We start from the raw sequence: 113,044 nt of genomic DNA, 5'->3' as shown, positions 1-113,044 counted from the left end.
ACCTCGTCGCCCGCATCGCAGGTGGCGTTGATCAGCTGGGACAGCACGGCCGACGACCCGGTGCCGGTGGCGATGTGGTCGTGGGGGACGCCCAGGAAGTCCGCGAGCGCCTGGGTCAGCTCGGTCACGGCCATGTCGGGATAACGGTTGACCTGCCCGGCCGCCTCGTGGATGACCTCGACGACGCCGGGCAGCGGCGGGTAGGGGTTCTCGTTGCTGGAGACCTTGTAGGTCTGCAGCCCCTCGACGGCGGGTGCCGGCTTGCCCGGGACGTAGGCGGGCACCCGTCCGAGAGCCTCGCGCAGGCGGACGGTGAGCGCGACCGGGGTGTCGGGGATGCTGGTGGCGTCGTCGGCAGCAGTCATGGCGACAGCCTATGCGGCTGCGGGCGGGTCGCCTCTCGACGTGGCACAGTGATGACCGTGAAGCACTTCGCGATCAAGACGCTCGTCAACGGCGCCGCGCTGTGGGTGGCCGCGCTCGTCGTCTCCGGCATACACCTGGGGGAGGACAAGCCCGCCCTCGCCACCCGGCTGATGTCGATCCTGCTGGTCGCCGTGGTCTTCGGACTGGTCAACGCCGTGATCAAGCCGATCATCAAGCTGCTCAGCATGCCGGCGATCATCGTCACGCTGGGGTTGTTCACCTGGATCGTGAACGCCCTGATGCTGCAGCTGACCTCGTGGCTCGCGGGCTCGCTGGGCCTGGACTTCCGGGTGGAGCACTTCTTCTGGGACGCGGTGCTGGGCGCGCTCGTGGTGGCCTTCGTGTCGCTGCTGCTCGACATCCTGCTGCCGGACGCCGACGAGCTCTGACCTCAGGTCCTCCTCGGCCTGCCGTCCACGAGGTAGGTCGTGCCGCTGCGCGGCTCCCGTGCGCCCAGGTGGGTCAGGAGCGCCTGGACGTAGGGCGCGGTGCGGGCGGCGATCTCATCGGGCCCGGCCCAGTGCACGGCGCGGATCTCCTGCGGCTGCAGGACCATCGCCTCGACGATGGCCGGGTCGTGGACGCCGGTGTCGAAGACGAACAGCGTCGCGTCGGCCCACCCGAGGTAGGGCGGCAGCCACGCGACGGTCGCGAGGTCCCCCACGGGCAGGGTAAGTCCGAGCTCCTCCTCGATCTCGCGCTCGACGGTCCGCGAGGGTGGCTCGCCGGGGTCGACCACCCCGCCGGGCAGGTCCCAGTCGCGCTTGTAGGTCGTCTCGCACAGCAGCACCCGCCCGGCCGGGTCGCGCACCAGGCCCTGGGCGATGTTGCGCTTGAGCGGGAGCGTGGTGTTGAGGACCGCCGAGAAGCCGTCGCGCGAGTCGGGGGCGGGGTCGCCGGCGAGGCGGGCCATCAGCGCGAGGTCGCCGCCGTCGGGAGCTGCCCCGCGCAGCAGCCCCTCCAGGCGCAGGCCCGCGCGGGCCGCTGCGCGGCGGGCGGCGGGATCGCCCGCGGGGATGCGGGCCTCGACGCGGCGCCACCCCTCGGCGAGGGCCGTCTCGACAGCGGCGCGCAGGATCGCCGGGTCTGCTCCCCCGTCGACGACCTGCACCACCCCGGGCGCGATCTCGTCGATCCGCAGGCGACCGGTCACGACGGCAGCCCCAGCTGGCCGCGGACGGTCTCGCACAGCTCGACCAGCAGGTCCCGGCTCGCGGGCGAGATCCCCATGGCGCTCAGGTCGCCGTGGATGCCGCCCTCGTCGAGCCGGACGGTGACGGGCACGTCCGCGTCCTGGAGCGCCGCGGCATACGCCAGGCCCTCGTCGCGCAGCACCGAGAACCCGGGCACCAGGACGTAGGCGGGCGGCAGCCCCCCGAAGTGGCGGGCGAGCAGCGGCGAGGCGTCGGGCTCGACGGCCCGCTCCGGCTCGCGCAGGTAGTGGCGCAGGTACCAGTCCATCGTGGCCTCGGTGAGCAGGTAGCCGCGCGAGAACTGCTCGTAGGAGCGGGTCTTGCGGCTGAGGTCCACGACCGGGCTGATCAGCACCTGCAGGTCGGGGCCACCACGCTCGTCCTCGACGGTGCGGTGGCTGACAACGGCCGCGAGGGTGGCACCGGCGTCGTCCCCCATGACGGCCACCCGCGCGCGCGGCCCGGCCAGCTCCTCCCGGTGGTCGCGGACCCAGCGGAACGCCGCGATCGCGTCCTCGACCGCGCAGGGGTAGGGGTCCTCCGGCGCCAGCCGGTAGGCGACGGAGACGACCGGGCAGCCGACGTAGCGCGCGACGAAACGGCACACCGGGTCGACGCTCTCCAACGACCCGGCCACGAAGCCACCCCCGTGGAACATCGTGACCACCGCGCCCTTGGGCTCCCCGGGCCGGGGGTCGTAGATCCGGGCGTCGAGCGGACCCGCCGGCCCCGGGATCGTGGTGTCGCGCACCATCGCGACGTAGGGCCGGTGCCCGAACATCCAGGCCTCGGTCTCGACCTCGTCACGCCACTGCACCGGCGTCAGCTCGGTCGCGTCGTCTCCCGGCGCGATGGCCAGCAGCCGCAGGACGAGCTGGACGTCCGGCCGCAGGGTGCGCCCGTCGACCCGGTGCGGTCGGCCCGCCATGAGTCGTCGCAGCGGGTCGGGCAGGTGCACCAGGCCGCGCACCAGCATCCGCGTGGCGCGCAGGGTCAGCGGAGGGCGGTGGGAGGACACGAGGCCATCATGCCCGCGACTCGCCGATCTTCACGGTCGCGACACCGGCCAGGATCAGCGCACCACCGGCCAGCTGCCCCGGACCGGGGAGCTCGCCGAGCAGCACCCAGGCGAAGGCGATCGCGAAGACCACCTCGGTGAGCCCCACGAACGACGCCACCGTCGAGCCCAGGCGACGGGTCGCGGCGACCCCGAAGCCGTAGGCCACGGCGGCCGCGATCAGGGCGACCCCCGCGACGGCGGCCCACCACGGGACCGCGTGGCCGGCGAGGACGGCGTCGGCCGTGGAGGCGGCCATCGGGACCAGGCCGAGCAGACCCGCCAGACCCAGCACCAGGCCGCCGACCGTCATACCGCCGGCTGCCAGCGCGATCGGGGGCAGACCCTCGGTGTCGCGCGCGGCGAGCAGGAAGTAGGCCGCGTTGCAGCACGCGGCGGCCAGACCCCAGGCCAGGCCGACCGGGTCGATGCCGATCCCGCCGAAGAGGTCGATGACCAGGGCGAGGCCCAGCATCGAGAAGGTCGCGCCCGCGAGCGTCGCCGGGCTCGGCATGGTGCGCGAGCGCGCCCAGACGTAGCCGACGATCAGGACGGGGGCGAGGTACTCCAGCAGGAGGGCGACGCCGACCGACAGGTGCGTGACCGCGTTGAAGTAGAACAGCTGGCTGCCCGCCACCGCGACGGCGCCGTAGCCGAGGACGACCTTCCAGTGGCGCAGGAAGGGCCGCAGGTCGCCCCGCAGCACCCACAGGGCAGGTATGGCGAGCGCCAGCGCCGCCCCGGCGATGCGGGCGGTGACGGCTGCGCCGGGGGTCCACCCGCTGCCGAGCAGCGCCTTGGCGAAGGACCCGCTCGTGGCGAAGGCCGCCGCGGAGACCAGGGCGAGGACCAGGCCGGTGCGCGATCCGGCGCGGCCGGTGGCCTCGGTGTCGTCGACGTGGGGCAGGGGGCAGACCTCGACCTCACGCAGGTCGAGGTCGCCCTGACCCGACGGCGCCGGCTCGAGGAGTGCCTCGGCCGGCGCGGACGGGGTGCGGACGCTCGTGGCGCCGGTGCCGACGGGGCTCATCCGATGCGCTCCAGCCGGTGCAGGACCACGGGCAGCTCGGGGTGGGCCACCATGTCGTGCAGGTTGCCGCTCACCCGGGTGCGCCCGCCGCCCGCCGCCCGGACCTGGGCCTGGATCTGCTGACGCGCCTCGAGGTGGCGCAGGGCGGCCGGTGTGGTGGCGCGGCCCGAAGGCATCGCGCTCGCGACCCACGAGCGAAGGGCCTGGGCCTTGGAGGTGGTGTGGGTGGCGGCGGTCATGGTGGTCATGAGGGCTCTCCTCTCGGTGGTTCAGGGCACCGCTGTCGTGACGCACGACAGCGGGCGTCATCAGCAAAGTGGGGTTACGCTGATGACACTACGACCTTCTCCGTAAGGAGTCAAGATGACTTTTGCCCATGACACCCGCGAGGGTCTTCTGTCGACCGCCGCGCTCGTCAACACCGGCGTGGCCCCGGCGACGCTGAGCACGACCGAGGACCTGGACGCCTTCGTCGAGCGGTTCGGCTACACCGGGCGGCGCACCCACGACCAGGCCGAGCTCAAGAAGGTCGTCGCCCTGCGCACGGAGCTGCACCGCCTGTGGGAGCTCGACGAGGAGGGGACGGTGGAGCTGGTCAACTCGCTGCTCTCCCGCTACCAGGCGCAGCCCCGGCTGGTGCGCCACGAGGGCTGGTGGGACTGGCACCTGCACGCCACCTCCCAGGACGCCCCCCTCGCGGACCGCATGGCCGTGGAGGCCGCCATGTCCATGGTCGACGTGATCCGCTCCGGCGAGCTCGACCGGCTGCGCATCTGCGAGGCCGAGGACTGCGACGGCGTGATCGTCGACCTGTCCAAGAACCGCTCCCGGCGCTACTGCGAGCGCGGCTGCGGCAACCGTATGGCGGTGCAGGCCTACCGCGAGCGCCGCCGCACCTGATCCACTGTCGACCGTGAGACGAGAGGCCTTGGCGTGACCGGCTCCCGCCCTGCCCGCTGGGTGATCTCCTGCAGCGACACTCCTCCCGGGTGGCTGCTCCACGTCGTCGTCGCGACGCTGCTCACCTGCGCACCGCTGTGGCATCCCACCGGGTGGCAGGCCTGGGTCGCCGCCGCGGTCGGCAGCGCCGCTCTCGCCTCCGCGTTCGCGTTCCGCCACCGCCTGGAGGACGCCGACGCCTGGCGCACCGGGGAACCCGTCGCGGTCCGCCCCTGGCAGTACGCCTGGATCCAGCTCCACAAGGCGCCGTTCCTCGTCATCATGCTCGGCGGCCTCGCTCTGCGGACCTGTCAGCACCTGACCCACTGGCGCTGACCGGGTTCTGTGGGCCGGCGCCCGTGGCGGCGGTGGTCCGCGGACGCAGTGGCCGATGGCGAGTCATCTCGGCACGCGGCACGGCGGTCACGTCAGACCGTACGCACGTCGGCAAGGTCCTCCACGCCGGCGAAGTCCGCGGGGTTGCGGGTGTGCAGCACCGCGCTCCGCCCCCGCGATCGGGTCGGTCACCGGGGCTCCAAGGATCGACGACGAGGTCATCGATCAGCTTGCGGTCTGCCATCCACCGAGAGTCCCCCGGGCCTCGGAACAGCCCGCCGAGGTCCCCCCAGCAGCGCCACGCAGCTGGCCGAGCTGCCACCAGCCGAGCGCCGGGGCGTCCAGCCACCGTGATGGTGATCTCCTCCCCGCCTCGACGCGACGCACCAGGCTGGAGGCATCCTGCCTGAAGTCCCGCAAGCCGACCGTTGTCATGCATCCACCGTAGGACCTGTGCTACACGGGCTCTCCTGCGGCAACGGGCACCCTCGCCCGGGTGGTGGCGAGCGCGCGGACCAGCGCGGCAGGGGTGACGGCGGCGTGGTCACCCCTGCCGAGAAACGCCGCCGCCCGTCAGCGCTGATCCGCGTGCCGACGTCCGGCGCTAGGAGGTCTCGGGTTCACTCCCAGCCACGGAGCCGTCGGCCGGGGTGGTGAGGGTGGCGGCGAAGCTGGAGGTGAGGTCGAGATCGTCCGTGAAGTCACCGTTCAGGTTCTTCACGAAGGTGTCGGCAAGGCGACCGCCCATCGGCCGGAAGGTCACATACGTCAACCCTCCGGACAGCGCGCCTCCGACGATGGGGACGGCCTTGGTGATGGTCTTCTCGACAGTCTTCCTGGTGACCTGCTGGCCGATCATGGCCCCGACCTTCTTGGTGACCGGATACCACGCCGTCTTGGTGAGGGCTTGTGACGCGACCTTCTTGCCCAGAGTGGCACCGGCAGCCTTGGACGTCTGGGACAGCAGGGCGGCCGCCCCCGCGGCACCGAACATGGCTCCGAGATAGGCGATGACCCGGACCTGGGCGTCCTCGGACAGGTCGCTTCCCCCGTCGAAGAGGTCGTCCTCGCCGAAGAGATACGCGAGCTGCTGGGCGAGGACCAGGGCGAAGCCGAAGTACTGGGCGACATCGGCTCCGCCGGCCGCCACCATGGCCACCGGATTGCCGGGAATCCCGCTCGCGAAGGACACCAAGGAGGTCCGCGCGGTGCTGGCGCGGATGAGGCGGTCGGCCTGACGACGGAGGGACTCGGCCGTGAACACGACCTCGGGCCCTTGCGTCAGGATCACGTCGAGATGAGGTGAACCCGCGAACTGCTTGCGCAGGAAGTCCTCGCGATCGACGCGCACCATGGGCAGCTTGGCGACCGCTCCGATGGTCTGCATCGCGGTGTCGTACAACTTGTCCTGCGTGGTGTCCCCCACAGAGCAGCACGGTAGCGAGATGCAGCCCTGGCCGGACCCGAGTGTCGGAATCACCACTCGGGTTGACGACTGGGGCGGGCCCGCACGACCAAAAGGACCCGCCGGAGGAGGACCACGGGCCGGACTGGGCGGCGGTGCGGGAGCTGGAGTCCGGGCAGTACACCTATGAAGCGGGACCCATGCGGTGGGAACGGGCGCGCTTCCTCGGCATACCTGGGCGCGTGGGCCGTCAGTGCTCCGACGAGGTCACGCACGACGTCACCTGGCTGCCCGAGCCTGAGGCGTCCGCCACGTGGGCGCGACTCAGGCTCGGCGACGGGGACTTCTGACGGCCGGGGCGCGATGGGTGCCAGGGTGGCGGTATGACGATCCGGAACCTCGCGCAGTCCTTGTGGGGCGGGCGAGCCGCCCGGGCGATGGACGACCTCAACGCGCGGCACCCGTGGAGCCACAACGACGCCTTCCACCCGTGGATCCTCACGCGGCTCCCCGAGCGGCGGCGCCTCGCCGTGGACGTGGGCTGCGGGCGCGGCGAGCTGCTCGCCCAGCTGGCGAGTGCCTTCGAGCGGGTGCACGGCACCGACCGGGACGCCGAGATGCGAGCGGCCGCCTCCGCCCGCTGCGCGGGGCTCCCCCACGTCACCGTCGACGACACCACCGTGGCCGACCTGCCCGCGGGCGCCGACCTGATCACCATGATCGCGGTCCTGCACCACCTGGACCTGGAGCCCGCTCTGACCGTGGTCCGCGAGAAGCTCGCGCCCGGCGGGCGATTCCTGTGCGTCGGCCTCGCCCGGGCGGTGTCGCCGGGCGAGCAGGCCTGGGACCTCGCGTCCATGGTCACCAACCCGCTGATCGGTCTGGTCCGGCACCCGTGGGTCGCCACCGAGCCGCACGACCGAGCGCCCTTCCCGGTGGCCGACCCGCAGCTGAGCCTGGGTGAGATCAAGGTCGGCGTGGCCCGCGTGCTGCCCGGTGCGCGGGTGCGCCGGCAGCTCGGTTTCCGCCATACGATCGAGTGGACCAAGCCCCAGGCCTGACCCTGGGTGGACGCCGTGCCGACAGGCCATTCGTGCGGGCTCGGTCTAGGTTCGAGCCATGACCGACCCCACGGACCTCGGCGGCGGATTCGCCTCGATCTTCGCCGTCGTGCCTGTGCTGGTGCTCCTCGGCTTCGTCGTCGTGGTGGGCAGCATCGTCTACCGGGCGGTGCGGTATGCCGCGGCCACGCCGCAGACCGAGCGGGCCGTCTGCGTCGCCAAGCGGCTGCGGGTCTCCGGTGGCGGCAGCGTCGGTGACGTGCGCAGCCGAGCGAGCACGAGCTACTTCGCGACCTTCGACCTGGCGGACGGGCGGCGGCTGGAGCTGCAGGTGCCCGAGCGCGACTACGGGCTCCTGGCCGAGGGCGACCGCGGCACCCTGACCTGGCGTGACGTGGTGTTCACGAGCCTGATGCGGGAGCCCGGGCCGCCGCCGAGGGCATGACGGCAGGACCCCGCCCGGGCCTACGCCCTCGACCTGCCCCGGGAGGCGCCCGCTGCGACCCCTCTCCGCCAGGCACTCGCCAGGAAGGTCCGCCGGCGGTCGCCGAAGACGCCGGCCCTGGCCCACCGGGCGATGAGCGTCACCCAGCCCGGGTGAGGGTCAGGAGACGTCCAGGCCGGTGTGGGCGGCTGCGAAGGCGAGCAGGTCGGCGCCCTCGGCCGCCACCACCGCGGGTGGCCGGTCCGCCAGGTTGTGCCCCGTCGACCGCTCGACCCGCAGCAGCACCGGTGCGTCCCCGGCCTGGGCGTGCTGCAGCGCGGCCGCGAACTTGAAGGAGTGCGCGGGCACCACGCGGTCGTCGTGGTCGCTGGTGGCGATCAGGGTGGCGGGATAGCGGGTGCCGGGGCGGACGTTGTGCAGCGGGCTCCACGCGAGCAGCCGGGCCAGGTCGCCCGGGTCCTGCGGGTCGCCGTAGTCGCTGATCCAGGCCGCGCCGATGGTGAACCGCGGGAACCGCACCGCGTCCAGCACCCCCACGTGCGGCAGGGCGGCGGCGAACAGGTCCGGGCGCTGGGTGAGCACGGCGCCGGTGAGCAGCCCGCCGTTGCTCTTGCCGTGCAGGGCGAGCTGCGCGGGGGTCGTGGCGCCGGTGGCGACCAGGTGCTCGGCCACGGCGATCGCGTCGTCGAAGGTGTGCTGCTTGTGCTCGCGCCGACCCTGGTCGTACCACTCGGCCCCGAACTCCCCGCCGCCGCGCAGGTTGGCGATGGCGACGGACCCTCCGGCGGCGAGCCAGGCGGGCCAGGTGGCACGGTGGTCCGCGAGGATCGGTATGGCGAAACCGCCGTAGCCATACAGGATCGTGGGGCTGGGCGCGTCGGTCGCCACGCCCGCCGGCCGCACGAGGAAGTAGGGCACGGCGGTCCCGTCGGCGCTGGTGGCCCGGTGCCGCTCGACGGCGAAGCCCGGTGGCGTCCAGTCGCTCTCGGGCCGCGGCAAGGCGGTGACCGCTCCGGTGACCGCGTCGACGCGGTGGCTCGCCTCCTGCTCGACGACCGTGCTCGTCCCCACGAAGACCTCCGAGGAGGTGGACCGCGCCTCGAGGGCCACGACCGCTCCGCCCGGCAGGTCCAGGTCGCCGAGCAGATCGCCCTCCGTGGTCACCCGGGAGATCACCGGGGTGGCGTCGACCAGCCGCTCCACGAGCAGGATCTCGCCGGCGGACACCACCTGGCTGATCGCGTCGGCCCCCTCGGGCACGATCTCGCGGCGGCCGCCCGCCGGGTCCACGGCGACCACCCGGCCACGGGGCGCCCCGTCGTCGGTGAGGAAGATCAGCTCCCCGCCCACCGACCCGACGTAGGTCCACGCGGCGTCGGCCTGGGGCACGAGCTCGACGCGGTCCCCGACCCGGCTCCACCCGTCCTCCAGCGTCAGCGGATACAGCCAGACCCGGCCGCGGCGCTCGGTCCCCCGGTGGAGGTGCACCACCAGCCAGGCGTCGTCGTCGCTCACCACCGGCCAGGGCGAGGCGTCGGGCTCGTCCTCGAATCCCACGATCTCCCAGTCCTGCCCACCGACCTGGTGCACCCACAGGTGTCGGGCCCCCACCCGCGCCGACGACGTCCCGTCCGCCACGACCGGCTCGGCGAACCCGTTGTAGAGGTGGCTGCGCCCGTCCGGCAGCCACGTCGGGGAGCTGAACTTCGTGGTGGTGACGTGGTCCTCGACCGGGGTGCCCGACTCGTCGACCACCTGCACGTGGGTCCAGTCCGACCCCGACTCCGAGCGACCCACCGCGAACCACCGGCCCCCAGGCGCCACGGTGAGGCAGGCCAGGGACACCGTGCCGTCGTCGCTCCAGGCGTTGGGGTCGACGAGGACCCTTCCGCCGGCGAGCAGCTCGTCGAGGGAGTCGGCGACGTGCACCACCTCCTGGCGCTGGTCGCCGCAGCGGGTGGTGCGCAGGTAGCGCCCCTTGCTCACCCACGGCGTGGACACCCGCGGGCGCGTCGCGATCGCGGTCATCAGCTCCAGGAACCGCTCGCGACCGGGCAGCGCGGCCAGCTGCTCCTCGGCATACGCCGCCTGGGCCGCCACCCACTCCTGGGTCTGCGGGCTCCTCTCGTCCTCGAGCCAGCGATAGGGGTCGGGGACGCGGTGGCCGTGCAGCTCCTCCACCAGGTCATCGCGTCGCGTGGGCGGGCAGGGCAGGGGATGCGCGAGAGTCCGCATCCACCAAGGCTAGTCGCCGACGGTGCGCGAGTACGCCGAGCGAGACGTCACCTCCCCGCAAAGCCTTGCGTGCCACCTCTCCCCCTGGCGTAACGTCTGCCCTGTGTCGTCGGGAGCGGCGGCGCGCCAACACGTCTCGGGGGTCTCGCCATGCTTGTCCGCACCATCACCGCCCTGGCCGCCGCAGCGGCCCTGATCGTCCCGTCGGCCACGGCTGCCCAGGCCGCCGCTCCCACCGCCCACCAGGCCTCGGTGAGCGTGGTCGCCAAGGCCAGGCCCGGGCACAAGGCCACCGGGCACAAGGCCACCAGGCGCAAGCCGAAGGCTCGGGTGCGCACGATCACCTACCGCGGCAGCGGCGTCCGCGTGCACGACGTCCGCCAGGTCGGTCGGCTGCGCGGCACCTCTGCCTCCTTCCAGGACTTCGTCGTCCGCGAGGCCGCCCGCCAGCGCACCGAGGTCCAGAAGGGCTGCGACGTCTCGCTCTACGTCAAGAGCTACCGCACCGACGGCTTCGCGACCGGCGACGTCTTCGCCCCCGGCTGCGGCGGCCACGTGTCCCTGTGGGCCAAGAAGGGCGGCGCGTGGGGCGAGGTCTGGGGCGGCCATTCCGTCCCCACCTGCAAGGCGCTGTCCCGCGCGGCCGGCCGCACCGTCCCCCGCGGCATCCTCTCCTGCCGCTGACCGCCTCCTGACCAGGGCCTGAGAGCCGGACGGTCCCCGGCTCGGGGGCGGGCCCTGCCTGCGTAGGCTGAAATCACCACGACAAGCCCATCTCTCGAAGGAAAGCACCATGAGCGACCCGCACCAGAGCGTCCTGGCCTACGCCCCGCACGCCGACAAGGACGTGCTGGACAAGGTGGTCTCGACCTACCGCCTGGTCCTGAGCAACCGCGACGCCGTCAACGTGTCGGCGAGCGACCCGGCCGAGGTCGAGACGGTCCGCGAGAGCTTCCTGAAGAAGAAGCTCGGTCTGACCCAGAGCGACGCCGAGCTCGACCAGGCCGTCAGGGACGTCCTGGCCCAGATGAAGGACGCAAAGGCCAACCCGCGTCTGGCCGTCTACTACCTGCTGGCCGAGAAGTTCGGCAAGCTGGACGTCTTCACGGACTGAACATCCGCTCGCGAGGCCCCCGCCACCCACGGCGGGGGCCTCGTGCCGTCCTGGCCCCGGCTGGTGAGCCCTGTCCCGCCGCCACGCCGCGGCTGGCAGGCGCCACCTGCGAGGAGTAGAACGGCATCGGACCATCGTCGAAGGAGAGCCAGATGACCGAGACCATGCTCGCCGAGCGCTTCCATGCCGACACCGGGGAGGTCGGGCTCGAGCAGGTGCCCGTCCCGCAGCCCGGACCCGGCCAGGTGCGGATCAAGGTGGCCTTCTGCGGGATCTGCCACTCCGACCTGTCCCTGATCGACGGCACCTTCCCGGCACCCCTGCCCGTCGTCACCCAGGGCCACGAGGTCAGCGGGTGGATCGACGAGCTCGGCCCGGGCGTGCAGGGCTGGGCGGTCGGCGACCCGGTGATCCCCTCGGCGGGACGCGCCTGCCTGGCCTGCCGCAACTGCCGCCGCGGCAACTTCGCGGACTGCCTCGACCTGCGGCTCATGGCCTTCCACTTCGACGGCGGCTGGGCCGAGCACCTGATCGCCCCCGCGACCGGGCTGACCCGAGTGCCCGAGGGCGTGCCCATGGACCAGGCCGCGATCCTCGCCGACGCGGTGTCGACACCCTTCGCCGCGGTCGTGCGCACCGCACAGGTGCACCTCGGCAACGCCGTGGGCGTGTGGGGCCTCGGCGGCGTCGGCACCCACCTGCTCCAGCTCGCCAAGCTCGCCGGCGCGGTGCCGCTCATCGCCGTCGACGTCGACGACGCGGCCCTGGAGCGGGCGCGGCGGCTGGGCGCCGACCACGCCTTCCGCGCCGACGACCCGGACCTGCAGGCCAAGATCACCGACGCCACCGGGGGCCGGATGATCGACGTGGCCTTCGACGCGGTCGGCATCACGAGCGTCGCCGAGCAGGCCGTGCGCACCCTCGACGTCGGCGGCAAGCTCGTCACGGTCGGCATGAGCGGCCAGGAGGTGCGGGTGGGCACCTTCGCCGAGCTGGCGATGCGGCGCAAGCAGGTCCTGGGTCACCTCGGCTACCAGGTCCAGGACATCGCGATCCTGTCCGAGCTGGTCGCCCACGGGCGCCTCGACCTGTCCGGCTCCATCTCCGCGGTCGTGCCGCTGGCCGAGATCCACCGGGGCATCCAGATGCTGCAGGAGCGCACCGGCAACCCCATCCGGATCCTCGTCCAGCCCTGAGTCGCGGGTGGCCCCTGCCCGACGTCCGGCCCCGGGCCGTATGCCGGAAGGCGCCCCGCACCGTCGCGGTGCGGGGCGCCGTGCCGGATGGCCGACGGGCGCGCGGCCGGCGGGCCCGTGCGGGTCTGTCCCCCGGCATACCGCCCGAAGGATCAGACCTCCCGCAGTTCGGCTGCGCCTCAGGTCAGACGTGACGGCGGCTGGTGATCACCCGGAACCGGTTGGCCACGAAGGCCGAGTCCGTGTAGGCCGCGTTGGCCGCCGGGTTGGCGCCGGTGCCGTGCAGGTCCGAGAAGGCCGTCGTCTGGTTGACGAAGACCTGACCGAGGAGGTTCTCCGAGAGCGCGACGCCACCGTCGGCGGCGGCCTCACGGGCCTGCTCGAGCACGTCCTCGCTGGTAGAGTAGACCGATGCGGTCATCGCGCCGTGCTCCTTGACGGTGTCGGCGAGCTGGGCCAGGGACTGCTCGGTCGACTCGGTGGCGATGAGGAAGGACACCGGGCCGAAACGCTCCTCGGTGTAGACGTCCTCGTGGCGCACGTCGACCGCGACGATGCCGGGGGCGTAGACCACGGCGTCCGGGAAGGCCGGGTGGGTGATCTTGCGCGGCTCGAGCACGACGCGGCCCTCGCCCTCGGCCGCGATCTCGCCGATCGAGGCGATGTTGGCGCGGACCTGGTCGTTGACCGTGGTGCCGAGGATCTCGACGGCCTTGGCGTCGTCGCCGGTGAACCGGGAGACGGCGGTCGCGAGCTTGTCGGCGAGCTCGTCGAAGCTCAGGTGACCCTCGTCGGTGTCGATGCCGTCCTTGGGGGCGTAGATGTTCTGCGGGGCGGTGCACATCTGCCCGGAGTACAGCGACAGCGAGAACGCGAGGTTGCCGAGCATCGGCTTCAGCGCGTCGGTGGAGTCCAGGACGATCGTATTGACGCCGGCCTTCTCGGTGTAGACGAGCTTGCCCGCCGCGACCGCCTCGGTCTCCAGCCAGGCGCCGAAGCCGGGGCCGCCGGTGTAGTCGATGATCGCGACCTCGTCACGCAGCGCGATGTCCTTGGCCAGGGTGCCGCCGTCGTGGTCGGGGGCGAGCTGGACGAGCGCCTTGTCGAAGCCCGCCTCGGCGAGCACCTCGCGGCACACGGCCACCGTGATGGCGAGCGGCAGGATCGCCCGCGGGTGCGGCTTGACGACCACGGCGTTGCCGGTCACCAGCGAGGCGAACATGCCCGGGTAGCCGTTCCACGTCGGGAAGGTGTTGCAGCCGATGACCAGGCCGACGCCGCGGCCGATCACCTTGTAGTCCTTCTGCATCCGGATCGGGTCGCCCTTGGCGGGCTTCTCCCAGGTCACGGACGCGGGGATGCGCTCCATCTCGGCCAGGCCGGCGACGATCGCCTCGAGGGCGCGGTCCTGCGCCTCGGGCCCGCCCGCCTGGAAGCTCATCACGAACGGCTGTCCGCTCGTGTGCATCACGGCGTTGGCGACCTCGAAGGACCGCTTGTTGAGCCGCTCGAGCATCTCGACGCAGACCGCGGCGCGCACGCGCGGGCCGGCGTCGCGCCAGGCGCGCATCGCGTCCTTGGCGGCGGGCAGGGCCACGTCCAGGTCGAGGACGGGGTAGGTGACGCCGAGCGTCGGGCCGTACGGCGAGACCTCGTCGCCCACGCGCTCGCCCGTGCCCGGCTGGTCGTCCAGGGCCGTGAACGCGCCGCCCAGGTGGGCGTCATACGCCTGCTTGCCCGCCTCCGCGGAGCCCTCGCCGTAGACCCTCGGGCTCGGCGAGCCGGGGTAGCGGGAGTAGAAGCTGCGCGTGCGCAGCGCCTCGCTCGCCTCCTCGATCGTGGCCGCGTGGGCGTCGAGGAAGGGGTGGCCGGGCGTCGATGCCGTAGTAGTCACGCGCCGATCCTAACCAGCACGCCGCCGGGTCGCAGCGCTCGCGACGAGCCGTGATGCGTGCCAGCATTCCGGTATGCAGACCCCTGACCCGGACCCGCAGACCACCGCCGACCTCGCCATCCCCCTCGGGCGGGTGGCCGTGATCGGGGCGGGGGCGATGGGCTCGGGGATCGCGCAGGTGGCCGCCCAGGCCGGGCACGAGGTGGTGCTGGTCGACGCGCGGGAGGGCGCCGCGGACGAGGCCGTGCAGCGGCTCGGCACGACCCTGGACAGGCTCGCCGCCAAGGGCAAGATCACGGCGGCCTGCGCCGCGGCGACGCGGGACCGGCTGTCGACGGTGGCGTCGGCCGCGGACCTGCCCCCGTGCCACCTGGTCATCGAGGCGGTCGTCGAGGACCTGACGGTCAAGCGGGAGCTCTTCGCCACGCTGGCGCGGCGGCAGAGCAGCGACACGATCCTGGCGTCCAACACCTCCTCGCTGTCGATCACGGCGATCGCCGAGGGCATCGACCACCCCGAGCGGGTCGTCGGGCTGCACTTCTTCAACCCGCCGCCGCTGATGCGCCTCGTGGAGGTGGTGCGCGGCGAGGCCTCGGGCGCCGCGGTGCTCGACGACGCCGCCGAGCTGATGCGCTCGTGGGGCAAGACACCCGTGCGGTGCACGAGCACGCCGGGGTTCATCGTCAACCGGGTGGCGCGGCCGTTCTACGGCGAGGCGCAGCGGATGGTCGCCGAGGGCCTGTGCGACGCGGCGACCGTGGACGCGGCGCTGCGCGGCGCGGGCTTCAGGATGGGCCCGATGGAGCTCACCGACCTGATCGGCCAGGACGTCAACCTCGCCGTCGGCACCAGCGTGTGGGAGCAGACCGACCACGACCCGCGCTACGAGCCGACCGACCTGCAGCGCGACCTGGTGGCGCGAGGTGCGCTGGGGCGCAAGACCGGTCACGGGGTCTTCCGGTATGCCGAGGACGGCTCCCCCCTGGACGCCGAGGTGGACGCCGCAGCCCTGGCCCGGCTCGTCGGCGGGCCCGTCCGCACCGACCCGGTCGCCCGCACCCTGGCGATGCTCGTCAACGAGGCGGTCGACCTGGTCGCCCGCGGCGAGGCCACCGCCGAGGACGTCGACACCGCGATGCGGCTCGGCACCAACTATCCGCGTGGTCCCCTCGAGTGGGGACGCGAGATCGGTCTCGACGTGGTCGCGCAGCAGCTGCGCGAGCTCGACGCGGCCTACCCGGGCGGCCGCTACCGCCCCTCCCCCGCCCTCCCCTAAGACCTACCGCCGGTAGTCGGATCCGCCTGCTCACGTTGCCCAGGCGGATCCGACTACCGGCGGTAGGAAGGAGCAGTGTGCTCGACCCCACGCTTGCCCACGTCCGCGCCATGTGGGATGACGACGGCGCCTCCCGCCACCTCGGCATCGAGCTCGTCGACGTCCGCCACGAGAACGGCCTCGGCCGCGCCCGCACCCGGATGGCTGTCACCGAGACCATGGTCAACGGGCACGACATCATGCACGGCGGCCTGATCTTCACCCTCGCCGACTCGACCTTCGCCCTCGCGTGCAACGCCGGCGGCCAGACCACCGTCGCGGCCGGCTGCGACATCGACTTCGTCGCCCCCGCCCACCGCGGCGACGTCCTGCTCGGCCACGCCGTCGAGCGGGCTCGCTACGGCCGCAACGGGATCACCGACGTCACCATCACCCGTGAGGCGGACGGCGCGCTCGTCGCCGAGCTCCGGGGCCGGTCTCGCGCCATACGGCCTCGCGGCTGACCTCGACCCTCTCCCCGGCAGACGCCCCGCACCGCCGCACCACCCCGCACCGCTCCACCCTCGACGAAGGAGTCGACATGAGCACCCTGCCCACCATCGACGAGCGACCGGACCTCTTCGACGACGCGGAGCGCTGGCCGGTCGACGAGCTGCGAGCCCACCAGCTCGAGCGGCTGCGAAGCACCGTCCGGGCGGCGCACGACCACGTGCCGCACTACCGATCGCAGCTCGAGGCGCGCGGCGTCCACCCGGACGACATCAGGGCCCTGGAGGACGTGCGGCTGCTCCCCTTCACCTCCAAGAAGGACCTGCGCGACACCTATCCCTTCGGGTTGTTCGCGGTGCCGCGCGAGCAGGTCGTCCGCCTGCACGCCTCCTCCGGGACCACCGGCAAGCCGACCGTCGTGGGCTACACCCGGGAGGACATCGACACCTGGGCCGGGCTCGTCGCCCGCTGCGTCCGCGCCGCGGGCGGCCGGCCCGGTGACCTGCTCCACAACTCCTACGGCTACGGCCTGTTCACCGGTGGCCTCGGGGCGCACTACGGCGCGGAGCGGCTGGGCTGCACCGTCGTGCCCGCGTCGGGAGGCAACACCGAGAAGCAGATCCAGCTCATCCAGGACTTCCGGCCGCGGATCATCACCATCACCCCGTCGTACTTCCTGTCGATGCTCGACGCGATGCAGGGCTACGGCATCGACCCGCGCGAGACCTCCCTGCAGATCGGGCTCTTCGGCGCGGAGCCGTGGACCGAGGCGATGCGCCAGGAGATCCAGGAGCGGGCCGGGATGCACGCCACCGACATCTTCGGGCTTTCCGAGCTCATGGGTCCCGGCGTCGCACAGGAGTGCGTCGAGACCAAGGACGGCCTGACGCTGTGGGAGGACCACTTCCTCGCCGAGATCATCGACCCGATCACCGAGCAGCCGGTCGCCGACGGTGAGGAGGGCGAGCTCGTCGTCACCTCCCTGACCAGGCAGGCGATGCCCGTGCTGCGCTATCGCACCAGGGACCTCACCCGGCTGCTGCCCGGCACCGCGCGCCCCGCGATGCGGCGCCTGCACAAGATCACCGGGCGCACCGACGACCTGATGATCGTCCGCGGCGTCAACGTCTTTCCCACCCAGATCGAGGAGATCGTCCTCGGGATCGACGGCCTCTCGGCCTACTTCCAGTGCCTGCTCACCCGCCCCGGCCGGATGGACGAGCTGACCGTCCGGGTCGAGGCGCTGCCCGGCGTGGACGACGCCCGCAGGCAGGCGATCACCCGCGAGCTGCAGCAGCAGATCAAGTCACGCATCGGCACCTCCGTCACGATCGACCTGCGGGACGAGGGCGGCGTGGAGCGGTCGGTCGGCAAGGCGCGGCGGATCGTGGACGAGCGCGACCTGCGCTGACGCGCCGGGGGGTATGCCGGTGCGGGCGGTCCCCGAGGACCTGCCTGTGCGTGCGCGAGCGACCGCCCCGTGCGCCGGCGGGCGACGGGGGCGCCGTCCGTCGGCATACCGGACCACCGGCCCGCTGCCCGCGCCGGACGTGACACCATGCGGCGGTGAGAACGACGACGGCCGTGCACGACGGCGACCGCTGCTGGTGGGGACCGCACCCTCCCGGGGACCAGCTGCGGCCGAGGGTGATCGACTCGTGGCTGGTGCAGGAGGGGCGCTCGCGTCGCCCGGTGCGCCACCTGCGGCGCTTCGCCGCGTCGGCCGACCACCTCATGCTGCGCCAGGACCTCGCGATGATCGTCGACGAGGTGCTCGCGCTCATGCCGCGGGAGGGTCGCTGGTGGCCGCGCCTCGAGGCCTACGGCGACGCGGTGGCGCTGTGGCTGCGCCCGGCGACCGACGCCCCCCAGGACATCACCGTCTGGGTCGCGGACACCCCCGATCCGCGACGCTGGCCGCAGGTCAAGGGCCCCGACCTCGCCGCCCAGACGTGGGTGCAGGAGCGCGCCCGGCACCACGGTGCGTCCGACGCGCTGCTGTGGCGTCCCGAGGGCCGGCTGCCCGAGGCGCTGGAGACCACCTGGTCCTCGCTGGTGTGGTGGGACGGCGCGCGCTTCCTGACCCGACCGGTCGACGACCGGGCGCTGCCCTCGGTCACGGTCGAGTGCCTGGAGATCGGGCTCGCGGACACCCCGCACCCGCTCGCGCGCGGGCGGGTCTCGGTCGACGCCCTGCTCGACAAGCCGGTGTGGGCGGTCAACGCGGCCCGGGGCGTGCAGTCCGTCCGGGAGTGGGTGCTGCCGGGCGGCGAGCGCCGCGGCGCCCCGCACGGCCCCGCCGAGGTCGGGCTGGGCGCGCTGCTGCGCGAGGCCCTGGAGAGGACGACCGGGCCGCTGCCCGAGCGCGTCTCGTGATCGTCTCGTTGCTGCCGGGTCCGGTGAGCGCGCCGGAGGCCTTCCGGGCGCTCTTCGGCGCCGAGCCCGTGGCCGCGTGGCTGGACTCGGCCCGGTGCGAGGGCGGGCTGGCCCGGTGGTCCTACCTCGGGGCGCCGGGGCCGACCGGCGAGGTGCTGAGCTACCGCGTCGGGTCCGGGCAGGTGCTGGTCTCGACGGACGGCCGTATGCCGGAAGGCGGGACGCGCGATCTCGCGGCGGGCGACGCCGACGTCCGCGGTGGCGTGACCTGCGAGGGGGGCACGATCGTCGACGCGCTGCGCCGGCGCCTCGCGCCCGCTGTCGGGGCCGCGTCCTCGTCGCCGGAGTCCGCCGTAGGGGCAGGCCGTCCCCCCGGCGAGGGCCTCCCCGCGGAGGCCGATCCGGGCGCCGAGCTGCCTTTCGACCTGGTGGACGGGTGGATCGGCTATCTCGGGTACGAGCTCAAGGGTGACCTGGGCGCCGTCAACCGGCATACCTCCCACCGACCGGACGCGGTGTGGCTGCGCTGCGAGCGCCTGCTCGTCCTCGACCACGAGACCGGTCGCGCCTGGCTGGTCGGGCACGGGGCGGGCGCCGCGGCGTGGGTGGCCCGGGCCCGAGAGGTGCTGCGCGACCTGGCCGCCCACGGTCCGACGCGCTCCGCCCCCCGCCCGCAGTCCGAGGACGCCACCGGCGTGCGGACGGCGGGCGTGGAGCCGCAAGGTGCCGGGCCGCAGGGCGGCCGGCGCCGCGCGAGCCCGCAGCACGACGCGCCGGGGGACGTGCGGCTGGCCCGGGACACCGACACCTATCGTGCCGACGTGGCCGCCTGCCTGGAGGCGCTGCGGCGGGGTGAGTCCTACGAGATCTGCCTGACCGACACGGTGCTCACGTCGTGCGCCGGTGATCCCTTCGCGGCCTACCTGCGGCTGCGGGAGCTCAACCCGGCGCCGCACGCGGCCTACCTGCGGCTGGGTGACACCCATGTGCTCAGCGCCAGCCCGGAGCTCTTTCTGCGGGTCGGCCGGGACGGCTGGGTCGAGACCAAACCGATCAAGGGGACGGCGCCTCGACATGCCGATCCCGTCGAGGATGCCCGCGCCGCAGCCGATCTCGCAGCCGATGCCAAGACGCGCGCCGAGAACCTGATGATCGCCGACCTGCTGCGCAACGACCTGTCCCGCGTCTGCGACCCCGGGACCGTGCAGGTGCCGGCGCTGATGGCGGTCGAGTCCTACGCGACCGTCCACCAGCTCGTGACCACCGTGCGCGCCCGGATCGCGCCGGGGCGCACCGGGATCGACGCGGTCGAGGCGTGCTTCCCCGGCGGGTCGATGACCGGCGCGCCCAAGCACCGCACGATGGAGATCATCGACGGGCTGGAGACGCGGGCCCGCGGGATCTACTCGGGGGCGCTGGGACTCGTGGACCGGTCGGGGGCCCTCGACCTGTCGGTGGTGATCCGCACCGCCGTCGTCGAGGACGGCGAGGCCGAGATCGGGGCGGGCGGCGCGATCGTGCTGGACTCCGACCCGGACGCGGAGACCGAGGAGATGCTTCTCAAGGCCCGGTCGGTGCTCCCGGCCCTCGCCGACTGACCTGGCCTCGGGCGGGTCAGCCGGGCGGGAGCTGCTGCAGGACCTGCCACAGGGCCCGGCCACCCTCGGTCGGCGAGTAGTGCACCCAGGTGCCACTGCGCTCGGAGTCGACGAGCCTGGCTTCGCGCAGCCGGCGCAGGTGGTGCGAGACCGTGGGCTGGGAGACGCCGAGCTCGGGCAGGGCGCAGACGCACAGGGATCCGTCGGCCGAGGCGATGGCGGCGAAGAGCCCTAGCCGCACCGGGTCGGCGACCGCGCGCAACCGCCCGGCCACCCCCTCGCACCGGGCGGCGTCCCAGTCGGACGCCCCCGCTTCTCCTTCCGTCATATGTCCATGTTGACAACGATCGACATTGGGCGCCACCCTTGTATCGACATTCATCGAACCAGCGGGGTGGACCTGTCGTGGACGATCGCGGCGTGGCCGGCAAGCTGTCGACCCTCGACCGGTTCCTGCCGGTGTGGATCCTCGGGGCGATGGGCGTCGGGCTCCTCGTGGGTCGGCTCGTCCCGGGCCTGTCCGGCGCCCTGTCCGCCGTCGAGGTGCAGGGAGTCTCGCTGCCGATCGCGCTCGGCCTGCTCGTGATGATGTATCCGGTGCTCGCCAAGGTGCGGTACGACCGGCTCGACACGGTCACCGGTGACCGCCGCATGCTGGTCGCCTCCCTCGTCCTGAACTGGGTGGTGGGGCCGGCGCTCATGTTCGCCCTGGCCTGGACCTTCCTGCCCGACCTGCCCGCCTATCGCACCGGGCTGATCGTCGTCGGCCTCGCCCGGTGCATCGCGATGGTGATCATCTGGAACGACCTGGCGTGCGGCGACCGGGAGGCCGCCGCCGTGCTCGTGGCGTTGAACTCGGTCTTCCAGGTCGTCGCCTTCGCCGGGCTCGGCTGGTTCTACCTGTCCGTGCTGCCGGGGTGGCTCGGGCTCGACCAGGCATCGCTCGACGTGTCCCCCTGGCAGATCGCCGCATCCGTGCTCGTCTTCCTCGGGATCCCGCTGCTGGCGGGCTATCTCACCCGGCTGCTGGGCGAGCGACGCTGGGGGCGCGAGCGGTACGAGCGCGAGTTCCTCCCGCGGGTGGGGCCGTTCGCGCTCTACGGGCTGCTGTGCACCATCGTGGTCCTGTTCGCGCTGCAGGGACGCCAGATCACGGACCGGCCCCTGGACGTCGCCCGCATCGCCCTGCCGCTCCTGGCCTACTTCGGGCTGATGTGGGGCGGGGGTTATCTCCTCGGGCGGGCGCTCGGGATGGGCTATGCCCGCACCACGACGCTGGCGTTCACCGCGGCCGGCAACAACTTCGAGCTGGCGATCGCGGTGGCCATCGCGACCTTCGGCGTCACCTCCGGGCAGGCGCTCGCCGGGATCGTCGGCCCGCTGATCGAGGTGCCGGTGCTCATCGGACTGGTCTACGTGTCGCTGGCGCTGCGGCCCCGGTTCGCCGCCCGCGCCTGAGCGCGACGGGCGCACCTGAGCGCGCGAGGTGTTGACCCGGGCGCGATCAGGGTCGTATGTCGGCAGGTGCCTCCGTGGTCGACAGCCCGGCAGCCACCCAGGCGTCATGGTTCCCGACCATGTCCCTCGCGCGGTGCAGCCCGATCTGCCGCAGCTGCCAAGCCGCCCCCGCCGACGAAGACCCGTGTCGGCACACCAGGATCCAGCGGCAATCCCAGTCGGTGGCCTCCGGGATGCGGTGGGTGAAGGTCGGGTCCAGCCGCCAGAGCAGCACGGTCAGGTCGATCGCGAGCGCCCCCGGCAGCTGCCGAGACGCCCCCGGTGCGCGTCGGTGCGCACGTCGCCGGGCAGCGCGCCGGCGTGCTGCCCGGCGGCCGCGGCGAGCGGGGTGAGCCGGTCGACCTCGGCGGCGGCGCGGGCGAGCAGGCCCATGGCACCGAGCGGTTCGCGGCCGAACGGCTGGAGGTCGGCGGGTTCGCGGCCGGGGCCGCTGGTCATCGCGCGCGGGCGACGATGGTGAAGGTGCAGGGCACGAGGTCGCGCTCCCCCTCCGGGAAGGCATACCGGCCGGGCGCGACCTCCGTCATACGAGGCATGAAGCGCCAGGGCAGGGTGCGGCCCTCGTCGAGGCGCTCCAGCACCAGCCCGGCGTCGAGGAGGGCGCCCACGACCTCCGAGAGCGGGTGCGGCCACTCGTAGGTCGTCGGATGCGCCACCCGACCCTCTCCCACATAGGTGCCGTAGTCGTCCCAGCGCGTCGCCCGCCCGTCTGGGAAGTAGCGGTAGCGCAGGCGCAGGTCCGGCTGGTGCTCGTCGAGGGTGTAGAGCATCGGGTGGCCGTCGCGGAGGTAGAAGACCCCGCCCGGGCGCAGCAGGCTCGCAACCTGTCGGGCCCACCGGTGCAGGTCACCCAGCCAGCAGATGGCCCCGATCGAGGTGTAGACCACGTCGACGTCGCCCGACACCGCGGCGCGTGCGTCGAGGACGTCCGACTCGACCCAGGTGACCTCGGTGTCGGTGCGGGCCGCGAGGCGGCGGGCGACCTCAAGCGAGGCCGGCGACAGGTCCACGCCCGTCATCCGGGCGCCGGCGCGGGCCAGCGAGATCGTGTCGGTGCCGATGTGGCACTGCAGGTGGCAGACGTCGAGCCCAGCCAGGCTGTCGACGCCGATGTGGTGCAGCAGCACGGGCAGGTCGTCCTCGACCACGTCCGAGACATAGGCCGGGTCGTCGTAGGCGTCGATGCCATAGCTGCGCTCGTGCAGGGCCGCGCGGTCGTCCCAGTTGCAGCGGTTGGCCGCGCGGGCCTGCTCCCAGTCGATCTCGACGTTGCTGCCTGTCGATTGCTCGCTCATCACGCCAACCTACCGGCGGTAGTCGGATCCGCCTGGGTAATTTACGCAGGCGGATCCGACCGCCCCCGGTAGGTCTGCGCTCAGGAGGCGAAGACGCCGATGACCGGGTTCCACTCGGTGACGTCGACGCCCGTGACCAGGCCGGCGTGCTGGAAGGGGTCCTGCTCCAGCGTCGAGCGCACCTCGTCGGCCGAGCCGGCCTCGAAGATCAGCAGCGCGGACGCGGGCGTCGTGCCGACATACGGCCCGGACGCCTTGAGCAGGCCGCGCTCGACCAGCGAGCCCAGGAACTCGCGGTGCGTCGGTCGGACCTCGTCGAGGCGCGGGTCGTCGGCGTAGGTGTAGCGGACTGCGTAGAAGGCCATGGGGACAACTTACCGGGGGCGGTCGGGTCCGCCTGGGCAACCAAGCCCGGCGGATCCGACCGCCCCCGGTAGGTCACCAGTCGGAGGAGGACTCCTGCTCGGCGCCGATGGTCGTGTCGGCCCCGTGCCCGGTGTGCACGATCGTCTCGGCGGGCAGAGCGAAGAGCTTCTCGCGGATCGACGCGACGAGGGTGTCCCGGTCGGAGAAGGACCGCCCGGTCGCCCCCGGCCCGCCCTGGAAGAGCGTGTCCCCGGAGAAGACGCACCCGAGCGACTCGGCGTGGTAACACGTCCCGCCCGGGGTGTGCCCCGGCGTCGCCAGCGCGCGCAGCGTCACGCCGGCCACCTCGATCTCCTGGCCGTCGACGACGTCCTCGTCGGGCTGGCGGGTGTCATAGGTCAGCTGCCACAGCTCCAGGTCGTGGAAGCTCAGCATGATCGGTGCGCCCGTCGCCTCGGCGAGCTCGGCGGCGCGGTTGACGTGGTCGTCGTGCGCGTGGGTGCACACGATGGCCTTGAGCGTCCGGTCACCGATCGCACCGAGGATGGGCTGTATGTCGTGCGGGGCGTCGAACACCACGCACTCGTCGTCGTCGCCGAGGACCCACACGTTGTTGTCCACGTCCCAGGTGCCGCCGTCGAGGGTGAAGGTCCCCGACGTGATCACCTGCTGGACCTGCACGTCACCGGCCATCAGAGCTTCACCACCGATCGCAGCACGTCGCCGTTCTTCATGGTCGCGAAGGCCTCCTCGACCTGCCCCAGGGAGATGGTCTCGGACACGAAGGCGTCCAGGTCCAGACGCCCCTGCAGGTAGAGGTCGGTGAACATCGGGAAGTCCCGCGAGGGCAGGCAGTCGCCGTACCAGCTGGACTTCAGGGACCCGCCCCGCCCGAAGACGTCCAGCAGCGGCAGCTCGATCCGCATGTCGGGGGTCGGCACCCCGACGAGGACCACGGTGCCGGCGAGGTCGCGGGCGTAGAACGCCTGCTCGTAGGTCTCCGGACGGCCCACCGCCTCGATGACCACGTCCGCGCCGAAGCCGCCGGTCAGCGCCCGCACGGCCTCGACCACGTCGCCGTCGGCCGGGTCGATCGTGTGCGTCGCCCCCAGCGAGGAGGCCCGCTCGAGCTTGCGGGGGTCGGTGTCGATGCCGATGATCGTGGCCGCGCCGGCGAGGCGGGAGCCCATGACCGCCGCCATACCGACCCCGCCCAGACCGATCACCGCGACCGAGTCGCCGCGGCCGACCTGACCGGTGTTGATCGCCGCGCCCAGCCCGGCCATGACGCCGCAGCCCAGCAGGCCCACGGCCTCGGGACGCGCGGCGGGGTCGACCTTGGTGCACTGCCCGGCGGCGACCAGCGTCTTCTCCGCGAAGGCGCCGATCCCCAGCGCCGGCGTCAGCTCGGTGCCGTCGGCGAGCGTCATCCGCTGCGTGGCGTTGTGCGTCGCGAAGCAGTACCACGGCCGACCGCGCCGGCAGGCCCGGCACTGGCCGCACACCGCGCGCCAGTTGAGGACCACGAAGTCCCCGACCTCGACCTCGGTGACGCCCTCGCCGACCGCGGACACCCGCCCGGCGGCCTCGTGGCCGAGCAGGAAGGGGAACTCGTCGTTGATCCCGCCCTGCTGGTAGTGGTAATCGGTGTGGCAGACGCCGCAGGCCTGGACGTCGACGACCGCCTCGCCCGGACCGGGGTCGGGGATCACGACGTCGACGAGCTCGACCGGCTCGCCCTGGGCGCGGGAGACGACTCCCTTGACGGTGGTGGGCATGCGCGCTCCTGTCCGGGCCGGCGGCGCTGCGGCCGGGGCCCACTCGGGGGATTCCTGGTCATCATCCCAGGTGCGGTCTCCTGCGGGGTCCCTGCGCACCCGCCCGATGGGCGGTGCACGATGGAGGTCGTGAGCTCCACCGACAACGCCCGCGCCCACTCCGGTCATGCCGCCCGCGGGGGCCTGGCCCTCGCGGCCCTCGGTGTCGTCTTCGGCGACATCGGCACCAGCCCGCTGTACTCCCTGCAGACCGTCTTCAGCATCAACCACAACGAGGTCAAGCCCACGCCGACCGACGTCTACGGCGTGATCTCGTTCGTCTTCTGGTCGATCACCATGGTGGTGTCGGTCAAGTACGTCGCCTTCGTCATGCGCGCCGACAACGACGGCGAGGGCGGGATCCTCGCGCTCGCGGCCCTGCTGCGCGGACGGCTCGAGCAGCGCAAGCGCCTCACCGGCATCGCCATGATGCTCGGGATCGTCGGCGCGGCGCTGTTCTACGGCGACTCGATGATCACCCCGGCCATCTCGGTGATGTCCGCGATCGAGGGCATCTCGGTCGTCAGCGACGGGTTCGCCGACCTGGTGCTGCCCCTCGCCGCCGTCGTCCTGACCGGGCTCTTCGCGGCCCAGCGCTGGGGCACCGAGAAGGTCGGCAAGGCCTTCGGCCCGATCATGGTGCTCTGGTTCGTGACGATCGCCCTCCTCGGCATACCCCACATCGTCGCCAACCCGGCCGTGCTCCTGGCGGTCCTGCCCTGGTATGCCGTGAAGTTCGCCGTCGAGGCGCCCTTCATCGCGTTCGTGGCGATGGGCGCGATCGTGCTGTCGATCACCGGTGCCGAGGCGCTGTACGCCGACATGGGGCACTTCGGGGCGCCGCCGATCCGGGTGGCGTGGTTCGGTCTCGTGTTCCCGTCGCTGGTGCTGTGCTACATGGGGCAGGGCGCGATGATCCTCGAGCACCCCGAGAAGGCCACCAACCCCTTCTTCTCGATGATGCCGCACTGGCTGGTGCTGCCCATGGTGGCGCTCGCGACGATCGCCACGGTCATCGCCTCGCAGTCGGTCATCTCGGGAGCCTTCTCGGTGTCGCGGCAGGCCACCCGCCTCGGGCTGCTCCCCCGGCTGACCGTGCACCACACCTCCACGGAGGAGGGCGGTCAGATCTACGTCCCGGCGATCAACTGGATGCTCTACCTCGGCGTGCTCGCGCTGGTCTTCGTCTTCCGCAGCTCGGAGCACCTGGCCACGGCATACGGCCTGGCCGTGACCGGCACGCTGCTGCTGACGACGGCGCTCTTCCTGATGCTGGCGCACCGGGTGTGGGGCTGGGCCCCTTGGCAGCTGTGGGCCTTCGCGGTCCTCGTGGGCGGGGCCGAGGTCACGTTCTTCGCCGCCAACCTCACCAAGGTCGTCAAGGGCGGCTGGCTGCCGCTGCTCATCGCCGGTGTCGTCGTCGTCGTCATGACCACCTGGCGCACCGGCGCCGCCCTGGTCGCCGAGCGCCGCACGACGCTGGAGGGCTCGCTGGCGGAGTTCCTCGACGAGGTGCACGCACGCGGCGTGCGGCGGGTCCCCGGCGTCGCCGTCTATCCCCACGTCAACGGCGTCACCACCCCCCTGGCCCTCAAGACCAACGTCCGGCTCAACCGGGTGCTGCACGAGCACGTGGTGATCCTGTCGATCGTCAACGAGAACGTCCCCCACATCCGCCACGTCGACCGCATCCGCGTCTCCGACCTGGGCGACCCGCACGACGGGATCTGGCACGTCACCTGCCGCGTCGGCTTCAACGACAGCCAGGACATCCCGCGCGCCCTGCAGCTCGCGGTGCACTCCAGCCCGCCGGAGGTGCTGCGCTTCGACCCGCTCACGGCCAACTACTTCCTGTCGGTCGTGGACGTGCACCAAGGCGGGACGGCGCCGATGCCCCGCTGGCGCAAGCTGCTGTTCATCACCCTGGCGTCCAACGCCGCCCACCGCACCGGCGTCTTCCACCTGCCGCCCGACCGCACCGTGCTGATGGGGGCGCGCGTCAACCTCTGACGCGAGCCCTGGGCGGGCCGAGGGATCGAGGCGGCGGTATGCCGGGGAGGCGGTGGGCCGGGGGCCTTTCCCGGCATACGGGACGGACCGGGCGGACCCCCAGCGGGGCCGGAGCCGGGACCCCTAGGCTGGCGGCATGCGCGTTCTCGTCAGCGGTGGTGCCGGCTACATCGGCTCGCACACCGTCCTCCAGGTCCTTGCTGCCGGTCACGACGTCGTCGTGGTCGACAACTTCTCCAACGCCAAGCCCTCGGTGATGGCCCGGCTCGAGTCCCTCGCGGGGCAGCCGATCGAGGTGCACGGCTTCGACCTGACCGACCGGGACAAGACCGAGCACCTCTTCGCGAGCGAGCAGTTCGACGCGGTCATCCACTTCGCGGGCTTCAAGGCGGTCGGCGAGTCCGTGGAGAAGCCGCTGGAGTACTACGAGAACAACCTCGGCTCGACCTTCTCCCTGGTCCGGGCCATGCAGCGCCACGGCGTCACGAAGCTCGTCTTCTCCTCCTCCGCGACGGTCTACGGCACCCACCAGGAGGCCGCCACGGAGGACCGCGACACCTTCGCCACCAACCCCTACGGCTGGACCAAGGTGATGATCGAGCAGATCCTGCGCGACGTCGCCGCCGCCGACCCCTCGCTGCGGATCGCGCTGCTGCGCTACTTCAACCCCGTCGGCGCGCACGCCTCCGGCACCATCGGCGAGGACCCGCAGGGCATCCCCAACAACCTCGTCCCGTTCATCGCCCAGGTCGCCGTCGGCCGCCGCGAGGCGCTGTCGATCTTCGGCGACGACTACGACACCCCCGACGGCACCGGCCAGCGCGACTACATCCACGTCGAGGACCTCGCCGCCGGCCACGTCGCCGCGCTGCGCCGTCTCGGCGAGGTCGACGACCCGGTGTCCGTCTGGAACCTCGGCACCGGCAAGCCCGCCTCCGTCAAGGAGATGCTCGCGGCGTTCTCGCGCGCCGTGGGCCGCGAGCTGCCCGCCACGGTCGCCCCTCGCCGCCCCGGCGACGTGGCCGTGTCCTACGCCGACCCCACCAAGGCCAACCGGGAGCTCGGCTGGCAGGCCACCAGGTCCATCGACGAGATGTGCGCCGACACCTGGCGCTGGCAGTCCGCCAACCCCGAGGGTTACCCCAGCTGACCCAGCCCGTATGCCGCTCCGCCCGCGGCCGGCCCTCGTAGGGCCGGCCGCGGGCGTCTGTGACCGGTCTGCCACCGGGACCGCTACCGGCGCGCGGACCACGCCCTGGCCTGTGCGGTGGCCGTCTCGGGGTCGTGCGGCACCTGGCAGACTGGTCCAGCCAGCCCGGACAGCGCCTGCAGGCTCGGCCAGGAGCTCACCCTCGAGGCACTCGCACGCCATCTCCACGTGCGGCGATAAGCAGGCGCGCCCCCGCCCCCGCCCCCGGGTTAGGGTCTGCTACGTCCCGCACAGCGGGAGTGCTTCCTTGTTCGTAGGGGAGAGCTGACCTACCCACGGTCATGTCCCGCTTCGGCGGGAGTCAACACATGAGGCAGACTTGTTAGTTGGGGAGTTCAAGAGGGGTTGAAATCCTGGAGAGAGTTGTGCCATGCTCATCCCCAGGGGGGCACCCCAACGGTCGACGAAGACCGTTGGGGTGCAGCAGATCTCACGCCTGCCGTCACGCTAGGGGACGCCTCAGGAGACGTCTCCACATGCAACGGTGGCGACGGGGACGGGGGAATCATGGGGGCCGGTCATCCCGCGCTGTGGGCGAAGAGACCCGAGCGGCTGCTGTCAGGCGAAGCGCCATACCCGGTCTCGGCCCACCTGCTCGACACGGCCGTCATCGCCGGGGTCGTGTGGGACGAGGTCCTGACCGGGCGGGTGCGGCGACTGCTCGCTCGCGAGTTCACCGGGGACACCTCGGCACAGCATCAGGACGAGGCACGGGCGTGGGTCATGCTCGCCGCCAGCCTGCACGATTTTCTCAAAATTTCAACTATCTTCCAGCTGCGGCCCTGGTGCAGCCACTCCCAGGTGCCGTGGCGGGAGCCGCTCGCAGCCGCCTTGGCGGAGGCAGGCTATCCCCCGGCAGGCGTCGATGCTGCCGAGGCCTGCACGGCAGACCCCGCCCTCCGCCGGCACGAGTTCCTCGGTCTGTGCCTGCTGTCGGAGCGTATGTCGGGGCGTCCGGTCAGGCGCGTTCCGCAGCTGGACGCCGGAACCTCCTGGCTGGCGCTGACCGTCGGCGGTCATCACGGAGCTTGGCTCCAATCACCGCCTACCGCCACGGCCACCGTCCTGGCCGACGCCAGGGCAGGTCGCTGGGGCGAGGCGCAGACCGAGCACCTCGAGCTGGTCACCCAGGTGTGCGGTGTGGATCCGTCCGAGTCTCCGAGGGTGGGGCCCGAGCTGGCCGGCGTCGTGACGATGCTCATCACCGGGATCGTGCAGCTGTCCGACTGGCTGGCCTCGGAGGCGGCCGTGGTCGATGCCGGGCTCGCCCTGATCGAGCAAGGCCTCGACCCCATGTCTGCCACCTGGGCGCAGACTCGCGCCGCCGAGCTCGCGGCACACGTGACCACGTCTGTGGGCTCCTACTCCGCACCGACCGACCGTCACCGCACCGCCGTCGGTCTGGACGGGGATGGACGCGTCCGCAGCCTCCGCCCCCTGCAGGAAGACGCCGAGCAGGTCGGAGACGGCCTGTGGTTCGCGGCCTACCCGACGAGCGAGGGCAAGACAGGCGCAGCGCTGCTGCGCCACCAGGTCGAGCAGGACGAAGGACTGATCTTCGCCCTGCCCACCCGGGCAACCACAGACGCCATGCAGCGACGACTGCAGCGGGCCTTCACCGGCACGGGCAACGGCGTGCTCCTCTCCCACCAGTTCGCCTCGCTCTACCGCTGCCCCGCCACCGAGGGCCACGGCTTCGAGTGGTTCAGCACCAGCACCCGCCGACTGCTCGCTCCCGTCGTCGCGGCCACCTGCGACCAGGTGCTGGCCGGGTCGCTCCCCCAGCGCCACCTACCGCTGCGTCTCCTCGCCCTCAGCAACCACCACGTCGTCCTCGACGAGGTGCACACCTACGACCGCTACCAGACCACGCTGCTCGCCGCGCTGATGGCGTGGTGGGGCCGCACCGGCACCCGCGTCACGGTCCTGTCCGCCACCATGCCGACCTGGCAACGTCGCATCCTCGAGGACGCCTACACGGGTCGAGAGACGAGCGACGGGCAGGCGGCCTATCCGGCGCACTGGCTGGCCGGGGACGGCACGACGAGCAGCCCGCCGCTGCAGACGGCCGTGCCGGACCTGCACCTGGCCACCCTCCACACCGACGACGCCACGCAGGCGCACCGGGAGTGGGCGGTCACGACATACGACCGCCATCCACGATGCAGCATCGCCGTCGTGCGCTCCCGCGTCGACGACGCCATCACCACGGGACGGTTGCTGCGCGCCGACCTCGCCGACCGCGACGTGGACGTCCTGGTGCTGCACTCCCGGATGACGCTCGCGCACCGTGCAGAGATCGAGCGGGAGCTGGAGGCCCGACTCGGGCCGCGAGCGCCGCGGGGTCACCGCCCGCTCCTGGTGTGCGGCACCCCGGTCCTGGACGTCAGCCTCGACGTGTCCTTCTGGTCGATGGCCTGCGACATCGCGCCGGCCGCGTCGCTGGTGCAGCGGGCCGGTCGCCTCTGGCGCTTCCTGACCCTCATGCAGGCTCAGCTCGACGAGGCCGACGCCCGCCCCGACCAACGCACCCTGCGGGTTGTCATCCCTGATGCCGCCGGTCCCCTGACCGAGGAGCGGGCGCGGCCCTACTTCGCCGACGAGCTCACTGCCGTGGCCCGCACCCTCGAGGACCACCCCGTCCTGCGGATCCCCGAGGACGTCCAGGACTTCGTCGACCGCACGACCTACGACCTGGAGCGCGCCACCCTGTGTGACCTGCGCCTAGCCGAGCTCGTCGATGCCGGCATGCGCAAGGACGCGGCCGACACGCTCGCCTCAGGAGTCCTGGGGCTCGTGGATCCCTATGTGCCCGCCACCCACGGGAGCCTGGCCAAAGCCACCAATCCCCCGAGGGACTTGGCTGGGATCAGCGACCTGGAGCTGACGACCCGTTACTCGACTCTGCCCTCGGCGACCTTCGTGCTGGTCGGTGGGATACGGGGCACTCGAGCGAGCCCAGCCAAGCTGGCCGCGATGACGGACGCCGACCGCGTCCGCGAGGCCCTGGGCAGCCTCTTCACGGTTTCCGGCGACAGGTGGGTCCCACGCCTCCGCGAGGCGGCGAAGGCAAGCACCCCGGCCTGGACCCCCGCGCACCCACTCCTCACTCACGTGCCCCCTGTGCACGTCGACGCCCTTGCCGACGCCGGACTCACCTACGACACCACGCTCGGCCTCACCACGCTCACCGACGAGGAGACCCCATGACCCCGACCGCGACGACGAATGTCGTCGACCTGCCCTGCATCCCGGTCCGCCGAGGCACGTCCGGCGAGCTGCTGTCCCTGCGGGAGACCTTCCTGCAGGCCCACGAGCTGACCGGGCTCGACGACTCGCTCCTGCCGGTCGAGCGGGAAGCGCTGCTGCGCTTCCTGGAGTCGCTCGCGGCAGTGGTGCTGCGGGGTGTCCCGCGGTCGTCGTACGACGGGCCGGCGCGTTTCCCGACCGAGAGCGTCGAGGCGGTTCTCGACCGCTACGGCGACCGCTTCGACCTGGCCGACCGGGACCGACCGCTGCTGCAGGAGTGGCACACCCCCGAGCCCACGGCGACGGACCTCGCCAAGGGCTACACCTCCCTGGAGACCCTGCACCTGAGGGTGCCCGGAGCCTCCAGCGCGACCTGGGGGACCAGCCCGGAGCCGCGGGACGCCGCCGACCCCGCCGTCCTCCTCTTGCTGCTGGTCGTCTCCTGGTTCCACGGCAAACCGAGCAACGGCGCGGGTGCGTCCTTCTACGTCCCCACCTCGGGCCCCAAGTGCTCGCCGATCTCCGGGGCACCCGCGGGCGGGCCGCACGACACCGTCTTCCACCTGCTCGGACAGACCCTGGCCGAGACCCTGATGCTCAACGTCCGGGTGAGCTGGCTGCGGGAGAAGGGACTCCCGGTGTGGCTGGACCAGGACCGCGGCCCTTCGGGCGAGCCGTTCCGGCCCGACGAGCAGCTGGTCGGCGGCGCCCGGCAGGGCAGCCTGTGGCGCTGCACGTGGACGGCCAACCGCGCCCACGTGCGCTGGCAGGACGGCGCACCCGTGGCGGTCACCCGCGGGCTGACGCGTCGGCCCGTGCCGATCGTCGAGCAGGACGGCCCCACCGAGGGCGTCGCCGGCGTGAAGGCTTTCGCGAAGGCCGTGGCGTCGGGCGACTACTGCCGGGTGGTGAACACCAAGACCAAGGGCACCAAGTACGTCCACGCCGACGCCTCCCTGCGCAGCGCCGAGGGCTACGAGCGGTGGTACCAGAACGCCCTCGAGTCCTCTCTGCAGGCATGGATCTACGAACCCCGCGCCATCTCCGTGCCGGACGCACCCATCCGGGTGGGTTTCCACCACGAGGAGGGCGACACCTATGGGAACAGGGAGCTCTCCCAGTGGGAGGAGGTGCCCGCCGCCGAGCTCCTCGTGGAGGCCCGGATCCCGGTGGAGGCCGTGATGGTGCACGTCGAGAAGATCCGCAAGGCGCTGGGCTCGGCCCTGCTCGCCGGGGGAATCGACCACCGCAGCGCCCGGCGCCACCTCGTGCGCAGCACGGTGATGTCCGCGCTCGACGAGCCCGTGCTCGATGCCGTGCACCGGCTCTCCCAGAGCGAGGAGATCGACACCGTCGACGTGCGTCGCCGGATGACCGACCGGGCCCGGGCGGCGTTCGAGGCCGCCACGGAGCCGCTGCTCACGCTCGCCACCGCACCTCAGATCTATCAGGCCCGTGCTCGTTTCACCGCCGGCACCGCGGCCCCGCGCCACCCTGCCACCGCGATCAAGGAGATCACCGCATGACCACCCTGCCCGAGGCCTACCCCGAGCCCGGCACGGCCGAGAGGCGACGCTGGACCAGCCCGCTCATCCAGTGCGTGCTCGACCGTCGCCACGACCGTTCGTATGCCGGATGGACGGCTTCCGTCCGGCGAGCCATCACCCCGGCGACCGAGGTCGCGGCCTACGGGGCCACCGAGCGATTCGTCCCCGCCGCGCTCGGCACGACCCAGGCCGCCGGGTTGCGGCGCGCCGCCGCCATCTGCGCGGGAGCGACCGGAGCCCCGCAGGACGACTCGGCCCATGCGACCCTCGGACGGGCCCTGGCCCGCCTCCACCGCGCGGTCGGCGGCAGCCACGTCGAGCAGCGCGTGCAGACCCTCCCGCTGCTCGACACCGAGAACGCCGCGATCTCGTTGGGCCATCTCGTGGACCTGTGCTCGCAGCACCACGTGCCGGTCAACTTCCACGACCTGGCGCGCACCCTCACCTCCTGGGGGGACGGCCTCAGCCAGAGATCCCAGGACATCCGGCGTGCCGTCGTGCACGACTTCTACACCACCCGACCCGACCCGGAGCCCGGCACGACCGCCGAGGCCCCTGAAACCACCCGGACCACCACGGAAGGCACCCGCTGATGACCACCCGCTTCGTCACCTGCCATGTCATCGTCACGCTCCCGCTGCACAACCTCAACCGCGACTCCAACGGCCTGCCCAAGAGCCAGTTCGACGGCGGCGTCCAGCGTGCCCGGCTCTCCAGCCAGTCGCTGAAGCGGGCCGCGCGTCAGGCTTATCGGCAGGCGGGCCACGAGGACTCGACCCGCACCCGCCTCGCGGCCTTCGAGATCACCCGCCGGGTCCTCGACCAGGCCGACGCCGACGGCGCCCAGGTGGACGTCGATGCCGTGATCAAGACCGCCGTCACGGCCGTTCGTGCGCTCTACACCGACAAGACCGACGCCAAGGAGCTGGCCCGGCAGACCAAGAAGGTCCGGGACCTGCTGGAGCGCACCCAGGGCAGGAGCCTGGAGGAGGCCGTCGCCACCGCCGCCGAGACCGCCGAGGAGACGACCGAGGACAAGGACGCGAAGAAGGAGCAGGAGGCCGAGACCAAGGACACGATCGTCTACCTGTCCACCTCGGAGATCGTGGCCTTCGCCGCCGCCGTCCACGCCGCCCACACCGGTCGGGGGGACGAGCCGACCGAGCTGGTCCGCAGCGCTCGGTCGGATGCCTTGGACATCGCTGCCTTCGGCAGGATGTTCGCCTCGCAGGCCGGCCTGGCCACCCATGCCGCCATCGCCGTCTCGCACGCCACGACGGTCCACCGCATGCAGCTCGTCACCGACTACTTCACGGCTGTGGAGGACCTGGAGACGGGGAATGCCGGCGCGGCCCACATCGACGAGAGCTACTTCACCTCCGGCACCTACTACCGCACCTTCACCATCGACGTCGATCAGCTGGCGTCGTCCTGGACGGCCTTCGGCGAGCCGGGATCCAAGGAGGCGCTCAAGGACCTGGTGCGCGCCCTGGTGCTGGCGCTGCCCCGGGGCAAGGTCAACGCCACCAACTCGGGCACGCTCCCGGCTCTGGTCCTCGCCGAGACCCAGAACTTCCGCGTCACCTACGACTTCGAGCAGGCGCTGACCACGCGGGACGAGCGTGGTGGCTACACCGCGCAGGCCGTCGCCGAGCTCGCCCGACGGCAGAAGGAGGCGAGGCAGTTCGACGGCACGCTCTTCGGCGAGGCCGTGGTGACCGGGCGTCTCGGTGACACGACCTTCGACGGCACGACCACCGCCCCCGACCTGGAGGCACTCCTCGACTTCGTGGTCGAGCAGGTCTACGCGGGTCGCTGATGCGACACGTCATCCGCCTGGCGGCCCCAATCCAGAGCTGGGCCGGCTACAGCGCCTCCCACCGCACCGTCCAGACGCTCCCGCTGCCCACCGCTTCCGGCGTCGCCGGCCTCCTCGGCGCCTGCCTCGGGGTCAGCGATCACCTCACCCTCCTGGATCGGTTCACCCTGCACGTGCGTGTGGACCGCACCAACCCGGCAGAGGTGGACCTGCAGGTGGCGGTGCCGCCTCCCCCCGGACGCGCCACCGAGGCCTGGCACCGCTCGGTGGCCCTGCACGAGGTCACCTCGGCCGTCCGGCGCGGGGACAAGGTGAAGCCCTACCGCGTGAAGGACATCAACCTCACCGGTGGGACCAACAAGGTGCAGTTCTCCGAGGGCCGCACCTTCCTGCCGCACGCGGAGTTCCTCTGCGTCGTCGACGCGCTGGACGACGAGCTCGACGAACGGCTGCACGAAGGTTTCCGGCGGCCCACCTTCATGCCCTACCTGGGGCGTATGGCGAACGGCCCCTCCTACCCCTTCCACCTGGGGCGCGGCCCCCAGGACGTGGGTGATCTGATGTCGCAGATCCCCGTGGTCGCCATGGACGGCCACCCGACGCCGGAGCGGCTGCGCGTCTACGAGGCCACGGGAGGGCACGCCGCGCCCCGACACCGGGAGTGCGGCCTCGTCTCACCCCCGACAGTCGCACGACGGGCCGAGCAGCTCGCGTGGGCGAAGGAGCACCTGACCCGATGACCGAGGCACCCTTCTGGACGGTCTTTCCCACCCACGCGGTCAAGACCGACTGGACCGATCACGGCGAGTCCCACCGTGCCGTGATGCGGCTCTTCGAGCGCGAGCTGCCCGGCGCAGCACACGAGCGGCGGGCCACCGGTCAGATCCTCTATCGCGTGGACCACCACCTGGACGGCAGCTCTACCGTGCTCGTCCAGTCCCGACAGGCCCTGGAGACCACGCCACCTCAGGCGCGTGCCACCACGATCCCGCGCGGGGGTTGGGACCTCGCGGCGGGCACCCCGGTGCTCTTCCGCGTGGCGGTCAACGCCGTTCGTCGGCGCACCGAGCGGGACGGCACGGGTCGTCGTCACGAGACCTTGACGACTGTGGCACCGAACGAGGTGCCGCAATGGGTGGCGGCCAGGCTGGCCACCGCGATGACGGTCGACGAGGTCTTCGAGCACGCGCGGCGCACCCACCGTCACCGGCGTCACCGCGACCGCACCCCGCCTCGCTTCGTCGTCGACACCGTCGACGGCCTGGCCACGGTCACGGACGCCGACGCACTGCAGCAGCTGCGGCTCTCCGGCGTGGGCCGCGGCAAGGCCTACGGCGCAGGTCTGCTCACCGTCCGGCCACTCGGATGACTGGCCCGGGGAGCACTGCCGGCGGCGAACGGTCGACGCCCCTGACCCTCGCCAAGCCTCGGGCGCTGCTGCTGACCCGCACCGACGACCGGCTGTCGTTCCTCTACCTCGATCGCTGCGCGATCCACCAGTCCGACAACGGCACGGTGGCGGTGATCGAGGTGGAGGGCGGCACCCGGTCCACGCAGATCCCCGTCGCCACGCTGTCGTGCCTCATGCTGGGGCCGGGGACGTCCATCACCCAGCAGGCGGCAGCCCACCTGGCGGGTGCGGGGTGCGCCGCGAGCTTCGTCGGCGGCGGGGCCGTGCGGTCGTACGGCGCCTTCCTGTCGCCATACGCGCCGACGGACCGCCTGCAACGGCAGGCCGTCGTCAGCACCGACCCCGAGCTGCGCGCGGAGGCTGCTCGACGCATGTATCTCAAGCGCTTCCCCGGGACCTCGTCGGCGACCTTCGCAGGCGCCACGATCGAGCAGATGCGAGGTGCCGAGGGGCTGCGCATGCGGGCCGTGTACGAGCAGCACGCCCGCAGGCACCGGCTGCGGTCGTGGCGGCGCAACACCGGCACCCGCCCGGAGATGGGACCACCCGACACGGTCAACCTGGCTCTCAACGCGGCCAACTCGGCGCTCTACGGCATCGTCAACAGCGTCGTGATCGCTCTCGGCGTCAGTCCCGGCCTCGGGATCATCCACACGGGCAACCGGCAGTCGTTCACGCTCGACGTCGCGGACATGTACAAGACGCGAATCACCATCCCGCTCGCGTTCTCCCTCAAGGGGCACGCCGATCCCTGCAACGCCGCCCTGCGTGCGCTGCGCGACGAGCTGCGGATGCTCCGTCTGCTGCCCGAGATCGTGTCCGACATCGACATGGTCCTCGGGGTCGAGGTCGACGACGGCTGGACCGTCGAGGCCCTCCAGCTGTGGGGCCCGGCCGGCGAGGTGGAGGCGACCTGGTCGCACGCGGAGTGGTCGACGTGAGCCTGCAGGTGCTCGTCACCGAACGGCTCTCCCCGGGACTGCGCGGCGCTCTGTCCCAGTGGTACGTGGAGATCAACCCCGGTGTCTTCGTCGGGACCGTCTCGGCCCGCATCCGGGACCAGCTGTGGTCCCAGGTCGAGGAGTGGGTGACAGGGGACGAGATCGGCTATGCGCTGGCGGTCTATCCAGCCACGACCGAGCAAGGATATGAGCTGCGCAGCGTCGGGACCAGCCGGTATGCCGTCGTGGACCATCACGGGCTCGCCTTGATCTCCAGGCAGCACGACGAGAGCCAAGTCAGTGCCACGGGCGAGGAGATCGACCCAGGATGGTGACGGCTCTGACAAAGTAGCAGGTGAGGCGGTCTTCGTCCCGCGTCCGCGGGAGTGCTTCCCTGCGCGAGCAGCCCGCCCCCGCGGCGCCCGCCTTCGTCCCGCGTCCGCGGGAGTGCTTCCCCCGCCGCCCGGCCCCACGGCCGGGCCCGTGCCTTCGTCCCGCGTCCGCGGGAGTGCTTCCCGGCCACCGGCACGATCGGCTCGGCCCTGACCCTTCGTCCCGCGTCCGCGGGAGTGCTTCCGCTCTGGCGTCGATGGAGCGCGTCCGCGCCGACTTCGTCCCGCGTCCGCGGGAGTGCTTCCAGGTCCGAGCCGCTGATCAGGGGCCCCTGGTGCTTCGTCCCGCGTCCGCGGGAGTGCTTCCACCGATGACGCGCAGCTTGGCGCCGTTCGGGGCTTCGTCCCGCGTCCGCGGGAGTGCTTCCGTGCGCTTCTCCCCGGCGATGTTCGTCAGCGACTTCGTCCCGCGTCCGCGGGAGTGCTTCCATGCACCTCACCGACGCTACTGAGAGGGAGGGCTTCGTCCCGCGTCCGCGGGAGTGCTTCCAGGGCGATCCTGGGGATCTGCTCCACCGCGCGCTTCGTCCCGCGTCCGCGGGAGTGCTTCCCTCGGCTCCGTCATCGGCGGCACCAAGGCCAACTTCGTCCCGCGTCCGCGGGAGTGCTTCCCTCACCGTCAAGATCGTCCTCGCCAGCCTCTACTTCGTCCCGCGTCCGCGGGAGTGCTTCCTACAAGCGCCGCATCATCGAACGGCAGGTCAACTTCGTCCCGCGTCCGCGGGAGTGCTTCCCTCCGCGGCAGTTTCCCTGGCGGCTGCTCGGGCTTCGTCCCGCGTCCGCGGGAGTGCTTCCAGCGCGAAGCACCTGCTCCCCGAGGGCGCCCGCTTCGTCCCGCGTCCGCGGGAGTGCTTCCTTCTCCAGTCGAGGGCAGTACCAGGCTGTCGTCTTCGTCCCGCGTCCGCGGGAGTGCTTCCCCCGGCACAGGGCTGCACCACTCACCCACGATCTTCGTCCCGCGTCCGCGGGAGTGCTTCCCAGCCGGCGCCGGCGTACGTGTACGTCGGCCCCTTCGTCCCGCGTCCGCGGGAGTGCTTCCCCTTCGCAGCCGATCGCGGTCCCGGACGGCGACTTCGTCCCGCGTCCGCGGGAGTGCTTCCCCCCCTCCTGGAAGCGGACGAGGGCACGTCGTCTTCGTCCCGCGTCCGCGGGAGTGCTTCCCCGTCCTTCTCCTTCGGTCTCGCCCGCGAGAACTTCGTCCCGCGTCCGCGGGAGTGCTTCCGGCCCGCTCCGTGGGCACCAGCATGGGTGGGCCTTCGTCCCGCGTCCGCGGGAGTGCTTCCCATCACGACCGTGACCCACGTCCACGAGATCACTTCGTCCCGCGTCCGCGGGAGTGCTTCCAGCAGCACCTCAGCTGCGGCGCCCACCCAGTCCTTCGTCCCGCGTCCGCGGGAGTGCTTCCTTCGTCGTCGGGCAGGTGTGGATGCGTCGCGGCTTCGTCCCGCGTCCGCGGGAGTGCTTCCCGGACCCTCTTCGCAGAGGACGCCTCCGGCTCCTTCGTCCCGCGTCCGCGGGAGTGCTTCCAGCGCCGCGGCTGCCGAGCATGAGGCAGAACGCTTCGTCCCGCGTCCGCGGGAGTGCTTCCGCGCACGCGTCCCGCAGACCGGCGTAGTCCGGCTTCGTCCCGCATCCGCGGGAGTGCTTCCGACGCCGAGAAGATCGCCGCTGCCATCGAGCACTTCGTCCCGCGTCCGCGGGAGTGCTTCCCTGTCGCAGGACGACGACCGCGAGTCGATGACCTTCGTCCCGCGTCCGCGGGAGTGCTTCCTCCATCGACCACGTATGCCTGGCCACCGGCCCCTTCGTCCCGCGTCCGCGGGAGTGCTTCCCACCATCCGGTCCTGGCTCACCGACGCGATCCCTTCGTCCCGCGTCCGCGGGAGTGCTTCCCCCGTAGTCGCGGCCGCGCTCACGAAGGACGACTTCGTCCCGCGTCCGCGGGAGTGCTTCCGTCGTGGTCACCGGTGACGCGGGCGCGACCCGCTTCGTCCCGCGTCCGCGGGAGTGCTTCCTACAAGGCGTGGGCGGTGGAGTGGGCGAACGGCTTCGTCCCGCGTCCGCGGGAGTGCTTCCCCCTCCTCCCGGCCCGGTCCCGGTCGGTGAGACTTCGTCCCGCGTCCGCGGGAGTGCTTCCGATCACCGTCCGGCGGGTAACCGGATGAGCACCTTCGTCCCGCGTCCGCGGGAGTGCTTCCGTCAAGGAAGTCAACGAGGCGGTCATGGCCGCCTTCGTCCCGCGTCCGCGGGAGTGCTTCCAAGGTCCGGGTCGCGACGATCGCCTCTGATCACTTCGTCCCGCGTCCGCGGGAGTGCTTCCGCGCGCTACGTGCTGTCGGGGATGCCCGCGGACTTCGTCCCGCGTCCGCGGGAGTGCTTCCTGCCCGGCCTCCTCCATCCCGTGGAGCATGCGCTTCGTCCCGCGTCCGCGGGAGTGCTTCCGGCGCCAAGGGTTCCAGCGCCCGCGACACCAGCTTCGTCCCGCGTCCGCGGGAGTGCTTCCCTACCACCCGAGGTAATCACCACCTACCTGCACTTCGTCCCGCGTCCGCGGGAATGCTTCCCTGCTCCAGGTGGCGGGTGGGTGCCAGGGTGACTTCGTCCCGCGTCCGCGGGAGTGCTTCCCTGCTCCAGGTGGCGGGTGGGTGCCAGGGTGACTTCGTCCCGCGTCCGCGGGAGTGCTTCCATCTCCTGCCGGGTCCTGTCCGGTGACTACAACTTCGTCCCGCGTCCGCGGGAGTGCTTCCCCGCTCCCGGCCCACCTGGGGTGGGTGGTGGCCTTCGTCCCGCGCCAGCGGGAGTGCTTCCGAGTCAGGCCGTCCGAAGACCGCGTTCTACGGCTTGGTCCCGCGTCCGCGGGAGTGCTTCCCCCTCCGGGATCAAGTCCGGGGCAGTCGGGGACTTCGTCCCGCGCCAGCGGGAAGGCGGCGGCGCTGGGGCTGGTGGCCCACGACGCCTGAGCGCCGACAGGCACCACCACCACCACGGCCACGGGAGTGGTCACCGCCCCCACGCCTGGGTGGGTGCGGCGGTGCGGGGCGGGTGACCCCGGAGGCGGGAGGGTCGCGCCGATGACTACGGGGACCACGGTGCCGACATACACAAGGTGAGGGGTCCGGACCGACCTCATGACGTCCGTCGCCAGCACCGCGAGCGAAGGCCTAACCTGGGCTCTGTCCGCGCGAATTGTGTTGGTGGAGAGGGAGTTACGTTGAGCACGGTTGATCACCAGGAGTTCACCGCCGACGACGAGGCGCAGCTGACGGCGCTCCTGCGACGCCTGGCGCCGCAGGACTGGCCGCTGGGCCTGGAGGAGGGGCGCCGCTACTACGACAGCTGGGGGAGCCCGGTCGCCGACGACGTCGTCCAGCGCCGCGTGTCGCTCGGCACGATCCCCGCCGTGGAGCTCACCCCGCCCGACGGTGACGCCGACAGGATCGGCCTGTGGCTGCACGGCGGTGCCTACGTCCAGGGCTCGCACGCCAGCCACGGGAGCATGGTCGCCGAGATCGCCCGCGCCTGCGGCCACCCCTTCGTGCACCCCCTCTATCGCCTCGCCCCGGAGCACCCCTTCCCGATGGCCGTCGAGGACGCCCTCGCCGCCTACCGGTCGCTGCTCGTCCGGGGCTGGTCCGGGCACGAGATCGTGGTGGGCGGGGACTCCGCCGGCGGTGGTCTCGCCGTGGCGATGATGCTCACGGCCCGCGACCGCGGGCTCCCCCTGCCGTCCTGCGCGACGCTGCTCTCCCCCTGGGTCGACCTGGCGGGGACGGGCCGCACCCTGGTCAGCAACGCCGGCGCCGACCCCCTCGTCGACGCCGCGGCCTGCGCGAGCTTCGCCCAGACCTACCTCGCCGGCGCCCACCCCCGGCACCCGCTGGCCTCTCCCCTGTATGCCGACCTGACGGGCCTGCCCCCCACCCTCGTCCAGGTGGGGTCCCGCGAGGTGCTGCTCAGCGACTCCCGGCGGCTGCACGCCGCACTGGTCGCCGCCGGGGTCGACGTCACCATGGAGACCTGGCGCGGTCAGATCCACGTCTGGCACCTGCACCACGCCCACCTGCGCCAGGCCCGGGAGGCGATCGCGGACCTGGGCAGGTTCACCCGGGGGGTGACCTCGGCCGCGGCACCGAGCCGGCTCGCCGGATCACGGTGACGCGGCGCGGTGCAGGCCGGCTCCCCGGCCGAGGGGTGCGGGGTCGGCGCCCGCGGTGGCGGGGGTGGGAGTACGGCCCCGGGGCGGATGGGCACCCGACACGCGGCATACGACCGGTGATGTCCGTCACAGGCGACCCCCCGGCCTGACGCCCGCCTGGGCCGCGGGCCCTGACGAACCGGTCTCTCAGCCAGGACCTCTCGCGCAGACGGCCGAGGGGGGTGACGCGGCGTGCTCACAAAGGCGCAGGTCACCCCCCGGTTTCGGCACCCGCGACGCGGCGCGAGCAGGGGTAACCCGTGGGTAACCTTCTAGCGTTCACCACCGCTCTGCAGACGGGGACCTCATGAGCAACCTGGACCTGGCACGGTGGCAGTTCGCCATCACCACCGTGTATCACTTCCTCTTCGTGCCGATCACGATCGGCATGTCGGCGGTCGTCGCCGGATACCACACCGCCTGGGTGCGCACCCGCAACCCGGAGTACCTGCGCCTGGCCAAGTGGCTCGGCAAGCTGTTCACCATCAACTTCGCCCTCGGCCTGGTCACGGGCATCGTGCAGGAGTTCCAGTTCGGGATGAACTGGTCGGACTACTCCCGCTTCGTCGGTGACATCTTCGGGGCACCGCTGGCCTTCGAGGCGCTCCTGGCGTTCTTCATGGAGTCGACCTTCCTCGGGCTGTGGATCTTCGGGTGGGGCCGGATCCCGGAGAAGCTGCACGCCTGGACCATGTGGATCACCCACCTCGGCACCGTGCTCAGCGCCTTCTTCATCCTCGCGGCCAACTCGTTCATGCAGAACCCGGTGGGCTACCAGTTCAACCCGCAGACCGGCCGGGCCGAGATGGCCGACTTCGTCGCCGTGCTCACCAACAAGGTCCAGCTGGTCACCTTCCCCCACGTGCTGCTCAGCTCCTACATGACCGGCGGGGCCGTGGTCCTCGCCGTCGCGCTGTGGCACTGGCTGCGCCGCGGCCCGATCGCGGACCGTGACCGGCAGATGTACCGCAAGGCCGTCCAGGTCGGCGCGGTTATGTCCCTCGTCGCGTCGTTCGGCGTGGTCATCACCGGCGACCTGCAGGGCAAGGTGATGACCGAGGTGCAGCCGATGAAGATGGCCGCCGCCGAGGGGCTCTACCGCACCGAGAAGCACGCGTCCTTCTCGATCCTGTCGATCGGCTCGCTCGACGGCTCGGACGCCACTCGCGTCATCGAGGTGCCCGGCCTGCTGAGCTTCCTCGGCCACGGCTCCTTCGACGCCGAGGTCAAGGGCATCCGCGACGTCCAGGCGGACTACCAGGCCAGGTACGCCGACACCCCGCGCACCGCGGACAAGGCCACGGACTACGTGCCCAACATCCCCACGACCTACTGGACCTTCCGCCTGATGATGGGCGTGGGCTTCCTGTCGATGCTGTGCTCGCTGCTCGCTCTCGTCGCCACCCGCAAGGGCCGGACCCCGCCCACCGCCCCCTGGTGGAAGCACGTGGTGATCTGGAGCCCGCTGCTGCCGGTCCTGGCCATCTCCTTCGGCTGGATCTTCACCGAGGTGGGCCGCCAGCCGTGGATCGTCTTCGGGCAGATGACGACGGCGTCGGGTGTCAGCCCCTCCGTCCCGGCCTGGTCCGTCCTCGTGTCGATGGTCGTCTACACCGCGCTGTATGCCGCGCTGGCCGTCGTCGAGGTCAAGCTCTTCCTCAAGTACACCCGCGTCGGTGCGGAGCCGGTCGACCCCCAGTCGCCCGCCGAGGCCGGCGAGGACCGTCCCCTCGTCTTCGCCTACTGAGGAGCCTCGTCATGGAACTGTCTGTCATCTGGTTCGTCCTCATCGCGGTCCTGTGGACCGGCTACTTCGTCCTCGAAGGCTTCGACTTCGGCGTCGGCATGCTCATGCCGATCCTGGGCAAGGGGCGCGACGGGGTGGACGACGACCGACGCCGCCGCGTCCTGCTCAACACCATCGGACCCCACTGGGACGGCAACGAGGTGTGGGTGCTGACCGCCGGCGGCGCGACCTTCGCGGCCTTCCCGCACTGGTACGCCACGCTGTTCTCCGGGTTCTACCTGCCCCTGCTGCTCATCCTGGTCGCCCTGATCATCCGCAACATGGGCTTCGAGTACCGCCACAAGCGCGACGACGTCGCGTGGCGCCGCAACTGGGACACGTGCATCGTCGTCGGCTCCTTCCTGCCCGCCCTGCTGTGGGGCGTCGCCTTCGCCAACGTCGTGGGCGGCACGCCGATCGACCAGCACAAGGAGTTCACGGGCAACCTGCTCACCCTGCTCAACCCGCACGGCCTGCTCGGTGGCCTGACGACCTTGCTCGTCTTCCTCACCCACGGCGCGATCTTCGTCACGCTCAAGACCACCGGCGAGATCCGCGAGGACGCCCGCGCGCTCGCGTGGAAGACGGGGCTGGTCGCCGGCGTCGTCTGCGTCACCTTCATGGTGTGGACGATGCTCCAGACCGGCAACCCGCTCGCCTGGGTCCTCACCGTGCTGGCCGCCGCCCTGTGGGTCGCCGGGATCGTGATGACCCGCGCCGGCCGCGAGGGCATCGGCTTCACCGGCAGCGCGCTCGCCATCGCCCTCGTCGTGCTCGCGCTGTTCACCGCCCTGTTCCCCGACGTGATGCCGTCCTCGCTCGACCCGGCCTGGTCGCTCACCCACGAGAACGCCGCCAGCACCCCGCTGACGCTCAAGATCATGACCGGCGCGGCCGTCGTGTTCACGCCGATCGTGCTGGCCTACACCGCCTGGACCTACTGGATCTTCCGCAAGCGCATCGGCGTGCACCACATCCCCGACGCCCACGAGCCCCGCGAGGTCACCGAGGTGGAGGCCGCGGGACTGGTGGACGCGACCAGCGCCCCGGTCCCCGCGAGCGGCAGCGACACCGGCAGCGGCGCCCGCTGACGCGGCCGCTGCTCCACCCGGGGAGGCGACCCACCACCTCCCCGGAAACGTGAGGGTCTGCCCCGACAATCGTCGGGGCAGACCCTCACGGTGCGTCCGGCGGACCCGGCGGCACCTGGCCGGGTCGTCCGGTCTCGTCCCGCCCGCCCGATCCGTCCCCAGAGAGCAGGAGCCGCCCCGGTGAAGCCCTTCGACCGCCGACTGCTCACCCTCGTGCCCGACGCCCGCCGCTCCGTCCTGCTGCTCGCCGCGATCGGCGTGGCCCAGGGCGTCGCCGCGATCGGGCAGGCCTTCGCCGTGGCGGCCGTCGTGGTGGCGGTGGCGCAGGCCAGGTCGGTGACCCCTCCCGCGGTGGCCGGGCCCGTGGCGTGGTTGGCCGTGGTCCTCGGCATACGCGCGCTGCTCACCGCGGCCACCGAGCTCGTCGCGTCCCGGGCGGGCACCGAGGTGAGCTGCGGCCTGCGGGCCCGGCTGCTGCAGACCTGGCTGAGCCGTATGCCGGGAGGCCGTCCCGAGCCCGCCGCGGCCCAGACCCTCGCCGCGCAGGGCACCACCAGCATCGAGACCTACGTGGCGCGCTACCTGCCGGCGCTGGTCGCCGCGGCCGTGCTCCCGGCGCTGGTGGTGCTCACCCTGCTCCTCGTGGACCTGTGGTCGGCGCTGATCGTGGTGCTGACGCTGCCGCTGCTGCCGCTCTTCGCCGCGCTGATCGGCAAGGCCACCGCCGACGCCTCCGACCGGCGCTGGCGGGCGATGACCGCGCTGGCCGGCCACTTCCTCGACCTGATGCGCGGGCTGCCGACGCTCGTGGCCTACGGCCGCGGCGAGCGCCAGACCGAGACGATCGGGGAGGTCTCGCAGCGGCACCGTCGGGCGACGGTGGAGACGCTGCGGATGGCCTTCCTGTCGTCGGCGGCGCTGGAGCTGCTGGCGACGATCGCGGTGGCGCTGGTCGCGGTGTCGGTCGGGCTGCGCCTCACCCAGGGGGCGATGGGGCTCGCGACCGGGTTGACGGCGATCCTGCTGGCGCCCGAGGCCTACTGGCCGGTGCGGCGGGTGGGTCAGGAGTTCCACGCGGCGGCGGACGGCGCCGAGGCCGTGGGCGCGGTGGCGGACGCGCTGGCCGAGCCCGTGGACCTGCGCCCGGCCGGCAGGGGGCGCCCCCCTCGCCCCGGCGACGGGAGCGTGGCCCGGCTGGCGGGGGTGGGCTGTCGCTACCCGGGCAGCGACCGGGACGTGCTCCACGGACTGACCCTCACGGTCCCGCGCGGCCTGACCGTGCTCACCGGCCCCTCCGGCTGCGGCAAGACCACCGCGCTGGAGCTGCTGTGCGGGCTGCGCGAGACCACGGCCGGTATGGCGCACCCGGCGCCCAGCCACCTGGTGACCCAGCGGCCCTTCCTGGCGGCGGGGTCGATCCGGCACAACCTCACCCTCGCGGGCCCGGCCGACGACGACGCCCTGCTGGCTGTGCTCGACCGCGTGGGCCTGGGCGACCTGGTGCGCGGCCTGCCCGACGGGCTCGGGACGCTGCTCGGGGACGACGGCTTCGGCCTGAGCGCCGGCCAGCGCGCCCGGCTCGGGGTCGCGCGGGCCCTGCTGAGCGACGCCGACCTGATCGCCCTCGACGAGCCCACCGCACACCTCGACCCGGCGTCGACGGCGCTGGTGGATGGGGTGATCCGCGAGCTCGCCCGCGACCGCGCCGTCGTCGTGGTCACCCACCGCGACAGCCTCGTCGAGCACGCCGACCAGCACGTCGTCCTCGCTGCCGCCGGGCAGGACGCCGGGCAGGAGGTGGCCCGGTGAAGCCCGGTCGCGCCCGAGGACCCGCGACCGGTGGACGACCCGGTGATCGCCCAGGTGGACGCCCACGTCGACGGCCCGGTGTCTGGCGGGCGCCCCGCGGGATCGGTGGCGCCGCCGTGCTCGGGGGCCTGTCCACCGCCAGCGGCATCGCCCTGACCACCACGTCCGGCTGGCTCGTCGTCGCCGCCTCCCACCGACCGCAGATCCTGACGCTGATGGCGGCGATCGTGGCGGTGCGTGCCTTCGGCATGGCGCGCCCGGTGCTGCGCTACGCGGAGCGGGTGCGCTCGCACGACGCGGCCCTGGGGGACCTGGCGGACCAGCGGGTGGCGGCCTATGCCGCGCTGGTGCCGCTCACCCCGGCCCGCCTCGGACGGCGGTCTCGCAGCGAGGTGCTCACCGGTGCGGTGGACGACCTGGAGGATCGCGTCTACGCCCAGGTGCGGGTGGTCGTCCCGGTCGTCGGGTCCGCCCTGGCCGGGCTGCTGACGATCCTGGCGACGGCACTGTTCTCGTACGTCGCGGCCGGGATCGTCGCCGCCGTCCTCGTCGCCTGCGCCCTGGTGGCCTGGCTCGTCCTCGCGAGCGAGCGGGCGGCGCAACGGGACTGGCTGGCCGCGCGGGCCGAGGTCGCCCGCGTCGCCACCCTGGTCACCGCCAACGCGCCGGAGCTGCAGGCCATCGGCGCCACCGCCGCGGCCGGCTCCTGGCTGGACCGGGCCCACGCGCGTCTCGCCGCCGCCAACGCCCGCCGCGCGCGCGGACGGGCCCTGGGCATGGCGCTCACCGCGATCGCGTGCGGCGCCGGCACCCTCGCCATGGCGGTCTACGCCCACGGGCTCGTCGCCGGGGGCTTCGGCGACGCGGTCGCCGCGCTGCTCGTGCTCACCCCGGTCGCTGCCGCCGACGCGTTCACCTCGCTGCCGGACGCGATGGGCGCCTGGGCCCGCGCCGAGGCGAGCGGCGACCGGCTGGACGCCCTGGTCGACCAGGACCCACCGCTGGGTGCCCACGGGACGGGCGAGGTGGGGGCCGTTCCCGGCATACCGCCACGAATCGCCCTGCAAGACGTGTCGGCTCGCTGGACGCCGGACCGGGACGCCGTGGGCCCGGTCACCACCGAGATCGCGCCCGGGGAGGCCGTCCTCGTCACCGGCCCCAACGGCTCGGGCAAGTCCACGCTGCTCGCCGTGCTGGCCGCCCACCTGGACCCGGCGAGCGGTCGGGTCCTCGTCGACGGTGCGAGCTCCCGTGACCTGCGGGTGGACTCGCTGCGCGGACAGGTGGCGCTGCTCGACGACGAGCCGCACGTCTTCGCGTCCACGGTCCGGGAGAACCTCCGGCTGGCCCGCCCGGACGCCGACGACGACGCGCTGCGGAGGGCGCTGACCCGCGCCGGCCTCGGCCCCTGGCTCGACGGCCTGCCCGACGGCCTGGACACGATGCTCGGCAGCGGGCACCGCGGCGTCTCCGGGGGTGAGCGGGCCCGGCTGGCGCTGGCTCGCGCGATCGTGTCCGAGCGGCCCGTGATGCTCCTCGACGAGCCGGTCGCCCACCTGGACCACGCGACGGCGACCGCGGTGCTCGACGACCTGCTGGTCGCGCGGGCGGGGCGCACCGTGGTGATGGTGAGCCACCGCGAGGACGGGGTGGCGGGCTTCGACCGCGAGCTGCGCCTCGGGTGACCGCAGGGCGGGCGGCTGCGCCACCGGCCGCTGGCGACCCACCGAGGAGGCGGAGGTCATCGCCGTCGACTCCTGGAGACGACGATCAGCCGAAAGGGTGGCGTGACCGTTCACGCCTCAGACCTACCGGCGGCGGTCGGATCCGCCTGCGGCACGAAGCCCGGCGAACCCGACCGCCGCCGGTAGGTTCGAGGCATGGGCTATCGCATCTGCGTCATCTGCACGGGCAACATCTGCCGCTCCCCCATGGGCGAGGTGATCCTGCGCCACCTGCTCGACGAGGCCGGTCTCGGCGACCGGGTCGAGGTGGACTCCGCCGGCACCGGCGGGTGGCACGAGGGTGACGGCGCCGACCCGCGCACCCTCACCGCGCTGACCGGCGGGGGGTACGACGGCTCCGCCCACCGCGCCCGCCAGTGGCAGCGCGCCTGGTACGCCCAGCGCGACCTGATCCTGGTCGCCGACCGCAGCCACCAGCGCGAGCTGCAGCGCCGCGCCCCCACCCCCGAGGACCGCGACAAGGTCCGGCTGATGCGCGAGTTCGACGAGTCCGCCGTCGCCGCGGGGACGCTGGAGGTGGACGACCCCTACTACGGCGACGCCGCGGGCTTCGACCGCTGCCGCGACGAGGTGGAGGCGGCCATGCGTGGGGTCGTCGCGCACGTGCGCCCGCTCGTCGGCGCCCCTCGGTGACAGCCGCCGCCCGCTCTGGTGGACTAGGCGCACGCACCCACCACCTCGAGGAGCTCCCATGCCGATCCGGATGACGCCCTGGCCCCAGGGCACCCCCTGCTGGCCCGACCTGATGGCCGACGACCCGGCGAGCGCGTCGCGGTTCTACGAGGAGCTGTTCGGCTGGGAGCCGACCCAGGGCCCCGACGGGTATGCCTTCATGACCAGCGACGGGATGCGGGTCGCCGGCATCGGCCCCAAGCCGCAGGGCGCCGAGTGGCCTGCGGTGTGGACGACCTACCTCGCCGTCGACGACGTCTACCGCACGATCGCCCACGCCAAGGCCGAGGGTGCCGAGGAGCTGCTCCCGCCCACCACGCTGCCGGGGATGGCGACCATCGCCCTGCTCACGGAGCCCAGCGGCGCCCACTTCGGGCTGTGGGAGCCCGCTCCCCTCAACGGGATCGAGCGCTACAACGAGGAGCACGCCCCCGTCTGGAACGAGCTCATGGTGCGCGACCACGAGGAGACGATGGGGTACTACAGCGAGGTCTTCGGCTACTCCTTCGAGGAGTACACCGAGCCCGACGGGTCCTTCGCCTACGCCACGATGATCACGCCGGGCGGACGCCTCGTGGCCGGGCTCGGGCAGATCGGCGAGGAGTACGGCGAGGAGTACCGCGCGCACTGGATGACGTACTTCTTCGCCGAGGACCCGCGGGCGGCGGCGGAGCGCTGCACCCAGCTCGGCGGTGCCGTGCTGATGGACGTCACCGAGGGCCCCTTCGGCGAGCTCGCGGTGCTGCGCGGGCCGCAGGGCGAGATCTTCAGCGTGATCCACCCGGAGCACGTCGACGAGTGACGTCGGGCGGCGCAGGCCCTCCCCGCCACGGGAGAGCCCGCGCCGGTCCCCGGCCGGACCGGGGTCGACATCAGGGTCCTCCCTGGTGCCGATCCGCAGGCTCCGCCGCTAGGTTGGGGTCATGGACGTCACAGGGGGAGACGGCCCGCCGGTGATCCGCACCCGGGGGCTGACCAAGGTCTATCCGCGGGTGCGGGCGCTGGACGGGCTGGACCTGCAGGTCGGACCCGGCGTGACCGGTCTCGTGGGGGCCAACGGTGCGGGCAAGTCGACGCTGATCAAGGTGCTGCTCGGCCTGCTGCCGCCGACCAGCGGCGAGGCGCAGGTGCTCGGGCACGACGTGGCCCGGCAGGGGCGGGCGATCCGGGCGCGGGTGGGTTACATGCCCGAGCACGACTGCCTGCCGGGGGACGTCAACGCCAGCGAGTTCACCGTGCACATGGGACGGATGGCGGGGCTGCCCCACGCGGTCGCCCGCGAGCGCGCGGCCGACGTGCTGCGGCACGTGGGGCTGGCCGAGGAGCGATACCGCGACATGGGGACCTACTCCACGGGCATGCGGCAGCGCGCCAAGCTCGCCCAGGCGCTCGTCCACGACCCGGACCTGATCATGCTGGACGAGCCGACCAACGGCCTGGACCCGGCCAGCCGCGACGAGATGCTCGGGCTGGTGCGGCGGATCGGCTCGGACTTCGGGATCGCGGTGCTGGTGACGAGCCACCTGCTCGGCGAGCTGGAGCGGGTCAGCGACCACGTCGTCGTCCTCGACGGCGGTCACCTGCTGCGGTCCTCGGCGACCAGCGACTACGTCGAGCGCACCGGCAGCCTGCTCGTCGAGGTGCTGGGCGGCGCCACCGAGCGCGACCTGCTCGGCAACGCCCTGGCCGCCCACGGGCTCGTGTGCCATCCCGTCGACGGGTCGGTCGAGATCACGCCCGGCGGCCTGTGGACGGTCGACCCCGAGGCGAGCGCGCAGACCACCCAGCAGCAGGAGCGCGCCATACGAGACCTGGTGCGGGACACCGTGATCGACCTCGACCTGGGCCTGGTCCGGATCCAGGACGGGCGCCACCGCATCCAGGACGTCTTCCAGACCCGAGAGGCGGCCCCGCGATGACGGCCCCCACCCCCGCCTCCGCCCACGGTGCCCGGATCCACGACCTGGGCTACCGCGGCTACGACGGCCCCCGGCTCGGCGAGGGCGGCGTCACGCGCGCGCTGTTCGTCCAGGGCCTGCGCCACGCGTACGGCCTCGGCCGGTCCCGCCGGGCCAAGTGGCTACCCGTCGGGATCCTGCTGGTCTCCCTGCTGCCCGCCCTGGTGATGGTGGCGGTCGTGGCGATGACCAAGCTGCCCACCCTCCCGGTCGACTACGCGCGCTACCCGACGGTGCTGCAGATGGTGACCTCGATCTTCGTGGCCGCGCAGGCACCCGTGGTGTTCTCCCGGGACCTGCGCTACCGCGCGATCACGCTCTACCTCGCCCGCCCCCTGCACCGCGGCAGCTACGTGCTGGCCCGGCTCGCCTCGCTCTTCGTCGCCGTCCTCATGGTCGTCGGGCTGCCCGTCGTGATCCTGTACGTCGGCGCGCTGCTGGCGGGCCTGCCGGCCGGGGAGCACACGCGCAAGGCCCTGGAGGCGCTGCCCGGGATCCTGGTCCTGACGGCGCTGCTCACCGTGGTCGGTGGGGTCCTGGCCAGCCTGGCCACCCGCCGAGGCATGGCCATCGTCGCGATCATCGCCACCTTGACGATGAGCTCGGCGGTCGCAGGCGGGCTCGGGGCGATCCTCAGCTCGGGCTACTCGACCGCCGGGATCCACCCGGCCTGGCCGGGGGTGCTCAACCCCTTCAGCCTCGCCGAGGGGCTCGGGGTGTGGTGGTTCGACCAGGCGCCGACCGGGCCACCGGTGCAGTCGACCGTGGACGGGGTGTTCTACCTCGTCGCCCTGGTGCTCACCCTGCTCGGTGGCGTCGCGATCCTGCTGCGCCGCTACGCGAAGGCCGGTGCGGCATGAGCACCCTCGTGCTGCACGGGGTCTCCCGGTGGTTCGGCGACCTGGTGGCCGTCAACGACGTCTCCATGCGGATCGGGCCCGGCGTCACCGGCCTGCTCGGCCCCAACGGCGCCGGCAAGTCCACGCTGCTCGCCCTCATGTCCGGCTTCCTCGCCCCCTCCGCGGGGTCGGTCGAGCTGGACGGCACCCCCACCTGGCGGAACCCCGAGGTGTATCGGCAGCTCGGGATGGTGCCCGAGCGCGAGGGCATCCTGGAGCACCTGACCGGGCGGGCCTTCGTGCGGGCGATGGCCGACCTGCACGGGCTGCCCGACCCCGGCGCCGCCACCGAGCGGGCCCTGGACCTGGTGGAGATGACCGAGCCCGCGGGTCGACGCATCTCGACCTACTCCAAGGGCATGCGCCAGCGCGTGAAGATGGCGAGCGCCCTGGTCCACGACCCGCAGGTGCTGCTGCTCGACGAGCCTTTCAACGGGATGGACCCGCGGCAGCGGCTGCACCTGATGGAGCTGCTGCGCCGGATGGGCGCGGACGGGCGGACCGTGCTGTTCAGCTCGCACATCCTGGAGGAGGTCGAGCAGGTCGCCCGCCAGGTCGAGGTGGTCGTGGCCGGGCGGCACGCCGCGAGCGGCGACTTCGGCGCCATCCGCCGGCTGATGACCGACCGGCCCAACCGGTATGTCGTGCGGTCCACCGACGACCGGGCCCTCGCCGCCGCGCTGGTCGGTGACGACTGCGTGCGCGCGGTCGCGCTGCGGCCGGAGGGAGGGGTCGAGGTGGAGGCCGTCGACTTCGGCCGGTTCACCCACGTGCTGCCGCGCGTCGCCCGCGCCCGCGGGATCACCCTCGTCGAGGTCAGCCCGACCGACGAGTCGCTCGAGAGCGTCTTCTCCTACCTGGTGACCTCATGAACCCTGTCGTCCTGCGTCTGGCCTTCTCCTCGTTGCTCGGTCGTGCCCGGCTGCTGCCGCTGCTGGCGCTGCCGACGGTGCTGCTGCTCCTCACCGGTCTCGCGCGGTACGTCCTCGGGGCGGACGCCTCGGCCGACGACCCCGCCGGCCGCGCCGTCCTCGGCACCCTTGGCCTCGTCGTGGTGGTGCCGATGCTGGCGCTGCTGACGGCCACCCGGCTGCTCGGCACCGAGATGGAGGACGGCACGATCTACTACCTGCTGTCCAAGCCCGTGCCGCGCCGGCAGGTGGTGGTGAGCAAGCTCCTCGCCGGGGCCACCACCACGCTGGTGCTGGGCGCGCTCCCCCTCGGGCTCGCCGCCCTGCTCCTCGACCCCGGCTCGCCGGTCAAGGCGCTGGGGTGGGCGGCCGGCGGCGCCGCGGCGGCCGTGGCGTACTGCGGGCTGTTCACCGCGCTGTCGGCCTCGACCCGGCACGCCGTGGTGTGGGGCCTGCTCTACCTCACCGTGTGGGAGGGCGGCCTGCGCAACCTGCTGAGCGGGATCGAGAAGGTCTCCGTCGGCGCCTGGGCCACGCGCGTCGCCAGCGAGGTGGGTCGGATGTCGGTCATCGCGCCCGCCGAGGTCGGGCCGACCCACGCCTTGGTGGGGCTGCTGCTCGTGCTCGTCGGGGGCACGGCCTTCGCGGCATACCGTCTGAGCGGACTGTCGATCACCGCCGCCGAGGCCTGACCCCGGAGCCGCGTCGGCCCGGACCCCTCGGCCCGCGAGCGGTCAGCCGTCAGCCGGGGACGTTCGCCAGGTCGGCCAGCCAGATCGCCGGGGACGCGTCCGAGGGCATCCGCCAGTCACCGCGCGGCGAGAGCGACCCGCCCGCGACGACCTTGGGCCCGTTCGGCAGCGCCGAGCGCTTGAACTGCTGGGTGACGAACCGCTGGCAGAAGACCTCCAGCCAGTGCCGGATCTCGGCGAGGTCGTAGGCCTGACGGCGGTCCTGGGGGAACCCGGGCGGCCACTGCCCGGCGGTCTCGTCGTGCCACGCGTGCCACGCGAGGAAGGCCACCTTGCTCGGCCGGTAGCCGCGCCGCAGCACGTGGTAGAGCGTGAAGTCCTGCAGCGCGTAGGGCCCGATGGATGCCTCCGTGGACTGCGGCTGCTCGCCCTCCTTGGTGGGGACCAGCTCGGGGCTGATCTCGGTGTCGAGGATGGACCGCAGCGTCCCGGCGACCTCCTGGGTGAAGTCCCCCGAGGTCGTGCACCAGCGGATCAGGTGCTGCATCAGGGTCTTCGGGACGCCGGTGTTGACGCCGTAGTGCGACATCTGGTCGCCGACGCCGTAGGTGCACCAGCCGAGGGCGAGCTCGGACAGGTCGCCGGTGCCGACGACGATCCCGCCCAGGTGGTTGGCCAGGCGGAAGAGGTAGTCGTAGCGCAGCCCGGCCTGGACGTTCTCGAAGGTGATGTCGTAGACCTCCTCCCCCGCGCCGAAGGGGTGGTGCATGTCCTTGAGCATCTGGGTGGCCGCGGGCCGGATGTCGAGCTCGGCGAAGGTCACCCCGAGCTGCTCGCACAGCCGCTGGGCGTTGGTCCTGGTGTGCTCGGTCGTCGCGAAGCCCGGCATCGTGTAGGCCAGGACGTCGGTGCGCGGACGACCGAGGCGGTCCATGGCGCGGGCGCAGACGAGCAGCGCGTGGGTGGAGTCCAGGCCCCCGGAGACGCCGATGACGGCCTTGGGGCGCCCGATCGCCCGCATCCGCTGCACCAGGCCGGAGACCTGGATGTTGTAGGCCTCGTAGCAGTCCAGCGCCAGCCGGTCGGCGTCGTCGGGCACGAAGGGGAAGCGGTCGACCTGGCGCCGCAGCCCGATGTCGGTGAGCGGCGGCTGCAGCGTCAGCTCGACGGTGCGGAAGCGGCCGGCACGCTCGTGGTGGGTGCGCCGGTTGTCGTCGAAGCTGCCCATCCGGATCCGCTCGGCGACGAGCCGGTCCAGGTCGACGTCGGCGACGGACCGCTGCGGCCCCTGCGGGAAGCGCTCGGTCTCGGCGAGCAGGTCGCCGTTCTCGTAGACGAAGGTCTGCCCGTCCCAGGACAGGTCGGTCGTCGACTCGCCCTCGCCCGCGGCGGCGTACAGGTAGGCCGCGAGGCAGCGGCTGGACGCGGAGCGGGCGAGCAGGGCGCGGTCCTCGGCGCGGGCGACGGTGATCGGCGAGCCGGACAGGTTGGCCAGGATCGTCGCGCCGGCGAGCGCCGCCTCGGCCGACGGGGGCACCGGCACCCACATGTCCTCGCACACCTCGACGTGCAGCACGAAGCCCGCCACGTCGGTGGCGGCGAACAGCAGGTCCGGGCCGAAGGGCACGTCGCGACCCGCGACGACGATCTCGCCGGACACGTCGTCGCCGGGCGCGAAGTGTCGTCGCTCGTAGAACTCGCGGTAGGTCGGCAGGGCGGACTTCGGTGCCACGCCGAGGATCTCGCCGCGGTGGATGACGACGGCGCAGTTGTAGAGCCGGTTGGTCCGACGCAGCGGCGCCCCCACGACGAGGATCGGCAGCAGGTCCGCGCTCGCCTCGACGACGCGGGCCAGCTCCCGCTCCACGGCCTCGAGCAGCGGCTGCTGCAGGAAGAGGTCGTCCAGGGCGTAGCCGGACATCCCCAGCTCGGGGAAGACCGCGAGCGCCACGCCCTCCTCGTGCAGCTCGCGGGCCGCGGCGATCACCTGGTCGGCGTTGCGGGCCGGGTCCGCGACGGCCGTCGCGGCGGTGCAGGCCGCCACGCGGGCGAAGCCCTGGGCGTAGGCGCTGTGGAAGGTCTCGGCGGGCATGGCGCCATCCTGCCACCCGGCGGCGGGCCGGCCGGGTGACCTGGTGGATCGACCGGCTCTGCCGGGGTATGCCGGGGGCAAGACCCCCTGCTCCCCTGGAGGACCAGATGAAGGTCCGGACCTTCGACGAGGCCGTGGCCGAGAAGGCCGAGGGCGCCCTGGAGTGCCTGGCCGACGTGGCGCTCGCGCAGAAGCACCTGCAGGCCCGGCTGTCGGGGAAGATCGACCGGGCGCAGGACAGGTCCGGGCAGGCCAAGGGCACCGAGAAGTCCTGACGGGGGCGCCGGTTCCCGGCATACCGCCCGACCGGGCCCGGTCACCGCAGGGGTGGCCGGGCCCGATCCGTCGTCGGGCAGGTCACCCGTCGGCTGGCAGAATGACCGTCATGGCCTCCCTCGCTGACCTGACCCCGCCCATCGCCCTCGGCGCCCTCGACGGCCGATACCGCTCGGCGGTCGCGCCCCTGGTCGACCACCTGTCCGAGGCCGCCCTCAACCGCACCCGGGTCCATGTCGAGGTGGAGTGGCTGATCCACCTGACCCAGCAGCAGGTCGTGCCGGGCGTGCGTCGCCTCACCGACGAGGAGGTGCGCGAGCTGCGCGCCGTGGTCGTGCAGTTCGGCGCCGAGGACGTCGCCGAGCTGGCCGAGATCGAGCGCGAGACGGTGCACGACGTCAAGGCGGTGGAGTACTACCTGCAGCGCCGGGTCGACCGCATCGCCCCCGCCGACGCGGCCCGGCTCAGGCAGCTCATCCACTTCTGCTGCACCAGCGAGGACATCAACAACCTGTCCTACGCGCTCATGGTCCAGGGCGCCACGCGCGAGGTCTGGCTGCCCAAGGCCCGCGCGGTCGTCGACCAGCTGTCCGGCATGGCGCAGGACCTCGCCGTGGTCCCCCTCCTCGCGCACACCCACGGCCAGCCGGCCACGCCCACGACGATGGGCAAGGAGATCGCCGTCATGGCCCACCGCCTGGGCCGGCAGCTGCGCCGCGTCGAGGGTCAGGACTACCTCGGCAAGCTCAACGGCGCGACCGGCACCTACGGCGCGCACCTGGCCGCCGTGCCCGGTGCCGACTGGCAGGCAGTCTCGCGGTCCTTCGTCGAGGGCCTCGGCCTGACCTGGAACCCGCTCACCACCCAGATCGAGTCGCACGACTGGCAGGCCGAGCTCTACGCCGACGTCGCCCGCTTCAACCGGATCCTGCACAACGTGTGCACCGACTTCTGGACCTACATCTCGATGGGCTACTACGCCCAGGTGCGCGGCCAGGGCACCGTCGGCTCGTCGACGATGCCGCACAAGGTCAACCCGATCCGCTTCGAGAACGCCGAGGCCAACCTCGAGGTCTCCTGCGCCCTGCTGGACGTGCTGGCGGCCACGCTGGTGCAGTCGCGGCTGCAGCGCGACCTGACCGACTCCTCGATGCAGCGCAACGTCGGCACGGCGCTCGGCCACTCGATGCTGGCGCTGGACAACGTGTCTCGTGGTCTGGCAGGCCTGGACGCGGTGCCGGCGCGGATGGCCGAGGACCTCGACGGCAACTGGGAGGTGCTGGGCGAGCCGGTCCAGTCGGCGATGCGGGCGCTCGGTGCCCAGGGCGTCGCCGGGATGGACAACCCCTACGAGCGGCTCAAGGAGCTCACCCGCGGCCGCCGGATCGGGCAGGACGACCTGGTCGCTTTCGTGCGGGGCCTGGGCCTGCCCGCCGACGTCGAGGAGCGGCTGGCGGCGATGACCCCCGGCACGTATGTCGGCCTGGCGCCCACCCTGGTCGACCACCTGGGCTGAGCGTGTGACGGGGAGCGGTCACTCTGAGCGCACGCTGATCACCGGGTTGCCGAAAGGTCACGATCCGGTGCTCAGGGGTCTAGACGACGTGGATCGTGCCAATGACCAGAGCATGAACCGTAACGCCCTGCGCATCGCCACCCCTGTCCTGGCTTGCTCGCTCGCCCTGTCCGCCTGCGGCGGCGCCGAGAAGACCACGACGGCCGCGACCACCACGACCGCGACCACCGCCGCCGACGCCACCCCCGGCGCCGCCGTGACCACGACCACCGGCGTGGGCCCCGTGGCCACGACCACGGACGTCGTCCCGGCGGACTGCCCCACCGAGGCGACCCGCCACTTCGCCAAGACCCGCTTCGTCGCCAACGTCGGCCTGGCCGCCGGCACCTTCCACCGCTGGATCTACACGCCCTACCAGGCGGGCACCTTCAAGGAGGGCGCCCCCGGCCGCAAGACCGCCATCGCCAAGGGCCTGGCCGTCGCCGCCCTGGACTACAAGCTCATCAACAACGCCTACGACAACGTCAAGTCCGACCCGGCCATGTGCAAGGTCCTCGCCGGCCCCCTCGGCAAGCTCAAGGACACCGCCAGCCAGATGGCCGGTGGCCTCGCCAAGGGTGACCTGACTTCCGTCGTCGCCGCGCAGGGCCTGGTCAACCAGGTGATGGACTCCAGCAAGGCCGCGGGCATGCCCATCACGCCCACCACGGACGAGTCCAAGGCCGACCTGTCCAGCAAGTGACCCACCGTCGAGGCCTCCCGGGCGTCCCGGGGGGCCTCGACCGGTCTGCGCGCCCGCACCGGAGCCGCCATCGGCCCCTCTCCCCCGCCCGCCGTGCAGACGAGGCACACTGGAGCGATCCGACCGTCACCGAGAGCGAGGTCCTCGTGAGCAGCAGCCCGCCGACCGACGCCTGGGCCACCGTCCCCCACCGACTGCGACGCTCCGGGGAGCAGCTCGCCCCCGGCGTCTGGTGGGTCGAGCACGAGACCGTCGGCCCCTCCCGAGCCCGGGCGCTGCTCCTGGACGAGGACTTCCAGGTCATCCCCGTTCAGGGCGCCGACCTGCGGGACCTGCGCGCGGCCCAGGCCGCGGTCGCGGCGGCGCTGCGCCTGCCCGGCTCCGCCGCCGTCAACCTGGACGGCCTCGCCGACGCCTTGCGCGACCTGGACCTGTGGTGGCCACGCACCCGCCGGATCGCCCTGCTGTGGTCCGACGCGGACACGCTGCGTGATCACGACCGAGAGGGTTTCGACGAGCTGGTGTCCATCCTGAGCGAGGCGCACACCCACCTGTGGCAGTCTGACCGGCAGGACGAGGGGCCCGGCGACGAGCACGAGCGGGTGCTCGAGACCGTGCTGGTGCCGTCGGGCACCACGAGCCCCCTCGACCCCACGGACCCCTCCGTGCACTGATCGAGGCATCGACCACGTCACCGACCGAGAGCGAGGCGAGCGTGCGGCTCCCCCAGCGGCTGCGTCCCGACCGACTGCTGCCGGCCCTGATGGCGGTGGCACTGGTGAGCAGCCCGGCGCTCGCGGGGTGCTCCCACCCCAATCGCCCCCGCCCGGCCGCCTCGACCAGCAGGGCCGCGAAGGTGCGGCCCACCGCCGCTCCCTCGGCGCGGCCCAACGCTCCCCGCACCACCCCGGCACCGCGCCCGGCGTCCTCGTCCGTCGCACCGACCTCGGCCTTCGAGCCCAGGTCATCCACCGGTCCCACCTCGACCGCGGGGCGACTACGTCCCTGCCGGATGGCCGAGCTGCCGGCCCAGGTGCCCGCGGTGATCCTCGCCATCCGCGCGGGCGGCCCCTTCACGCACCCGCGCAACGACGGGGTGACGTTCGGCAACCGCGAGCGGATCCTGCCGCGCCAGCCGCGCGGCTACTACCACGAGTACACCGTCGAGACGCCCGGAGCCGACACGCGCGGCGCCCGCCGCATCATCACCGGTGGCGGCGGGCTGACCAGCCCCGAGCACTGGTACTACACCGGCGACCACTACCGCAGCTTCTGCGAGATCACCGACGCCTGAGGGGTTCGCCGCATCCGGACCCGGTCATTCCGCTGCGAGGCGACGGCCCGTGGAACGACGAGCTCGGCCCTGTTTCTCGGGCGCCGGAGATCTCTGGAATTCCGGGCCCTTCCCAGATGGGGGTGTAGCTCGCCGCTGGGCCTGACTGGGTGGGGTCGGTGTCGGGGTCTGCCGAGGATGGAGGTTCCTACGCCTGCCATCTGGAAGACCTCGACGTGCGTGACGCTACCTTCGCCGCTCCTGACCTGACTACCCTCACCGGGCTTGACGGCCTCGGTCTGCGCGTTGTGGGGCAGTGCCTGCTGCCCGACAGGGCCATCCTGGAGTGCCGGGTCGTCACCGACGGCGCTGCCCGCTGCCAGGAGCGCTGGTGTCGGGCCTGCGGCTGCGAAGGGCGGGTGCGGACACGGTCGTGCGTGAGCTGGCGCACGCACCACTGGGGTGGCGCCCGACGGTCTTGCGCGTCAGGTGGCGCCGCTACCGGGGCACCCAGTGCGAGCACGTGTGGCGCGAAGACCTGTCGCCCGCGGCGGCGCCGCGGGCGAAGCTGACGTGGACGGCGTTGGCGTGGGCGCTGGAAGCCCTGGTGGTCGCGCACCTGTCCATAGCTCGGATCGCCGACGCGCTGGGCGTGGCCTGGGACACCGCCGTCCTGGCCGAGGGCCGACGGCGCCTGATCAGCGACCGTTCCCGCTTCGACGGGGTGCGGGTCCTGGGCGTGGACGAGCACGTGTGGCGTCACACCCGCCGCGGGGACACGTACGTCACCGTCATCATCGACCTCACCGGTCTGCGGGACGGCACCGGGCCCGCCCGGCTGCTCGACATGGTCGAGGGCCGTTCCAAGGCCGTGTTCACGACCTGGCTCGCCGCCCGACCCAAGCCCTGGCGGGACGGGGTCGAGGTCGTCGCCATGGACGGGTTCAGCGGGTTCAAGACCGCCGCCGTCGAGGAGGTCCCGCAGTCGGTGACGGTGATGGACCCCTTCCACGTCGTGCGCCCGGCCGCCGACGCGTCGGACCAGTGCCGCCGCCGCGTCCAGCAGGACCTCCACGGGCACCGCGGCCGCACGAGCGACCCGCTGTACCGGGCCCGCCGGACCCTGCACACCGGCGTCGACCTGCTCACCGACACGCAGAAGACCCGCCTGACCAGCCTCTTCGCCGACGAACGCCACAGCGCGGTCGAGGTCACCTGGAGCGTGTACCAGCGCATGATCACCGCGTACCAACACCGCGACCGCACCATCGGGAAAGCCACCATGACCACGCTCATCGACACCATCGGCGCGGGCGTCCCGGCCGGGTTGCCTGAGGTTGCCCGCCTGGGACGCACCCTGGCCAGACGCGCCACCGACGTCCTCGCGTACCGTGCTGGGCGGGTCAATCGAGATGGATGAAATACCATCTCGATCTGATCGCATTCCCGAGGCGCTGGCTGGACTTACGAATGACAGGCTCGACAGCGGAATCAGGGCAATGCTTATCGCGATATTTCAGAGTTTCACGTCAGTTCTTTGGGATTGAGGGGGGGAAGCGGTTGGGGTGCTGCGGGGAGTGTCTCACGCGTTCACGGTTCGGGAGTTGAAGATCCCTCTTGTTCGCCACCCGTTCATCCTCTCGTATTCTGAGTCAGTCATTCTTTCGTTGTTCGGTGGGCTGTTTTCATGCCGGGTCCTGCCGCGAAGTCGCTCGTGCTGTCCAACGAGCAGGTCGAGGCATTGATCTCCCGGACCGTGAGCGTTTTTCATGTGGTGGTTTGACCTGTGGTGATGAGCATCCAGACTGCGGTGGTGATGGTGGTGAGGTGGTGTGGGCAGCCGCGGTAGCGGCGTAGGACTCGCCAGGCCTTCAGGACGGCGTTGGCGCGTTCTCCTCGGGCGCGGAGCTTGGCCTGGGAGGCGTTGACGACTCTCTCGTTCACCGACAGGGTGCGGCGTGCGAACAGGCCGGTCGTGGGGTGGTGGTGGACGGCGCGGTGGGGATGGTGGCTACGGCACCGCCCAGCAGATGGCGTCCTGCCTGACCAACCGGCAGGTCGCCCGCTGGGTCACACCTCCACTTCATGCGCCCTCATCGGCCTCAGCCTCGGCCTCCAGAAGACCCTTCCGGTTCAAGCGAGAAGAGCGTGCGATAAACCCAAGCATAACGCCCGCCATAACGGCGGCATGGCGCATTTCTATTATCACATGCGAGGAAATACTAGAAATTATGATCAGGCTTGAAAACAACGCTGCAGAGGCCACAAGGAGCTGCCTTGCCGATCGGGCATCTCGCGGAAGGAAGAAACATAGAGACCCGACTGTGAGTCCATAAACAAGCGCCCCCAACCTCATCCAGGAGTCCGGCCCGTCAAAAACCATGTGCGTGGAGATAAACGCCACACCCAGCAAGGCCACGGCAGGCGCCGTATTACACCTAGGGAGCGAATCGCACATGATTACCCCACCAATCATGGACATATTGATCGCTGCGCATCACTGGCCTCTCTCACCGATCTAGCTTAACCAACCAGATGGCTAGCGCACGAGCATAAAGTTTAGGTGTTCGACGTGTCGCTTCTCCGGGCGCATCGCTACTGAGGTTTTCTCACCAGGTTTGAGGGTCTGAGGGTGCTGCGGAGCTGGGACCTGCGGGGACGGCGTGTCGGATAGGTGCACGCGGGGCCCGGTGGTCAGGCTCGGTTTCACTCCTGTCCCCGCGCCCGAACCGAGCCCCGCGTGCTGTCATAGCGTGCCACCCTGCCCGTCCCTGTGTTCGTCGTGCGCCGCGTGTCGGCCTGGCTCCAGGCCCACCGCCGCCGTCACGACAAGCGGCCCTGGCAGCGGGCCGCGACGTGCTGGACCCAAGCCGTCCTGTTCCTGCGGTAGCTGGTCGACGCCACCGGCGTGCACCGCCTCGCGCGTGATCACGGCCTGTCCCAGGCGACCGCGTACCGATACCTGCACGAGGCCATCACCGTCGTCGCCGACCGCGCCCCGTCCCTGGACGACGTCCTGGCCGACCAGCTCGACGCGGGCGCCCCGTTCGTGTGCATGGACGGCACCCTCGTCCGCACCAACCGCTGCTGCGCCCCTTCCACCAGCACGAACGGCTACGACGTGTGGTACTCCGGCAAGCACCACGCTCATGGCGGGAACGTGCAGGTCCTCACCGACTCCACCGGGTTCCCGATCTGGACCAGCCCCGTCGAACCCGGCTCCACGCACGACATCACCGCCGCCCGCACCCACGCCCTGCCGGCCCTGTACGCTGCCGCCACGAAAGGCCTGCCCACGTTGGCGGACAAGGGCTACGCGGGTGCCGGTATCGGGATCCACACCCCGATCAAGGGCCAGAGCTCGACCGTGGGAACCGCGCCACGAACCGGCTGTTACGCGCGCTGCGCGCGCCCGCCGAGCGCGGCAACGCCATCCTCAAGCACTACCGAGCCCTGCGCCACGTCACCCTCGACCCCGGACGGATCGGCCACATCGCCGCCGCCACCCTCGTCATCGCCACCATGACCCGAGGCCGCTGGTGAGAAAACCTCATTGTTGGCGTGTCGTCTGAGTGCTGCGGCGATGCTGATGGTTCCGGTGACTCGGTGGGCGCTGATCGCGGTGTTGCATAGAACGGCCATTACGGCGGGCCCGTGGCCGGTGCGCAGCTGGTGACGGTCTTCGTCGTAGATGACGTCTCTGACCGGGCACAGCCGGTTCTCGCCCCCCAGTAGCCCCTGGACCAGGTCAGCGATGTCGCCGGGTCGGACGTCGGTCGCGGTCAAGGAGGTAATGACGTACACCTCGCACCAGGCTCACCGACGGCTCGCGCCGCCATGCTCACCCAGCAGCAGTCGGCGCCCGGAAGACGGGGGTCTTCCCGCCGGTGACCTGGGTGTGGGTCAAGCGCCGGTAGGCCTGCCCCGAGCCTGCTTGTGCGGGTGGGACGTTCGTCGGGCAGGACGAGCAGGTCGCGGCGCCGCGGACGCTGCTCACGACCCGCGTGGCGGGCCGTCCGCACCCGCCTGGACACCCTGGACCGCGACCCAGCACGCTTCGAAGGCGTGGACATGCTCGGTGTCGACGAGCATGTCTGGCACCACGTCGACCAACGCAAGCGTGACCCGACGATGCTCACGGGGATGGTCGACCTGACCCGCGACGAGCACGGACGAGTCCGCGCCCGCCTGCTCGACCTGGTCCCGGGCCGGTCCGGGACGGTGTACGGGCACTGGCTCACCCAGCGCCGCGAGGACTTCCGGGCCGGGGTGCAGGTCGCCACCCTCGATCCGTTCCACGGGTACAAGAACCCCGTCGCCGAGCACCGGCAGGATGCAACCGCGGTCGTCGACGCGTTCCATGTCGTCAAGCTCGCCACCGGCTGCGCCGACGACGTCCGCCAACGACGTCCGCCGCCGCGTCCGGACCGACACCCTCGTCCACCACGGCCGCAAGGGCGACCCCCTGTACGGCATCCGCACCATCTTGCGCGCCGGGATCGAGAACCTCACCGACCGCCAACGCGCCCGCCTGACGGCGGCGTACAGCGCGCACGACGCCCACGTCGACGTCGAGCTCGCCCGGCAGGTCGCCCAAGAGATACGTGCCCTGTTCCACGCTCCGACGCCCGCCCACGGCAAGGCTTCGGCGCAACACCCCTCGATGTTCTGCCGAGCTGCCCGATCCCCGAGATCCGACGCCTGGGCCGCACGTTGAAGCAGTGGGCCCAACCCCTGCTCGCGTACTTCGACAGCGGCGGCGCGTCCAACGGCGGCACCGAAGCCATCAACGGCCTCATCGAGCCCCAGCGCCGGATCGCCCGAGGCTTCCGCAACCGCACCACCTACCGCCTACGCTGCCTCCTGGTCGCCGGCGGATTCACCCCACGAACCCACGCTCAAGTCGGAAGAGCCGGTTCCCGGAGCCAACGCTCCCGCCCTGTCGCGCCTCGCGTCGAGCGCAGCGCGGGTAGCGTCAGACCGGTACAGCTTGCCGTGACGGCGCACGTCCACCACGAGGACCTCACCTCGCACCCGCCCGGACACGACCGGAGCCCGGTCCGCCACGCCGTGAGCCCAGCCCTGGAAATACCCCCTAGGGGTATTAGTGTTGATCGCGTCGAAGGAGGCCGGATGACCGACACCTGCCAGCACGCACCCCCGCTGCCCGCCTACGCCGAGGCCGACCACAAGGACGCCTACCTCAAGCGGCTGCGGCGCATCGAGGGTCAGGTCCGCGGCGTCCAGCGGATGGTCGACGAGGACACCTACTGCATCGACGTCCTCACCCAGATCTCGGCGATCACCAAGGCCCTGCAGGCCGTCAGCCTGGGCCTGCTCGAGGACCACATCGGCCACTGCGTCGTCGGCGCCGCACGCGAGTCCGACGAGGCCGCGGCCGCCAAGGTCGCCGAGGCGTCCGCCGCCATCGCACGGCTCGTCAAGAGCTGAACCGCACGTCACGAGCCGGGTCCCCGGCCCGAGCCGGCCCACCCCCAGGAGAGCGTCATGAGCCAGACCACCACCATCACCGTCAACGGCATGACCTGCGGCCACTGCACCAGCGCGGTCACGTCCGAGCTCCAGGAGGTCGACGGCGTCCAGGACGTGCAGATCGACCTGGTCGCGGGTGGCGACTCCCCCGTGACCATCACCAGCGACGGACCGCTCGACCTGGCGGCCGTCAAGGCCGCCGTCGACGAGGCGGGCTACACGGTGGTCGGGTGAGCACCGCGACCGAGCAGGACCGCCACGAGGTCGACCTGGCCATCGGTGGGATGACCTGCGCGTCCTGCTCGAGCCGCGTGGAGCGCAAGCTCAACAGGCTCGACGGCGTGGACGCCACCGTCAACCTCGCCACCGAGAAGGCTCACGTCGCCTTCCCCGGCTCGGTGTCGGTGGCCGACCTGATCGCGGTCGTGGAGCGCACCGGCTACACCGCGACCGACCTGACGCTCGCCCCGGCCGGGGCGACCCGCGTCGCGGGCTCGGTCGACGAGAGCGGCGGGGACGGCGGCGGCGCCCCGGGCGGACCCCGGCTCGCCGAGACCCAGCAGGACCCGCAGGCTACCCCCGGCTCGGCATACCGACTGGACCAGGCGATGAGCCGCGCGTCGCTGCGGTCACGCCTCCTTGTCGCCGCCCCGCTGACGGCCCTCGTGGTGGTGCTGGCGATGGCGCCGTCGGTGCACCACGCGCTGGGCGACGCCCGGCCGTGGGTGGAGCTGCTGCTGTCGCTGCCCGTGGCGGTGTGGGCCGCGTGGCCCTTCCACCGGTCGGCGGCGATCACCGCCCGGCACGGCGCCTCCACCATGGACACCCTGGTCAGCCTAGGCGTGATCGCCTCGATGCTGTGGTCGCTCGTGGCCACGCTGGCGGGCAGCAGCGGGCACATGTACTACGAGGTCGCCGCCGTGGTCGTGACCTTCCTGCTCGCCGGTCGCCTCGCCGAGCACCGCGCCCGCACTGCCGGGAAGTCCGCGCTCACCAGCCTGCTGGAGCTCGGCGCCAAGGACGTCGCGGTGCAGCGCATCGACCCGGTCGACCGGATCACCCGCGAGACCCGCATCCCGATCGAGCAGCTGCAGGTGGGCGAGCAGTTCGTGGTGCGGCCCGGGGAGAAGGTCGCCACCGACGGCGTCGTCGTCGACGGCACCTCGGCCCTCGACCGCTCCCTGGTCACCGGCGAGTCGCTGCCCGTCGAGGTCGGTCCCGGCGACGAGGTCACCGGCGGCACCCTCAACGCGCACGGCCGCCTGCTGGTGCAGGCGACCCGGGTCGGCGCGGACACCACGCTGGCCGGCATCACCCGCCTCGTCGAGCAGGCCCAGACCGGCAAGGCCCCCGTGCAACGGCTGGCCGACCGGATCTCGGCGGTCTTCGTGCCCGTGGTGCTGGTCGTCGCGGTGCTCACCTTCGGCGGGTGGCTGGTCACCGGGCACCCGGCCGCGGCCGCGCTCTCCGCCGCCGTCTCGGTGCTCGTCGTCGCCTGCCCCTGCGCGCTCGGGCTGGCCACCCCCACCGGGCTGCTCGTCGGCACCGGCCGGGCCGCCGAGCTCGGCGTGCTGATCAAGGGCCCGGAGATCCTGGAGTCCACCCGCCGTATCGACACCGTGGTCCTGGACAAGACCGGCACGCTCACCACCGGCTCCGCCACGCTCGTGGACGTCACCCCCTCGGGACGACTCACCCCCACCGCGGCGCTGCAGGCCGCGGCGTCGGTCGAGGCCGGGTCCGAGCACCCCCTCGCCCGGGCGATCGTGCGGGCCGCGCAGGCCGAGGGGCTCGACCTGCGCCCGATCACCGGCTTCACCACCCTGCCCGGTCTCGGGGCCCGCGCCACCATCAAGGACACCGAGGTCACGGTCGGTCGGGCCAGCCTGTTCGACCTCGTCCCCGGCGACCTGCAGGGCGACCGGGTCGGCACCACGGTGTATGTCGGCTGGGGCGGCGTCGCCCATGCCGCGCTCACCGTCGCCGACGAGCTGCGCGACAGCTCCGCCGACTCGGTGCAGCGGCTGCGCGACCTCGGGCTGCGCACCGTGCTGCTCACCGGCGACAACCGTCGCACGGCCGCCCAGGTCGGCGAGCAGGTCGGCATCGGCGCGGCCGACGTGGTCGCCGAGGTGCTCCCCCACGAGAAGCACGCCGAGATCGCCCGCCTCCAGCAGCAGGGCCGGGTCGTCGCGATGGTCGGCGACGGGATCAACGACGCCGCCGCCCTCGCCCAGGCCGACCTCGGGCTCGCGATGGGCTCCGGCGCGGACGTCGCCATCGACTCGGCCGACATCGTGCTCGTGCGCCCCGACGTGGGCGCCGTCGCCGACGCGATCGCGCTCTCCCGGCGGACCCTGCGGATCATCCGGCAGAACCTCGCCTGGGCCTTCGGCTACAACGTGATCGCGATCCCGCTGGCCGTGCTCGGCAGGCTCGACCCGATGGTCTCCGGCGCCGCGATGGCCCTGTCCAGCGTGCTGGTCGTCACCAACTCGCTGCGGCTGCGGTCCTTCGGCCGCACCCCCTCCTGAGCGCCGCTGCTGCCCGACCACCCGGCAGCAGCGCCACCAGCAGCCGGGAGTCACGAGGACGGGCCGCGCACCCCGATGGGGTGCGCGGCCCGTCCTCGTGCCCGCTGGCGTGTCGCGACGGTCACTGCGACGTGGTGACCGCCGGCTCGCAGCGCGAGTCCTGGCGCCGGCATACGGCTCAGACGGTGACCTCGCCCTGCGGGGTGGAGAAGGTCACCGCCATCAGCCCGGGCTGACCCTTGGGCGAGACGAAGTCGAAGTCGATGACCGAGGAGGTGTCGTCGGCGTCCTTGCCGAGCCAGTCCCGCACGCGGTCGGGCGACCCGGCGATGGTGATCCGCTGGATGGTCACCAGGGTCGCGGCCTCCGACGAGGGGTGCTGGACCCCGTCGTCCCACTGCACGAAGTACGGCAGCTGCGGGTCGGCCAGCAACCCGTTGACGCCCAGCTGACGCCAGGAGTGGTGAACGCCGTCGGGACGGGTCCGTGACCCCGCGACCGCGTCGCGGCCCACCCGCTCCTCGACCCGGGTGATGTCGTCGACCCGCACCACCCACCCCATCCAGCCGCCCCCCTGGGCGCACCGCGCCTTGACGGCCTGGCCGAAGGGCGCCTTGTCGCACACCGGGTGGTCGAGCGACTCGACGACCTCGACGTACCGCTCGTGCGCCAGCGGCAGGATGATGTTGCGTGTGCCGAAGGCCGGGTGGACCCCGCCATACACCGGCTCCACCCCCAGTCGCTCGGCCAGCCGCTGGGCGGTGGCGATGGAGCCGTCCGGCTCGGCCGCATAGGAGACGTGATCGACGCGCATGGCCTCATGGTGACACAGAGGCATCGATGATCATGCAGCCGGGGTGACCGTTGGGACACCCTCAGCGACCGGCGACCCGACGCTGCCGCACCGCCTCGTAGATCACGATGGCCGCGGAGGTGGCGACGTTGAGCGAGTTGGCGCGGCCCACCATCGGGATCCGCACCCGCACGTCAGCGGCCTCGAGGAACTCCCTTGTGAGGCCGGTCTTCTCGGCGCCGACCGCGATCGCGACCGGTCCGGTGTAGTCCACGTCGGTGTGCTCCACGTCGGTGTCCGGCGTCGCCGCGACGACCGTCACGCCGCGCTCCCGGCAGGCTGCCAGCGTCTGCGCGGACGTCGCCGTGGCCACCGGGACGGAGAACACCGTGCCCTTGCTCCCGCGGATGACATTCGGGTTGCCCCAGTCGGTGACCGGGTCGGCGGCGAGCACCGCGTCGACCCCCGCGGCGTCGGCCGTGCGGAGCATGGCACCCAGGTTGCCGGGCTTCTCGACGCCTTCGCAGATGAGCAGGAAGGGGTCCTCGGGCAGGGCCAGGTCGGCCAGGCTGCGGTCCACCGAGGCGACGACGGCGAGGAAACCGTCCGGCCCCTCCCGGTAGGCGACCTTCTCGAAGGCCGCACGCCCCAGCCGCACCGTCTCCGCGCCGTCCTCCGCCGCCGCACGCACCACCGCCAGCCGGGCGTCCGGGTCCGGCATCAGCTCCGGGCAGTAGTACAACGACTGCGGGCGCACCCCCGCGGACAGGGCCAGCTCCAGCTCCTCGAAACCCTCCAGGAGCGTCAACCCCGCCTCCTCCCGGACACGTCGGCGGCGCAGGCCGGTCAGGGCACGCAGGCGAGGGTTGGCGGCAGAGGTGATCACGAGCTCGGACATGGTGTCCCCAGGATGACACGGCCGTATGGCGGGTGGGACGCCCAGCCTGCCGTCTCACGACCCTCGCGCGGTGACAGCATGGGCCCATGAGCACCCAGCCGCGCCTCCGCCGCTTCGCCGTCCGCCAGCGCATCACGATGCTGGTCAACCGCTACGAGATCCGCGAGCTCGACGACGCGGGCGACGAGGGGGCGCTGCTGGCCTTCGCGCAGCAGAAGCGGTTCGCGTTCAAGGAGCAGGTGACGTTCTACGCCGACGAGGCCAAGACCCAGGCGGTGTTCTCCTTCCGGGCGCGGCAGCGGATCGACCTGGCCGCGACCTACGACATCACCGACGCCCACGGCCAGGCGATCGGCTGGTTCCGCAAGGACTTCGCCAGGTCGCTGCTGCGCTCCACCTGGCACCTCGGCACCGTCGACGGGCTGGAGTCGACCGGCACCGAGCGCAACCAGGGGGTCGCGCTGGCCCGGCGGCTCTTCGAGATCGTCCCCGTGCTCGACGAGCTGCCGATCCCGTGGGTCTACCACTTCGACTTCACCGCCAACGACGGCACCCCGGTGCTCGGCGTCGAGCGCAAGATCTCGGTGCGCGACCGGTATGTCGTGGAGCTGCCCACCGCCGCGAACGGGTGGCAGCTCGACTGGCGCTGCGCGGCCGCGATGGCCGTGGCCCTGGACGCCCTTCAGGCCCGCTGACCCCGTCGCCGCTGCCCCCGGGATCTCACCACCCCCGCGCCTCGGCCAGCCCGCGTCTCACCCGCCCCACCCGCCCGCGACGTTCAGCGGGTGACGCTCTCGACCACGGCGTCGATCTGCGCGGGCGTCAAGGGCCCGGCCTGCTCCTGGAGCATCAGGAAGGTCACCTGTCGGTCGCGGACGCCGACGACCTCCAGCCACCGCGTCGGATCCCCCTCGAGCACACGGCGGTCCACGAGCCTGTCGGCCGAGACGTCGATCTCCTCGTAGTCCGGCGGCGCGCACGACCGACCCTGCTCACGATGGATCTGCAGGAAGCGGGTGGCGGCGGCGGCCGAGGCCAGCTCCAGAACCACCGATGTCCCGGAAGCACCAGCAGGCCCGACATAGCTGCCTTCCAGGGCCGCCGTGGGGACCGGCCACCCTGCCGGGGCCTGACGACACCCCAGCGCCAGGATCTCGTTGGCGGTGGAGTGCGCGTCGCGGGCGTTGACCCAGCTGCCGTTGGGGATGTACCCACCGTCGGCGCCGTCCCCGACCTGGGTGTGCCACCCCGAGGGCGTGGGCAGGGCGCGGGCGTCCAACGCGCCCGCCGTGGTGGGAGCCGGCGCCGTGGGTCTGGGCGGCTCGACGACGGGTGCCTCACCCGCCCGCGACTCGGCACCGGTGGCCCGGACGGGGGCACTGCTCGACACGCCCGTCGGCCCGGACGACCCCGTGTCGACCGATCCGGCGGCCACGGTCCGCGAGGGGGCGACCGGTGTCACCACCGGGGCCGAGCGTGCCGCCGGCCCCGCGAGATCGTCCGTGCCCGAGCACCCCGCGAGCGCCGACCCCGTCACCAGCACCGCGAGCGCGAAGGGGCCCTTCCCCGGCATACGGCTCATCGTTGGAAGTGCTGCCAGTCGAACCCGCTCAGCCAGGTGAAGCCGTTGGCCTGCAACGCCCGGGTGAAAGGGTGGCCGGGCGTGAGCATCCCTGGACGGTAGGGCGATCGGGCGACGTAGGCCGCGCCGTTGCGGGGCAGCCACACGCCGGACGGGATGCGGTAGGGGTTCTCGACGGTGTTGATGTCGATCGACGTGCCATAGGCGTGCGGGGACATCCGGTAGGGATTGCCGGTGACGCGGCGACAGTTGAAGGCATTGGTGTTGTCGTGCTCCATGGAGACCACGTCGTCGCCGCCGTAGACGCTGGCGTCACGCATCTCCCGGATCGGGAAGCGCCCGTCGAAGGCCACCTGGAAGGCCCGCAGGATCGGTGCCACGTCGCCGCTGCGGATCACCAGCCGCCCGCGGTGGATCCGGCCGTCGAAGCCCCAGTGGTTCATGTCGATCGTGCTCAGGCGCGACGGGCCGACGGGGCACCCGGTGCGATAGGTCGCCGGCACGTCCGACCGGACGGTGCCACGGACGACGGGACGCAGCACGGCGGCCCGACGGACCACCCGCGTCCGGCTGACCACGACCCGGCCTCCGGGCAGGGTGATCGCGGCGCGGACGGTGAACGACCCGGCCGTGCCTCGGCCGTAGGCGAGCGGCATGGCCCAGGCGCCTCCGCTCGTCGAGGGGCGGGTGGCGGCGCTGCGCCACACGCCGCCCACCAAGACCTCGGTGCGGACCGGGATGCCGGCGAGCCGCGGCACGATGCCCCCGGCCAGCGTCGGGTCCAGGAGGGTGTCGAGGGTCGCCGGGACCGCGAGCGTGACGGCGGGGTTCACCACCGTTCGGCGTTCGACCTGCGAGGCGCCGCCTGCAGCCATGGTGGCTTGGTAGGTGACGGTGCCCGGCGGGGTCATCGGGCCGACCCAGGTGAACCGGCCTAGCGCGTCGGTGGCCACGTAGCCGGCGTTGGTCCAGGCCGTCTGTCCCGGCAGCAGGCGCCGGATGGTGACCGTCGCTCCGGCGCGGGCCGGCAGCGTGAGGCCGGTGACCCGCGTCCGGCCCAGCCCTGCGACCCAGTGGAAGGGCCAGGAGCAGTCCTCGCAACCGACCTGGAGACGCAGCGCCTGACCGTCGGGCTGGTGCGGGCTCAGGGTGGCGGAGGGGGTGGGGCTCGTGCCGGTGGACGTCGGTATGCCGGGGAGCGGCTCGCCCGGGATGGGGTCCGTCGAGCTCTCCACGGGCTGGACGGGGTCGGGGTCCGCCAGGGCTGCTCCGGCAGGTGTCAACAACGCCCCGGCGAGCAGCGTCGCCATGGTCACCCGCAAGCCGGTCGTGTGCACGACACCCCCCGAAGTTCACTTTCAGTAGTTGCACGCTACTTCAAGTGACAGCCGAGGTGGGCGGCTTTCTGCATCCGGGATGGACCCCGTCGAGGCCGGGCCTGCCCCGTGCGGACGCCGAGGCGCCCCGACGCGGTCCGGGGGTGGCCGGGGGATCAGGCGATCAGGGAGCGCAGCACCGGCACGAGACCGTCGTCGTCGACGTGCCCGGTCACCTCGTCGGCGACGGCCTTGACCTCGTCGGGGGCGTTGCCCATGGCCACCCCGCGGGCGGCCCAGGACAGCATCTCCAGGTCGTTGCGCTGGTCGCCGCAGGCCACGGTGTCGCGGGGGTCGACGCCGAGCTTGCGGCGCACCAGCTCCAGCGCCGAGGCCTTGGAGACGCCCTCGGGGTTGATGTCGAGCCAGGCGGAGAAGCCGACGGCGTACGACACGCCGTGCAGGCCCACCGAGTGCACGGTGCGCAGGAAGTCCTCCACCGGCACGTCGGGCTGGCGCAGGGTCACGCGGGTGGCCGGGGTGGCGACGAGCTCGTCCCAGCCGACCACGCGGATCTTGCCGTCGAGCTCGCCCTCGGGGAAGGGCTCGTTGACCTTGAACCCCTTGCCGAGCTCCTCGACCGCGACCAGGGCGCCGGGGATCCTGGCGCGCAGCAGCTCCAAGGACGGGCCGGGCTCGAAGGTCACGACCTCGGTGAACTTGTAGCCCTTCTTGCGCTCGGGGTCGAGCTTGAGGGTGACGGCGCCGTTGGAGCACACCGCCCGCCCGCGCGAGATCCCGAGGCTGCGGATGATCGGCATGGCCGCCACGCAGGCGCGCCCGGTGGCCATGACCACGTGCACCCCGGCCTCGGCGACGTCCTGGACGGCCTCGCGCACCGCGTCGGACATTTCGCCCGCGTGGTTGATGGTGGTGCCGTCGATGTCCAGGCAGACCATCCGCGGACGACGGGCCCGGCGGGAGTCCACCACCTCGTCCTCGACCGCGCCGACCGGCGTCGAGCCCGGGTCCGCCACGCAGGTCACCGTCTCGTCCGCGGCCTGCGGGCTGCCCGGCTCGCGCCCGACGCCCGGCATCAGCGGGACACCGGCTCGAGGACCTCGCGCCCGCCCAGCCAGGGCCGCAGCGCCGCGGGCACCCGCACGGACCCGTCGGCCTGCTGGTGGTTCTCGAGCAGCGCGACCATCGGGCGGGTGTTGGTGAGCATGGTGCCGTTGAGCGTGGCGACGACGCGGGTGCCGCTGCCCTGCGGGTCGCGCTCGCGGATGCCGAGCCGCCGCGCCTGGAAGGTCGTGCAGTTCGACGTGGAGGTCAGCTCCCGGTAACGCTCCTGGCTGGGCACCCATGCCTCGCAGTCGAACTTGCGCGCCGCCGGCCCGCCGAGGTCGCCGGCGGCCACGTCGATCACGCGGTAGGGCAGCTCGAGCGCGTCGAGCATCCGGCGCTCGATGCGCAGCAGGTTGGCGTGCTCTGCCTCGGCGTCCTCGGGACGGCAGTAGACGAACATCTCGGTCTTCTGGAACTGGTGGACCCGGAAGATTCCCTTGGTGTCCTTGCCGTGGCTGCCCGCCTCGCGTCGGTAGCACGTCGAGGTCGCGGTGTAGCGCAGCGGACCGGCGCCCAGGTCGACGATCTCGTCCAGGTGGTAGCCCGCCAGGCCCACCTCCGAGGTGCCGGTGAGGTAGAGCTCGTCGGCGGGCAGCTGGTAGACCTCGTCGGCGTGGCTGTCCAGGAAGCCCGCGCCCGCCATGGTGTGGCCCTTGACCAGGTTGGGGACGACGAGGGGAACGAAGCCCTCCTCGCTCGCGACCTGCTGGGCCAGACCCATGAGGGCGTACTCCAGCCGGGCGCCGTCACCCACGAGGTAGTAGAACCGGCTGCCCGCGACCTTGGCGCCGCGCTCCAGGTCCATGATCCCCAGGCCCAGGCCGAGGTCGACGTGGTCCTTGGGCGCGAAGCCCTCGGCCGCGAAGTCCCGAGGCGTCCCGACCTCCTCGACCAGCGCGAAGTCCTCCTCGCCACCGGTCGGGACCCCGTCGACGACGACGTTGCCCACGCGGAGGGCGATGGTCTCCATCTCGCGGGCCGCCTCGTCGGCCGCCTGCTCGAGCTCCTTGACCCGGTCGCTCAGCTCGGCGGCCCGGGTGCGAGCGGCCTGGGCCTGCGCCATCAGCTCGTCGGCGTCGGCGTCACCGGCCTTCCGGGCCTTCTGCGCGCGGCCCATGAGAGCACCCACGTCCTTGGAGACGGACTTCTGCTCCGCCCGCAGCTGCTCGAACCCGGACTGCGCCGAGCGTCGGCGCCGGTCGAGGTCGAGGATCTGGTCGACGAGGGTGGGGTCCTCGCCACGGGCCGTTTGCGACGCCCGGACCCGCTCGGGGTCCTCGCGCAGGAGCTTGATGTCGATCACGGGCCGAGCCTAGTGGGCGGTCCGGCCACCCTCCACCTGGTATGACGGCCGTCCCCGACGGCGAGATGCACACCTGATGACGACGGGGCGACCCGCAGGTATGCCGAGGGGGAACCCTGCCGCCGCCCGCGCGGTGGACGCAAGGTCACGAACAGACCCCGATCAGTCCAAACCAGGTAGGCAGGCTTGGGTGCCTGGGTACGGTCACCCTCGTGCCAGTCATGTGGGTGTGGATCATCGTCCTGGTCGTCGTGCTGACGGCCGTCCTTGCCGTGCTCGCCCTGCGGGGGAGGGACCGGGAGCCGGTCGGCACCAGGCCACCTGAGCCGGTCGCCGAGCCCACGTCGACCCCTGCGCCGACCCCTGGGCCAGAGCCGCTCCGGGAGCCGGAGCGCGAGCCTCGTCCTGAGCCTGAGCCTGAGCCTGAGCCTGAGCCGAGCCTCCCCCGCGCCGCCGTCATCGTCAACCCCACCAAGTTCGACGACGTGGCAGAGGTCCGCGCCGAGGTGACCGAGGTCTGCCAGGAGCTCGGCTGGGACGAGCCGCTGTGGCTCGAGACCACCGAGGACGACCCGGGCTCGGGGCAGACCAAGGAGGCCATCGACGCCGGCGTCCAGGTGATCTGCCCCCTCGGCGGTGACGGCACCGTGCGCACCGTCGGCAGCGAGCTCACCGCTGCAGGCAACCCCGTCCCGATGGGGCTGCTGCCCGGCGGCACCGGGAACCTGCTGGCCCGCAACCTCGACCTGCCGGTCGACTCGCTGCGCGACGCCCTCGTCATCGCGCTCACCGGCGAGGTCCGCACCATCGACGTGGGGGTGCTCACCGTCGACCCGGCCCCCCGGGACGACGAGCACGAGATCGACGGCGAGGAGACCGACGCCGGCAGCATCCCGCCGGAGGACTCCGGCCCGGAGGAGATGTACTTCCTCGTCATGGCGGGCATGGGCTTCGACGCGGACATCATGGCCGACGCCCCCGAGGGCCTGAAGGCCGCGATGGGCTGGCCGGCATACATCGTCTCGGGCCTGAAGCACCTGTGGGGCTCGCAGTTCAAGGCCCGGGTGGAGACGGACACCGAGCGCTTCTCCCGGCGTACCCGCAGCGTCATCGTCGGCAACTGCGGCAAGATCCAGGGCCTGGCGCTCATGCCCGAGGCCCAGGTCGACGACGGCCACCTGGACGCCCTCGTGCTGTCGCCGGACGGCGGGATCGGCTGGGGCGCGGTCGCGCTGCGGCTGATCACCGCCCAGCGCAAGGGCCACCACCGGGTGACCCACCACACCACGCGGGCGATCTCGGTGCGCTCGGACCAGCCCGTGCAGGTCCAGCTGGACGGCGACACGATCGGTGAGCGCACCAGCATGCGCGCGACCGTCCGACCCCTGGCCCTGAGCGTGCGCGTGGCCGACGCGACCCCCGACACCGGCGCCACGGCCGCCGTGCCCGGCCCCGGACGGGAGTGACTGGTTGCGTCGGCTCCACCGTCACCACCTCAGGCGTCTCGGCAGAGCCGTTCTGACGTCGGTGCTGCTCAGCCTGCCCGTGGTGGCGCTCGCCGTGCTCGTGCAGCAGCGCTACGAGCCGCTGATCCACCTGGACACCGAGGTGATCCGGCGGGCGACGGACCACACCCGTGCGCACCCGCAGCTGCGGTCGGCCCTCGTGGTCTGGCAGGAGATCTGGCAGCCCTGGCGGGCGTACGTCGGTGCGACCCTGGTGTGCCTGTGGACCTGGCGGGCCAGGGGGATGGCCGCGCGGTCGCTGTGGGCCTGGGTCACCATGATGGTCGGCTGGAACCTCTTCCTGCAGGCCAAGCTCCTGGTCCAGCGCGCCCGCCCGATCGTCGACGACCCGGTGTCGACCGCACCGGGCTACAGCTTCCCGTCGGGGCACGCCGCCAACACCTCCGCCATCTGCCTCACCCTGGTGGTGCTGCTCTGGCCGCTGCTGCGCACGACGGCGGCGCGGGTCACGGCCTGCCTGCTGGCCGCCGTCGTCACCGTGTCGATCCTGCTGGACCGGGTCCTCCTGGGGGTGCACTACCCGTCGGACGTGACCGCGGGCCTGGTCCTGGCGGCGGCGCTGGTCCACGGCTCCTGGCGCGGCTTCGTGCGTCCCCACCACGCCGAGCCCGGTGTCCCGGCCAATCCCACCGACCCCACGGATCCCAGCACCCCTGCCCGCCCCACCACCCACCCCGCCCCCGGGCAGACCGCCCCCGGGCCCGAGCAGCGGAGCCGCTGATGCCCTTCCTCCTCAGATACGACCTCGATCGCAGCCGCCCCCACGTGGGCGAGGCCTGCAAGGACCTCGCGGTCCGTGCCCTCGCCCCGGCGTTCGCGCTGTTCCTCGCGATCCTCGGCCTCGGCAAGCTCCTGATGGGCCCGCTCCTCGGCGTGCGCACCGCCGAGGCGCCGCTGAGCAAGGACATCGAGCAGGCCCGCACCCCTCTGTGGAACACGATCACGCACGTCTGGTCCACCATCGGCAACACGGAGTACGTCATCGGCCTGTGCCTGGTCGTCGTGGCCCTGGTGTGGTGGCGCACCAAGGAGTGGTGGTATGCCGTCATCCCCGGCATCGCCATCGCCCTGCAGGCCAGCGTGTTCGTCACGGCGACCGAGCTGACCGGCCGCCCGCGCCCCGACGTCGCCAAGCTCGACCCGGCCCCGCCCACCTCCAGCTTCCCCAGCGGTCACGTCGGCGCCGCGACCGCGCTCTACCTCACCTTCGCGCTCATGGCGCACCGCATCGCCAACCCCGTCCTGCGGCGGGTGGTGCAGACGATCTGCGTGATCGTCCCGCTCCTCGTGGCCTTCGGCCGGTTCTACCGCGGCATGCACTCGCCGGTCGACATCACCGTCGGCTTCCTCAACGGCATCCTGTGCACGGTGATGGCGTGGCTGTGGCTGCGACGTCACGAGCGGCACCACGACGACGCCCGCGCCTCCCGCACCGAGCGCGCGCGGACGGCATGACCGGCCAGCACTACCGGTTCGAGCAGGTGTGGCAGGTGCCGCGCCCGCTGGGCCCTGCCTTCGAGATCCTGCGGGACGTCGACGGCTACGACCGGTGGTGGCCGCAGGTGCGCCAGGTCGAGCGACTCGGACCCGACGAGGTCCGGATGACCATGCGGTCCGGGCTGCCGATCGCGCTGCGCGTGGTGCTGACCCGCCAGGTCGAGGACCCCGGCTCCGGCGTGCTCCGCGTCGGGCTGACGGGCGACCTCACCGGCTGGGCGATGTGGCAGCTCACCTGGCAGGGCGAGACCACCACGGCCGCGCGCTGGTCCCAGGAGTGCGACCTCACCCATCCCCGGCTGGCCCGGCTGCCGGCGGCGACCCGGCCGGCCTTCGAGCTCAACCACCTCCACATGATGCGGGCAGGCGAGGCAGGACTGCGCAAGCACCTGCAGGTATGACCGAACCAGGCGTGGCCCCCTCCCGCGGGAGGGGGCCACGCCTGGTTCGGTCATACGGCCCGGGTCGCGGTCGGGGGTCAGCCCAGCCTGGTCATCGGCTGCGCGGTGATTCCGGTGCGGTCGACGCGATAGACCTTGGCACCGTCGCGCTCGGAGACGCACGCCTGCACCTTGCCGTCGAGGACGTGGAGAGCCGCCCCGTCGTCGGCGGCCCAGCCGACGGGCAGGTCACCCTCGCGGACCCAGGACAGGAACTGCGGGGCACGCTCCGCCTCGGAGTCGAAGTGCGGCGAGAACGAGCCCCGCACGAAACCGAGGCCACCGCGCCAGGGGTCGATGCCGCCGAAGGAGTCGGTGGTGCAGCCCTCGCACCACACGTTGGCGCCGGCGCTGACCCCGGCGAAGACGACGTCGCGCTCGGCCCGCAGGTCACGGACCTCCTGGCTGACCCCGTGGGCGTCCCACAGGGCCATGAGGTTGACGGTCGAGCCGCCCCCGACGTAGAGCAGGTCGATGTCGCCAAAGCGCTCGAGGGCGTGCCGGCTGTCCTGCCAGAGGGTGAGGACCATGGTCGGCACGCCGAGTCCGCCGAAGGCGGTCAGGAAGCGGTGGATGTACTGCGGGTCGTCTGCGGAGGCCGTGGGCGCGAAGCACACCAGCGGGTTGGACTTGCCGGTCAGCTCGAGGGCATGACGGTCGAGGGCCGTGGCCGCGCCGTCGGGCGCCGTGGAGAAGCCCCCGCCGCCCATGCAGAGGATGTGCGTCATACCGTCGACCCTAGTCAGGCCGGTCGCGAGCCGCGCGATCAGGCCGGGTGAGACGCCTCACCCCTCCCCCCCGCCTGCCGCGCCACGAGGGGCACGTGGCGGGAGACCCGCGGCGTGTCGCCACCACGAGGGGCACGTGGCGCAGTCCGCCGGGCGTGTCGCCCGCTCAGCCCCGCACCGAGCGCAGCCACGCCCGCGCCGCCACGAAGTCGGCGTCGCACGTCCCCGCGGCCACGGTGGCGGGCAACCCGTCGGCGCGCGGGTAGGACCCCAGGAAGCGCACGTCCGCGCACACCCGCCGCAACCCCATCAGCGCCTCGCCCACCCGCTCGTCCGCGACGTGTCCCGCCACGTCGACCGAGAAGCAGTAGCGCCCCATCCCCTCCCCGGTCGGGCGGGACTCCAGACGGGTGAGGTTGACCCCGCGGGCGGCGAACTGCTCGAGCAGCTCCAGCAGCCCGCCCGGGTGGTCGGCCCGCTGGTAGAGCACCACCGTGGTCCTGTCCGCCCCCGTCGGGGGCGGAGTCGCCCCGGGGCGCGCGACCAGGACGAAGCGGGTGACCGCGCCGGCGTCGTCCCCGACGTCGCTCGCGAGCACCTCGAGCCCGTGAACCGCCGCGGCGCGGGGCGCGCAGACCGCTGCGTCGTACGGGCTCGGCTCTGTCCCAGCACGATCCGGGGCCAGGCCCGCGGCAGCCGCCGCCGTCGACGGCGTCGGGACATAGGACGCCTGCGGCAGATGCGTCGCCATCCACCCGCGGACCTGGGCCCAGGCGTGGGAGTGGGTGCCCACGGCTCGCACCGCGGCGAGCGCCGTCCCGCGAGGGGCCGCCAGCACGAAGGTGATCGGCACCAGCACCTCGCCGACGACGAGCAGCGGCTGCCCGGTGGCGAGCGCGTCGAGGGTGGCCGAGACCCCGCCCTCGACGGAGTTCTCGATCGGGACCACCGCGGCGTCCGCCGACCCGGACCGCACCGCCGCGAGCGCCGCGTCCACGGTCGCGCAGGGCACCCGCTCGGCGTCGGGCACGGACGCGGCAGGCAGCTGCAGCAGGGCCTGCTCGGTGAAGGTGCCCTCGGGCCCCAGGTAGGCGTACCGCATCTCGTCCCTCTCACGCCGGAGGGCCCGACCGCCTGGCCGGGCCCTGCGCAGTGTCGCTCAGTCCTGGGCGGCGAGCGCCTGGCGGAACGTCATGCGAGACGAGGTCTGCATCAGGGAGCGGCGGTACATCCGCTCGCCGAGCAGCACGGTCGTCGCGGCGAAGGCCAGCGCCAGCAGAAGCGCGAGCGCCGGCTCCCACCAGGCGGCCTCGCCGGACCCGACCCGGCCGGGCATGAGCATCGTCGACAGCACCGGCACGAAGGACAGTGCCTTGATCCAGACCCCCTTGGCCATGAAGGTCGCGAAGAAGCCGGCCATGAGCAGCATGGTCATCGGGGTGGCGGTCTGCTGCAGGTCCTCGTTGCGGGTGGCGAGGGCCCCGGCGACGGCCCACAGGCACGCGAGCCCGAGGAACCCGACGAGGAAGAACACCAGGCCCCACGCCATCGAGCCGGACAGGGCCGGGAGCATCTCCTTGTAGGGCGTGAAGGCGAGCCCCACGAGCGCCAGCCCGACGTAGATCACGATCTGCCCGACGGCGATGACGGTGTTGCCGATGACCTTGCCGGCGAGGAGCTGACGGGTGGGGATGGCGCTGGCCAGGATCTCGACGATGCGGGACTGCTTCTCCTCGATGACCGACTGGGCGATCTGCATCCCGAACATCAGGGCGGCCATGTAGAACAGGAACGTGAAGACGAAGCCGACGATCATCCCGCTGATCTTGCGCTCGTCGCCGCCGTCGTCGAGCGCGGTGGTCTGCAGGGCACCGGCCTTGGCGAGCGCGTCGGGGGTGGTGCCGGCCTTGGCCGCGGTCGCGGCGAGGACCTGCTGCTGGAGGATCTCGCGGGCGGCGGCGGCGACCTTGCTGTCCGGTTGCTCCTTGCCGGCGAGGCGCCAGGTGCCCCCGGCCTGGGAGAGGACGAGGTCGGTGGTGCCGTCCTTGACCTCCCGCTCGGCGGTGGCCTGGTCGGCGACCTGCCGGATGGTGACCTGGGCCTTGTCGTCGCCGGCGTGCACGGCCCGCGCGACCGCGTCGGCGAGCTGCCTGCCCTCGGCGTTGATGACCGCGACGGACGTGGTGGAGGTGCGCCCGGCCAGGAAGGCGTTGACGCCCACCATCCCCAGGATCAGCAGCATCGACACGACGGTGCCCATCAGGAAGTTCTTGTCGCGCAGCTTGACGGCGATCTCGCGGGCGGCCACGAGCTGCCAGGCGTTGCCGGGAGACTCGCGTCGGACCGGCCCGTCCCCCGCAGGGTCGGCGGGGTGACTGCCGCGGGGGTCGCGGACGTCGGGGGCGCTGGGGGTCGCGATCGTGCTCATGCCGTCACCTCACGGTAGATCTCGCTCAGGCTGGGATGCACGCGGGCGAGCTCGACGACCGTCCCGCGTGCCAGGGCCTCGGTCAGCAGGGTGCGCTCGGCGCCGGGCTCGGTGAGCTCCAGCAGCGCGGTGGGGCCGTCGACGTCGACGACGTGCAGGCCGGGCATCTCGCGCACCCAGCCGGCGTCCGACCCGAGCACGAGCCGGTGGCGTTGCGGCCCGGAGGCGCGCAGGGCCTCGGCGGTGCCCGAGGCGACGACCCGTCCCTGGGCGAGCACGACGAGGGAGTCGCAGATCCGGTCCACGACGTCGAGCTGGTGGCTGGAGAAGAGCACGGGCACGCCGTGGCGGGTGTGCTCGCGCAGCAGGTCGACCATCACGTCGACGCTCGTCGGGTCCAGCCCGGAGAAGGGCTCGTCCAGGATCAGGGCGATCGGGCGGCTCATCACGGCCGCGGCGATCTGGACGCGCTGCTGGTTGCCCAGCGACAGGGACTCGAGCTTGTCCTTGGCCCGGTCGCCCAGGCCGAAGCGCTCCAGGTGCTCGGTGGCCGCGCGGCGCGCCTCGGCCGCCGACATCCCGTGCAGCCGCCCGAGGTAGACGAGCTGCTCGGCGATCGGCTGCTTGGGGTAGAGCCCCCGCTCCTCCGGCATGTAGCCGAAGGCCCGCCGGTCGGCGGTCGTGATCTCGCGGCCGTCCCACAGCACGCGGCCGTCGTGGATCTGCAGCAGACCCATGATCATCCGCATCGTCGTGGTCTTGCCCGCGCCGTTGCCCCCGACGAAACCCGTCAGCTGCCCGGCCGGCACCTCGAACGACACGTGGTCGACCGCCACGTGCTCGTCGAAGCGGCGTGTTAGGCCGTGGACCTCCAGCATCGCTGCCCCCGTCATCCTCGTGCGAGCGGCCCCGGGACTTCTTCCCGGCGTACGTCCTGCTCGCACCACCCAACCTAGGAGCCCGAGCCCGGCCGCACCTCCCCCGCGCGGCGGATCCCGGGCTCGTCCCCGGGGTGGACCAGTCCGCTCTCGTAGGCCGCGATCACGGCCTGGACCCGGTCCCGGACCTGCAGCTTGGCGAGGCAGTTGGACACGTGGGTCTTGACCGTGGCCTCCCCGACGTAGAGCTCCGTGGCGATCTCGGCGTTGGACCGGCCTCGTGCGACGAGGACGAGCACCTCCCGCTCCCTCTCGGTCAGGGACCCGACGGCGGCGGTACGACGACCCGCGCCGGCGCCGGGTGGGGCCGCTGCGGCGGTCATCCGGGCGATCACCCGCCGGGTCACCTCGGGGGCAAGCAGCGCGTGACCGTGCCCGACGGCGCGGACGGCGTCGACGAGCTGGTCGGGGTCGGCGTTCTTGAGCAGGAAGCCGCTCGCGCCGGCCCGCAGCCCGTCGAAGAGGTAGTCGTCGTCGTCGAAGGTGGTCAGGATGAGCACCTTGGCCAGGCCCTCGGCGACGATCTGCCGGGTGGCCTGGATGCCGTCGAGCACGGGCATCTGCACGTCCATGAGCACGACGTCGGGGCGCAGGGCGCGGGCCTGCTCGAGCGCGACCTGACCGTTGGCGGCCTCACCGACCACCTCGAGGTCCTCCTCGACGCTGAGCATCAACGTGAATCCCGATCGCACCAGCGCCTGGTCGTCGGCCAGCAGCACGCGCAGCGTCTGTCGCCGCTCCCCCGTGTCCATGGCCGTCACCCTAGACCGGGGCGGCGAGGGGGAACCGCACCCGGACCCGGTAGCCCCCGGTCGCCCGCGGCCCGATCTCGGAGGTGCCGCCGTGGCTGGCGATCCGCTCCCGCATGCCCAGCAGCCCGAGCCCGCTGCCGGAGGTGCCGCCGCGGGGACGCCCGTCGTCGAGGATCTCGGCCTCGACGTGGCGCCGCCCGCCGGCCTCGACCAGGCGCACCGCGACCGTGGCCCGGTGGGCGGTGGAGTGGCGACGCACGTTGGCAAGGGCCTCCTGGACGGTGCGGTAGACCGACAGCCCGACGGGCATCGGCACCTCAGTCAGCGCGCCCGGCCGGTCCTCGACGACCTCGTAGGTCACCGAGAAGCCCGGCAGGCAGGCCTGCTGGACCAGCTCGGGGATCTGGTCGATGCCCGGCTGGGGCGCCCGGTGGTCGTCGCCCGGCGGCGTCGCCTCGGGCGGGCTCGCCCGGCGCAGCGCCCCGAGCAGCCCACGCATCTCGCCGACGGCCTGACGCGAGGACGCCTCGACGTTCTCCAGCGCGGCGGCCGCGGCCTGCGGGTTGCGGTCCAGGACGCGCCGGGCCGCGGCGGCCTGGACCCCCATGACGCTCACGTGGTGGGCCACCACGTCGTGCAGCTCGCGGGCGATGCGCAGCCGCTCCTCGACGACCCGACGGTCGGCGAGCTCGTCGGCCTGCTCGGCCAGCTGGCGGGCCTGCCGCTCCACCTGGTCGCGGGACCGCGCCTGCCGCCACGCGGCCTGGCCGCCGACGATGCCGCCGCCGAAGAACGCGACGTTCACCAGCACGGTGTAGGCGACGTTGGCCGCCACCAGCGGGAAGATGCCCTGCGGCGCCCGGCCCTCGCCCAGCCGGCGCATCAGGTCCGCCACCGCGCTGCCGAGCGCGAACTGCCAGGTGATCCACCCGAACATCAGCACCAGCACCGCCGCGACGACCCCCACCATCGCCTGCCGGGAGCGCGCCCACGCCACCCCGCTGAACAACGAGAACACGTAGACGCACTGCATCGGGAAGGACTGCATGACCTCGGGCACCGTCAGGCCGACGAGGAAGAGGTGTGCCTGCAGCAGCCCCAGGACGAGCAGCGGGTGGCTGCGGCGCCACACCAGCGGCAGCACCCCGACGGCGATCAGCAGCTGGTAGAGCCAGCCCGGGTGGTCCAGGTAGGTCGCGTCCACGAAGCTGCGGAAGAGCTCCATCCCCAGCCCGGCCAGCGCCCAGACGACCAGGGCGATCCACAGGTCGTTGCGACGCTGCGCGGGGGTCGGGCCCGGCCGCTCCCACAGGTCGTCCGTGGCGAAGACGTCGCGCAGGTGCGCGACCGCGGCGGACGTCGTTCTGGGCATGCGGGCCAGCCTAGGGTCGGGCACCGACGGACCACCTCCCCCTGCGGGGGGATTCCCGGGGTATGTCGGGAAGCCCACCTAGGCTGGCCGCCATGACCGTCTCGCGCCTCGCCCCGCCCACCGCTCGGGGCTCGGGCGCGGATCGCGGACGGGCTCGCCGCGCGACTGCGGGCCGGCTCCGGCACTGGCTCCTCGCCCTGGCGCTGCTGCTTGCCGTGGCCGGGATCCCCGGACCGCTCCGGTCCGCCGCGGCGGAGCCCTCCCCCCGCCCGGTGCTGGTCGTGGGACTGGCCGGGCTCGCGGTCGACGACCTCTCCCCCGCCGCGACCCCGCACCTGTGGCACCTCGTCGAGCGGGGGGCCGTCGGCGCCCTCGTGGTCCGCTCCGTGCACCTGGACACCTGTCCGGTCGACGGGTGGCTCACCCTCGGAGCAGGCACCCGGGCCGCCCAGCCCGAGGACGGGCCCTGCCGCCCGCTCCCCGCACCGCCCGCCGGCGGGAGCGGGGTCGTGCCCGGGTGGTCGGACTACCTCGCCGCGGCCGCCGCCACCCGGCAGGACGCCCACCTCGGGGCGCTGACCGACACCCTGACTCGTCACGGCACCTGCGTGTCCGCCGTGGGCCCGGGGGCCGGACTCGCGGCCGCATCGGCGAGCGGGCCGGTGGCCCGCTGGTCGGCATACGCCACCTCCGGGCTGCGCGAGCGGCTCGCCGCGTGCCCGGTGACCCTGGTCGACCCGGGCACGGTGCGGGCGGCCGACCCCGACCGCGCCGGCCAGGTGCGCGCCCTCGACGCGCGGCTGGGCGAGATCCTCGCCGCGGCACCGGCCGACGCCACCGTGGTCGTGGCGGCGCTCGCCGACGACGGCGCCGGCGCCCGGCTGCGACCGGTGGTCGTGGGTCCTGCCGGTGACCAGGGCGACGGCCAGGGGGTGGGAGTGCTGCGCTCCGCCGCCACCCGCCAGCCGGGCTACCTGCTGCTGACCGACGTGGCGCCCACGGTCGCGGCCTGGGCCACCGGGATGCAGCACCCCACCTGGGACGCCGAGCCGTGGACGGTGCAGCCGGACGAGGCCCCTGCCGCGACCCGGATCAGCACCGTCGCCGACCACGCCGACGCCGCCCGCCTGGTGCAGCCCGTGGCACTGACCTTCTGGCCGACGTGGGCGCTGACGCAGCTGTTCGCCTGCCTGGTCGTGGGACTGCTGAGCCGCCGGGCCGACCCGGACCGTCGCGGCCGGCTGCTGCGGGGGCTGTCCGGGGCGCTCGTCGCGACGGCCTGCGTCCCCGCGGCCACCTATCTCGCGGGCCTCGCGCCCTGGTGGCGCGGGGGAACCGCAGCCCTGTGGCTCGCGATCTACGCGCTGGCCGGCGTACTCGCGGCCGTGGCGCTGCTCGGACCCTGGCGCCGGCGTCCCTTCGGCCCGCCCGCAGCCGTGGCGACGCTGACCGCGCTGGTCGTCGGGGGTGACGCGGTGACCGGCTCGCACCTGACGCTGTCCACCCTCCTCGGCGAGCAGCCGACCGTCGGCGGTCGCTTCTACGGCCTCGGCAACGTCGCCTTCTCCCTGCTCGCGACGGCGACCCTGCTGGTCATGGTGGCCGTCGCCGGGCACGGGCGCCGCACCGGGCACCCCCGCCGCGGGGCGCTCCTCGCAGGCCTGGTCGGCCTGACCGCCGTCGCCGTCGACGGCCTGCCCACCTGGGGCGCCGACCTCGGCGGTCCGATCGCGCTGCTGCCGGCCGTGGTCGTCTTCGTCCTCACCGCCCTCGGCCTGCGGCTGACCTGGACCAGGGTGCTCGTCATCGGGCTGGTCACCGCGCTCGCCGTGGCGACGCTCGCCCTCGCGGACTACCTGCGACCCGCCGGATCACGCTCGCACCTGGGCAGGTTCGTGCAGACGCTCGTCGACGGGGGCGCCGCCGACGTGGTCACCCGCAAGGCCGCCCAGAACCTCCACATGCTGCTCACCGCGCCCCTGGCCTTCCTGGTGCCGATCGGCCTGCTGGCCGCGGCGTGGGCCGTGGCGCGGCCCGGCTCGCCCCTCGGTCGGCTGCTGCGTCCCGGCTACGACCAGGTCCCGCTGCTGCGCACCGGGCTCGCGTCGATCCTGCTGATGCATGCCGTCGGCCTCGCCACCAACGACTCCGGCGTCGCCATCCCCGCGGTGGGCGCCGCCGTGCTGATCCCGCTCGTGGTGGCCACCGTCCTCGCCCTACGCCACCCGCGCCCCTGATCCCACCGCCCGCACCCCCACCCCCACGACCGCGCTCCACGCGCGCTCGCAGCCCAACACGGGCACGTTCCGACCCCCAAGACGTGCCCTTTCTGAGCTGCGAGCGCGCGAAGTGCGCGCCGAGCGAGACGCGCGCTGGCGAGAGGTCAGCGGTCTGGGGCGAGGCCGGGGCTGGCGGTCAGCGCCCGACGCGGCGGCGCAGGCGGCGCACGGCGAGGGCGCGCAGCACGTCGCGGTACTGCTCGGCGCGGTGGAGCTGTCCGCGCCAGTCCGAGCCGGTCACCCGGTGGTGCAGGGCGCACGGCACCTCGAGCACCCGCAGCCCCGCCGACAGGACGTCCACGGTGAGGGCGGTCTCGACGCCCCACCCCGGTGCCAGGGGCGTGCCGGCCTCGAGGGCGGCCGGGCTGAGGCAGCGCATCCCGGACAACGGCTGCGTGGGCGTCCACCCCGTGAGCTCCTGGATCCCGTCGCGCGCGAGCCCGACGACCAGGCCCCGCCCGCCACCGGGGGACCTCTGCGGGGGGAGCACGGCGATGGTCATGTCGGCCTCGCCCTGCGCGACCGGCGCGACGAGCACGCCGACCTCGGCCGCGGACTCCTCCAGGTCGGCGTCGACGAAGAGCACGAGCCGCCGGTCGGCGCCGACGCGTCCCTCCCGGGCGTCCCGGCGCGCGACCACGTCGAGCCCGGTCTGCAAGGCGGAGGCCTTGCCGCGGTTGAGGGGATGGCGCGCGACGAGGGCGCCCGCCTGCGACGCGATGTCCTGGGTGGCGTCGCGCGAGCCGTCGTCCACGACCACCACGAGGTCGACACCAGGCAGCCCGAGGGTCGCCCGGACGGTGGCGGCGATGCGCGCGGCCTCGTCCTTGGCGGGGATGATCACGGCCACCGACGGGCCGGGACCGACCGCGTCCGGCGGGGTCTGCGTCACCTGGGGCCGCCCGCTCAGCGCAGGGTGATCTGACGGCTCTGCAGGCCTGAGCGGGCGCGACGCTCGTCGGCGGTCAGCGGCTCGGTGGCCGCCAGCGCCTCGGCATACCGCTCGCTCATCTGCTGCATCGGCGCGGCCCAGCTCTCCGGCTCGGCCGCGGGGTCGACCTCCCAGACGGGGACGAGCAGCCCGCACGCACGGAAGGCGCCGAGGAGGCGGTGCGACTCGTCGAGGGCGGACCGGCCGCGGACCTGGAGGCGGGCGAGGGCGTCGGTGGCGGCGTCCTCGTCGTCGGCCAGGACCTGGCGGACGTAGGTGCGCTCGCCGATCTGGCACCAGTAGGCCGAGTCGACGCCGTCGAGCTTGACGGTGGGGATGGCGGACTCGTTGGCCCGCTGCAGCGACTCGCGGCCCTCGGCGTCGAGCTCACCCTCGGGCACCCAGAACTCGAAGCCCTCGTGCACCGCGATCTCGACGGGGGTCGCGGGGTCGATCAGGTCCTGCAGCCGGGGGGTCTCGGCCGTGGCGAGGGTCAGCGTCGCGACGGGGTGGCCCGGCTCGGTCTCGGCGGCGGCCAGGACCGCCTGGGCGAGGTCGCGGGAGGCGTCCCCGCTGGAGGTGCCGGACTGCAGCCCCACCAGGACCTCGCCGTCGGCGCGGCGCAGCGCCGGCCAGGCCATCGGCAGCACGGTGCAGACCGAGACGGAGCAGACCTCGCCGACGGGCTCGCGCAGGGTCAGGGTCGCCGTGGCCGCAGGGACGATCTCCCGCATGGCGACCAGGTCGGTCTCCCCGGTCAGGCCCTCGAAGGGACGGCGCACGAACGGCGCGGGACGCGTCTTGGTGGTGTCGCCCTTGCGACGAGATGCCTTGCCCATGGGGGCCACCCTAGCCGCAACCGGGCGAGGCTCAGCGGGTCCGGCGCCGGGAGGGACCGCCCAGGGAGGCCCACACGACGATCCCCGCGGGCTGGTCGAGCACCCCCCACTCGTGGGCATAGGCCCGCACGATCCGCAGCCCTCGTCCGCGGGTCTGCCAGGGCGTGATGCGGACCGGCTGCGGGCGGTGGGCACCACCGGCGTCGGTCACGTCGACCTCGACCACGCCCTTGCGCAGGGTCCAGTGGGCGCGGATGACGTCGCCGGCGAGGGGGGCACCGTGCTGGACGGCGTTGGCGACCAGCTCGGACAGCACCTGCACGGCCTCGTCCACGGTGCGGTCGGACACCTCCCGACCGGCGAGGGTGTGCCGGAGGGCGGTGCGCGCCTCCGCGGCGCTGGCCAGGGCCCACGGCAGCAGCCGGGACTCGTCGACCTCGTCGAGGGTGCGGACGCGGGGTGGCATGGCGCTCCAGGTGATCGTCAGTTGACGACGAGCCGCAGCCCGAAGCTGCCGTCGCTCGTCCCGGTCTGGTCGGAGACCAGCCCGATGCTGCGCAGGGCCCGCACCAGCTCACGCCGGTCGGCGGGCACCTGGTCCAGGTAGCTCGGTTCGAGCCGGTCCAGGGACAGGTAGAGCCCGGCGGTCGAGGAGGTGGACGGGACGGCCTTGCGGAAGTCCTCCTCCGCCCCCAGGGTCCCGCCCTGAGCAAGGGCGGCGCGATAGGCCTCGTCGAGGGCGACCGTGAGGGTCGGACCGTCGGCCTCGACGCTCAGGGGGAGCGCGTCCTGGCCGGCCCCGGTCTGCCGGCCCAGCCTGGCCTGCACCGCGCGCACCACCTGCTGCGCCCTGGCGGCGTCCGTGGTGACGCGCAGGCCCGCGAGGAGCGGGTGCTGGTCGTCGACCGCGCCGAGGTCCTGGTCGGCCACGCTGAGCACGAGCTGCTTGCCGAGCAGGGTGGTCAGGTCGTCCGGGAGGGCGAGCCCCAGGGACTGCCGCACCTGTGCCACCAGCTCGGTCGACGAGGGCGAGCGGCGGTCGGTCGCGTGCTGGCGATCGAGCTCCTTCAGCACCGAGGGCCAGTTCTCGCGCAGGGCCGGGCCGGCGCCCGCGACGCCGAGGCTGAGCATCGTCCCGGCGGGGACCGCACCGATGTCGACCTTGTCGCCGACGACCTCGTTCGCGGTGCGCCGGGCGCCACGCTGGATGCCCGCGAGCTCGACGTGCCCGGGATCGAGCCGCACCGCCGCCGCGAGCCGCCCGGCCCGGTCGAGCTGCGCCTGCAGCCCGGCGACGTCGGCGGGCGTGGTGGCCGGGGAGGGTCGGGCACCCCCCGCCGCCCCCGGGGACTGCATGGCCCGGTCCGCCGCGGCGAGCAGGGGGCGCAGGTCGGCCTTGGCCAGCGTCGTCAGGTCTCCCCAGAAGGACATCAGCCCGTCGCTGCCCAGGTCCGCCATGTCCGACCGGAAGCGCGGGTTGTCGGCGAGGCTGCCCGCGGCCGCGGCGGTCAGCACGGCGTCACCCTTGCCCTTGGGTGCGACGACGGCGTAGCCGTGGCTGAACCGCAGGTCCGTGGTCGTCTGGTCGAGCCCCAGCTTGGGCAGCCCGGCCCGGGCCTTGGCCTCGTCGGTCACCGCCAGCACGAGCATCGGCACCACCCCGGCCCCGTCGGCCGGCAGGTAGGCCGCCGACGCCGCGCGCTCGCCCAGCCACGGCTTGACGTCGCGGTCGAAGTCCACGCCCTTCAACGCCGGGTCCGTGCCCCTGACCATCTCCAGGATCGCCTTGCGGGGGTCCTTGTCCTCCCCCAGCGCGTCCCTGACCTCGGGGAGGGTGCTCATCAGGCGGAAGGCGGCGACCTTCTGCCCCAGGTCGGGGTTGAGGTCGACGCGCACGTAGCCCACGGCGCGACCGGGCACCACCTCGGCCGGGCCCGGGCCCACCCCGCCGAAGAGCCCCTGGTGGTATGCCGCGTACGCACCACCACCTCCCAGCAGCGCGAGCACCGCGGCCCCACCCAGCACGCGCGGAGCCCGGCGCCGTCGGCCGGCCCGACGGACGCCGTGGACCGTGGAGCCGCGAGGGTGGCGCTGCTCCCTGGTGGCGCCCGACCGGGACGCAGCCCGGGTCACCTCCGACCGGGACGCAGCCCGGGTCTCCCCCGTACGGGACGCAGCCCGGGGCTGCCCGGACCGCGACGCGGCAGGGCCGGGCGCCGCCGACCGCAGTGCCCCGCCGCGCCTGCCGGCGCCGCGGGGCGCGTCGGAGCGGCCGCCGCGTCGTGGCAGGTCCTGGTGCTGGTCGGACATGGCGCTCCCGTTCCGTGATCCCGATCGGGCCCCACGCTAACGCGTCGGCCCACCCGGATACCGCTTCAGCACGGCGCCCCGGCGCATACCTACCCCGCCCACCGGGTAGGTCTGTGACCAATACCCCTCTGACGCACAGGAGCCAACGATGCGGGACCAGACGAGTGACCGGCACGTCCCCAGCCACCCCGACCACGCCCTGGTGCCCGAGCGCACCGACGACGAGCGTGCCCACACCGAGCTCGACACCCCCGGCCGCGTGCACCTGACCGGCGACGACGCCGGCGAGGTCGCGATGACCCGCCACGAGGAGGAGCTCTTCGTCACGACCCGGCCGGTGGTGACCGGTCGGCTGCGGCTGTCCAAGCGGGTGGTGACCGAGGAGCGCACGATCGTCGTGCGTCGGGAGGAGCTGGTCGTCGAGGAGATCCCCGTCGACGAGCACGACCGCGAGCAGGGCCTCGCGGGCAACCCCGCGAAGGACGCCGCCATCGAGGCCTCCCGCGAGCACCACCCGGTGGCGCCGGACGAGCACGGTGAGGCCGCGCCGGTGCACGAGATCGTGCTGCACGAGGAGCGGGTCGTCACCCAGGTGATCCCGGTGGAGCGGGTGCGTGTCTTCGTCGACCGGGTCACGCGCGAGGAGACCGTGTCGGCGGACCTGGCCAAGGAGGTCGTGGAGGTCGAGCACTTCGACACCCGTCTCGAGGGCCGCTCGGGCGATGCTGGGCTCACCGGTGACTACCGAGGATCCCACCGGAACCGCTGACACGGCAGCCCGCCGACCTGCCCCGAGACCGCCCGGCGACGAGGGCCCCGCAGTGCCGTGCGGCGTCGCAGGGCACTCGTCTGCGCAGGTCCAGGCCTTGACGGGCAAGGGCACGGTCCTGGGCGCCCGCGCGTTCCGGCAGCTCCTCGACATGGTGCCGCCGAGGATCGTGGCCCCCGACCGGGCCAAGGTCGCCTGAGCCGACCCACGGTGCTCGGCGGGGGGCCGGCCCCCAGGCTCGTGCGCGGCTGGCCGGCCTGCGGACCACCCCCACGTCAGACGCCGGGGAGCTCCCGCCCGCGGGCCAGCCAGGACTGCGCGTCGGTGGCGAAGGGCTCCTCGTGGGCCGCGACCGCCGCCATGAGCCGCTGCGCCTCGGCCTCGGCGTGGACGACGAGCTCGGGCGGGTAGGCCATCTCCAGCTGGTGGTCGGCGAACTCGTCCTCGTCGTCGAGGTAGGACGAGCCGTCGCGGCGCTCCACGACGTCCAGGTCCAGGTCCACCATGCTCACGGTGGCGACCCCGTCGATCCGGGACCACAGCGGCGGGGTGGTGATGTCGACGTAGTGCCGTACGTGGTGGGGCGCGGCGTTGGTGGTCAGGACGTGGCCGGACTCGCGCGGGACGCACATCACCGCGTCGTGCTCGGCGAGCTCGCTGCGACCGGGCCGCGCGAGCGGCGTGCCCGCGGGCATCCACAGCCAGCGGCCGTGGGCGTCCTGCCCGGCATACCGCCCGGCATACTCCCAGTGGCGCCCGCCGTCCCACTTGGTGAACCTGATGTCGACCCGCTCGCCCACGGTCAGCTGCATGCCCGCAGGCTAGCCCCACCGCCGCCGAAGCCCGCGCACCGGCTGCGACAATGGGGCCCGTGACCCTCCTCGACCGGTTCTACGACTCGCTGCTGCGCCCGTCCCTGTACGCCGTGTCCGGTGGTGACGCGGAGACCGTGCACCGCCGCACGCTGACCGCGATGGCCCTGGCCGACCGGCGTCCGGAGCTCCTGGCGCCCCTGGCCCGGCTGACCCGCACCGACGACCCGGTGACGGTCGGCGGGGTGCGCTTCGCCAACCGCGTGGGTCTGGCGGCGGGCATGGACAAGGACGGGCACGCGCTGGCGGTGTGGCCGGCGCTGGGCCTCGGCTTCGTCGAGGTGGGGACCGTGACCCGGCACCCGCAGCCGGGCAACCCGCGCCCGCGCCTGTTCGCTCTGCCGGACAGCGACGGGGTGATCAACCGGATGGGCTTCAACAACGCCGGCGCCGACGCCCTCGCCGCCCGGCTGGACCGCCACCGGCCCGCCGGCACGCTGGGGATCTCCCTCGGCAAGTCCAAGGTGACGCCCCTGGAGGACGCCGTCGAGGACTACCGCTACTCCTTCGGGCGGCTGGCCCGGCACGCCGACTACGTGGCGATCAACGTCTCCTCGCCCAACACCCCCGGCCTGCGCGAGCTGCAGGACAAGGACGCGCTGCGGGCCATCCTGGCCGCGCTGCAGGCCGACGGGCGGGCTCTCGGCCGGGGCGTGCCGATCTGGGTCAAGGTGGCTCCCGACCTCACCGACGCCGCCCTCGCCGACCTCGTCGGGGTCTGCCTCGACGAGCAGGTCGCGGGGGTCATCGCCACCAACACCACCGTGTCCCGGGAGGGCCTCGCGGCGTCCGAGCAGCGGTATGCCGGGGAGGCGGGCGGCCTGTCCGGCGCGCCCCTGCGGCTGCGGTCGCTGGAGGTCGTGCGCCTGGTCGCCCGCGAGAGCGGTGGGCGGATCCCGATCATGGGGGTGGGCGGGCTGCGGACGCCGGAGCACGCGCTGGCGATGCTCGACGCGGGCGCGTCGCTGGTGCAGGTCTACTCGGCGCTGGCGCTGCACGGCCCGCAGGTCGTGCCGCCGATGGCCCGGGCTCTGGCCGGGCACGCCTGACCCGTCGCCCCACCCCCGGGCACGACGCTGCCGGGGCCACGACCTGCGTGAGCCCCGGCAGCGTCGGGCTGGTCAGTGCTTGAAGGCGTCCTTGATCTTCTCGCCGGCCTGCTTGAGGTCGGACGCCATCTGGTCGCCCTTGCCCTCGGCCTGCATCTCCTGGTCGCCGCTGGCCTTGCCGGCAGCCTCCTTGAGCTTGCCGGACGCGTCCTGTGCAGCGTTGCCGAACTTGTCGTCGAGACCCATCGCGGGCTCCTCTCGATCGCCGTTCCCGGAACGGGTCTGCCCCGGTCACGGATGGTCATACCCCTTTGCAGCCAGCAATACACTGCTCCGTTCTCCACCTCGGACGAGGTGGGTCGCCTCCTCGGCCAGGTCGGCGCCCTGACCAGGGCCCCTATGCTGTCGGCGTGAATCCGGACGAGTCGCCCACCCGCGAGGAGCGCCTGCTCGAGCGCCTGTGGTCCGCTCGCTACGCCGCTCCCAAGGCGCTCCTGTCCGGGCTGGACGCGGTGGGTGACGGACCGGGGCGACGGGTCCTCGAGGCCTTCGTCGCCTGGCGTGAGCAGCGGCTCGACGAGGTGGTCGCCACCACGGCGCGGGTCCTGGACGAGGGCGAGGCGGACCCGCGGTGGACCGCCCGGGCGCTGGGGCTGCAGGCGGGGGTGCTCGCCGAGCTGGGCCTGGTGGAGGAGGCCGTGGCCGCGCACGAGGCCGAGGTCGCTCTCGCCCGTCGCTCCGACGACGCGGTCGCCCTGGCCCAGGCCGTCCACGACCTCGGCGTCGCGCTGCAGGTGGTCGACCCTGACCGGGCGGCCCGGCTGTATCTCGAGGCCATCCTGCTGGCCCGCGGCTTCCGCACCGGCTGGGGCCTGGAGGACACCCGGCACTCGTGCGCGATCGAGGCCCTGGCCGTCGTCAACCTCTATGACCTGCACAGCGTCCGGGGCACCGGACTGGCCCTGGAGGTCCCCGGTCTGGAGGCCGCGGAACGGCTCGCGCTGCGAGGCTGGCCCGAGCTCGCCGGACACATCCGGGCGGTCCGGGCGCTGGCGCGGCTCGACGCGGGCGACGTCGACGGGGCCCGGCGCCTCGCGGTCGACCTGCCCCGGCCGGAGGACATGCGTGACGTCACCAACGCCTGCACCGTGGTGCGGGTGCTGGCCCGGCTCGGGCGTCTTGAGGGACGCCACGACGAGGGCAGGCGGCTCCTGGAGAGCTTCGCCCGGCGGCTGCCCGACGGTCACCTCGCCGAGCTGCTCGCCGACCTTGTCGAGCTCCTGGAGGAACAGGGGGACCTGGCCGAGGCCGACCGCGTCCGGCAGGCGCGCGCGGCCTGCGTGGCGCGCGTCCACGAGACCCAGGCGCGTTCCGCGGAGCGGGCGCTCGCCGTCTGGCAGCGGGTCCGTCAGGTCCCGGCCGACGCCGAGGCGGACCGGGCCAGCGTGGCCCGCATCGACGAGCACCGGCTCGCCACCGTGCGTCCGCTCACGACGCTCGACGCCGTCTCCGGCCTGCCCAACCGGCTGCACCTCGCCGAGCTCGACGTGTCCGGGATGGCCGGCGCCCAGCTCGCCGTGGTCGACCTGGACACCCTCGCCGCGGTGGCCCGCGGGCTGGGCCGGGAGGCCGCCGACGCGGTCGTGCGCCGGGTGGCCGCGGCGCTGCGGGACCGGTGCGGCGCCCAGGACCTGTGCGTGCGGTATGCCGAGGGCACCTTCGTCGTCGCCCGCCCGCCGGCCGACACCTCCCCGCTCGCCGCCGCCCTGGAGCCGTTGACCCGGTTGCCCGCGTCGGCCGGCAGCCCGCGGCTCACCGCCTCGATCGGGGTGGTGACCGTGGGGGCCGACGACGACCGGTTGGCCGAGGCGATCGGGCGCGGCCTGGAGGTGGTCGCCCGCGCCCGGGAGGCGGGCGGGGTGCGCGTCCTGCGCGGCTGACCGGCCTCAGGCCGGGCCGGGGCCCCTGCTCACGCGCCCCGGCCGGGTCCCCGGCCGGCGCCGAGGCCGGCCTGCCAGCGGGAGATGGAGTCGTCCAGCTCGACGGCGAGGTAGTCGAAGAACGCGGCGTTCTGCGCCAGCCGCCGGCGGGCCGCTCCGACGGGAACCGCCTGCGATCCCTCGACCAGCACCGACCCCCACACCCGCACCAGGTCCAGGCTGCGGGCGACGTAGTCCGACCAGACCTCCTCCTGCAGCACGAACAGGTCGCGCCGGGAGCCCCGCTCGCGGGTGCGGCGGACCAGCCCCACGGACTCCAGATATCGTGCCGCCCCCGAGATCGCGGCCGGGCTGGCACCCAGCGCCTCACCCAGGTCGGCGGCGGTCGCGGCCGCGTCGTCGAGGCTCAGCAGGTGGGCGAAGGTGCGGGCCGCCATACGCGGCATGCCGCTGCCGACTCCCAGGTCGCCCATGCGGTCGACGAAGGCCTGGCGTGCGTCCTCCCCACCAGCAGTCATACCAGGACGGTAACCGGACTTCACTGGCGACACAACGATCCGACTATTCACAAAGGTGTGAAACCTGGCTAGGGTCAAGGGGGTCGGGCGCGCCGCGCCCGGGCCACCACCGACCCGCGGAGCAGTCACATGGTCGACGAACCCACCGGCCTCGCCCTGGACATCCAGGACCTGACCAAGACCTTCGGCTCCACCCGGGCGCTCGACAGGCTGACGATGCGGGTCCGGCGCGGGGACGTGCACGGCTTCCTTGGCCCCAACGGCGCGGGCAAGTCCACGACGATCCGGATCCTGCTCGGGCTCCTGCGTGCCGACGCGGGCAGCGCGAGCGTCCTCGGTCGCGACCCGTGGAGCGATGCCCCCACGCTCCACCGGCGCCTGGCCTACGTCCCCGGTGACGTCAACCTGTGGCCGGGGCTCACCGGCGGCGAGGCCATCGACCTGCTCGGCCGGTCCCGCGGCGGACTGGACGAGCGACGCCGCACGGAGCTGCTGCAGATGTTCGAGCTGGATCCGCGCAAACGGTGCCGGACCTACTCCAAGGGCAACCGGCAGAAGGTCGCCCTCGTGGCCGCCCTGGCGTCCGACGTCGACCTGCTGCTGCTCGACGAGCCGACGAGCGGCCTGGACCCGCTGATGGAGCGGACCTTCACCGAGGAGATCCGCCGCGAGCGCGACCGCGGCCGCACGGTGCTGCTGTCGAGCCACGTCCTGCGCGAGGTCGAGGCCCTGTGCGACCGGGTGAGCATCGTCAAGGCCGGCCGGATCGTCGAGTCGGGGACCCTCGCCGACCTGCGCCACCTCACCCGCACCCAGGTCACCGCCACGGTGGCCCATCCCCAGCCGCTCGACCTCGCCGACATCCACGGGGTCCACGACCTGCTCGTCGAGGGCGACCGGGTCACCTGCCACGCCGAGCCGGAGGCCTTGTCCGAGCTGCTCGCGCGTCTCGCCCCGCTGGGCGTGCGCTCGCTGAGCAGCTCCCCGCCCACCCTGGAGGAGCTCTTCCTGCGGCACTACGAGGGCGGGCGGCCCGGGAGCGAGCCCGAGCAGGGTCGTCGATGAGCACCCTCGCCGGCACGGGTGTCCTCGCCCGAGCGCTGCTGCGTCGCACCCGATGGTCCTGGCTGGCCTGGCTGCTCGTCCTGGCCTCGATGTTCCCCGCCACGGCGGCGGCCTACCGCACGGCGGTCCCCGCGGGGCCGGCGGGCGAGGCGACGGCCGCGTCGCTGGCGAGCCAGCCGACGATGCGGGCGATCCTGGGCCCGCCGTACGACCTGCTCCAGGTGGGCTCGTTCGTCATGTGGCGGGTGGGCACCGTCGTCGTGGCGGTGGCGGCGGTCATGGCGCTGCTCGGCGTCGTCGACGCCACCCGGGCCGACGAGGAGGGCGGGCGGCTGGAGCTGCTGCGCTCGGGCACCGTCGGCCGCCACGCACCGCTGGCCGCCGCACTGCTGGTCACGCTCGGCGCCTGTGGCCTGCTCGGCCTGGCCTCCGGCCTGGCGATGCTGGGCCCGAGCGGCGACCCTCGGGGCTCGACCATGCTGGGGCTGGCGGTCGCGCTCGGTGCTGCGGTGTGGGCGGGCGTCGGCGCCGTCGCCGCCCAGATCAGCGAGTCTGCCCGGGGTGCACGAGGACTCGCGCTCAGCACCCTGGGCGCGGCCTACGTCGCGCGGGCCCTCGGGGACGGTGCGACCCCGCGCAACCCTTTGCTGCAGTGGGCCTCTCCGCTGGAGTGGCCCGCCCTGTCCCAGCCGTATGCCGGGAACCGCTGGTCGGTGCTCCTGCTCCCGGGGGCCCTCACCGCGCTGCTCATCACCGCCGCGGCGGTCCTCGAAGGACGCCGGGACCACGGCGCCGGGCTGCGCGCCGCCGGCCTCGGGCCTGCCCGCGCGACCTGGGAGCTGCGTGACGCCGCGACCCTCGCCACGCGGCTGGGCCGCACCACGGTGCGCTCCTGGATCGCGGGGCTGGCGATCTTCGCCTACGGGATGGGCACGCTCGCGGCGTCCATGGACGACCTGCTGCGCGAGTCCCCGGACCTGGCCGACCGCTTCCGGCGGATGGGGGGCGGGGCGGCGAGCCTGACCGACGCGTTCTACGTCGCCATGATCGGCATCCTCGTGCCCCTCGTCGCTCTGTTCTCCCTGCAGCTCTTCGGGCTGCTGCGGCGGGAGGAGGCACACGGGCGTGCCGAGCTGCTGCTGTCGACGGACACCTCCCGCACCCGGTTGCTGCTCAGCCACCTGGCGCCGGCGACCTGGGCGCCGACGATGGCTCTGGTCGCGATCGGGATCTTCCTGGCGCTGCCGCGGTTCGTGGGGGACGTGGGGATCTTCGCCACCCTGCTGGCGGCGGCGCTGTCGCAGCTGCCCGGTGTGCTGGTGATCACCGGCCTCGCGGTGGCCGTCCACGGGTGGGCACCCCGGCTGGCCGTGCTGCCGTGGGTCGTCGTGGGCTGGTCGCTGCTGATGGGATGGGTCGGGGTGGCTCTCGGTCTGCCCGACCGGGTGGTGCGGGCCACCCCCTTCGCGACCCTGTCCCGGCCGCCCGCAGACTCCTTCGACGCCGGTCCGGCGCTGGTCTGCCTGGGCCTGGCCGTGCTCCTGACGATGCTGGGCCTGGTCGGCTACCGGCGTCGGGATCTCCAGGCGGGATGACCCCTGCCGGACTCCCCGGCCGGCGGGGTCCCGGCCCGCAGGATCCTGCGGGGTTCCCGGCCCGCGGGATCCTGCGGGGTCTTCGCGGACGGAGGTGACGCCCGTGGGCCGCGCCGTCCGGCCGTCAGGCGGGCACGGATGGGCCGCCCACCCCGGGGCCGGGCGCGTCCCCCTCGCGCGCCCGGCCTCCGCGGTGGGCGGCCTCTGGCGGACATTACAACACCTGTTGTCTCCCATGACAATGGGTGTTTTCCGGCATACTGAGGGTCGTGACCGACCGACGTGCCCAGGTGTTGGTAGCCGCCCTGGAGCTGCTGGCCGAGGGCGGCGCTCGGGCACTGACCCACCGCGCGGTGGACCGTCGGGTGGGAATTCCCTTGGGGAGCACCGCGAACTACTACCCGACCAGGCAGTCGCTCGAGGCCGCCCTGCTCGACGAGATCTCCGCCCAGGACCAACGGGCCTCCCAGGAGATCGGGGTGGAGGCAGCCTTCGCCGGGCTCGACCAGGCGGCCGACCACCTGGCGAGATTCATCCAGATGGGCGTGGACGGCCCTCTCGCCGTCGCCTGCCGAGCCGCGATCGCCCTGGGCATGGCGGGGGTGGACATCTCGCCCCGCCAGCTGCGCAACGAGCGCGACCTCGTCGGCTGGTTCAGGGCGCTGGGCGTGCCGGACCCCGAACGGCGGGCCCGGGTGGTGGGGTCCTACATGGACGGCGTGCTGCTGCGCCAGAGCACCTGGCAGACCGACGGCACGGTCGAGGAGTGGACCCGGACGATCCGGGCGCTGCTCGGCTAGAGCCGGAGCGACGCCCGGATCGTGGCGGCCTGCGCCTCGGTGCCAGCTCGGCCGGAGCGTCGACCGGGTCCGGCGGGCCGGTTAGTCCTGGGTGGCGAGGAGCAGTCCGCCGGTGACGGCGACGTTGCTCATGAAGTGGTTGCGCTCGGCGAAGGCCTTGCCCGGGTCGTCCATGGTCCAGAAGGCGTGCCCGACCACGTTGGTCGGCTGCAGCAGGCCTGCGAGGAGCAGGGCCGCGCGGCGGGGCATGATGCCGAGGGCGAGGGCCGCGCCGCCGGCGGTCATCAGAGCACCGTTGAGCCGCACCAGGTCGCGCGAGGCGGGCAGCTGCTGCAGGCCGTACCGTTCCTTGGCCTGGTCGACCAGCGCGGCGGGGTAGGTCGGGTCGCCGGTCAGCTGGTTGAGACCGCCTCCGACGAAGAGGGCGCCGAGGCAGGCGCGGGCGACCATCGTGACGGGGTTGGGCATGAGGGGGCCTTCCGTGGGGGGAACCGGATCGGGCTGTGCCATTCCAACCTACCGGGGGCGGTCGGATCCGCCTGCGTGCGGTGGGCAGGCGGATCCGACTACCGGCGGTAGGTCCTAGGCGTGGGGGTGGTTGGCCACCTTGTCGACGAGCTTGACGCCCTCGACGTCGACGTCGGGGATGAGCCGGTCCAGCCAGCGCGGGAGATACCAGGCGCGCTCGCCGAGCAGGTGCATCACGGCCGGGGTCAGCGTCATCCGGACCACGAAGGCGTCGATGAGCACGCCCAGCGCCAGCCCGAAGCCGATCGGCCGGATCATCGTCAGATGCGCGAAGATGAAGCCCGCGAACACCGACACCATGATGATCGCCGCCGCCGTGACCACCGCAGCCGCGTGACTGAAGCCGCTGCGGACCGCGGTGCGGGCGTCCTGCCCGTGCACGTGCGCCTCGCGCATGCCGGACACGAGGAACATCTGGTAGTCCATCGCCAGGCCGAAGAGCACACCGATCAGCAGGATCGGCAGGAAGCTCAGGACCGCCGAGGGCCGATGCACCCCGAAGACCGACCCGAGCACGCCGTTCTGGTAGACCGCCACGACACCGCCGAAGGCCGTGACCAGCGACAGCAGGAACCCTCCCGTGGCGATGAACGGCACCACCAGGGAGCGGAAGACCATGAGCAGCAGCACGAGCGAGAGGCCCACCACGATCACCAGGTAGATCGGCAGCGCCGAGGCGAGCTTGGCGGAGATGTCGATGTTGGCGACGGTGGCGCCGGTGATCTCCACGTCTGCGCCCGTGCGCTCCTTGATCGTGGGCGCCTCCTCCCGGATCTGCTTGACGGTGCGGACCGTCTCGGCGTCGGCCGGGCCGCCGTGCGGGATGGCCTGATAGACGGCGGTACGGCGATCCTGCGACAGCCCGGCGGGCAGGACCCGGTCGAGGCCGGCGACGGCGGCGAGCCGCTCGCCCACGTCGAGCTGCTTGCGCTTGACCTCGGTCTCGGACAGGCCGGCGGGCAGCGTGGCGACCGCGACGACCGGGCCGTTGGCGCCCGCGCCGAACTTCTGCTCGATCGTGGAGTAGGCCTGGAAGGCCGTGGACGACTCCGGCTCGCTGCCGCCGTCCGGCAGGCCGAGGCGCAGCCCCGCCGCGGGGAAGCCGAGCAACCCCACCAGCGCCAGGCTCGCGAGGATCGCCAGGACGGGTCGGCGGGTGACGGCAGCGCCCCACCCCTGGTCGAGGTGCTCCTCGTCGGGGCGGTGCTCGGCCTGGGTCGGGCGGCCGCGGTCGTCGAAGCCGTGCCTGCGCCATACCCTCCGGGGCATGATCCGGTGCCCGGCGAGGGAGACCAGCGCGGGGAGCAGCGTCAGGTTGACGAGCACGGCGCACAGGACGGTGCCGGCGGCCGCGAAGCCCATGGTCGCCAGGAAGCCGATCCCGGTAACCGCCAGCGCGGCCAGCGCGATGAAGACGGTGGTCCCGGCGAACCCGACCGCGTTGCCCGCCGTGCCGATGGCCAGGGCGATCGACTCGGTGCGGTCCATGCCGCCCTTGAGCTGCTGGCGGTGCCGGTTGACGATGAACAACGCGTAGTCGATCCCGACGGCGATGCCGATCATCAGCCCGAGGGTGGGGGTGGTCGAGGTGAGAACCGTGAACTTGCTGACGGCCATCACCACGCTGATCGCGACGGCCACCCCGACGAGCGCCATCAGCAGGGGCAGCCCGGCCGCGACGAGGGTGCCGAGCATGACGAGCAGCACCACGCCGGCGATGACGATGCCGAGGATCTCGCCGGGGCCGGCGATGCTCGACACGTCGTCGGTGAGCTCCTTGCCGAAGTGGGCGGTGACCCCTGCGGCCGCGAGCTGGTCCTTGACGGCGACGACCTTGCGACGCTCCGCGGGGGCGACCGCGTTGATCTCGGTCTTGAAGCGCACCTGGGTCATCGCCGTGGTGCCGTCCTGGGACACGAAGCGGGTGCCCTTGGCCAGGTCGGCCTCCCGCTTGCCGAGCAGCAGCTGGGCCTTGCCCGCCTCCAGCCTGGCGCGCCCCTCGGCGAGCTGGCGGTCGGCGGCCGCGAGCTGGGCGGCGCCGGCGTCGACCTGCTTCTGGTATGCCGCGGCCTGGGCAGGCGTGATCATCCCCGCCTTGGCGGCGCCGCGCAGCTGGCTCTGCTTCGCGGCGAGCTGCTGACGACCGGCGGTGATCTTGGCCGCGCCGGCGTCGACCTTGGCCTGGTTGACGTCGATCTGACGCTGACCGGCGGCGAGCTTGCTGCTGGTGCCGTCGAGCTTGGCCTGCAGGACGAAGGGGTCGAGCGCCCCGGAGACGGTCGGCTGGGCCTTCCACCGCGTGATGGCCGTGGCGACGGCGGCCTTCTGGGCGGGGGTGAAGGTCCCGGTGCGGGACTGGAAGACCACGGTCCCCACGCCACCGGACGCGGCCGGGAGCTCCTTCTTGAGCCGCTCGAGGGTGCGCTCGAACTGCAGCCCGGGGACGGTCATCTGGGTGCTCAGCGGCTGGTGCAGGGCTGCTGCCGCGCCCCCGGTGGCACCGAGCAGGAGGAGCCACACGAGGATCACGACCCAGGGCTTGCGGGCCGAGAAGAGTCCGAGGCGGTAGAGCAGGGAGGCCATAGGTAGGTGCTCCAGCAGGTCGAGGTGGCCGGGTGGGGTCAGGCGGTGGCCCTGCTGAGGCCCTGGTCCAGGTAGCCGAAGGCGGTGACCAGGTGCTGCCGCAGGTGGGTGGGGTCGGGGGTGGTGGTCGCGGTGGCGGCCGGCACGGCCGCCACCCAGGCGAGGAGCGCTGCCCGGCCTGCGGCCACGACGCAGGCGGAGAGCACCTGCAGCCGCAGGCTGTCGGGCTCGGCGCGCAACCGCTCGGCGAGGACTGCGGCGATCTCGGTCTCCGCCTGCCCCCAGACCTCTCGCTCGACGCGGTCCGCGGCGGGCGCGGCGCAGCAGGAGCGGACGACGGTGGCGAAGCGGTCCACCAGGTCCAGGTCGGGGGCGCTGAGGGCGGCGGACAGCGAGTCGATCAGCGGCTCGTCGTCCGGCCGGGCGTGGAAGGCTGCGATCGCCGCCTCCAGGAAGTCGATCGAGGGGACGGCGAGCACGGCGTCGGTGGTCGGGAAGTAGTTGAAGAAGGTCCGGCGCGACACCCCGGCCCGGGCCGCGATGGCGTCGGCCGACAGCGCCGCGAGACCCTCGTCCCGCAGCAGCTCGACGGCGGCCTCGACGAGAGCCGCACGGGTCTCGAGCTTGGCGAGGTCACGACGGGTCTGCACGTCGGCAGCCTAACCCTCTTGCACTGAGTGCACCAAAGTCTCCGGGTGGCGCCAGGCCGACGCGAGCCACGGTGATGCCCCCTCACGACCTTCGTGGGCCCGGCGATCGGCACGGCCGTCTCGAGCGCCCCGAGCGCGCTGGACAACGGCGAGGTCGCCTCCGGGAGCGGACGTGGCGTCGGGGCCGCCGGCTCGGGCGTCCCACCGGCGCGCGCCGCCGCCGCCCGGCCGCGAAGGGGCGCGACACGCCGTACGATCACCGCCGGCCGCCCCTGCCGGCATACGACGGATGGGGCCTGAGCACGAGGGGCGTGGTCCGGCGGGGGACGACGGCGTGGGAGAGCGCGCCCGGGGTGGGCGCCGGATCAGGAGGCAGGGGCGATCTGGTCGAACAGGGTGCGCAGGCCCCGCTCCAAGGTGTCGGCCGCCGTCTCGTCGCCGAGGTAGTGCGCCACCAGGCAGTGCTCGAACAACCCGTCGAAACCGGTGTAGACCATGAGCGGCGACGGCGCGGGGACCCCGGCGAGGTCGGCATACCGCTGCGTCATGTGACCCATCATCTCCACCAGCTCGGTCTCCACGCCACGCACCACGTCCCGCAGCGCGGGTTCGTACATCGACTGGGTGCGCAGGTCGTACCACAGCCGGTGCATCTCACCCTCCTCGACCATGGTCCGGCGGCACTCGGCAGCCATCCCGTCACGCAGCTCGGCGCAGGTCGCGGCGGACGCGGCGAGCTCGTCGTGCCGGCGCACGCAGGTGCGCTTGTACCGCCCCACGCAGTAGGCGATGAGCTCGTGCTTGTCGGCGAAGTAGTAGTGGACGACACCGTGTGACAGGTCGCTCTGGTGGGCGATCTCGCGCAGCGAGGTGCGGGCGTAGCCGAGGCGGGCGAGGGTCTCCAGCGCCGCGTCCGCGAGCTCGTCGCGCCGCCGCTGCGCCTTGTCCGCACGGGCGCCGTCCTGGCGCGTCTGCTCGCGTGCGGTGGTCGTCGCGGACCCGCTCACAGGCTCTCCTCTCATCTGCCCCCGGCGGTGGCCACCACAACCTACTCCCCCGTCGGCCCACCCCGGGCCCGACGGATCAGGGGTGTCCGAGGGGGTCCGTATGCCGTCATACTTCGCCCCCGTCCCCCACCCGGGAGCACGCCTCCGGTGCGCTCGCCCTCGTGAGCGACGACGACTGGCGACGGCCCGCCCCTCCACCTGCGGCCCACGACTCGGGGCGACCTGGGACCGGGCTCGCCGGGACGGCGCCCACCAGGACCGGACCCACCAGGACCGGACCCACCAGGGCGGGGTCGGCGCCGAGGCCCGGCCTCAGGCGGGCCAGACGCGGGGCGCCTGAGGGTCGGCGTGGCGCAGGCACGCGCCGCCGTCGCGACGCGCCGCGTAGGTCAGACGGTCGGCCTGGTCCAGGGCCACGAAGAAGCCCTGCTCCCCGGTCCGCACGACCCCGACGCTCATGGTCAGCGCGGGAACCTGACCGGTAGCGGGCCGACGCAGGAGCGGCTGGAGGTCCTCGACGAGCAGGCCGGGCGAACCCGCGGGGCGGACGACCACGAACTCGTCGTCGCCGAAGCGGGCCACCGTGTCACCGGCGCGGCAGATCTCGCGCAGCTGGGCGGCGAGGTCGCGCAGGACGGCGTCGCCGACGCCACGGCCCGCGGTCTCGTTGATCTCCCGGAAGGAGTCGACGTCGAGCAGCGCCACCTGGTGCCCGGCCCCGTCGCCGAGCTGGGCGAGCAGGTCGAGCAGGTGCTGCCGGGTCGCCAGGCCGGTGAGCACGTCCTGACGGCTGCGCTCGCGGAACAGGTCTGCCATCTCCTGCGCGATGCGTGCGTCCTCCTCGGCCCGGCGGGTGCGGTGCCAGACCTCCAGGGCACGGACGGCGGTCCGGGACTCCTCGGCGTGCAGGGCCAGCAGGCAGGTGGTGGCCTCCTTGGAGGCTCGCAGCGCCTCGGCATACCGCCCGCGCCGCTCGTGGATCGTCACCAGCGTGCGCAGCAGATCGCTGCGATGCAACGGGGGCACGACCTCCAGGGCGCGCTCCAGGAGCCCCAGGGCCTCCTCGTCGCGTCCCTCCTGCTCCAGGATGAGCGCCTGCACCTCCACGACGAGGACGGCGTTGACCACGTCGCGCATCGAGGCGGGATCCAGGTCCGCGGGGACGAGGGCCCGGGCCTGCGCGAGCCGACCCTGCTCGACGAGCGGGCGCGCCCTCAGGGCCCGGATCGCGTGGGCGAGGTCGGGCCAGGCGCGCTCGGCCAGCGCCTGGGCGTCGTCCAGCGTGGGGCACATGACCGGCAGCTCGATGCTGTCGTAGGTCTGGGCGAGGTCGTGCAGGTTGACGATGGCCAGGGCCTCGATGGCGCAGGACTCGCGGGCGACGTGCGCGGGCGCCCGGCGGAAGCCCCGGGCCAGCCGGATCGCCTCGAGGAACTGCTCCTGCGCCCGCTGAGGATCGCTGAACTGGTAGGTCACACCCAGGTCGTGCGTGATCGACGCGAGCGCCACGGGGTCACCGCTGCGCCGGGCCTCGACCAGCTCGTCGAGCTGGGTGGTCAACGACGCCTCGGTCAGACCGAGCTCGCCGAGGACGGCCGCCTGGATGCCGTAGATCCTCGGCGCCCACACGGTGTCCAGCGTGCTGCGCTCGATCAGGTCGCCGGTGATCGTCAGGGCCTCGTCCAGACGCTGCTCGCGCCACGCGATGAAGGCCTCGAGCACCGAGCGCCGCGGCCCGGGCGCCATCGTGGCCACCAGGCGCGGCAGCTCGACAGGGTCGGAGTAGCGGATCGACCAGGCGCGGTCCTCGACGGTCGGCGGCTCCATAGGCCAGGTGAATCGAGGCTGGTCGGAGACGGCGGAGTCGGGGGTCACGATGGCAGGCACGCTGCTCAGACTAGGCGGGATTCGGTCAGGCGCTCACCCTTGCGCCGCTCTGCTCCGTAGCATGCCTGCCATGGTCAGACGGGGTATGACGGCCCTCGCGGGCGTGGTGACGGCGGCAACGGTCGGCGCGGGCCTCGGAGCGCTCGCCGCCGCCCGACGGATCAGCGGTCCGCTCAGGCCGACGACGGACCTCGGTTTCTCGCCCTTCGAGGTGGGCGTGGCCGCCGAGGACGTCACCTTCCACGCCACCGACGGGACCCGCCTGGCCGGGTGGTGGCTGGACCGACCGGGCTCGGACCGGGTGGCGGTCGTCTGCCACGGCCACCGGGGCAGCAAGGCCGACATGCTCGGCATCGGGCCCGGCCTGTGGCGGGCGGGCTGGTCGGTGCTGTTGTTCGACTTCCGGGGCAACGGCCAGTCCGCGGACGGGCCGCAGTCGTTGGCGCACTACGAGCAGCGCGACCTGGAGGCGGCCGTCGACCTGGTCGCAGCACGGCGCCCGGACGCCGAGATCGACGTCGTGGGCTTCTCGATGGGGGCGGCCGTGTCGATCCTGGTGGCGGCCCGCGACCCGCGGGTGCGGCGGGTGGTGGCGGACTCGCCGTTCGCCGACCTGCACGGGGTGATCAGCGCCGCTGCCCGGTCGCTGCGACTGCCGCCGGTGCCGCTGGTCGAGCTCGTCGACCGGGTGACCCGGCTGCGCTACGGCTATGCGTTCGACGAGGTGGAGCCGGTGGAGGTGGTGTCGGACATCGCGCCGCGGCCGCTGCTGATCGTCCACGGGACCGACGACGAGGTGATCCCGGTCGAGCACTCCCACCGGCTGGCGGCGGCTGCCGGGCCGGGGACGCGGCTGCACCTGGTGGAGGGGGTGGGCCACTGCGAGGCCTACTTCGCCGACCGCCCGGGCTATGTCGCGATGGTCGCCGGCTTCCTGCGGGGGCGGTGAGCCGCAGGCTCCGGCATACGCGTCCGCCCGGGACCTAAGCAGGGTCCCGGGCGGACGGAGGTCGGTGCGCCGAGGTCACCAGACCCGTCGACGCGAACCGCCGATGGGGACCAGGTTGAGGATCAGACCCACGACGATGAGGATCAGACCGATGTTGACCAGGACCTTCAGGGAGGCGACGAGCAGGCCGAGGACCAGGAGGATGAGGCCGAGGCCGACCATGTGGAGCTCCTTTCGACGTCCGCCCCGGGGGATCGAGGCGGGCTGGCGCCATTCCTACCCGGGCGTCCGGTCCGGAGACGACGTGTGGCCGGAGCGTGACCTGTCCCTCAGGTCGTTCTCAGGCTCGGCGTCCCCAGGATCGTGTGCGTTGGCCGCCGGATTGCGGCGGCAGACGCACACGATCCTGGACAGGGGGCGATGAGGTTTCACGGGAAACCTCATGGTGGGACGGCGTCTCGCGACACCGGAGCCACTCCGAGGGCGAACGAGTTGCGCGGCTCGGGGTCGTGGGCCCGCAGACGTCCCAGCCGCCCGAGGACCTCAGGGGCCGCGGTGAGCAGGCCGGCCTGGAAACGCGGCGAGGGCGTTCATCGGCGATGGCCGTCGGCGCGCACCAGGCGACGGGCCGCCTCCTGGGCGACCTCGCGGGGGTCACAAGCCGGGTCGAGCGGGACGGTGAGGGCGTCCAGGACGATGCCCTGCGCGACGTGGTGCAGCAGCACGACGGTCTCGCGGCCGCCGGGGAGCCCGCGGGCGGTGTGGAACGCGACGTCGTCGTCCAGTCCGGCCTGCAGGAAGGGTGCGAGCCGCGCCGCGACCGCCGGCGTGCGGGCGGCCTCCAGCCGCAGCTCGACCAGGGCCGTCGCCAGGTGCGGGTGGGCGAGGAGCCTTTCCACGACATGCGCCAGGTATGCCGGGGCCGCGTCACCCTCCTCGACCGCGGCCAGCTCCGCGAGCCGGGACGCGTCCGGGGCGAGCAGCGTGAAGATCCGCTCGGCCAGCCCCACCATCAGCTCGGCGCGGGTCGGGAAGTAGTTGGCGCACGTGCCTGTCGGGACCCCGGCCGCGGTGTCGACGGCCCGGTGGGTGAGGGCCCGCCCGCCCTCGGCACCGAGGAGGCGGACGGCGGCGTCGGCGAGGGCGGCGCGGCGGGCGGGGTTGGCGGCCATGACGCCTAACCTAGTCGAACCACCACAGGTGTTGTGGTTGACTGCGGGCTCCGACGACATCGAGGAGATCCGGATGCGACAGCTCGTCTACTACGTGGCGGCCGGCCTGGACGGGTTCATCGCCGGCCCGGGCGGGGACGTGAGCGACTTCCCGGTCGAGCCGGCCACGCTGACGGCGCTGTTCGACCGTTATCCCGAGACCTGCCCCGCGCACGCCCGCGAGGCGCTCGGGGTGCGGGCGGGATCGGCGCGGTTCGACACGGTGATCATGGGCGCGCGCACCCACGAGCCGGCCCTGGCGGCGGGGCTGACCAGCGCCTATCCGCACCTGCGGCAGATCGTGGTGACTCATCGCGAGCTGCCCCCGGACCCGACGGTGCAGACCTGGTCGGGCGACCTGGGCGAGCGGGTGGCCGAGCTGAAGTCGCAGGAGGGTCAGGACATCTGGCTGTGCGGCGGCAGCGATCTCGCCGCCCAGCTCGTCGACCTGATCGACGAGGTCCAGGTCAAGGTCAACCCGGTGCTGCTCGGGGCGGGCACCCCGCTGCTGCCCGTCCGGCTGCCGCTGACCCTTGAGGCGTGCGAACCGCTGCCGGGAGGCGTCGTGCTGATGACCTACCGCCCCGCCCGGTGACCGCCCAGCCCCGTCCCTGGGAGGATCGTGTGCGTCACCCGCCGGATTCCGGCCGCAGACGCACACGATCCTGGATGCGCGAGCGGGTGGGCGGGACGGGTGCTCCACCACACTCACCGGGAGGTACGAGAGATGTCGGACACGACGAGCGACGTGGTCGTCTACTGGCGGCCGGGTTGCGGATACTGCAGCCGACTGCGCCAGACCCTGGGGGACCTCGCCGACCGCGCCACCTGGGTCGACGTGTGGACGGACGAGCAGGCCTCGGCCTACGTCCGTTCCGTCAACGACGGCAACGAGGTGGTCCCCACCGTCGTGATGGACGGCGTGCCGGTCACCAACCCCGATCCCTCCCTCGTCCAGGAGCGCCTGCGGCGCGCCTGAGGGCCGCGCCCGGGGTGTGGCCCTGACGCGGGGTCAACCCGCCACGACGATCGGGTGACCCTCCCGCCACCGCCCCTCCTCACCGCGCGGACCCCTCGATGCTGGCCACTCCATGCTGACGATCTCGCAGCCGGCCGACGACGTGGGCGTCACCGTCCGCGCGGTCCGGCACCACCACCGGGTCGGGCTGCTGCCCGATCAGCCCGTGCGGCTGCGGCTGGTCGGCACGCCGGCGCCACACCTGGTCCTCGGCCACCTGCATGGCGTCGGCCACCGCCTCGACGCCGTGGACGGCGTCCCGGCGGACCTGGACGTCACCGCGCAACGCGAGAAGCCGGTCGGGCCAGGCCAGCCTGATGGTGATCAGCTCGGGGCGGACGTCCAGGCGCGGCACACGACCGGGATCTCGAGCCCGTTCCCTCACGCTCGATGAAGTTCCCATCACCCGCCGTTGGTCACCTGGGGGTCCGGTCGGTGCCCTCGGACCGACCCCTGGACCCCAGCCAGAACGCGCAGACCATGGTGCTGATCCCGACGGGCACCAGGACCAGGGACCACGAGTCGCTCTCGGGCCAGGCGCGACCCAGCAGCTGGGCGAGGAGCACCAGGGAGAGGGCGGTGGTCACCAGGGCCGAGCGAGCCTCGGCCGGGCCCGGGATGCGCCCGGTGCGGGTCTGCGAGACCAGGAAGCGCGCGGCCGCTGTCGCGTTGAACACCAGCAGCCCCACCAGCGCGAGGCCCCACCCACCCACGGTCGACCGGCGGAGCAGCCCCACGACGATCCCGGCGACGGCGACGAGCATGGTGACGACGTGGCCGACGACCGTCGCCCGCGGGGCGGAGATGTTCGTGACCCAGCCTAGGACCCGCCCCCGATGGTGCGACGCGTCCCGGGTGGAGGGCGGCCGTCAGCCGAAGGCCGCCTTACCGTCACGCCGTCGCCGTCACCCCGTCGCGCAGCAGCCGTTGCCGGCCAGGAGCGTGTGCGTCGACCGCCGGATTGCGGCTGCAGACGCACACGATCGTGGAAAGGAGCGGGGACGTGGACCCCGCTGCGGCTCGGCACGGTTCGCGGCGCGGAGGTCCGGCGCGGCGGCGGTCGCCGGGCTCCTGGGCCCGGACCTCTTCCACGACCGTGCGGTATGTCGGGAGTCCGCGCCGGGCCGTCGCGGTCGGCGGGCCGCGGAATGGTCCTGCTACCCCCGGGTAAGTAATCTGCTTTTCGTCCCCTATGGTGTGCGTGGCCTCACGCCCGGGGCCTTGCCGATCTATGCGGGAGGTGGCTCGTGATCTCCGATCCTGACCCGAGGCAAGCCCAGCCGACCCGGCCCGAGGACGAGCCCTACGACGGCATCCCGCCGCCGGACCAGTCGTACGCCGTTCCTGACCCGGTCGAGGATCCCTCGCCCCTCGAGGAGTCCTGTCCTACCGTGGATCACATCCCCCCGGTCGAGACCGTCGGCGTCGGCGCCACCAACGTGACCGCAGCCCCCGCGTCTCGGCGCAGCCTGTGGTCTCGGATCCCCACCACCGTCAAGGTCATCGTGCCCACGTGCACGCTGCTGGCCCTCGGCGGGGCCGGCCTGGCCGAGGTGGTGCTCAGTCAGGACGCGCCGACACCGGGCATCACCTACGCCAAGGCTCCGGCAGAGCTGGCCTCTGAGCCGACGCCCATGCCCACCGATGACGAGGTGGCTCCCGAGTCCGTCGACACGACGAGCCCGACCGAGCCGGTCGCGACGACGACCACGACGACCACGACGCCGACTGGGCTGCCGTCGACCACGTCGACCACGTCGAGCCACCCCACCCCGACCCGCTCCCGGCGGTCCACCGAGGCTGCGAGCCCCACGGCGGCGCCCACCCCGACGGCGTCGCGCACCGCCCGCCCCCCGGCGCCCCCGGCTCCTCCTCCGCCGCCCCCGCGCCCGGGACCGCGCCCGGCACCCCCGGCCCCTCCCCGCCCGGCGCCCCCTGCCCCGGCCCCGGCTCCCCGACCGAGCAGGCCCGTCCCCGTCCCACCGTGGGTCCCCAAGCCGCCCGCCACGCCCACGCCGTCGCCCACGCGGCCCCCCGCACCGACCCCCACCAAGGCGCCGAGGCCCAGCCCGACCGGGACGCCGACTGCGTCCCCGGAGCACCGTCGCGGCTGACGGGGAGCGGGCTGCTCGTCAGCCCTGCGCCGACGGCGGGACCAGGCGCAGGGCGGCGTCCAGGGTCAGGGCGTACCACTGCGCCGCGAGCTGCTCGACGTCCTGGTGCGGTGCCGAGAGCTGGTGCAGCTGCATGCCGTCCACGACCGCGGCCAGCAGCCGGCTGCCCGCCGCCGGGGCCGCGGCGCCCTCGGTCGCGAGCATCGCGGCGCCCAGGTCGACATAGGTCTGCCGCCAGTCCGCGACGACCGACTGCAGGTGGGGCCGTCGCGCGGCATACAGGAAGAGCTCGAACCGGGCGAGCGTCAGCTCCTGTCGACTCATGAGGCCCGTCACCAGGCTCGCCATCACCGCGCGCAGGTCGGGGTTGTCGCTGCTGCCGCCCCCGGCGAGGTGCTCGGCGTAGGCCGCGACGGCCCGCTCCAGGTCGCCGCGCTCGATGTCGACGAGCCGGCCGAGCATCGCCTCGATGAGCGCGTCCCGGGTCTTGAAGTGGTAGGTCGTCGAGCCGTGGGAGACCTCGGCGCGCTTCTCGACGGCTCGGTGGGACAGCGCCTGCAGGCCCTCCTCGGCCAGCAGCGCGAGCGCCGCGTCGAGGATGCGCACCCGGGTGTCGTCACTCACGGTGCCGAGGATACTCTTTCTACGTTCGTAGAACTTCTACACTCGTAGAAAGTGAGTGGCACATGCCCTTCCAGAACACCACCCGACCCGCCCTCGTCCTGGCGACGATGGCCCTCACCCAGTTCATGGTGATCCTCGACGACACCGTCGTGAACGTCGCCCTCCCCTCCCTCGGCCGCGAGCTGCGTTTCACGCCAGGCGGTCTCGCATGGGTCGTCGACGCCTACATGCTGGCGTTCGGCGGCTGCATGCTGCTCTGCGGGCGGCTCGCCGACCTGGTCGGACGCCGCGCCGTGTTCCTCGCCGGCGTCGCGGTATTCACCCTCGCGAGCCTGTGCTCCGGTCTGGCGCAGAACGACTCGGCCCTTGTGGCCGCCCGCGCCGCCCAGGGCCTGGGCGCCGCCGCCCTGACCCCGTCAGCCCTGGCGATCGTGCTGCACACCTTCACCGAACCGGCCGCCCGGCGCCAGGTCATGGGGCTGTGGAGCGGACTGCAAGGCGTGAGCGGGGTGCTCGGCGTGCTCGTCGGCGGGATCGTCACCGACCGGGTCGGCTGGCGGTGGGTCTTCCTCGTCAACGTGCCCGTCGGGATCCTCATGGTGCTCGGCGTGCTCGCCGCCCGCCTGCCCGCCCAGCCCCGGCACCCGCTGCGAACCCTCGACGTCCCCGGGGCGCTCACCGCGACCCTCGGCCTGGCCCTGCTGACCTGGGCCGTGCTCGGCACCGTCCACCGCAGCTGGACCGACCCGGTGACCCTGCTCGGCCTGAGCGGGGCCGTGGTGCTGCTCGGCGCCTTCGTGGTGCTGGAGCGGCGGGCCCCGCAGCCGCTGCTCGACCTGGGCATCTTTGCGCGGCGGGACTTCTCGGTGGCCGCGCTGGCGACGGCGCTGCTGTCGGCGGCGTTGTTCGCGCTGTTCTTCTTCCTGACGCAGTACCTGCAGGTCGTCCAGGGCCTCACCCCCTGGCAGACCGGGCTGCACTGGATCCCCTGGAGCATCACCCTCGTGCTCGTCGCGGGCGCCTCCACGCAGCTGCTGCCCCGGCTGGGAGCCCGTGTCATGGTCGTCGCGGGCGGCCTGCTCGGCGCCGGTGGGTTCCTGCTGTGCACCCGGCTGCAGGCGGGCGGGAGCTATGCGACGCAACAGCTTCCGGCGCTGCTGTGCCTCGGCGTGGGCGTGGGCCTGGCCATGCTGCCGCTCGCCGTGGTGCTCACCCGCAGGGTCGCCGCCACGGCCGCGGGCGAGGTGTCCGCGGTGATGGGCACCCTCCAGCAGGTGGGCGGCGCGCTGGGCGTCGCGTCCCTCGCGTCGATCGCGGTGGCCCGCGGTCAGGTGGTCCTCGCGCGGGCGCCGCACGATCCGGCGGGGGCGGTGGTCGAAGGCTTCCACCGCGGGTTTCTCGTGGCCGCGGGACTGATGGCCGCCGTCGCCCTGCTCGGGCTGCTCCTGCCGAGCCTGCGCGGCGAGGTCACCGCCG

The 113,044-nt window shown here is 73.0% G+C and carries 105 protein-coding genes, 3 pseudogenes and 1 CRISPR repeat array (2 of these 109 cut by a window edge); of the genes and pseudogenes, 63 read left to right on the top strand and 45 right to left on the bottom strand.

Annotated elements, in window-relative coordinates:
- Positions 1-365, bottom strand: the 5' end (the start) of a protein-coding gene (gene hisC, locus ACK2IS_RS01675) for a histidinol-phosphate transaminase (protein WP_409484437.1). 763 nt of this gene lie to the left of the window's left edge; only the first 365 of its 1,128 coding nucleotides appear in the window; its start codon is at positions 363-365; its stop codon lies off the left edge, out of view.
- A gap of 57 nt (positions 366-422) precedes the next feature.
- On the opposite strand from hisC, the gene ACK2IS_RS01670 reads away from it, so the two are divergent.
- Positions 423-815 carry a phage holin family protein gene (locus ACK2IS_RS01670; protein WP_409484436.1) on the top strand — a complete coding sequence of 131 codons (393 nt, stop codon included), beginning with the start codon at positions 423-425 and terminating at the stop codon, positions 813-815.
- A gap of 2 nt (positions 816-817) precedes the next feature.
- Here the strand turns inward: ACK2IS_RS01670 and ACK2IS_RS01665 are convergent, their stop codons facing one another.
- The 4 genes from ACK2IS_RS01665 to ACK2IS_RS01650 are packed head-to-tail and all read right to left on the bottom strand — an operon-like array spanning position 818 to position 3,954.
- Positions 818-1,579: an NUDIX domain-containing protein gene (locus ACK2IS_RS01665; RefSeq protein ID WP_409484435.1), complete on the bottom strand. Its 762-nt coding sequence runs from the start codon at positions 1,577-1,579 to the stop codon at positions 818-820.
- Positions 1,576-2,637 (bottom strand): alpha/beta hydrolase, encoded by a 1,062-nt coding sequence (locus ACK2IS_RS01660; RefSeq protein WP_409484434.1) that lies wholly within the window; start codon positions 2,635-2,637, stop codon positions 1,576-1,578. The genes ACK2IS_RS01665 and ACK2IS_RS01660 overlap by 4 nt, the downstream gene beginning before the upstream one ends.
- A gap of 7 nt (positions 2,638-2,644) precedes the next feature.
- The gene (locus tag ACK2IS_RS01655) at positions 2,645-3,706 is read right to left on the bottom strand and encodes an EamA family transporter (RefSeq protein WP_409484433.1); all 1,062 of its coding nucleotides are present in this window, start codon (positions 3,704-3,706) and stop codon (positions 2,645-2,647) included.
- Entirely contained in the window at positions 3,703-3,954 is a 252-nt protein-coding gene (locus ACK2IS_RS01650) for a hypothetical protein (protein WP_409484432.1), read from the bottom strand. The genes ACK2IS_RS01655 and ACK2IS_RS01650 overlap by 4 nt, the downstream gene beginning before the upstream one ends.
- Positions 3,955-4,069: 115 nt before the next feature.
- Here ACK2IS_RS01650 and ACK2IS_RS01645 point away from each other — a divergent pair, with 115 nt between their 5' ends.
- Positions 4,070-4,606 (top strand): CGNR zinc finger domain-containing protein, encoded by a 537-nt coding sequence (locus tag ACK2IS_RS01645; protein ID WP_409484431.1) that lies wholly within the window; start codon positions 4,070-4,072, stop codon positions 4,604-4,606.
- Positions 4,607-4,639: 33 nt separating this feature from the next.
- Positions 4,640-4,981, top strand: a complete 342-nt coding sequence (locus ACK2IS_RS01640; protein WP_409484430.1) for a hypothetical protein — start codon at positions 4,640-4,642, stop codon at positions 4,979-4,981.
- 604 nt (positions 4,982-5,585) lie between these two features.
- Here ACK2IS_RS01640 and ACK2IS_RS01635 read toward each other — a convergent pair.
- On the bottom strand, positions 5,586-6,407 hold the full coding sequence (locus ACK2IS_RS01635) for a hypothetical protein (RefSeq protein WP_409484429.1): 822 nt from the start codon (positions 6,405-6,407) through the stop codon (positions 5,586-5,588).
- Between the two features lie 62 nt (positions 6,408-6,469).
- Here ACK2IS_RS01635 and ACK2IS_RS01630 point away from each other — a divergent pair, with 62 nt between their 5' ends.
- The 3 genes from ACK2IS_RS01630 to ACK2IS_RS01620 are packed head-to-tail and all read left to right on the top strand — an operon-like array spanning position 6,470 to position 7,892.
- Positions 6,470-6,736: a hypothetical protein gene (locus tag ACK2IS_RS01630; protein ID WP_409484428.1), complete on the top strand. Its 267-nt coding sequence runs from the start codon at positions 6,470-6,472 to the stop codon at positions 6,734-6,736.
- Positions 6,737-6,769: 33 nt separating this feature from the next.
- On the top strand, positions 6,770-7,447 hold the full coding sequence (locus ACK2IS_RS01625) for a class I SAM-dependent methyltransferase (RefSeq protein ID WP_409484427.1): 678 nt from the start codon (positions 6,770-6,772) through the stop codon (positions 7,445-7,447).
- Positions 7,448-7,505: 58 nt separating this feature from the next.
- Positions 7,506-7,892: a DUF2500 domain-containing protein gene (locus ACK2IS_RS01620; protein WP_409484426.1), complete on the top strand. Its 387-nt coding sequence runs from the start codon at positions 7,506-7,508 to the stop codon at positions 7,890-7,892.
- A gap of 159 nt (positions 7,893-8,051) precedes the next feature.
- On the opposite strand, the gene ACK2IS_RS01615 is transcribed toward ACK2IS_RS01620, so the two are convergent.
- A complete protein-coding gene (locus ACK2IS_RS01615; RefSeq protein ID WP_409484425.1) occupies positions 8,052-10,127 on the bottom strand; it encodes a prolyl oligopeptidase family serine peptidase in 2,076 nt (691 codons plus the stop codon).
- A 150-nt stretch (positions 10,128-10,277) separates the two neighbouring features.
- Here ACK2IS_RS01615 and ACK2IS_RS01610 point away from each other — a divergent pair, with 150 nt between their 5' ends.
- The 3 genes from ACK2IS_RS01610 (at position 10,278) to ACK2IS_RS01600 (ending at position 12,437) form a co-directional block, all read left to right on the top strand.
- Positions 10,278-10,811, top strand: coding sequence for a hypothetical protein (locus ACK2IS_RS01610; protein WP_409484424.1), 534 nt, complete (start codon positions 10,278-10,280; stop codon positions 10,809-10,811).
- A 109-nt stretch (positions 10,812-10,920) separates the two neighbouring features.
- Positions 10,921-11,241 (top strand): DUF2853 family protein, encoded by a 321-nt coding sequence (locus ACK2IS_RS01605; RefSeq protein ID WP_409484423.1) that lies wholly within the window; start codon positions 10,921-10,923, stop codon positions 11,239-11,241.
- A gap of 152 nt (positions 11,242-11,393) precedes the next feature.
- Positions 11,394-12,437, top strand: coding sequence for a zinc-binding dehydrogenase (locus tag ACK2IS_RS01600; protein WP_409484422.1), 1,044 nt, complete (start codon positions 11,394-11,396; stop codon positions 12,435-12,437).
- Between the two features lie 184 nt (positions 12,438-12,621).
- Here the strand turns inward: ACK2IS_RS01600 and paaN are convergent, their stop codons facing one another.
- Positions 12,622-14,331: a phenylacetic acid degradation protein PaaN gene (gene paaN, locus ACK2IS_RS01595; RefSeq protein WP_409484421.1), complete on the bottom strand. Its 1,710-nt coding sequence runs from the start codon at positions 14,329-14,331 to the stop codon at positions 12,622-12,624.
- A 73-nt stretch (positions 14,332-14,404) separates the two neighbouring features.
- Between paaN and ACK2IS_RS01590 the strand changes: the two genes are divergently transcribed.
- The 5 genes from ACK2IS_RS01590 (at position 14,405) to pabB (ending at position 20,070) form a co-directional block, all read left to right on the top strand.
- Entirely contained in the window at positions 14,405-15,607 is a 1,203-nt protein-coding gene (locus ACK2IS_RS01590) for an FAD-dependent oxidoreductase (RefSeq protein WP_409484420.1), read from the top strand.
- Positions 15,608-15,684: 77 nt separating this feature from the next.
- A complete protein-coding gene (gene paaI / locus ACK2IS_RS01585; protein ID WP_409484419.1) occupies positions 15,685-16,110 on the top strand; it encodes a hydroxyphenylacetyl-CoA thioesterase PaaI in 426 nt (141 codons plus the stop codon).
- Positions 16,111-16,187: 77 nt separating this feature from the next.
- Positions 16,188-17,507, top strand: coding sequence for a phenylacetate--CoA ligase PaaK (gene paaK, locus ACK2IS_RS01580; RefSeq protein WP_409484418.1), 1,320 nt, complete (start codon positions 16,188-16,190; stop codon positions 17,505-17,507).
- 155 nt (positions 17,508-17,662) lie between these two features.
- Positions 17,663-18,472: an aminotransferase class IV gene (locus ACK2IS_RS01575; RefSeq protein ID WP_409484417.1), complete on the top strand. Its 810-nt coding sequence runs from the start codon at positions 17,663-17,665 to the stop codon at positions 18,470-18,472.
- 23 nt (positions 18,473-18,495) lie between these two features.
- Positions 18,496-20,070 carry an aminodeoxychorismate synthase component I gene (gene pabB / locus ACK2IS_RS01570; RefSeq protein WP_409484416.1) on the top strand — a complete coding sequence of 525 codons (1,575 nt, stop codon included), beginning with the start codon at positions 18,496-18,498 and terminating at the stop codon, positions 20,068-20,070.
- A 16-nt stretch (positions 20,071-20,086) separates the two neighbouring features.
- On the opposite strand, the gene ACK2IS_RS01565 is transcribed toward pabB, so the two are convergent.
- Positions 20,087-20,398: an ArsR/SmtB family transcription factor gene (locus ACK2IS_RS01565; protein ID WP_409484415.1), complete on the bottom strand. Its 312-nt coding sequence runs from the start codon at positions 20,396-20,398 to the stop codon at positions 20,087-20,089.
- A 92-nt stretch (positions 20,399-20,490) separates the two neighbouring features.
- Here ACK2IS_RS01565 and arsB point away from each other — a divergent pair, with 92 nt between their 5' ends.
- Entirely contained in the window at positions 20,491-21,528 is a 1,038-nt protein-coding gene (gene arsB / locus ACK2IS_RS01560; protein ID WP_409484414.1) for an ACR3 family arsenite efflux transporter, read from the top strand.
- A gap of 276 nt (positions 21,529-21,804) precedes the next feature.
- On the opposite strand, the gene ACK2IS_RS01555 is transcribed toward arsB, so the two are convergent.
- From ACK2IS_RS01555 to ACK2IS_RS01535, 5 genes are all read right to left on the bottom strand, one after another.
- Positions 21,805-22,026, bottom strand: a complete 222-nt coding sequence (locus ACK2IS_RS01555) for a hypothetical protein (protein ID WP_409484413.1) — start codon at positions 22,024-22,026, stop codon at positions 21,805-21,807.
- Positions 22,023-22,883, bottom strand: coding sequence for a class I SAM-dependent methyltransferase (locus ACK2IS_RS01550; protein ID WP_409484412.1), 861 nt, complete (start codon positions 22,881-22,883; stop codon positions 22,023-22,025). Before ACK2IS_RS01550 ends, ACK2IS_RS01555 begins: the two co-directional genes overlap by 4 nt.
- A gap of 80 nt (positions 22,884-22,963) precedes the next feature.
- Positions 22,964-23,248: a YciI family protein gene (locus tag ACK2IS_RS01545; protein WP_409484411.1), complete on the bottom strand. Its 285-nt coding sequence runs from the start codon at positions 23,246-23,248 to the stop codon at positions 22,964-22,966.
- Positions 23,249-23,321: 73 nt separating this feature from the next.
- A complete protein-coding gene (locus ACK2IS_RS01540) occupies positions 23,322-23,942 on the bottom strand; it encodes an MBL fold metallo-hydrolase (protein WP_409484410.1) in 621 nt (206 codons plus the stop codon).
- Positions 23,942-25,027 carry an S-(hydroxymethyl)mycothiol dehydrogenase gene (locus ACK2IS_RS01535; RefSeq protein WP_409484409.1) on the bottom strand — a complete coding sequence of 362 codons (1,086 nt, stop codon included), beginning with the start codon at positions 25,025-25,027 and terminating at the stop codon, positions 23,942-23,944. Before ACK2IS_RS01535 ends, ACK2IS_RS01540 begins: the two co-directional genes overlap by 1 nt.
- 129 nt (positions 25,028-25,156) lie before the next feature.
- Between ACK2IS_RS01535 and ACK2IS_RS01530 the strand changes: the two genes are divergently transcribed.
- From ACK2IS_RS01530 to ACK2IS_RS01430, 21 genes are all read left to right on the top strand, one after another.
- A complete protein-coding gene (locus ACK2IS_RS01530) occupies positions 25,157-27,076 on the top strand; it encodes a potassium transporter Kup (RefSeq protein WP_409484408.1) in 1,920 nt (639 codons plus the stop codon).
- 136 nt (positions 27,077-27,212) lie between these two features.
- Positions 27,213-28,226, top strand: a complete 1,014-nt coding sequence (gene galE, locus ACK2IS_RS01525) for a UDP-glucose 4-epimerase GalE (protein WP_409484407.1) — start codon at positions 27,213-27,215, stop codon at positions 28,224-28,226.
- A 567-nt stretch (positions 28,227-28,793) separates the two neighbouring features.
- On the top strand, positions 28,794-31,496 hold the full coding sequence (cas3, locus tag ACK2IS_RS01520) for a CRISPR-associated helicase Cas3' (RefSeq protein WP_409484406.1): 2,703 nt from the start codon (positions 28,794-28,796) through the stop codon (positions 31,494-31,496).
- The gene (locus ACK2IS_RS01515; RefSeq protein ID WP_409484405.1) at positions 31,493-33,061 is read left to right on the top strand and encodes a type I-E CRISPR-associated protein Cse1/CasA; all 1,569 of its coding nucleotides are present in this window, start codon (positions 31,493-31,495) and stop codon (positions 33,059-33,061) included. The genes cas3 and ACK2IS_RS01515 overlap by 4 nt, the downstream gene beginning before the upstream one ends.
- Positions 33,058-33,675 (top strand): type I-E CRISPR-associated protein Cse2/CasB, encoded by a 618-nt coding sequence (gene casB, locus ACK2IS_RS01510; protein WP_409484404.1) that lies wholly within the window; start codon positions 33,058-33,060, stop codon positions 33,673-33,675. Before ACK2IS_RS01515 ends, casB begins: the two co-directional genes overlap by 4 nt.
- Positions 33,675-34,901, top strand: coding sequence for a type I-E CRISPR-associated protein Cas7/Cse4/CasC (locus ACK2IS_RS01505; protein WP_409484403.1), 1,227 nt, complete (start codon positions 33,675-33,677; stop codon positions 34,899-34,901). The genes casB and ACK2IS_RS01505 overlap by 1 nt, the downstream gene beginning before the upstream one ends.
- Positions 34,901-35,641 carry a CRISPR-associated protein Cas5 gene (gene cas5 / locus ACK2IS_RS01500; protein ID WP_409484402.1) on the top strand — a complete coding sequence of 247 codons (741 nt, stop codon included), beginning with the start codon at positions 34,901-34,903 and terminating at the stop codon, positions 35,639-35,641. The genes ACK2IS_RS01505 and cas5 overlap by 1 nt, the downstream gene beginning before the upstream one ends.
- Positions 35,638-36,270: a type I-E CRISPR-associated protein Cas6/Cse3/CasE gene (cas6e, locus tag ACK2IS_RS01495; protein ID WP_409484401.1), complete on the top strand. Its 633-nt coding sequence runs from the start codon at positions 35,638-35,640 to the stop codon at positions 36,268-36,270. The genes cas5 and cas6e overlap by 4 nt, the downstream gene beginning before the upstream one ends.
- Positions 36,267-37,253, top strand: a complete 987-nt coding sequence (gene cas1e / locus ACK2IS_RS01490) for a type I-E CRISPR-associated endonuclease Cas1e (protein ID WP_409484400.1) — start codon at positions 36,267-36,269, stop codon at positions 37,251-37,253. Before cas6e ends, cas1e begins: the two co-directional genes overlap by 4 nt.
- On the top strand, positions 37,250-37,588 hold the full coding sequence (gene cas2e, locus ACK2IS_RS01485; RefSeq protein WP_409484399.1) for a type I-E CRISPR-associated endoribonuclease Cas2e: 339 nt from the start codon (positions 37,250-37,252) through the stop codon (positions 37,586-37,588). The genes cas1e and cas2e overlap by 4 nt, the downstream gene beginning before the upstream one ends.
- 30 nt (positions 37,589-37,618) lie before the next feature.
- A CRISPR array of direct repeats spans positions 37,619-40,514; the repeat unit is 29 nt; unit sequence CTTCGTCCCGCGTCCGCGGGAGTGCTTCC.
- 342 nt (positions 40,515-40,856) lie between these two features.
- Positions 40,857-41,801: an alpha/beta hydrolase gene (locus ACK2IS_RS01480; RefSeq protein WP_409484398.1), complete on the top strand. Its 945-nt coding sequence runs from the start codon at positions 40,857-40,859 to the stop codon at positions 41,799-41,801.
- Positions 41,802-42,147: 346 nt separating this feature from the next.
- Entirely contained in the window at positions 42,148-43,587 is a 1,440-nt protein-coding gene (locus ACK2IS_RS01475; RefSeq protein ID WP_409484397.1) for a cytochrome ubiquinol oxidase subunit I, read from the top strand.
- Positions 43,588-43,598: 11 nt separating this feature from the next.
- The gene (cydB, locus tag ACK2IS_RS01470; RefSeq protein WP_409484396.1) at positions 43,599-44,717 is read left to right on the top strand and encodes a cytochrome d ubiquinol oxidase subunit II; all 1,119 of its coding nucleotides are present in this window, start codon (positions 43,599-43,601) and stop codon (positions 44,715-44,717) included.
- 180 nt (positions 44,718-44,897) lie between these two features.
- Positions 44,898-46,526 carry a thiol reductant ABC exporter subunit CydD gene (cydD, locus tag ACK2IS_RS01465; RefSeq protein WP_409484395.1) on the top strand — a complete coding sequence of 543 codons (1,629 nt, stop codon included), beginning with the start codon at positions 44,898-44,900 and terminating at the stop codon, positions 46,524-46,526.
- Positions 46,527-46,642: 116 nt separating this feature from the next.
- The gene (cydC, locus tag ACK2IS_RS01460) at positions 46,643-48,211 is read left to right on the top strand and encodes a thiol reductant ABC exporter subunit CydC (RefSeq protein WP_409484394.1); all 1,569 of its coding nucleotides are present in this window, start codon (positions 46,643-46,645) and stop codon (positions 48,209-48,211) included.
- 195 nt (positions 48,212-48,406) lie between these two features.
- Positions 48,407-48,904, top strand: coding sequence for a low molecular weight protein-tyrosine-phosphatase (locus ACK2IS_RS01455; protein WP_409484393.1), 498 nt, complete (start codon positions 48,407-48,409; stop codon positions 48,902-48,904).
- 58 nt (positions 48,905-48,962) lie between these two features.
- Entirely contained in the window at positions 48,963-49,745 is a 783-nt protein-coding gene (locus ACK2IS_RS01450; RefSeq protein ID WP_409484392.1) for a VOC family protein, read from the top strand.
- Between the two features lie 121 nt (positions 49,746-49,866).
- Positions 49,867-50,862: an ABC transporter ATP-binding protein gene (locus ACK2IS_RS01445; protein WP_409484391.1), complete on the top strand. Its 996-nt coding sequence runs from the start codon at positions 49,867-49,869 to the stop codon at positions 50,860-50,862.
- Positions 50,859-51,761 (top strand): hypothetical protein, encoded by a 903-nt coding sequence (locus ACK2IS_RS01440; protein WP_409484390.1) that lies wholly within the window; start codon positions 50,859-50,861, stop codon positions 51,759-51,761. The genes ACK2IS_RS01445 and ACK2IS_RS01440 overlap by 4 nt, the downstream gene beginning before the upstream one ends.
- Positions 51,758-52,672, top strand: coding sequence for an ABC transporter ATP-binding protein (locus ACK2IS_RS01435; protein ID WP_409484389.1), 915 nt, complete (start codon positions 51,758-51,760; stop codon positions 52,670-52,672). Before ACK2IS_RS01440 ends, ACK2IS_RS01435 begins: the two co-directional genes overlap by 4 nt.
- A complete protein-coding gene (locus ACK2IS_RS01430; protein ID WP_409484388.1) occupies positions 52,669-53,403 on the top strand; it encodes an ABC transporter permease subunit in 735 nt (244 codons plus the stop codon). Before ACK2IS_RS01435 ends, ACK2IS_RS01430 begins: the two co-directional genes overlap by 4 nt.
- 49 nt (positions 53,404-53,452) lie before the next feature.
- Here ACK2IS_RS01430 and ACK2IS_RS01425 read toward each other — a convergent pair whose 3' ends face one another.
- Positions 53,453-55,495: an NAD(+) synthase gene (locus ACK2IS_RS01425; protein ID WP_409484387.1), complete on the bottom strand. Its 2,043-nt coding sequence runs from the start codon at positions 55,493-55,495 to the stop codon at positions 53,453-53,455.
- A 107-nt stretch (positions 55,496-55,602) separates the two neighbouring features.
- Between ACK2IS_RS01425 and ACK2IS_RS01420 the strand changes: the two genes are divergently transcribed.
- From ACK2IS_RS01420 to ACK2IS_RS01370, 11 genes and pseudogenes are all read left to right on the top strand, one after another.
- Complete coding sequence (locus ACK2IS_RS01420) at positions 55,603-55,770, top strand: hypothetical protein (RefSeq protein WP_409484386.1); 168 nt, start codon at positions 55,603-55,605, stop codon at positions 55,768-55,770.
- Positions 55,771-55,880: 110 nt separating this feature from the next.
- Complete coding sequence (purB, locus tag ACK2IS_RS01415) at positions 55,881-57,287, top strand: adenylosuccinate lyase (RefSeq protein ID WP_409484385.1); 1,407 nt, start codon at positions 55,881-55,883, stop codon at positions 57,285-57,287.
- Positions 57,288-57,399: 112 nt separating this feature from the next.
- Positions 57,400-58,029 (top strand): hypothetical protein, encoded by a 630-nt coding sequence (locus ACK2IS_RS01410; protein WP_409484384.1) that lies wholly within the window; start codon positions 57,400-57,402, stop codon positions 58,027-58,029.
- 146 nt (positions 58,030-58,175) lie between these two features.
- Positions 58,176-58,703, top strand: a complete 528-nt coding sequence (locus tag ACK2IS_RS01405; RefSeq protein ID WP_409484383.1) for a barstar family protein — start codon at positions 58,176-58,178, stop codon at positions 58,701-58,703.
- A 41-nt stretch (positions 58,704-58,744) separates the two neighbouring features.
- Positions 58,745-59,323 carry a ribonuclease domain-containing protein gene (locus ACK2IS_RS01400; protein WP_409484382.1) on the top strand — a complete coding sequence of 193 codons (579 nt, stop codon included), beginning with the start codon at positions 58,745-58,747 and terminating at the stop codon, positions 59,321-59,323.
- Between the two features lie 215 nt (positions 59,324-59,538).
- Positions 59,539-60,692: pseudogene (locus ACK2IS_RS01395) on the top strand (ISL3 family transposase); the annotation flags it as partial.
- Positions 60,693-62,063: 1,371 nt separating this feature from the next.
- Positions 62,064-62,845, top strand: a pseudogene (locus ACK2IS_RS01390) (transposase family protein).
- 528 nt (positions 62,846-63,373) lie between these two features.
- Positions 63,374-64,099, top strand: a pseudogene (locus ACK2IS_RS01385) (ISL3 family transposase); the annotation flags it as partial.
- Between the two features lie 336 nt (positions 64,100-64,435).
- Complete coding sequence (locus ACK2IS_RS01380; protein ID WP_409485694.1) at positions 64,436-64,753, top strand: metal-sensitive transcriptional regulator; 318 nt, start codon at positions 64,436-64,438, stop codon at positions 64,751-64,753.
- A 57-nt stretch (positions 64,754-64,810) separates the two neighbouring features.
- Positions 64,811-65,029: a heavy-metal-associated domain-containing protein gene (locus ACK2IS_RS01375; protein WP_409484381.1), complete on the top strand. Its 219-nt coding sequence runs from the start codon at positions 64,811-64,813 to the stop codon at positions 65,027-65,029.
- Positions 65,026-67,329, top strand: a complete 2,304-nt coding sequence (locus tag ACK2IS_RS01370) for a heavy metal translocating P-type ATPase (protein ID WP_409484380.1) — start codon at positions 65,026-65,028, stop codon at positions 67,327-67,329. Before ACK2IS_RS01375 ends, ACK2IS_RS01370 begins: the two co-directional genes overlap by 4 nt.
- Positions 67,330-67,507: 178 nt before the next feature.
- Here the strand turns inward: ACK2IS_RS01370 and ACK2IS_RS01365 are convergent, their stop codons facing one another.
- Together ACK2IS_RS01365 and ACK2IS_RS01360 are read right to left on the bottom strand one after the other, a co-directional pair.
- The gene (locus tag ACK2IS_RS01365) at positions 67,508-68,143 is read right to left on the bottom strand and encodes a VOC family protein (RefSeq protein ID WP_409484379.1); all 636 of its coding nucleotides are present in this window, start codon (positions 68,141-68,143) and stop codon (positions 67,508-67,510) included.
- 61 nt (positions 68,144-68,204) lie between these two features.
- On the bottom strand, positions 68,205-69,020 hold the full coding sequence (locus tag ACK2IS_RS01360) for an RNA methyltransferase (RefSeq protein ID WP_409484378.1): 816 nt from the start codon (positions 69,018-69,020) through the stop codon (positions 68,205-68,207).
- An 86-nt stretch (positions 69,021-69,106) separates the two neighbouring features.
- On the opposite strand from ACK2IS_RS01360, the gene ACK2IS_RS01355 reads away from it, so the two are divergent.
- The gene (locus tag ACK2IS_RS01355) at positions 69,107-69,715 is read left to right on the top strand and encodes a hypothetical protein (RefSeq protein WP_409484377.1); all 609 of its coding nucleotides are present in this window, start codon (positions 69,107-69,109) and stop codon (positions 69,713-69,715) included.
- Positions 69,716-69,798: 83 nt separating this feature from the next.
- Here the strand turns inward: ACK2IS_RS01355 and ACK2IS_RS01350 are convergent, their stop codons facing one another.
- The 4 genes from ACK2IS_RS01350 to serS form a co-directional block, all read right to left on the bottom strand.
- Complete coding sequence (locus ACK2IS_RS01350; protein ID WP_409484376.1) at positions 69,799-70,593, bottom strand: hypothetical protein; 795 nt, start codon at positions 70,591-70,593, stop codon at positions 69,799-69,801.
- 5 nt (positions 70,594-70,598) lie between these two features.
- On the bottom strand, positions 70,599-71,939 hold the full coding sequence (locus ACK2IS_RS01345; protein WP_409484375.1) for a M15 family metallopeptidase: 1,341 nt from the start codon (positions 71,937-71,939) through the stop codon (positions 70,599-70,601).
- A gap of 155 nt (positions 71,940-72,094) precedes the next feature.
- The gene (locus ACK2IS_RS01340; protein ID WP_409484374.1) at positions 72,095-73,015 is read right to left on the bottom strand and encodes an HAD family hydrolase; all 921 of its coding nucleotides are present in this window, start codon (positions 73,013-73,015) and stop codon (positions 72,095-72,097) included.
- Positions 73,015-74,349 carry a serine--tRNA ligase gene (serS, locus tag ACK2IS_RS01335; protein WP_409484373.1) on the bottom strand — a complete coding sequence of 445 codons (1,335 nt, stop codon included), beginning with the start codon at positions 74,347-74,349 and terminating at the stop codon, positions 73,015-73,017. Before serS ends, ACK2IS_RS01340 begins: the two co-directional genes overlap by 1 nt.
- A 221-nt stretch (positions 74,350-74,570) precedes the next feature.
- Between serS and ACK2IS_RS01330 the strand changes: the two genes are divergently transcribed.
- From ACK2IS_RS01330 to ACK2IS_RS01315, 4 genes are all read left to right on the top strand, one after another.
- Positions 74,571-75,815: a diacylglycerol/lipid kinase family protein gene (locus ACK2IS_RS01330; RefSeq protein WP_409485693.1), complete on the top strand. Its 1,245-nt coding sequence runs from the start codon at positions 74,571-74,573 to the stop codon at positions 75,813-75,815.
- A gap of 61 nt (positions 75,816-75,876) precedes the next feature.
- The gene (locus ACK2IS_RS01325) at positions 75,877-76,596 is read left to right on the top strand and encodes a phosphatase PAP2 family protein (protein WP_409484372.1); all 720 of its coding nucleotides are present in this window, start codon (positions 75,877-75,879) and stop codon (positions 76,594-76,596) included.
- On the top strand, positions 76,596-77,330 hold the full coding sequence (locus ACK2IS_RS01320; protein WP_409484371.1) for a phosphatase PAP2 family protein: 735 nt from the start codon (positions 76,596-76,598) through the stop codon (positions 77,328-77,330). The genes ACK2IS_RS01325 and ACK2IS_RS01320 overlap by 1 nt, the downstream gene beginning before the upstream one ends.
- The gene (locus ACK2IS_RS01315; RefSeq protein WP_409484370.1) at positions 77,327-77,773 is read left to right on the top strand and encodes an SRPBCC family protein; all 447 of its coding nucleotides are present in this window, start codon (positions 77,327-77,329) and stop codon (positions 77,771-77,773) included. The genes ACK2IS_RS01320 and ACK2IS_RS01315 overlap by 4 nt, the downstream gene beginning before the upstream one ends.
- 77 nt (positions 77,774-77,850) lie before the next feature.
- On the opposite strand, the gene ACK2IS_RS01310 is transcribed toward ACK2IS_RS01315, so the two are convergent.
- The 6 genes from ACK2IS_RS01310 to ACK2IS_RS01285 all read right to left on the bottom strand — a co-directional run bounded on the left by ACK2IS_RS01310 (position 77,851) and on the right by ACK2IS_RS01285 (position 84,030).
- Positions 77,851-78,540 carry a Type 1 glutamine amidotransferase-like domain-containing protein gene (locus tag ACK2IS_RS01310; protein WP_409484369.1) on the bottom strand — a complete coding sequence of 230 codons (690 nt, stop codon included), beginning with the start codon at positions 78,538-78,540 and terminating at the stop codon, positions 77,851-77,853.
- Between the two features lie 166 nt (positions 78,541-78,706).
- Positions 78,707-79,642 carry a prephenate dehydratase gene (gene pheA / locus ACK2IS_RS01305; RefSeq protein WP_409484368.1) on the bottom strand — a complete coding sequence of 312 codons (936 nt, stop codon included), beginning with the start codon at positions 79,640-79,642 and terminating at the stop codon, positions 78,707-78,709.
- A 57-nt stretch (positions 79,643-79,699) separates the two neighbouring features.
- On the bottom strand, positions 79,700-80,968 hold the full coding sequence (locus ACK2IS_RS01300; protein ID WP_409484367.1) for an ABC transporter permease: 1,269 nt from the start codon (positions 80,966-80,968) through the stop codon (positions 79,700-79,702).
- Positions 80,965-81,846, bottom strand: a complete 882-nt coding sequence (locus ACK2IS_RS01295) for an ABC transporter ATP-binding protein (RefSeq protein WP_409484366.1) — start codon at positions 81,844-81,846, stop codon at positions 80,965-80,967. The genes ACK2IS_RS01300 and ACK2IS_RS01295 overlap by 4 nt, the downstream gene beginning before the upstream one ends.
- A gap of 74 nt (positions 81,847-81,920) precedes the next feature.
- On the bottom strand, positions 81,921-82,658 hold the full coding sequence (locus ACK2IS_RS01290; protein ID WP_409484365.1) for a response regulator: 738 nt from the start codon (positions 82,656-82,658) through the stop codon (positions 81,921-81,923).
- Positions 82,659-82,668: 10 nt separating this feature from the next.
- On the bottom strand, positions 82,669-84,030 hold the full coding sequence (locus ACK2IS_RS01285) for a sensor histidine kinase (protein WP_409484364.1): 1,362 nt from the start codon (positions 84,028-84,030) through the stop codon (positions 82,669-82,671).
- Positions 84,031-84,122: 92 nt separating this feature from the next.
- Between ACK2IS_RS01285 and ACK2IS_RS01280 the strand changes: the two genes are divergently transcribed.
- Positions 84,123-86,267, top strand: coding sequence for a hypothetical protein (locus ACK2IS_RS01280; RefSeq protein WP_409484363.1), 2,145 nt, complete (start codon positions 84,123-84,125; stop codon positions 86,265-86,267).
- Between the two features lie 178 nt (positions 86,268-86,445).
- Here ACK2IS_RS01280 and ACK2IS_RS01275 read toward each other — a convergent pair whose 3' ends face one another.
- Genes ACK2IS_RS01275 through ACK2IS_RS01260 form a run of 4 tightly spaced genes read right to left on the bottom strand, consistent with a single transcriptional unit; the run spans position 86,446 to position 90,104 of the window.
- On the bottom strand, positions 86,446-87,201 hold the full coding sequence (locus tag ACK2IS_RS01275) for a glycosyltransferase (RefSeq protein WP_409484362.1): 756 nt from the start codon (positions 87,199-87,201) through the stop codon (positions 86,446-86,448).
- A 14-nt stretch (positions 87,202-87,215) separates the two neighbouring features.
- Entirely contained in the window at positions 87,216-88,079 is an 864-nt protein-coding gene (locus tag ACK2IS_RS01270) for a DUF5926 family protein (protein WP_409484361.1), read from the bottom strand.
- Positions 88,080-88,110: 31 nt separating this feature from the next.
- The gene (locus ACK2IS_RS01265) at positions 88,111-88,545 is read right to left on the bottom strand and encodes an ATP-binding protein (RefSeq protein WP_409484360.1); all 435 of its coding nucleotides are present in this window, start codon (positions 88,543-88,545) and stop codon (positions 88,111-88,113) included.
- A gap of 17 nt (positions 88,546-88,562) precedes the next feature.
- Entirely contained in the window at positions 88,563-90,104 is a 1,542-nt protein-coding gene (locus ACK2IS_RS01260; protein ID WP_409484359.1) for a DUF3352 domain-containing protein, read from the bottom strand.
- A 433-nt stretch (positions 90,105-90,537) separates the two neighbouring features.
- Between ACK2IS_RS01260 and ACK2IS_RS01255 the strand changes: the two genes are divergently transcribed.
- Positions 90,538-91,158 (top strand): DUF2382 domain-containing protein, encoded by a 621-nt coding sequence (locus ACK2IS_RS01255; RefSeq protein ID WP_409484358.1) that lies wholly within the window; start codon positions 90,538-90,540, stop codon positions 91,156-91,158.
- A gap of 275 nt (positions 91,159-91,433) precedes the next feature.
- On the opposite strand, the gene ACK2IS_RS01250 is transcribed toward ACK2IS_RS01255, so the two are convergent.
- Entirely contained in the window at positions 91,434-91,970 is a 537-nt protein-coding gene (locus tag ACK2IS_RS01250; protein WP_409484357.1) for a DUF402 domain-containing protein, read from the bottom strand.
- A 59-nt stretch (positions 91,971-92,029) separates the two neighbouring features.
- Here ACK2IS_RS01250 and ACK2IS_RS01245 point away from each other — a divergent pair, with 59 nt between their 5' ends.
- Positions 92,030-93,079: a quinone-dependent dihydroorotate dehydrogenase gene (locus ACK2IS_RS01245; RefSeq protein WP_409484356.1), complete on the top strand. Its 1,050-nt coding sequence runs from the start codon at positions 92,030-92,032 to the stop codon at positions 93,077-93,079.
- A gap of 72 nt (positions 93,080-93,151) precedes the next feature.
- On the opposite strand, the gene ACK2IS_RS01240 is transcribed toward ACK2IS_RS01245, so the two are convergent.
- A complete protein-coding gene (locus ACK2IS_RS01240; RefSeq protein ID WP_409484355.1) occupies positions 93,152-93,325 on the bottom strand; it encodes a CsbD family protein in 174 nt (57 codons plus the stop codon).
- A 164-nt stretch (positions 93,326-93,489) separates the two neighbouring features.
- Here ACK2IS_RS01240 and ACK2IS_RS01235 point away from each other — a divergent pair, with 164 nt between their 5' ends.
- Complete coding sequence (locus ACK2IS_RS01235) at positions 93,490-95,019, top strand: GGDEF domain-containing protein (protein WP_409484354.1); 1,530 nt, start codon at positions 93,490-93,492, stop codon at positions 95,017-95,019.
- A 29-nt stretch (positions 95,020-95,048) separates the two neighbouring features.
- Here the strand turns inward: ACK2IS_RS01235 and ACK2IS_RS01230 are convergent, their stop codons facing one another.
- Entirely contained in the window at positions 95,049-95,537 is a 489-nt protein-coding gene (locus ACK2IS_RS01230) for a GbsR/MarR family transcriptional regulator (protein WP_409484353.1), read from the bottom strand.
- Between the two features lie 129 nt (positions 95,538-95,666).
- On the opposite strand from ACK2IS_RS01230, the gene ACK2IS_RS01225 reads away from it, so the two are divergent.
- The 3 genes from ACK2IS_RS01225 to ACK2IS_RS01215 all read left to right on the top strand — a co-directional run bounded on the left by ACK2IS_RS01225 (position 95,667) and on the right by ACK2IS_RS01215 (position 98,997).
- A complete protein-coding gene (locus ACK2IS_RS01225; protein WP_409484352.1) occupies positions 95,667-96,602 on the top strand; it encodes an ATP-binding cassette domain-containing protein in 936 nt (311 codons plus the stop codon).
- On the top strand, positions 96,599-98,197 hold the full coding sequence (locus ACK2IS_RS01220; RefSeq protein WP_409484351.1) for an ABC transporter permease: 1,599 nt from the start codon (positions 96,599-96,601) through the stop codon (positions 98,195-98,197). Before ACK2IS_RS01225 ends, ACK2IS_RS01220 begins: the two co-directional genes overlap by 4 nt.
- A 269-nt stretch (positions 98,198-98,466) precedes the next feature.
- A complete protein-coding gene (locus ACK2IS_RS01215; RefSeq protein ID WP_409484350.1) occupies positions 98,467-98,997 on the top strand; it encodes a TetR/AcrR family transcriptional regulator in 531 nt (176 codons plus the stop codon).
- Positions 98,998-99,078: 81 nt separating this feature from the next.
- On the opposite strand, the gene ACK2IS_RS01210 is transcribed toward ACK2IS_RS01215, so the two are convergent.
- From ACK2IS_RS01210 to ACK2IS_RS01190, 5 genes are all read right to left on the bottom strand, one after another.
- Entirely contained in the window at positions 99,079-99,465 is a 387-nt protein-coding gene (locus tag ACK2IS_RS01210) for a DoxX family membrane protein (protein ID WP_409484349.1), read from the bottom strand.
- 114 nt (positions 99,466-99,579) lie between these two features.
- Positions 99,580-102,108, bottom strand: coding sequence for an MMPL family transporter (locus ACK2IS_RS01205; protein ID WP_409484348.1), 2,529 nt, complete (start codon positions 102,106-102,108; stop codon positions 99,580-99,582).
- A 38-nt stretch (positions 102,109-102,146) separates the two neighbouring features.
- On the bottom strand, positions 102,147-102,758 hold the full coding sequence (locus ACK2IS_RS01200) for a TetR/AcrR family transcriptional regulator (RefSeq protein WP_409484347.1): 612 nt from the start codon (positions 102,756-102,758) through the stop codon (positions 102,147-102,149).
- A gap of 365 nt (positions 102,759-103,123) precedes the next feature.
- Complete coding sequence (locus ACK2IS_RS01195; protein ID WP_409484346.1) at positions 103,124-103,765, bottom strand: TetR/AcrR family transcriptional regulator; 642 nt, start codon at positions 103,763-103,765, stop codon at positions 103,124-103,126.
- 312 nt (positions 103,766-104,077) lie between these two features.
- A complete protein-coding gene (locus ACK2IS_RS01190; RefSeq protein WP_409484345.1) occupies positions 104,078-105,592 on the bottom strand; it encodes a diguanylate cyclase domain-containing protein in 1,515 nt (504 codons plus the stop codon).
- Between the two features lie 130 nt (positions 105,593-105,722).
- Between ACK2IS_RS01190 and ACK2IS_RS01185 the strand changes: the two genes are divergently transcribed.
- Positions 105,723-106,601 (top strand): alpha/beta hydrolase, encoded by an 879-nt coding sequence (locus ACK2IS_RS01185; RefSeq protein WP_409484344.1) that lies wholly within the window; start codon positions 105,723-105,725, stop codon positions 106,599-106,601.
- A 75-nt stretch (positions 106,602-106,676) separates the two neighbouring features.
- Here the strand turns inward: ACK2IS_RS01185 and ACK2IS_RS01180 are convergent, their stop codons facing one another.
- Positions 106,677-106,823, bottom strand: a complete 147-nt coding sequence (locus tag ACK2IS_RS01180) for a hypothetical protein (protein WP_409484343.1) — start codon at positions 106,821-106,823, stop codon at positions 106,677-106,679.
- Positions 106,824-107,191: 368 nt separating this feature from the next.
- On the bottom strand, positions 107,192-107,773 hold the full coding sequence (locus ACK2IS_RS01175; RefSeq protein ID WP_409484342.1) for a TetR/AcrR family transcriptional regulator: 582 nt from the start codon (positions 107,771-107,773) through the stop codon (positions 107,192-107,194).
- Between the two features lie 37 nt (positions 107,774-107,810).
- Here ACK2IS_RS01175 and ACK2IS_RS01170 point away from each other — a divergent pair, with 37 nt between their 5' ends.
- Positions 107,811-108,407 carry a dihydrofolate reductase family protein gene (locus ACK2IS_RS01170; RefSeq protein WP_409484341.1) on the top strand — a complete coding sequence of 199 codons (597 nt, stop codon included), beginning with the start codon at positions 107,811-107,813 and terminating at the stop codon, positions 108,405-108,407.
- Positions 108,408-108,539: 132 nt separating this feature from the next.
- Positions 108,540-108,791, top strand: coding sequence for a glutaredoxin domain-containing protein (locus ACK2IS_RS01165; protein ID WP_409484340.1), 252 nt, complete (start codon positions 108,540-108,542; stop codon positions 108,789-108,791).
- Positions 108,792-108,870: 79 nt separating this feature from the next.
- On the opposite strand, the gene ACK2IS_RS01160 is transcribed toward ACK2IS_RS01165, so the two are convergent.
- The 4 genes from ACK2IS_RS01160 to ACK2IS_RS01145 form a co-directional block, all read right to left on the bottom strand.
- A complete protein-coding gene (locus ACK2IS_RS01160) occupies positions 108,871-109,185 on the bottom strand; it encodes a hypothetical protein (protein ID WP_409484339.1) in 315 nt (104 codons plus the stop codon).
- Between the two features lie 61 nt (positions 109,186-109,246).
- Positions 109,247-109,594, bottom strand: a complete 348-nt coding sequence (locus ACK2IS_RS01155; RefSeq protein ID WP_409484338.1) for a hypothetical protein — start codon at positions 109,592-109,594, stop codon at positions 109,247-109,249.
- An 827-nt stretch (positions 109,595-110,421) separates the two neighbouring features.
- Positions 110,422-110,673, bottom strand: coding sequence for a hypothetical protein (locus tag ACK2IS_RS01150; protein WP_409484337.1), 252 nt, complete (start codon positions 110,671-110,673; stop codon positions 110,422-110,424).
- Positions 110,674-110,962: 289 nt separating this feature from the next.
- A complete protein-coding gene (locus ACK2IS_RS01145; RefSeq protein ID WP_409484336.1) occupies positions 110,963-111,568 on the bottom strand; it encodes a TetR/AcrR family transcriptional regulator in 606 nt (201 codons plus the stop codon).
- Between the two features lie 62 nt (positions 111,569-111,630).
- On the opposite strand from ACK2IS_RS01145, the gene ACK2IS_RS01140 reads away from it, so the two are divergent.
- A protein-coding gene (locus tag ACK2IS_RS01140; RefSeq protein ID WP_409484335.1) for an MFS transporter crosses the window boundary here: on the top strand, positions 111,631-113,044 show its 5' portion. The gene runs 20 nt beyond the window's last position; the window shows 1,414 of its 1,434 coding nt (coding positions 1-1,414); the start codon lies at positions 111,631-111,633; its stop codon lies off the right edge, out of view.

This window comes from Arsenicicoccus dermatophilus, assembly GCF_046267915.1.
In the GTDB taxonomy this organism is placed as follows: Bacteria; Actinomycetota; Actinomycetes; order Actinomycetales; family Dermatophilaceae; genus Arsenicicoccus; species Arsenicicoccus dermatophilus_A.
The sequence above is the reverse complement of the archived record's forward strand: the minus strand, read 5'-3'. Positions and strand labels throughout refer to the sequence as shown.

Coding starts and splice junctions, on each gene's coding strand:
- ACK2IS_RS01655 (WP_409484433.1), bottom strand. CDS start 3,706: ATGAGCCCCGTCGGCACCGGCGCCACGAGCGTCCGCACCCCGTCCGCG.
- ACK2IS_RS01650 (WP_409484432.1), bottom strand. CDS start 3,954: ATGACCACCATGACCGCCGCCACCCACACCACCTCCAAGGCCCAGGCC.
- ACK2IS_RS01645 (WP_409484431.1), top strand. CDS start 4,070: ATGACTTTTGCCCATGACACCCGCGAGGGTCTTCTGTCGACCGCCGCG.
- ACK2IS_RS01625 (WP_409484427.1), top strand. CDS start 6,770: ATGACGATCCGGAACCTCGCGCAGTCCTTGTGGGGCGGGCGAGCCGCC.
- ACK2IS_RS01620 (WP_409484426.1), top strand. CDS start 7,506: ATGACCGACCCCACGGACCTCGGCGGCGGATTCGCCTCGATCTTCGCC.
- ACK2IS_RS01615 (WP_409484425.1), bottom strand. CDS start 10,127: ATGCGGACTCTCGCGCATCCCCTGCCCTGCCCGCCCACGCGACGCGAT.
- ACK2IS_RS01610 (WP_409484424.1), top strand. CDS start 10,278: ATGCTTGTCCGCACCATCACCGCCCTGGCCGCCGCAGCGGCCCTGATC.
- ACK2IS_RS01605 (WP_409484423.1), top strand. CDS start 10,921: ATGAGCGACCCGCACCAGAGCGTCCTGGCCTACGCCCCGCACGCCGAC.
- ACK2IS_RS01600 (WP_409484422.1), top strand. CDS start 11,394: ATGACCGAGACCATGCTCGCCGAGCGCTTCCATGCCGACACCGGGGAG.
- ACK2IS_RS01590 (WP_409484420.1), top strand. CDS start 14,405: ATGCAGACCCCTGACCCGGACCCGCAGACCACCGCCGACCTCGCCATC.
- paaK (WP_409484418.1), top strand. CDS start 16,188: ATGAGCACCCTGCCCACCATCGACGAGCGACCGGACCTCTTCGACGAC.
- ACK2IS_RS01565 (WP_409484415.1), bottom strand. CDS start 20,398: ATGACGGAAGGAGAAGCGGGGGCGTCCGACTGGGACGCCGCCCGGTGC.
- ACK2IS_RS01555 (WP_409484413.1), bottom strand. CDS start 22,026: ATGACCAGCGGCCCCGGCCGCGAACCCGCCGACCTCCAGCCGTTCGGC.
- ACK2IS_RS01550 (WP_409484412.1), bottom strand. CDS start 22,883: ATGAGCGAGCAATCGACAGGCAGCAACGTCGAGATCGACTGGGAGCAG.
- ACK2IS_RS01545 (WP_409484411.1), bottom strand. CDS start 23,248: ATGGCCTTCTACGCAGTCCGCTACACCTACGCCGACGACCCGCGCCTC.
- ACK2IS_RS01540 (WP_409484410.1), bottom strand. CDS start 23,942: ATGGCCGGTGACGTGCAGGTCCAGCAGGTGATCACGTCGGGGACCTTC.
- ACK2IS_RS01535 (WP_409484409.1), bottom strand. CDS start 25,027: ATGCCCACCACCGTCAAGGGAGTCGTCTCCCGCGCCCAGGGCGAGCCG.
- galE (WP_409484407.1), top strand. CDS start 27,213: ATGCGCGTTCTCGTCAGCGGTGGTGCCGGCTACATCGGCTCGCACACC.
- cas3 (WP_409484406.1), top strand. CDS start 28,794: ATGGGGGCCGGTCATCCCGCGCTGTGGGCGAAGAGACCCGAGCGGCTG.
- ACK2IS_RS01515 (WP_409484405.1), top strand. CDS start 31,493: ATGACCCCGACCGCGACGACGAATGTCGTCGACCTGCCCTGCATCCCG.
- casB (WP_409484404.1), top strand. CDS start 33,058: ATGACCACCCTGCCCGAGGCCTACCCCGAGCCCGGCACGGCCGAGAGG.
- ACK2IS_RS01505 (WP_409484403.1), top strand. CDS start 33,675: ATGACCACCCGCTTCGTCACCTGCCATGTCATCGTCACGCTCCCGCTG.
- cas5 (WP_409484402.1), top strand. CDS start 34,901: ATGCGACACGTCATCCGCCTGGCGGCCCCAATCCAGAGCTGGGCCGGC.
- cas6e (WP_409484401.1), top strand. CDS start 35,638: ATGACCGAGGCACCCTTCTGGACGGTCTTTCCCACCCACGCGGTCAAG.
- cas1e (WP_409484400.1), top strand. CDS start 36,267: ATGACTGGCCCGGGGAGCACTGCCGGCGGCGAACGGTCGACGCCCCTG.
- ACK2IS_RS01475 (WP_409484397.1), top strand. CDS start 42,148: ATGAGCAACCTGGACCTGGCACGGTGGCAGTTCGCCATCACCACCGTG.
- cydB (WP_409484396.1), top strand. CDS start 43,599: ATGGAACTGTCTGTCATCTGGTTCGTCCTCATCGCGGTCCTGTGGACC.
- ACK2IS_RS01455 (WP_409484393.1), top strand. CDS start 48,407: ATGGGCTATCGCATCTGCGTCATCTGCACGGGCAACATCTGCCGCTCC.
- ACK2IS_RS01450 (WP_409484392.1), top strand. CDS start 48,963: ATGCCGATCCGGATGACGCCCTGGCCCCAGGGCACCCCCTGCTGGCCC.
- ACK2IS_RS01445 (WP_409484391.1), top strand. CDS start 49,867: ATGGACGTCACAGGGGGAGACGGCCCGCCGGTGATCCGCACCCGGGGG.
- ACK2IS_RS01440 (WP_409484390.1), top strand. CDS start 50,859: ATGACGGCCCCCACCCCCGCCTCCGCCCACGGTGCCCGGATCCACGAC.
- ACK2IS_RS01435 (WP_409484389.1), top strand. CDS start 51,758: ATGAGCACCCTCGTGCTGCACGGGGTCTCCCGGTGGTTCGGCGACCTG.
- ACK2IS_RS01430 (WP_409484388.1), top strand. CDS start 52,669: ATGAACCCTGTCGTCCTGCGTCTGGCCTTCTCCTCGTTGCTCGGTCGT.
- ACK2IS_RS01425 (WP_409484387.1), bottom strand. CDS start 55,495: ATGCCCGCCGAGACCTTCCACAGCGCCTACGCCCAGGGCTTCGCCCGC.
- ACK2IS_RS01420 (WP_409484386.1), top strand. CDS start 55,603: ATGAAGGTCCGGACCTTCGACGAGGCCGTGGCCGAGAAGGCCGAGGGC.
- purB (WP_409484385.1), top strand. CDS start 55,881: ATGGCCTCCCTCGCTGACCTGACCCCGCCCATCGCCCTCGGCGCCCTC.
- ACK2IS_RS01410 (WP_409484384.1), top strand. CDS start 57,400: ATGAACCGTAACGCCCTGCGCATCGCCACCCCTGTCCTGGCTTGCTCG.
- ACK2IS_RS01380 (WP_409485694.1), top strand. CDS start 64,436: ATGACCGACACCTGCCAGCACGCACCCCCGCTGCCCGCCTACGCCGAG.
- ACK2IS_RS01375 (WP_409484381.1), top strand. CDS start 64,811: ATGAGCCAGACCACCACCATCACCGTCAACGGCATGACCTGCGGCCAC.
- ACK2IS_RS01365 (WP_409484379.1), bottom strand. CDS start 68,143: ATGCGCGTCGATCACGTCTCCTATGCGGCCGAGCCGGACGGCTCCATC.
- ACK2IS_RS01360 (WP_409484378.1), bottom strand. CDS start 69,020: ATGTCCGAGCTCGTGATCACCTCTGCCGCCAACCCTCGCCTGCGTGCC.
- ACK2IS_RS01355 (WP_409484377.1), top strand. CDS start 69,107: ATGAGCACCCAGCCGCGCCTCCGCCGCTTCGCCGTCCGCCAGCGCATC.
- ACK2IS_RS01350 (WP_409484376.1), bottom strand. CDS start 70,593: ATGCCGGGGAAGGGCCCCTTCGCGCTCGCGGTGCTGGTGACGGGGTCG.
- ACK2IS_RS01340 (WP_409484374.1), bottom strand. CDS start 73,015: ATGCCGGGCGTCGGGCGCGAGCCGGGCAGCCCGCAGGCCGCGGACGAG.
- ACK2IS_RS01330 (WP_409485693.1), top strand. CDS start 74,571: ATGTGGGTGTGGATCATCGTCCTGGTCGTCGTGCTGACGGCCGTCCTT.
- ACK2IS_RS01320 (WP_409484371.1), top strand. CDS start 76,596: ATGCCCTTCCTCCTCAGATACGACCTCGATCGCAGCCGCCCCCACGTG.
- ACK2IS_RS01315 (WP_409484370.1), top strand. CDS start 77,327: ATGACCGGCCAGCACTACCGGTTCGAGCAGGTGTGGCAGGTGCCGCGC.
- ACK2IS_RS01310 (WP_409484369.1), bottom strand. CDS start 78,540: ATGACGCACATCCTCTGCATGGGCGGCGGGGGCTTCTCCACGGCGCCC.
- pheA (WP_409484368.1), bottom strand. CDS start 79,642: ATGCGGTACGCCTACCTGGGGCCCGAGGGCACCTTCACCGAGCAGGCC.
- ACK2IS_RS01300 (WP_409484367.1), bottom strand. CDS start 80,968: ATGAGCACGATCGCGACCCCCAGCGCCCCCGACGTCCGCGACCCCCGC.
- ACK2IS_RS01295 (WP_409484366.1), bottom strand. CDS start 81,846: ATGCTGGAGGTCCACGGCCTAACACGCCGCTTCGACGAGCACGTGGCG.
- ACK2IS_RS01290 (WP_409484365.1), bottom strand. CDS start 82,658: ATGGACACGGGGGAGCGGCGACAGACGCTGCGCGTGCTGCTGGCCGAC.
- ACK2IS_RS01285 (WP_409484364.1), bottom strand. CDS start 84,030: ATGCCCAGAACGACGTCCGCCGCGGTCGCGCACCTGCGCGACGTCTTC.
- ACK2IS_RS01280 (WP_409484363.1), top strand. CDS start 84,123: ATGACCGTCTCGCGCCTCGCCCCGCCCACCGCTCGGGGCTCGGGCGCG.
- ACK2IS_RS01270 (WP_409484361.1), bottom strand. CDS start 88,079: ATGGGCAAGGCATCTCGTCGCAAGGGCGACACCACCAAGACGCGTCCC.
- ACK2IS_RS01265 (WP_409484360.1), bottom strand. CDS start 88,545: ATGCCACCCCGCGTCCGCACCCTCGACGAGGTCGACGAGTCCCGGCTG.
- ACK2IS_RS01255 (WP_409484358.1), top strand. CDS start 90,538: ATGCGGGACCAGACGAGTGACCGGCACGTCCCCAGCCACCCCGACCAC.
- ACK2IS_RS01250 (WP_409484357.1), bottom strand. CDS start 91,970: ATGCAGCTGACCGTGGGCGAGCGGGTCGACATCAGGTTCACCAAGTGG.
- ACK2IS_RS01240 (WP_409484355.1), bottom strand. CDS start 93,325: ATGGGTCTCGACGACAAGTTCGGCAACGCTGCACAGGACGCGTCCGGC.
- ACK2IS_RS01230 (WP_409484353.1), bottom strand. CDS start 95,537: ATGACTGCTGGTGGGGAGGACGCACGCCAGGCCTTCGTCGACCGCATG.
- ACK2IS_RS01225 (WP_409484352.1), top strand. CDS start 95,667: ATGGTCGACGAACCCACCGGCCTCGCCCTGGACATCCAGGACCTGACC.
- ACK2IS_RS01220 (WP_409484351.1), top strand. CDS start 96,599: ATGAGCACCCTCGCCGGCACGGGTGTCCTCGCCCGAGCGCTGCTGCGT.
- ACK2IS_RS01210 (WP_409484349.1), bottom strand. CDS start 99,465: ATGCCCAACCCCGTCACGATGGTCGCCCGCGCCTGCCTCGGCGCCCTC.
- ACK2IS_RS01205 (WP_409484348.1), bottom strand. CDS start 102,108: ATGGCCTCCCTGCTCTACCGCCTCGGACTCTTCTCGGCCCGCAAGCCC.
- ACK2IS_RS01190 (WP_409484345.1), bottom strand. CDS start 105,592: ATGGAGCCGCCGACCGTCGAGGACCGCGCCTGGTCGATCCGCTACTCC.
- ACK2IS_RS01185 (WP_409484344.1), top strand. CDS start 105,723: ATGGTCAGACGGGGTATGACGGCCCTCGCGGGCGTGGTGACGGCGGCA.
- ACK2IS_RS01180 (WP_409484343.1), bottom strand. CDS start 106,823: ATGGTCGGCCTCGGCCTCATCCTCCTGGTCCTCGGCCTGCTCGTCGCC.
- ACK2IS_RS01175 (WP_409484342.1), bottom strand. CDS start 107,773: ATGGCCGCCAACCCCGCCCGCCGCGCCGCCCTCGCCGACGCCGCCGTC.
- ACK2IS_RS01165 (WP_409484340.1), top strand. CDS start 108,540: ATGTCGGACACGACGAGCGACGTGGTCGTCTACTGGCGGCCGGGTTGC.
- ACK2IS_RS01155 (WP_409484338.1), bottom strand. CDS start 109,594: ATGCTCGTCGCCGTCGCCGGGATCGTCGTGGGGCTGCTCCGCCGGTCG.